At 70.2% G+C, this 115,343-nt stretch carries 81 protein-coding genes and 3 pseudogenes; 24 read left to right on the top strand and 60 right to left on the bottom strand.

Going from position 1 to position 115,343, the window contains the following annotated elements:
* Positions 1–324: 324 nt before the first annotated feature.
* Together ACYVO6_RS13840 and ACYVO6_RS13835 are read right to left on the bottom strand one after the other, a co-directional pair.
* Positions 325–840, bottom strand: coding sequence for an immunity 21 family protein (locus ACYVO6_RS13840; RefSeq protein WP_461060862.1), 516 nt, complete (start codon positions 838–840; stop codon positions 325–327).
* 74 nt (positions 841–914) lie between these two features.
* A complete protein-coding gene (locus tag ACYVO6_RS13835) occupies positions 915–1,337 on the bottom strand; it encodes a rhodanese-like domain-containing protein (RefSeq protein ID WP_461061385.1) in 423 nt (140 codons plus the stop codon).
* A 198-nt stretch (positions 1,338–1,535) separates the two neighbouring features.
* On the opposite strand from ACYVO6_RS13835, the gene ACYVO6_RS13830 reads away from it, so the two are divergent.
* On the top strand, positions 1,536–1,982 hold the full coding sequence (locus ACYVO6_RS13830) for an Lrp/AsnC family transcriptional regulator (RefSeq protein ID WP_461060860.1): 447 nt from the start codon (positions 1,536–1,538) through the stop codon (positions 1,980–1,982).
* Positions 1,983–2,018: 36 nt separating this feature from the next.
* On the opposite strand, the gene ACYVO6_RS13825 is transcribed toward ACYVO6_RS13830, so the two are convergent.
* The 3 genes from ACYVO6_RS13825 to ACYVO6_RS13815 form a co-directional block, all read right to left on the bottom strand.
* The gene (locus tag ACYVO6_RS13825) at positions 2,019–5,015 is read right to left on the bottom strand and encodes an AAA family ATPase (RefSeq protein ID WP_461060858.1); all 2,997 of its coding nucleotides are present in this window, start codon (positions 5,013–5,015) and stop codon (positions 2,019–2,021) included.
* Positions 5,012–6,175: an exonuclease SbcCD subunit D gene (locus ACYVO6_RS13820; RefSeq protein WP_461060856.1), complete on the bottom strand. Its 1,164-nt coding sequence runs from the start codon at positions 6,173–6,175 to the stop codon at positions 5,012–5,014. Before ACYVO6_RS13820 ends, ACYVO6_RS13825 begins: the two co-directional genes overlap by 4 nt.
* A 1,139-nt stretch (positions 6,176–7,314) precedes the next feature.
* Entirely contained in the window at positions 7,315–7,593 is a 279-nt protein-coding gene (locus ACYVO6_RS13815) for a DUF5372 family protein (protein ID WP_461060854.1), read from the bottom strand.
* 47 nt (positions 7,594–7,640) lie between these two features.
* Here ACYVO6_RS13815 and ACYVO6_RS13810 point away from each other — a divergent pair.
* A pseudogene (locus tag ACYVO6_RS13810) lies at positions 7,641–7,862 on the top strand (integrase core domain-containing protein); the annotation flags it as partial.
* Between the two features lie 85 nt (positions 7,863–7,947).
* Here ACYVO6_RS13810 and ACYVO6_RS13805 read toward each other — a convergent pair.
* From ACYVO6_RS13805 to ACYVO6_RS13770, 8 genes and pseudogenes are all read right to left on the bottom strand, one after another.
* Entirely contained in the window at positions 7,948–8,976 is a 1,029-nt protein-coding gene (locus ACYVO6_RS13805) for an aldo/keto reductase (RefSeq protein WP_461060852.1), read from the bottom strand.
* A 79-nt stretch (positions 8,977–9,055) separates the two neighbouring features.
* Positions 9,056–10,399 (bottom strand): Gfo/Idh/MocA family oxidoreductase, encoded by a 1,344-nt coding sequence (locus ACYVO6_RS13800; RefSeq protein WP_461060850.1) that lies wholly within the window; start codon positions 10,397–10,399, stop codon positions 9,056–9,058.
* A 2-nt stretch (positions 10,400–10,401) separates the two neighbouring features.
* Entirely contained in the window at positions 10,402–11,403 is a 1,002-nt protein-coding gene (locus ACYVO6_RS13795; protein ID WP_461060848.1) for a LacI family DNA-binding transcriptional regulator, read from the bottom strand.
* A gap of 364 nt (positions 11,404–11,767) precedes the next feature.
* Entirely contained in the window at positions 11,768–12,136 is a 369-nt protein-coding gene (locus ACYVO6_RS13790) for an alpha-L-rhamnosidase C-terminal domain-containing protein (protein ID WP_461061383.1), read from the bottom strand.
* Positions 12,137–12,163: 27 nt separating this feature from the next.
* Positions 12,164–14,173, bottom strand: a pseudogene (locus tag ACYVO6_RS13785) (family 78 glycoside hydrolase catalytic domain); the annotation flags it as partial.
* On the bottom strand, positions 14,170–15,042 hold the full coding sequence (locus ACYVO6_RS13780; protein WP_461060846.1) for a glycoside hydrolase family 78 protein: 873 nt from the start codon (positions 15,040–15,042) through the stop codon (positions 14,170–14,172). The gene ACYVO6_RS13780 and the pseudogene ACYVO6_RS13785, both read right to left, overlap by 4 nt.
* A 17-nt stretch (positions 15,043–15,059) precedes the next feature.
* Positions 15,060–18,410 carry a glycosylhydrolase-like jelly roll fold domain-containing protein gene (locus tag ACYVO6_RS13775; protein ID WP_461060844.1) on the bottom strand — a complete coding sequence of 1,117 codons (3,351 nt, stop codon included), beginning with the start codon at positions 18,408–18,410 and terminating at the stop codon, positions 15,060–15,062.
* A 91-nt stretch (positions 18,411–18,501) separates the two neighbouring features.
* Positions 18,502–19,983: pseudogene (locus tag ACYVO6_RS13770) on the bottom strand (LamG domain-containing protein); the annotation flags it as partial.
* Positions 19,984–20,256: 273 nt separating this feature from the next.
* Between ACYVO6_RS13770 and ACYVO6_RS13765 the strand changes: the two are divergent.
* A complete protein-coding gene (locus ACYVO6_RS13765; RefSeq protein ID WP_461060842.1) occupies positions 20,257–23,241 on the top strand; it encodes a glycosyl hydrolase in 2,985 nt (994 codons plus the stop codon).
* A 56-nt stretch (positions 23,242–23,297) separates the two neighbouring features.
* On the opposite strand, the gene ACYVO6_RS13760 is transcribed toward ACYVO6_RS13765, so the two are convergent.
* Positions 23,298–24,785 carry an alpha-L-fucosidase gene (locus ACYVO6_RS13760; protein ID WP_461060840.1) on the bottom strand — a complete coding sequence of 496 codons (1,488 nt, stop codon included), beginning with the start codon at positions 24,783–24,785 and terminating at the stop codon, positions 23,298–23,300.
* A gap of 82 nt (positions 24,786–24,867) precedes the next feature.
* Between ACYVO6_RS13760 and ACYVO6_RS13755 the strand changes: the two genes are divergently transcribed.
* Positions 24,868–26,973, top strand: coding sequence for a beta-galactosidase (locus ACYVO6_RS13755; RefSeq protein ID WP_461060838.1), 2,106 nt, complete (start codon positions 24,868–24,870; stop codon positions 26,971–26,973).
* A gap of 57 nt (positions 26,974–27,030) precedes the next feature.
* Here ACYVO6_RS13755 and ACYVO6_RS13750 read toward each other — a convergent pair whose 3' ends face one another.
* The 4 genes from ACYVO6_RS13750 to ACYVO6_RS13735 all read right to left on the bottom strand — a co-directional run bounded on the left by ACYVO6_RS13750 (position 27,031) and on the right by ACYVO6_RS13735 (position 31,493).
* Positions 27,031–27,999: a sugar phosphate isomerase/epimerase family protein gene (locus ACYVO6_RS13750; protein WP_461060836.1), complete on the bottom strand. Its 969-nt coding sequence runs from the start codon at positions 27,997–27,999 to the stop codon at positions 27,031–27,033.
* Positions 28,000–28,105: 106 nt separating this feature from the next.
* The gene (locus tag ACYVO6_RS13745; protein WP_461060834.1) at positions 28,106–29,644 is read right to left on the bottom strand and encodes an FGGY family carbohydrate kinase; all 1,539 of its coding nucleotides are present in this window, start codon (positions 29,642–29,644) and stop codon (positions 28,106–28,108) included.
* Entirely contained in the window at positions 29,641–30,606 is a 966-nt protein-coding gene (locus ACYVO6_RS13740) for a transketolase family protein (protein ID WP_461060832.1), read from the bottom strand. The genes ACYVO6_RS13745 and ACYVO6_RS13740 overlap by 4 nt, the downstream gene beginning before the upstream one ends.
* Positions 30,603–31,493, bottom strand: coding sequence for a transketolase (locus ACYVO6_RS13735; RefSeq protein WP_461060830.1), 891 nt, complete (start codon positions 31,491–31,493; stop codon positions 30,603–30,605). Before ACYVO6_RS13735 ends, ACYVO6_RS13740 begins: the two co-directional genes overlap by 4 nt.
* A 140-nt stretch (positions 31,494–31,633) precedes the next feature.
* On the opposite strand from ACYVO6_RS13735, the gene ACYVO6_RS13730 reads away from it, so the two are divergent.
* A complete protein-coding gene (locus ACYVO6_RS13730; protein WP_461060828.1) occupies positions 31,634–32,587 on the top strand; it encodes a sugar-binding transcriptional regulator in 954 nt (317 codons plus the stop codon).
* A 12-nt stretch (positions 32,588–32,599) separates the two neighbouring features.
* Complete coding sequence (locus ACYVO6_RS13725) at positions 32,600–35,215, top strand: glycoside hydrolase family 78 protein (protein WP_461060826.1); 2,616 nt, start codon at positions 32,600–32,602, stop codon at positions 35,213–35,215.
* A gap of 8 nt (positions 35,216–35,223) precedes the next feature.
* Here the strand turns inward: ACYVO6_RS13725 and ACYVO6_RS13720 are convergent, their stop codons facing one another.
* Both ACYVO6_RS13720 and ACYVO6_RS13715 read right to left on the bottom strand, forming a co-directional pair.
* Positions 35,224–36,402: a fumarylacetoacetate hydrolase family protein gene (locus tag ACYVO6_RS13720; protein WP_461060824.1), complete on the bottom strand. Its 1,179-nt coding sequence runs from the start codon at positions 36,400–36,402 to the stop codon at positions 35,224–35,226.
* Entirely contained in the window at positions 36,399–39,284 is a 2,886-nt protein-coding gene (locus ACYVO6_RS13715; protein ID WP_461060822.1) for a glycoside hydrolase family 2 TIM barrel-domain containing protein, read from the bottom strand. Before ACYVO6_RS13715 ends, ACYVO6_RS13720 begins: the two co-directional genes overlap by 4 nt.
* Before the next feature lie 71 nt (positions 39,285–39,355).
* Here ACYVO6_RS13715 and ACYVO6_RS13710 point away from each other — a divergent pair, with 71 nt between their 5' ends.
* Entirely contained in the window at positions 39,356–41,197 is a 1,842-nt protein-coding gene (locus tag ACYVO6_RS13710; protein WP_461060820.1) for a beta-L-arabinofuranosidase domain-containing protein, read from the top strand.
* Positions 41,198–41,264: 67 nt separating this feature from the next.
* Here the strand turns inward: ACYVO6_RS13710 and ACYVO6_RS13705 are convergent, their stop codons facing one another.
* On the bottom strand, positions 41,265–43,940 hold the full coding sequence (locus tag ACYVO6_RS13705; RefSeq protein ID WP_461060818.1) for an alpha-L-rhamnosidase: 2,676 nt from the start codon (positions 43,938–43,940) through the stop codon (positions 41,265–41,267).
* Positions 43,941–44,201: 261 nt separating this feature from the next.
* Between ACYVO6_RS13705 and ACYVO6_RS13700 the strand changes: the two genes are divergently transcribed.
* Genes ACYVO6_RS13700 through ACYVO6_RS13685 form a run of 4 tightly spaced genes read left to right on the top strand, consistent with a single transcriptional unit; the run spans position 44,202 to position 50,324 of the window.
* A complete protein-coding gene (locus ACYVO6_RS13700) occupies positions 44,202–45,923 on the top strand; it encodes a glycoside hydrolase family protein (protein ID WP_461060816.1) in 1,722 nt (573 codons plus the stop codon).
* Positions 45,920–47,326, top strand: coding sequence for a glycoside hydrolase family 28 protein (locus tag ACYVO6_RS13695; protein WP_461060814.1), 1,407 nt, complete (start codon positions 45,920–45,922; stop codon positions 47,324–47,326). Before ACYVO6_RS13700 ends, ACYVO6_RS13695 begins: the two co-directional genes overlap by 4 nt.
* Positions 47,323–48,672 (top strand): glycoside hydrolase family 28 protein, encoded by a 1,350-nt coding sequence (locus ACYVO6_RS13690; protein ID WP_461060812.1) that lies wholly within the window; start codon positions 47,323–47,325, stop codon positions 48,670–48,672. Before ACYVO6_RS13695 ends, ACYVO6_RS13690 begins: the two co-directional genes overlap by 4 nt.
* Positions 48,669–50,324 (top strand): acyltransferase, encoded by a 1,656-nt coding sequence (locus tag ACYVO6_RS13685; protein ID WP_461060810.1) that lies wholly within the window; start codon positions 48,669–48,671, stop codon positions 50,322–50,324. The genes ACYVO6_RS13690 and ACYVO6_RS13685 overlap by 4 nt, the downstream gene beginning before the upstream one ends.
* On the opposite strand, the gene ACYVO6_RS13680 is transcribed toward ACYVO6_RS13685, so the two are convergent.
* Positions 50,236–52,377 carry a hypothetical protein gene (locus tag ACYVO6_RS13680; protein ID WP_461060808.1) on the bottom strand — a complete coding sequence of 714 codons (2,142 nt, stop codon included), beginning with the start codon at positions 52,375–52,377 and terminating at the stop codon, positions 50,236–50,238. The two genes, ACYVO6_RS13685 and ACYVO6_RS13680, sit on opposite strands and share 89 nt — an antisense overlap.
* Before the next feature lie 124 nt (positions 52,378–52,501).
* Here ACYVO6_RS13680 and ACYVO6_RS13675 point away from each other — a divergent pair, with 124 nt between their 5' ends.
* Positions 52,502–53,986, top strand: a complete 1,485-nt coding sequence (locus ACYVO6_RS13675; protein WP_461060806.1) for an ABC transporter substrate-binding protein — start codon at positions 52,502–52,504, stop codon at positions 53,984–53,986.
* 92 nt (positions 53,987–54,078) lie between these two features.
* On the opposite strand, the gene ACYVO6_RS13670 is transcribed toward ACYVO6_RS13675, so the two are convergent.
* The 11 genes from ACYVO6_RS13670 to ACYVO6_RS13620 form a co-directional block, all read right to left on the bottom strand.
* Positions 54,079–54,912, bottom strand: coding sequence for a four-carbon acid sugar kinase family protein (locus tag ACYVO6_RS13670; RefSeq protein WP_461060804.1), 834 nt, complete (start codon positions 54,910–54,912; stop codon positions 54,079–54,081).
* 33 nt (positions 54,913–54,945) lie between these two features.
* The gene (locus ACYVO6_RS13665) at positions 54,946–55,899 is read right to left on the bottom strand and encodes a zinc-dependent alcohol dehydrogenase (RefSeq protein ID WP_461060802.1); all 954 of its coding nucleotides are present in this window, start codon (positions 55,897–55,899) and stop codon (positions 54,946–54,948) included.
* 73 nt (positions 55,900–55,972) lie between these two features.
* Positions 55,973–57,154, bottom strand: a complete 1,182-nt coding sequence (locus tag ACYVO6_RS13660; RefSeq protein ID WP_461060801.1) for a DUF5605 domain-containing protein — start codon at positions 57,152–57,154, stop codon at positions 55,973–55,975.
* The gene (locus ACYVO6_RS13655) at positions 57,151–58,638 is read right to left on the bottom strand and encodes a DUF5060 domain-containing protein (protein ID WP_461060799.1); all 1,488 of its coding nucleotides are present in this window, start codon (positions 58,636–58,638) and stop codon (positions 57,151–57,153) included. Before ACYVO6_RS13655 ends, ACYVO6_RS13660 begins: the two co-directional genes overlap by 4 nt.
* Positions 58,635–59,732, bottom strand: coding sequence for a sialidase family protein (locus ACYVO6_RS13650; RefSeq protein WP_461060797.1), 1,098 nt, complete (start codon positions 59,730–59,732; stop codon positions 58,635–58,637). Before ACYVO6_RS13650 ends, ACYVO6_RS13655 begins: the two co-directional genes overlap by 4 nt.
* Entirely contained in the window at positions 59,729–60,796 is a 1,068-nt protein-coding gene (locus tag ACYVO6_RS13645; protein ID WP_461060795.1) for an ABC transporter ATP-binding protein, read from the bottom strand. The genes ACYVO6_RS13650 and ACYVO6_RS13645 overlap by 4 nt, the downstream gene beginning before the upstream one ends.
* Entirely contained in the window at positions 60,793–61,959 is a 1,167-nt protein-coding gene (locus tag ACYVO6_RS13640) for an ABC transporter ATP-binding protein (RefSeq protein ID WP_461060793.1), read from the bottom strand. The genes ACYVO6_RS13645 and ACYVO6_RS13640 overlap by 4 nt, the downstream gene beginning before the upstream one ends.
* Before the next feature lie 9 nt (positions 61,960–61,968).
* Positions 61,969–63,108 carry an ABC transporter permease gene (locus ACYVO6_RS13635; protein WP_461060791.1) on the bottom strand — a complete coding sequence of 380 codons (1,140 nt, stop codon included), beginning with the start codon at positions 63,106–63,108 and terminating at the stop codon, positions 61,969–61,971.
* Positions 63,109–63,115: 7 nt separating this feature from the next.
* A complete protein-coding gene (locus tag ACYVO6_RS13630; RefSeq protein ID WP_461060789.1) occupies positions 63,116–64,117 on the bottom strand; it encodes an ABC transporter permease in 1,002 nt (333 codons plus the stop codon).
* A gap of 21 nt (positions 64,118–64,138) precedes the next feature.
* Entirely contained in the window at positions 64,139–66,136 is a 1,998-nt protein-coding gene (locus ACYVO6_RS13625; RefSeq protein ID WP_461060787.1) for an ABC transporter substrate-binding protein, read from the bottom strand.
* Complete coding sequence (locus tag ACYVO6_RS13620) at positions 66,126–67,088, bottom strand: dihydrodipicolinate synthase family protein (protein ID WP_461060785.1); 963 nt, start codon at positions 67,086–67,088, stop codon at positions 66,126–66,128. Before ACYVO6_RS13620 ends, ACYVO6_RS13625 begins: the two co-directional genes overlap by 11 nt.
* A gap of 196 nt (positions 67,089–67,284) precedes the next feature.
* Here ACYVO6_RS13620 and ACYVO6_RS13615 point away from each other — a divergent pair, with 196 nt between their 5' ends.
* Both ACYVO6_RS13615 and ACYVO6_RS13610 read left to right on the top strand, forming a co-directional pair.
* Complete coding sequence (locus tag ACYVO6_RS13615; RefSeq protein ID WP_461060783.1) at positions 67,285–68,037, top strand: GntR family transcriptional regulator; 753 nt, start codon at positions 67,285–67,287, stop codon at positions 68,035–68,037.
* Between the two features lie 78 nt (positions 68,038–68,115).
* Positions 68,116–70,044 (top strand): glycoside hydrolase family 127 protein, encoded by a 1,929-nt coding sequence (locus tag ACYVO6_RS13610; protein ID WP_461060781.1) that lies wholly within the window; start codon positions 68,116–68,118, stop codon positions 70,042–70,044.
* A 56-nt stretch (positions 70,045–70,100) separates the two neighbouring features.
* Here ACYVO6_RS13610 and ACYVO6_RS13605 read toward each other — a convergent pair whose 3' ends face one another.
* The 13 genes from ACYVO6_RS13605 to ACYVO6_RS13545 all read right to left on the bottom strand — a co-directional run bounded on the left by ACYVO6_RS13605 (position 70,101) and on the right by ACYVO6_RS13545 (position 87,891).
* A complete protein-coding gene (locus tag ACYVO6_RS13605) occupies positions 70,101–72,338 on the bottom strand; it encodes an Ig-like domain-containing protein (RefSeq protein WP_461060779.1) in 2,238 nt (745 codons plus the stop codon).
* Positions 72,335–74,779, bottom strand: coding sequence for a glycoside hydrolase family 95 protein (locus tag ACYVO6_RS13600; protein WP_461060777.1), 2,445 nt, complete (start codon positions 74,777–74,779; stop codon positions 72,335–72,337). Before ACYVO6_RS13600 ends, ACYVO6_RS13605 begins: the two co-directional genes overlap by 4 nt.
* Positions 74,772–75,881 (bottom strand): aldose 1-epimerase family protein, encoded by a 1,110-nt coding sequence (locus ACYVO6_RS13595; RefSeq protein WP_461060775.1) that lies wholly within the window; start codon positions 75,879–75,881, stop codon positions 74,772–74,774. Before ACYVO6_RS13595 ends, ACYVO6_RS13600 begins: the two co-directional genes overlap by 8 nt.
* On the bottom strand, positions 75,878–76,609 hold the full coding sequence (locus tag ACYVO6_RS13590) for an SDR family NAD(P)-dependent oxidoreductase (protein WP_461060773.1): 732 nt from the start codon (positions 76,607–76,609) through the stop codon (positions 75,878–75,880). Before ACYVO6_RS13590 ends, ACYVO6_RS13595 begins: the two co-directional genes overlap by 4 nt.
* Positions 76,606–77,802 (bottom strand): carbohydrate ABC transporter substrate-binding protein, encoded by a 1,197-nt coding sequence (locus ACYVO6_RS13585; RefSeq protein ID WP_461060771.1) that lies wholly within the window; start codon positions 77,800–77,802, stop codon positions 76,606–76,608. The genes ACYVO6_RS13590 and ACYVO6_RS13585 overlap by 4 nt, the downstream gene beginning before the upstream one ends.
* The gene (locus ACYVO6_RS13580; protein WP_461060769.1) at positions 77,799–79,046 is read right to left on the bottom strand and encodes a CaiB/BaiF CoA transferase family protein; all 1,248 of its coding nucleotides are present in this window, start codon (positions 79,044–79,046) and stop codon (positions 77,799–77,801) included. Before ACYVO6_RS13580 ends, ACYVO6_RS13585 begins: the two co-directional genes overlap by 4 nt.
* A 113-nt stretch (positions 79,047–79,159) precedes the next feature.
* The gene (locus ACYVO6_RS13575) at positions 79,160–79,933 is read right to left on the bottom strand and encodes an enoyl-CoA hydratase/isomerase family protein (RefSeq protein ID WP_461060767.1); all 774 of its coding nucleotides are present in this window, start codon (positions 79,931–79,933) and stop codon (positions 79,160–79,162) included.
* Positions 79,930–81,801, bottom strand: a complete 1,872-nt coding sequence (locus ACYVO6_RS13570) for a right-handed parallel beta-helix repeat-containing protein (RefSeq protein ID WP_461060765.1) — start codon at positions 81,799–81,801, stop codon at positions 79,930–79,932. Before ACYVO6_RS13570 ends, ACYVO6_RS13575 begins: the two co-directional genes overlap by 4 nt.
* A 112-nt stretch (positions 81,802–81,913) precedes the next feature.
* Positions 81,914–82,678, bottom strand: coding sequence for an RraA family protein (locus ACYVO6_RS13565; RefSeq protein WP_461060763.1), 765 nt, complete (start codon positions 82,676–82,678; stop codon positions 81,914–81,916).
* An 86-nt stretch (positions 82,679–82,764) separates the two neighbouring features.
* Positions 82,765–84,708 carry a hypothetical protein gene (locus ACYVO6_RS13560; protein WP_461060761.1) on the bottom strand — a complete coding sequence of 648 codons (1,944 nt, stop codon included), beginning with the start codon at positions 84,706–84,708 and terminating at the stop codon, positions 82,765–82,767.
* 3 nt (positions 84,709–84,711) lie between these two features.
* Complete coding sequence (locus ACYVO6_RS13555; RefSeq protein ID WP_461060759.1) at positions 84,712–85,635, bottom strand: carbohydrate ABC transporter permease; 924 nt, start codon at positions 85,633–85,635, stop codon at positions 84,712–84,714.
* The gene (locus tag ACYVO6_RS13550) at positions 85,632–86,531 is read right to left on the bottom strand and encodes a carbohydrate ABC transporter permease (RefSeq protein WP_461060757.1); all 900 of its coding nucleotides are present in this window, start codon (positions 86,529–86,531) and stop codon (positions 85,632–85,634) included. Before ACYVO6_RS13550 ends, ACYVO6_RS13555 begins: the two co-directional genes overlap by 4 nt.
* 85 nt (positions 86,532–86,616) lie before the next feature.
* Positions 86,617–87,891 (bottom strand): ABC transporter substrate-binding protein, encoded by a 1,275-nt coding sequence (locus tag ACYVO6_RS13545; protein ID WP_461060755.1) that lies wholly within the window; start codon positions 87,889–87,891, stop codon positions 86,617–86,619.
* Between the two features lie 187 nt (positions 87,892–88,078).
* Between ACYVO6_RS13545 and ACYVO6_RS13540 the strand changes: the two genes are divergently transcribed.
* Positions 88,079–89,230 (top strand): GntR family transcriptional regulator, encoded by a 1,152-nt coding sequence (locus tag ACYVO6_RS13540; protein ID WP_461060753.1) that lies wholly within the window; start codon positions 88,079–88,081, stop codon positions 89,228–89,230.
* 68 nt (positions 89,231–89,298) lie between these two features.
* Positions 89,299–90,687 carry a glycoside hydrolase family 28 protein gene (locus ACYVO6_RS13535; protein ID WP_461060751.1) on the top strand — a complete coding sequence of 463 codons (1,389 nt, stop codon included), beginning with the start codon at positions 89,299–89,301 and terminating at the stop codon, positions 90,685–90,687.
* A gap of 170 nt (positions 90,688–90,857) precedes the next feature.
* Here the strand turns inward: ACYVO6_RS13535 and ACYVO6_RS13530 are convergent, their stop codons facing one another.
* Positions 90,858–92,057 carry a hypothetical protein gene (locus tag ACYVO6_RS13530; RefSeq protein ID WP_461060750.1) on the bottom strand — a complete coding sequence of 400 codons (1,200 nt, stop codon included), beginning with the start codon at positions 92,055–92,057 and terminating at the stop codon, positions 90,858–90,860.
* Between the two features lie 6 nt (positions 92,058–92,063).
* A complete protein-coding gene (locus ACYVO6_RS13525) occupies positions 92,064–93,560 on the bottom strand; it encodes a pectinesterase family protein (RefSeq protein ID WP_461060748.1) in 1,497 nt (498 codons plus the stop codon).
* Positions 93,561–93,676: 116 nt separating this feature from the next.
* Between ACYVO6_RS13525 and ACYVO6_RS13520 the strand changes: the two genes are divergently transcribed.
* The 7 genes from ACYVO6_RS13520 (at position 93,677) to ACYVO6_RS13490 (ending at position 99,910) form a co-directional block, all read left to right on the top strand.
* Complete coding sequence (locus ACYVO6_RS13520; protein ID WP_461060746.1) at positions 93,677–94,597, top strand: dihydrodipicolinate synthase family protein; 921 nt, start codon at positions 93,677–93,679, stop codon at positions 94,595–94,597.
* Positions 94,594–96,513: a Gfo/Idh/MocA family oxidoreductase gene (locus ACYVO6_RS13515; protein WP_461060744.1), complete on the top strand. Its 1,920-nt coding sequence runs from the start codon at positions 94,594–94,596 to the stop codon at positions 96,511–96,513. Before ACYVO6_RS13520 ends, ACYVO6_RS13515 begins: the two co-directional genes overlap by 4 nt.
* Complete coding sequence (locus ACYVO6_RS13510; protein WP_461060742.1) at positions 96,510–97,415, top strand: amidohydrolase family protein; 906 nt, start codon at positions 96,510–96,512, stop codon at positions 97,413–97,415. Before ACYVO6_RS13515 ends, ACYVO6_RS13510 begins: the two co-directional genes overlap by 4 nt.
* The gene (gene dgoD, locus ACYVO6_RS13505; RefSeq protein ID WP_461060740.1) at positions 97,402–98,565 is read left to right on the top strand and encodes a galactonate dehydratase; all 1,164 of its coding nucleotides are present in this window, start codon (positions 97,402–97,404) and stop codon (positions 98,563–98,565) included. Before ACYVO6_RS13510 ends, dgoD begins: the two co-directional genes overlap by 14 nt.
* Positions 98,566–98,837: 272 nt before the next feature.
* A complete protein-coding gene (locus ACYVO6_RS13500) occupies positions 98,838–99,074 on the top strand; it encodes a TerD family protein (RefSeq protein WP_461060738.1) in 237 nt (78 codons plus the stop codon).
* Between the two features lie 80 nt (positions 99,075–99,154).
* On the top strand, positions 99,155–99,493 hold the full coding sequence (locus tag ACYVO6_RS13495) for a hypothetical protein (RefSeq protein WP_461060736.1): 339 nt from the start codon (positions 99,155–99,157) through the stop codon (positions 99,491–99,493).
* A gap of 93 nt (positions 99,494–99,586) precedes the next feature.
* The gene (locus ACYVO6_RS13490) at positions 99,587–99,910 is read left to right on the top strand and encodes a DJ-1/PfpI family protein (RefSeq protein ID WP_461061381.1); all 324 of its coding nucleotides are present in this window, start codon (positions 99,587–99,589) and stop codon (positions 99,908–99,910) included.
* Positions 99,911–99,939: 29 nt separating this feature from the next.
* Here the strand turns inward: ACYVO6_RS13490 and ACYVO6_RS13485 are convergent, their stop codons facing one another.
* The 12 genes from ACYVO6_RS13485 to ACYVO6_RS13430 all read right to left on the bottom strand — a co-directional run bounded on the left by ACYVO6_RS13485 (position 99,940) and on the right by ACYVO6_RS13430 (position 114,377).
* Positions 99,940–100,740, bottom strand: coding sequence for an ABC transporter ATP-binding protein (locus tag ACYVO6_RS13485; RefSeq protein ID WP_461060734.1), 801 nt, complete (start codon positions 100,738–100,740; stop codon positions 99,940–99,942).
* Complete coding sequence (locus ACYVO6_RS13480; protein WP_461061379.1) at positions 100,737–101,711, bottom strand: FecCD family ABC transporter permease; 975 nt, start codon at positions 101,709–101,711, stop codon at positions 100,737–100,739. The genes ACYVO6_RS13485 and ACYVO6_RS13480 overlap by 4 nt, the downstream gene beginning before the upstream one ends.
* Before the next feature lie 68 nt (positions 101,712–101,779).
* Positions 101,780–102,823 carry an ABC transporter substrate-binding protein gene (locus ACYVO6_RS13475; RefSeq protein WP_461060732.1) on the bottom strand — a complete coding sequence of 348 codons (1,044 nt, stop codon included), beginning with the start codon at positions 102,821–102,823 and terminating at the stop codon, positions 101,780–101,782.
* Positions 102,824–102,912: 89 nt separating this feature from the next.
* Complete coding sequence (locus ACYVO6_RS13470) at positions 102,913–107,301, bottom strand: amino acid adenylation domain-containing protein (RefSeq protein ID WP_461060730.1); 4,389 nt, start codon at positions 107,299–107,301, stop codon at positions 102,913–102,915.
* Positions 107,288–107,545 carry a phosphopantetheine-binding protein gene (locus ACYVO6_RS13465; protein ID WP_461060728.1) on the bottom strand — a complete coding sequence of 86 codons (258 nt, stop codon included), beginning with the start codon at positions 107,543–107,545 and terminating at the stop codon, positions 107,288–107,290. The genes ACYVO6_RS13470 and ACYVO6_RS13465 overlap by 14 nt, the downstream gene beginning before the upstream one ends.
* A 51-nt stretch (positions 107,546–107,596) precedes the next feature.
* Entirely contained in the window at positions 107,597–109,156 is a 1,560-nt protein-coding gene (locus tag ACYVO6_RS13460) for a fatty acid--CoA ligase (protein WP_461060726.1), read from the bottom strand.
* A 23-nt stretch (positions 109,157–109,179) separates the two neighbouring features.
* Complete coding sequence (gene scoD / locus ACYVO6_RS13455; RefSeq protein ID WP_461060724.1) at positions 109,180–109,677, bottom strand: (2E)-enoyl-ACP glycyltransferase; 498 nt, start codon at positions 109,675–109,677, stop codon at positions 109,180–109,182.
* Positions 109,674–110,564: a (3R)-3-[(carboxymethyl)amino]fatty acid oxygenase/decarboxylase gene (gene scoE / locus ACYVO6_RS13450; protein ID WP_461060722.1), complete on the bottom strand. Its 891-nt coding sequence runs from the start codon at positions 110,562–110,564 to the stop codon at positions 109,674–109,676. Before scoE ends, scoD begins: the two co-directional genes overlap by 4 nt.
* A gap of 26 nt (positions 110,565–110,590) precedes the next feature.
* On the bottom strand, positions 110,591–110,830 hold the full coding sequence (locus tag ACYVO6_RS13445) for an acyl carrier protein (protein ID WP_461060720.1): 240 nt from the start codon (positions 110,828–110,830) through the stop codon (positions 110,591–110,593).
* The gene (locus tag ACYVO6_RS13440; protein WP_461060718.1) at positions 110,827–111,900 is read right to left on the bottom strand and encodes a beta-ketoacyl-ACP synthase III; all 1,074 of its coding nucleotides are present in this window, start codon (positions 111,898–111,900) and stop codon (positions 110,827–110,829) included. Before ACYVO6_RS13440 ends, ACYVO6_RS13445 begins: the two co-directional genes overlap by 4 nt.
* 87 nt (positions 111,901–111,987) lie before the next feature.
* The gene (locus tag ACYVO6_RS13435) at positions 111,988–113,400 is read right to left on the bottom strand and encodes an MFS transporter (protein ID WP_461061377.1); all 1,413 of its coding nucleotides are present in this window, start codon (positions 113,398–113,400) and stop codon (positions 111,988–111,990) included.
* 224 nt (positions 113,401–113,624) lie between these two features.
* Complete coding sequence (locus ACYVO6_RS13430) at positions 113,625–114,377, bottom strand: aspartyl/asparaginyl beta-hydroxylase domain-containing protein (RefSeq protein WP_461060716.1); 753 nt, start codon at positions 114,375–114,377, stop codon at positions 113,625–113,627.
* Between the two features lie 466 nt (positions 114,378–114,843).
* On the opposite strand from ACYVO6_RS13430, the gene ACYVO6_RS13425 reads away from it, so the two are divergent.
* Positions 114,844–115,314: a copper chaperone PCu(A)C gene (locus ACYVO6_RS13425; protein WP_461060714.1), complete on the top strand. Its 471-nt coding sequence runs from the start codon at positions 114,844–114,846 to the stop codon at positions 115,312–115,314.
* Positions 115,315–115,343 lie beyond the last annotated feature (29 nt).

Below are 115,343 nucleotides of genomic sequence, written 5' to 3'. Positions count from 1 at the left end.
CACAGCCAGGCCGCAGCTACCCCGCACCCTCCCACCGGCGGGAGGGGCCGTGGGCCGGTGCGTCGTATGCCCGTCGCTTAGGTTCTGTCTCAGGCCACCCGCACCGTGTACCAACACCGGGCCGTACGCCCCGCCTGCGACGGGCTGACGCACCGGCCCACGGCCCCGACCCACCGACCACCCAAGGGGCGCGGGGAACGGCGCGACCAGCCACAACGCACCCGCACCCAACCCACCGCCGGAGGCACCCCGCGGGGAACGGCGCGACCAGCCACGACGGACCCGCGGCTTCGAAGCGGCCTCACCCAGCGGAGCGCCTAGCGCCTAGCCCGCGATCCGCCGCAGTTGGACCAGCCCCAGCCACGTCTCGGGCCCGGGCTCCGCATAAGCCGCCCGGACCGCGTACCGCCCCGCTTCCAGCGCGATCCGCAGATGCCCCGCCTTCTCGGCGTTGTTGCCGGGCCATGCCGCGTCGAACAGGACCACTGCTCCGGGAATGTCCCAGTGCACCTCCCGCTCCCACGCCGCCGCGTCCAGGGCCGCCGGTACACCGGCCAGCAACTGTCCCTCCGACTCCGCGGCGCACCACCGTACGAAGGTGCCGTGCTCGGGCAGATAGGCGGTGGCGGCGGGGTCGTCGCCAAGGACGAGGGCCGTGGTGTTGCCGACCGGAAGCAGACCGATGAAGCCTTCCACGTCACAGGCCCGGTCGTAGTCGGACGCCAACTCGACGCCGTCCGCCCCCGTCCAGAACGGCAACACCACCTCCGGGATCGCTATGAGGGGCCCACCGCCGGACTCCACCCACTGGACCGCACCCTGATCCGCGTGACTCACCATGCGGGAGAAGCTACACGCACCGGGTGACACGGAAATGGCTGTGTCACCCATGAGTCCCATACGCCGCAGAGCGCTCAGCAGCCACAGTCCGCCGCGTCTGCCGGCGCCGTCAACTGGTCGGGCGTACGCCGCTCGCGCCCCTCCCAGGTCTCGAACTCGAAGCCCTCGCGCACCCAGTACTCGAAGCCACCGAGCATCTCCTTGACCTGGAAGCCGAGTTGGGCGAGAGCAAGGGCGGCGCGGGTCGCGCCGTTGCAGCCTGGGCCCCAGCAGTAGGTGACGACCGGCACGGACTTGTCGAGGAGTTGCTCGGCCTGCTCGGGGATGAGGGCGGTGGGCAGATGGATCGCGCCGGGCACATGGCCCTGGTCCCAGGACTCCGTCGAGCGCGAGTCGAGGACGACGAAGCCGGGGTCGCCGTCGGCCGCCAGTGCGGCGGCGACATCCGACACGTCCGCGTGGAAGGCGAGGCTCGCGCCGAAGTGGGCGGCGGCCATGGCGGGGGACGCCGGGGGCACGCGCAGTACGGGGTTCGCGGCGAGGGTTGTGGTGGTCGCAGTCGCGGTGTTGGTCACGGTGTGGCCTTCCGTCGAGTTCCGTGCTCAAGAATCTACGGCCGGTAATCCGCCCTTCTGAAGAGGCAATCCATGGTCTCTCCCATGGCCAGCCGGGGATTCCTCTGCTATTCCTCGACCATGACCGCGTATTCCCCGGACGCCACCGACTGGCGCATCCTCGAGGTCCTCCAGCGCGAGGGCCGCGCGAGCTTCGCCGAGCTGGCCCGCGCCGTCTCCATGTCCGCGAGCGCGGTCACCGAACGGGTGCGCCGACTGGAGGAGGCAGGCGTCATCCAGGGGTACGCAGCGGTCGTCGACCCGGAGAGTCTGGGGCTGCCGATCCTCGCGTTCGTGCGGCTGCGTTATCCGACCGGGAACTACAAGCCGTTCCACGATCTCGTCGCCGTGACGCCCGAGATCCTGGAGGCACACCACGTCACGGGCGACGACTGCTTCGTCATCAAGGTCGCGGCACGCTCGATGGGTCATCTGGAGGAGGTGTCGGGCAAGATCGCCACGCTCGGCTCGGTGACCACGAACGTCGTGTACTCGTCACCGCTGCCCCGGCGTCCCATCGGTCACTGATCCCGACACCGAGCCGCCCGAAGGGGTCACCGCACGTCACCGCCCCCGCTGCCGTACGACCGAACCCGATCGCCCCTTCACGACCTCCAGTTGGGCGTGGATGCGGCGCCGCAGATCCGGAACATGGCTGACGATGCCGACGCTGCGGTCCCGCTCCCGCAGCGAGTCGAGGACGTCGAGCACCTCGTCGAGGGTCTGTTCGTCGAGGCTGCCGAAGCCCTCGTCGATGAAGAGGGTGTCGAGGCGAACACCGCCCGCCTCGTCGGTGACGACGTCCGCGAGGCCGAGGGCGAGGGCGAGGGAGGCGAAGAACGTCTCGCCGCCGGAGAGTGTCGCCGTGTCGCGTTCGCGGCCGGTCCAGGCGTCGACGACGTGCAGTCCGAGGCCGCTGCGGCCACGCCCGGCGCGATCGTCGGAGTGGACGAGGGTGTAGCGACCGGAGGACATGCGTTGCAGACGTGCGGTCGCAGCGGCAGCGACCTGCTCCAGGCGGGCGGCGAGGACGTAGGACTCCAGGCGCATCTTGCGTTCGTTGTCCGCGGAGGTGCCCGCGGCGAGGGTGGCGAGGCGGGCCACGCGGTCGTACTCCTCACGCAGTGGGCCGAGTCGGCGCACGGCCGCGGTCGCCTGGTGGGTCAGCCGGTCGAGTTCCGTGCAGCGCCGGGCGGCGGCGTCGCGCGCGGAAGCGGACTCGCGAACCCGGCGGGCAGCGGCGTCGGCGGCTTGTTCCGCCGCGGCCAGGCCGGCGGGCGGCTGCTGGGCGGCCTGAGCCGTGTCGGCCTCGGCGAGTACGGCCCGTACGGCTGCCTCCTCCTGTTGCCAGGTGTCGAGTCGCTGTTGGAGGTCACGGTGGGCCGTGTCGTCGAGGAGCGCGGCTGCCGCGGCCTGCGGCGTGTCGAACCCGGTGCGGAAAGCCGCGTCGGCGAGTCGCGCGTCGGCGTCCTTGAGCCGCTGCGCGGTGTCCGCCGCGATGCGCGCGGCGTCCGCGGCCTCGGTGAGCTGCGCCGTCTGCCGCTCCAGTTGCGCGGCCCGCGCGGAGACGCTGCCCGCGGCGCCCCGGGCCTGCGTCAACTCCTCTTCCAGGGCCGCCCCTTCGCGGTCGAGGGTCTCCCTGCGCGCGGCGCGTGAGGCGGCGCGCAGGGCGGCTTCCTGGTGGGCGGCGAGCCGTCGTTCGTGCTCGTGCTCGGCCTGTCTCAGGGCCTCGCTCGCCGGGTGCAGCCCGGAGGCGGCTTCGCGCGCTTCGGCGTGTTGCCGCGCCAACTCCCCGGCCTGCTCGGCGAGTTGCGCGGTGGGAGCGTCGCCCGCCTCGGCGGTCGCGGCGGCCAGCGCCTCGCGTACGACGCCGAGCCGCCGCTCGGCCTCGGCGCGCTGTTCGTCGGCCTCCTGATGGGCGACGAGCGCCGCCTCCTCGGCTTGTTGATCGATGTGTCCGGCGATCTTCCGGGTGGGCGCCGGGTGTTCGGTGCTGCCGCAGACGGCGCAGGGTTCGCCGTCCACGAGGCCGGCGGCGAGTTCCGCGGCGATGCCGTTCAGGCGCTGTTCCTTGAGGTCGAGCCAGTGGGCGCGCGCGTCCGCGGCGTGCTCGCGCGCGGCGAGCACGCGCGTGTGGGCGTCCTCGGTGTCGCGGGCGAGCTGGTCGCGCAGCCGTGCCGCCGCGAGCCGTGCCTGGGCGGGCTCGCGCTGGACGGCGAACTGTTCGGCGCGGGTGGCGGCCTCCTGCGCGGAATCGATACGGGCCTGGAGCCCGGCGCGGGTGGTCTCCCAGGAGGCGAGCCAGCTTTCCGCGTCCTGGAGCACGTCCTCGTCGGCGCGCTCCTGGCGGTCCAATGCGTCGCGCTCGGTGGCGAGTTCGGCCAGCCGGTGCTCGGCCCGGCGGGCCGACTCCAGGCCGCCCAGCTCCTCGGCGGCCTTGCGCGCGGCAGCCGCGAGGCCGCTCGCTCCGGCGTCGGCGAACGTCACCGGGAGCAGCGCACGCGCGCGTGCCTCGTCGGCAGCCGCCCGCCGGTGCTCGGCCTCCGCGGCGTCGCGCAGGGACAGCGCGGGCGCCACGGCCTCGGCCTTGCGGGCCCGCTCCATCCGCTCCCGGGCCTCCCGGTGCGCTCCGGAACGCTCCTCCAGACGCGCGGCCCGCTCCCGCGCCTCGGCGAACCGCCGCTGCAACCGCGCCACTTCGCGTACGTCGTCGAGTACGCGATCCGCCGCTGCCTGCGCCGACTCGGCGGCTTTCTGGGCGCAGTGCGCCACGGTGAACCGTTCGCGTGCCGTGCTGCGGGCGATCGCCGCCCAGGACAGTACGGACTCGGCCAGCCCCGGGTCTCCGGGGGCCACATCGGGCAGCGGCAGCTCCACGATGTCACCGGCGGCCTGCTGCATGCGGTGCGCGTCAGCGAGTAACGTCGCGTCCCCTTCGCGTACTTGGGCCTCCGCGGCGCGCCGCAACTCGGCCAGGCGTTGCTCGACGGCCGCGAAACGGCGGGTGTCGAAGAGGCGGCCGAGGAGCCTGCCGCGGGCCTCGGCGTCAGCCCGCAGGAAACGCGCGAAGTCGCCCTGGGGCAACAGCACGACCTGGCAGAACTGCTCGCGGCTCATGCCGAGCAGCTGCGTGATCTCCTCGCCGATCTCCTGGTGAGAGCGGCTGAGGTCTTTCCAGGAGCCCGCCGACGCGTCGTACTCGCGCAGCCAACTCTGGGCCTTGTCGGTGGTGGTGCCCGAGCCGCGCTTCTTGGCGCGCTCCCAGGGCGGCTGCCGGGTGAGCTCCAACCGGCGTCCGGCGACGGTGAGTTCGAGACGGACTTCGGTACGGGTACCGGGCGCGGCGTGATCGCTGCGCAGGGTCAGCCCCTGGCCGCTCTGCCGGGCGCCCGGCACCGACCCGTACAGGGCGTAGCAGACCGCGTCCAGAACCGAGGTCTTGCCCGCGCCGGTCGGCCCGTGCAGCAGGAAGAGCCCGGCGGCCGACAGCTCGTCGAAGTCGACCGCCTGGGCCCCGCCGAAGGGCCCGAACGCGGTGATGTGCATCCGGTGCAGCCTCATCGGGCCACCTCCCGCACTGCCTCGTCGGCGCGCACCGCGTCGAACGCCTCCTGGAGTACGACCTGTTCGCGTGCGTCGGGGCCCGCGCCGCGTACATGGGCCACGAAGTCCTCCGCGATCTCCTGGTCGCTGCGTCCCACCAGGCGGCGGGCGTACGAGACGTCCGGGTCGTCGGGGGCCCGCTCGGGATCGAAGACGAGGCTGAGTGTGTGCGGGAAGCGCTCGCTGAGCCGTGCCATGGGGTCGGCGGGACGCACCGGGTCGGTGAGGGTCGCCTCGACCCACGCCTCCTCGTGGCGCGCCAGCTCCGGGTCGGCCAGCAGGTCTTCCAACTGCCCCCGGATACGGGCGAGTGCGCGCGGTACGGGACAGTCGATCCGCTCGGCGGCGAGCGCACCGTCCGCCGCCAGGTCGACCAGCCACATGCTCTTGCGGTGCTCGGCCTCCGAGAAGGAGTACGGCAACGGGGAGCCTGAGTAGCGCACGCGCTCGGTGATGGTCTGGCTGCCGTGCAGATGACCGAGCGCGGCGTAGTCGACCCCGTCGAAGACCCCGGCCGGTACGGCGGCGACCCCGCCCACCGTAATGTCCCGCTCGCTGTCGCTGGCCTCGCCGCCGGTGACGAAGGCATGCGCGAGGACGACGGAACGGGTGCCCCGCGCGCGTGTGGCGAGGTCGGCGCGGACTCGCTCCATCGCGGCCGCGAGCACCGCCTCATGGCCGGGCTTCTCCACCCCGAACTCGTCCTTCACCAGGGCGGGTTCGAGATACGGCAGCCCGTAGAAGGCCACATCGCCGTGGGCGTCGGCCAGCACCACGGGCGTACCGCACGCCGAAGGGTCGGTCCGCAGATGGATGCCAGCGCGGTCGATGAGCCCGGCCCCCACGCCCAGCCTGCGCGCCGAGTCATGGTTCCCGGAGATCATCACCGTCGGCACACCGAGGTCGGCCAGCCGGTGCAGGGCGTCGTCGAAGAGCTCGACCGCCGCCAGCGGAGGCACCGCCCGGTCGTACACGTCCCCCGAGACGACCACCGCGTCCACCCTGCGCTCGCGCACGGTCGCGACGAGGTGGCCGATGAACTCGGCCTGGGCACCGAGCATGCTCACCCGGTGGAACGCCCGGCCGAGATGCCAGTCGGAAGTGTGCAGCAATCTCACAAAATCGCTCCGACCTGCACGTTTCCCCCTCCTGCACCTCAAAAACCAGCACGAACCAGCACGGGCTGGCGGTCAACGCTCACCACGCTAACCCCTATGGGGCCCCGATCCACCACGGGACTCAGCCCATCGCCCGCTTGCGGCACCGAATTGCCAGAAATGTCCGCGGCGATCTGGTTGACGGTACGGCCGAGCCTTCGAGGCACGTCGAGGAGGGGGCGCCTGCATCCCGGATGCGTCCCCCAGAGTCTCTCGTGCGAGGCCAGGCGAACAAGAAGATACAGGTCAGGCCCCAGGGAGGTGCCATCAGGCCAGGCGTCTTCTAAGCACTCCGCCCAAGTTGCTCCCGTGAAGGGTCCGCCTCGCACCGTTCCGATCACCGAGCAAGTCGCATGCTTGCTCGGAGAGGCTACCCACGACGGCAAGAAGGCCCGCTGCTCACCCTCCCCCACGGGCTGACGTTCGGGCGTGAGACCGCCGCAGCCCATCTAATGAGGTGCGCCCAATACGACCCACACGCGATCCGCCTCCGAGTTGTCCGCGACTGGCAGTCATACGGCAGGACCGGCCACGGATAAGGGCGTCACGGAGATCGCCCAGCCGATCCTCCACGACGTGTTATTCGGGTTCATGCGCCGATCCACCTCTCCGCTGCGTGCGCGGTCTCCGCGGCGGCGGCCTCGATCAGAGCGAAGTGGTCGGCGGCGACCTCCACCTGATCACCGACTGCCCAGGCGGGCCAGTGCTGACCGCCGTGATCTCAAGTTAATCCGTGCTATGCCATCGGTACGAGCCCGTCAGGGAACAGATGTCGGGAAACGATCAATCTGCGATCGGGAAATGATCTCTGACGCCCTTGTAGAGGAGCTGGTCGGACCCACTCGTGAACACCCGACCGCCTCGGGCCGCGGGTTGAGCGCCCGGAACTCCTCCAGCGCCGCCTTCTTGCCCGTCTGCCGGCTCATCGCGCCTCCCCGTCGATCCTGATGTCACCAGGATCAGACCGCCCACCGCACAGGCCAAGAGCGCAAAGACCGAGCAGAGGAGCAGAAGGCGCAGGTCACAGAGACTCCCGAGCCCTCGCACGCCCTCAGCAGCACCCGCGAGCGCCCCCGGCAGCGGCCTCAATCCCACGACGATCACGGCGCCATCCCCCCGACACCGCCCCGGCCACCGGACACCAGGGCGGCCACCAGATCCGCCAACTCGGCCAGATCCCCGGTCCGATACGGACAGCCCCCGCCGGCCGCCGCGACGAACACATCCACCGGCGCCATGTCGGTCCACTCCAGCGGAAACGAACACCTGCGGCCCTGCCCGTCGAGGACCAGCACCACATCCCCGCGCCACGAGTTGAGCCGCTCGATGAACTCGAAAGCCTCACCGCACCGGGGATGAAACGGATGGATCAGCCGCACACATCCATCGTCATCGCGGGGAACGGGCGCATTCGACGGTGATTGCCAACGCCCTGATGGAATCCACGATCGGCCTCTACAAGACCGAGCTGATCAAGCCGCAGCGGCCCTGGAAGACCCTGGCCGAGGTCGAGTTGGCCACCGCCGAATGGGTCGACTGGTACAACCACCGGCGGCTGCACGGTGAAATAGGCCACGTCCCGCCTGCAGAATACGAAGCGGCCTACTACCTGACAGCCAAGAAACCCCAGGTCACAACCAAGATCTAGAGTCTCCGACCTACCCGGGGCGGTTCAGTCTTGATCTTGGGGGATCTTGGGTCTGACACTCCCGGCCGGACACGGTCTGGCGCGGTCACTGTGCAGCTTCGTCGTGGGCGGCCGGCCAACTTCCCGACGGCCCGTCGCCTGGCACCGGCACCGACTCCGGCAGGAGGCCCTCGCTGCGCAAGTCGGTCCACATGGCCGCCGGAATGGGGTGGGCGAGCAAGGTGTGGGCGTCCTTGACCTCGTAAGAGGAGCGGGCGCCGAGGAGAACCGTTGTGACGGCTGGGTGGGTGAGGGCGAAGCGGAGGGCGGCTGCTCGCAGGGGGACGTTGTGGCGTCGGGTGATCTTCTGCAGGTGCAGGGCGCGGGTCAGGATCGCCTCGGGTGCGGGGGCGTAGTCGTAGGCGGCGCCCGGTTTCGGGTCGGCGAGGAGGCCGGAGTTGAAGACGCCCCCGATGACGACTCCCTTGCCCCTGGCCGCGGCTTCGGGCAGTACCTCGTGCAGTCCGTCCTGGTCGAGGAGGGTGTAGCGGCCGGCCAGGAGTACCGCGTCGATGTCGGTGTCGCGCAGGAAGCGGGCCGGCATCGCCGATTGGTTCATGCCTACGCCGATCGCGCCGACCATGCCCTCGGCGCGCAGCCGCTCGAGGGCGGGGTAGGCCTCGGTGAACGCCACCTCGGCGTGGTCGTCCGGGTCGTGAAGGTAGACCATGTCGACTCGGTCGAGGCCGAGGCGGTCGAGGCTTTCGTCGAGGCTGCGGCGTACGCCATCGGCGGTGAAGTCCCACACGCGGCGCAGAGCGGCCGACGCGTCAAAACCGGCGGATGCGATGGGGCTCCCAGTACCGTCCGGGCGTAGCAGGCGGCCGACTTTGGTCGAGATCGTGAACTCGTGGCGGGGGCGGGTGCGCAGCGCGGCGCCGAGGCGGCGTTCGGACAGGCCGAGGCCGTAGTGGGGTGCGGTGTCGAAGTAGCGGATGCCGACGTCCCAGGCGCTGTCGACGGCCGCGAGAGCCTCGTCCTCGTCGACGGGGGTGTAGAGGTTTCCGAGCGCTGCCGCGCCGAAGGACAGTTCGGTGACGGCAACGGAGCTTCTGCCCAGGGTGGCGCGGCGCATGACGCGGGGTCACTTTCCTTCCGAGCATGAGGGTCAGGGGCAGGGACGTAGTCGGTTGGGTGAGTGCCTGCGCACGGGGTCAGACCGGGGTGTCGAACAGGCCAGTCGTTGACACCGGAAGGCCGGTTCGCAGGGACTCGTTGCCGGCGATGCCGACCGCGAGCGCGAGCGCGCCGTCGCGGGCGGTGGCGCCCTTACCCGCGGCGGGCGTCGCGCCGTCGTCCGAGCCATCGCCCAGGGGGCCGAAGAGTTGCTTGAGCATGCGCAGGTCGCCGCCCCCGTGCGAGCCGGCCGCGATCTGGAAGGTCACCTCGCGCGGTTCCTCCCACAGCGGGCGCAGCAGGATGCGGGTGCGTCCCGGGTTGGCCATCACGACTCCGCCGTGCGCGGAGCCGCCGCGAGCGGTCGCGGTGCGCGGGGGCTGCCAGGTGTTCTCCTCGACCTCCAGTTCCAGGCGGCCCTTGGTGCCGTTGAACATGACCCGGTAGCCCTCCCACGGGGAGTACGCGGTCAGGTGGTACGTCATGGTGGCGCCGCTGTCGTAGCGGACCACCAGCGCGAGGTCGTCCTCGATGTCGATGTCGTCGCCGAACACGTTGCGGTCGCGGCGGTAGGTGTCGCCGGTGGCGTTCGCGTCCAGGTACAGGGAGGTGAGCGCGGGATCGTCGGCGAGGTGGATGGCGAAGGGGTCGTCGGCGGCCGCGGGCTGGACGTGGGCGTGCTCGTAGTCGCGGCGGACGCCCATCGCCTCGCCATTGGCGCGGCCATAGAACACCAGGCCGCCTTCGGCGTGGACGCGTGCAGGGGACGCGTTCAGCCACCAGTTGACCAGGTCGAAGTGGTGGCCCGACTTGTGCACGAGCAGACCGCCGCTGTGCCGCTTCTCGCGGTGCCAGCGGCGGAAGTAGTCGGCGCCGTGGCGTACGTCGAGGAGCCATTCGAAGTGGACGGAGCGCACCTCGCCGATCGCGCCGTCGGCGAGCAGCTGCCAGACCTTCTCGTGGGCGGGGTTGTAGCGGTAGTTGAAGGCGACGGAGAGGTCGCCGCCGGTGCGTTCGAGAGCGTCGAGGATCGACTTGCCCTTGGCGGCGTCCGTGGTGAGGGGCTTTTCCGTGACGACGCGGCAGCCTGCTTCGAGGGCGGTGGTGATGTAGTGGTGGTGGGTGGCGTCGATGGTGGTGACGATGACCTCGTCGATACGGTGCCGGCGCAGCAGGTCTTCGAAGTCGTGGGGGTCGGCGGCCGCTGCCTCGGGGCGGGCCAGGCCGGTGAGGATCTTGTTGTGGTGGGCGATGCGGGCGGGGCTGGGGTCGGCGAGTACCGCGACCTCGTAGTGGGGGCGGGCGCCGAGGGCCTTGGTGTACATCTGGGCGCGGTGGCCGGTGCCGACGATCGCGGCGCGCCGGGTGGTGGCAGCGGGCATGCTCAGGGTTCCTTCCATGGGGCGGGGCCGGTGGAACGGCGGACGATCAACTCGCTGTCGAGGGCGATCTCTTCGGGCTCGGCGGGCCTGGGTGTGTCGTGGCCGATGCGGCGCAGCAGGAGGTTCACGGCCCGCTCCCCCAGTACGTCGAGCGGCAGCCGGACCGAGGTGAGGGCCGGGGTGGACGTGGCGGCGAGGAGGATGTCGTCGACGCCGACGAGGCTGACGTCGTCGGGCACGCGCACACCGCGCTCGCTGAGGCGCGCCAGAACGCCCAGCGCGAGCAGGTCGTTGTGCGCAACGACGGCGGTGGCACCGGAGGCGAGCGCCAGGTCGGCGATCTGTGCTCCGGTGTGGAACTTCGGCTCGTGCGGTCCGAACTCGGTCAATTTCAGGCCGTGTTCCTCGCAGGCTGTGCGCACGGCGTGTGCGCGCTGTTCGGTGGACCAGGAGTCGCGGGCGCCGAGCACCAGGGCCAGGTGGCGGTGTCCGAGGGCGTGCAGATGGGCCACGGCCTGACGCAGTCCGTCGTCGGTGGGCACGAGGACCGACTGCACGCCCGGCACAGGCCGGTTCACGATGACGCTGGGTGCTCGCGCGACGATCTCGCCGATGCGTTCGGTGTCCATGCGGGGTGCTACCAGCAGGAGCCCGTCCACCTGCCGGGCGAGGGTGAGCGCCAACTCGTACTCGTCGTCGGGGTGTTCATCGGTGTCGGCCAGGAACACCGCGTAGTCCTTGTGACGGGCGCGGGCCTGTACGGCCTTGACGATCACCGCGAAGCCGGGGTTGGCGATGTCGGGCACGATCAGGCCGAGCGTGCGAGTGCGGCCCAGAGCGAGAGAGCGGGCGACGCGGCTCGGGGTGTAGCCGAGCCGGCCGGCCACGGCCAGAACCCGCTCGCGCGTCTTTGCCCTCACCTGCTCGGGCGAGGTGAAACAGCGGGCGACAGTAGACGGGGAGACCCCGGCCTCGGCCGCCACGTCCTCGGCGGTTGTGGTCATGCGCCCCCGTTCAGCACGGATCGACGGATCAGGTCGTACGCACGGTTTCGGCGGCGGCACACGGCGGTGATCGGCGGCCGGGCTCTGATCATCGGGAGGGGCGACTGCGCCCGCTCGGCTTCAGGACTGACGCGGTCGGCTGTACGGACCAGGCGTCGGGTCAACTGCCTTTCAGATGAGGACTCTTGCAGTCGTTCGCAGAGCGCGTCAATGCCCGGGGAAAGCGCTTGCCACAAGCAAGCCGCCCCCTCAGGCGGTCAGCGCAGGTCATGAGCTGGGCGCTCAGGCAGCCGAGCCGCTGCGAATTTCTGCGAGCGCCCGCAGAGCGGGGTGGCCCGGCACCGACGGGCCACCCCGCTCTCGCTCACCTTCCGTCAGCCGCCACCGTCGAGTTGAACGTCCACTCCCCCGAGCCCACCTCGTACACCGCAGCACCGTCCTGCATGCGGACGAACTCGGCGTCCCCGTTCACCTCGACGGCAGACGAGGCCGAGGGGACGTGGACCTCCGCCGTGGCGCCGGCCGGGACCGTCACTGCGAGGCGATAGCACGTGCCATCCAGGTGCCAGTCGGTGCGGACCTCGCCGTACGGGGTGGTGAACGAGCCCTTCGCCGAGGTCATCTCGCCCAGAAGCGCCGGTGCGATGCGCAGGTCGCGGTAGGCGATGCTGTCGGGCTGCTGCTGGATACCGGCGAGGCGGCTGGTGAACCAGCCGTCCAGTGCACCGAGCATGAAGTGGTTCTGCGACTGGCCGGGGCCGCCGTCCCAGGTCTCGCCGAGTGTGGTGTTGCCCGCCTTGACCTGGTAGCCGTAGCTCGGGCTTGTCGTCTGCGTGGCGATCTCGTAGACGATGTCGTCCCGGCCCGCCTCGGACAGCACCCGCAGGGCCGCGGGCAGGGAGATCTCCCCGAGGACGAGGTGGTGGCCGGCCGCCTTGATGCTGTCGGTGAAGTGGGCGAGGACGCGGTCGCGTTCGGAGTCGGGGATCGCACCCATGTCCAGGGCGAGGGCCTGCGCGCCCTGGCCTCCGCCGCCGAAGGTGCCGGTGGCCGGGTCGTAGAACTTCTCCGCGAGGGCCTTGGCCGACGCGTCCGCCTTGTCGCGGTAGAGAGCGGCGGCCTACTTGTCGCCGAGGACTTCGGCCGTGCGGCTCATCGCGTCGACCACGCGCCAGTAGCCGTAGGTGCCGGCGACCGCGCGCGGGAACGTGCGGTCCGGGGTGATCCAGTCGCCGAGGCCGTAGTCGAGGATGCCGCCGACGACCTTCTGCTCCAGGAAGGTCACGTACTGCTTCATCTGCGGGAAGTACGTGCGCAGCGTCTCCTCGTCGCCGTACGTGGTGTAGAGCTGCCACGGGACTAGGACGAAGGCACCGCCCCAGTTGGGGTCGTTGCGGTAGGCGCCGGAGAGTTCGACGTAATCGGGGACCGTGCTGGGGATGAGACCTTCCGGGGTCTGTGCGTCGGCCATGTCGCGCACGATCTTGCGCAGATAGGAGCGCATGTCGTAGTTGGCCGCGAGGGACGGGAAGACGAGCTGGTTCTGTTCGAGCCAGCCGAGCTTCTCCCGGCTCGGGCAGTCCGTGAGGATGCTCATCATGTTGCCCTCGATCGCGCGGCGGATCAGGCCGTGGACGTCGTCGAGCAGCGGTTCGGAGCTGCTGAAGCTGCCCGCGGAGGCGTTGTCCGTGCGCAGGACCTTGCCGCGTACCGACACCTCGGCGCCTTCGGGAAGACCCTTCAGTTCCAGGTAACGGAAGCCGTGGTAGCTGAACTTGGGGTGCCAGGTCTCGGCGCGGCCGCCGCCCTTGGTGGTGTAGCTGTCCCACAGGGGTGCGCCGACATTGCTGACGGACTGGAAGGCGTGGCCGTCCTTGAGGCTCTCGGCGGGGTGGATGCGGACGGTGGTGCCCTCGGGTGCGGTGACGGTGACCTCGGGCCAGCCGGCGATGTTGCGGCCCAGGTCGAAGACGCGGCTGCCTTCGGCGCCGTCGATCTCCTTGCCCTGCAACGTCTCGATGACTCGCACCGGTTCGGTCTCGCGGGCGCTCAGTTCGGCCGGTTCCTGGGTGCTGCCCGCGCGGCCCACCTCGGTGGCGCCGGTCCATCCGGTGCGGTCGGCGCCGGGTGCGTCCCAGCCGGTCTGGGCGCGGCGTGCGTCGTAGTCCTCGCCTCCCTACCAGTTGGACGAGGTGGTCGCGCCTAGTGTCGTACGCCAGTCGCCGTCGGTGGCGACGCGTCGTACGCTGCCGTCGGCCAGGGTGACCTCCAGCTGGGCGATCAGCTTGGGGTCGCTGAAGTTGCCGTACCACTTGCGGTAGCGGTCCGCGGTGCTGACGACGTTGGATGCGCCGTTGCCGAGCTCGACGGCGAGGGTGTTGGCGCCGCGCTTGAGCTGCTTGGTGACGTCGTACGTGGCGTACTGGACGCGGTCGGCGAAGTCGGTGTTGGCGGGCTCGAGGACGGCGTCGCCGACCGGCCTGCCGTTGAGGCGGGTGTCGTGGATGCCCAGGCCCGCGACGTACAGGCGGGTGCTGCGCACGCCCTTCGGCAGGGTGAAGTCCTTGGCGAACAGCGGCAGTCCGGACGGCAGATAGGGCTTCGGCGGCTTCTGGCCGGTGACCTCGGCCGCCTTCGTCCACGGTCCGTCCGCCGTCTCAGCGGTGGAAATGCTGTAGTCGACGGGGAAGTTGGGCACTTCGCCGGATGCGGTCAGAACGTCGGCACGCAGGTAGAGCACGACCTGGTCGAAGGACTTGGTCTCCTTCATGTCCAGGGTGAGCGTGATCGGCGTCCCGGACACGTCGGCGCTGTCGTGGGGTGCGCTCGCGTAGCCGGCTTCGCGGATGAGCGCGCTGTTCGTCTCGCCGTCGACGGCGAGTTTCGGCTCCCACACCTTGCGTACCTCGCCGCTCTCGGAGCGGTGACGGTGGCGCCGCGGGCGTGGTTGGTCTCGGGTGCGGTGGAGTCGCGGACCTCGATCTCGCCCAGCTGAAGGCGCCGTACGAGGGTCTCGGGGTCGGTCTCGGCGAGCGGCAGGCCCAACTCCGTGACGTTCAGGCGGACATGGCGGGCGCTGGTCCGTGGCAGATCGACGACCACGGGTTCGATCCGCCGCTTGCTCAGCCGCCAGTCGTCGTGGGTGATCCACTGTCCGGACCAGTCCTCGTCCCGAGTGAGGCCCGTCTCGAAGGCGGCGATGTCGCTCCATTCGGAGGCGGTACTCGCCGACCAGAGCTGGACCCGCCAGTACACCCGGTCACGGGAGCCGAGCGGCTTGCCTGCGTACACCGAGCGCGGCGCGGAGGAAGCCACCTGACCCGAGTCCCACAGGTCGGGCCTGTTCTGCCTGAGCCGCTCCGGGGAGGAGGCGGCCTGGATGCGGTAGGCGCTCTGCATGACGTCGCGGCCGTGCCCGGTGAGCTGCCAGGTCAGGTCGGGGGTGGTGTCGTCGATGCCGAGTGCGCTGCGCAGGTGCTGGGTCTGCAGGCCGGTGGCTTCGAGGCGTGCGGGCGCGGGTGCGGCGCCGGCGGGCAGCGCGGAGGGCACGACGGACATGAGGGCGGTCAGCGCGGTGGCGAGGACGAGGCCGTGCCGGGTGCGGGCGCGTCTCGGCGAAGCCGCGGTGTTGGCGGGCATGGGGATCTCCACAGGATTCAGGCGCGGGTCAGGTCGACGGTCAGGGGCCGGCGCGGCCTCAGGAACACCGGCCCGAGCAGCCCGGAGGGCAGGGGCTTCCTGCGTTCGTTGGCAAGGGTGTTGGAGACGCGTACGGCCACGTGATTGCTGCCTGCGCGCAGGGCGTCGGTCACATCGACGAGGTACGGGGTCCACAGCAACGGCGGGAGCACGGTGCCGTTGACCGTGACCTCGGCGACCTCACGAACTGTCCCGAGATCGAGGTACAGGCGGCGGTCGGCAAGGTCCGCGCGGTCGAGGTCGAAGTCCTTGCTGTAGGTCGCGCTGCCGGAGAACAGCGGGGCGATGTCGCTCCAGCTGGCGAGCGGCCGCACGACGGGTTCGGCGCCCGCCTGGCCGAGCGTCAGGGTCCAGTCGCCGTCGAGGGCGAGGGGCCGCAGCGTGTCGGTGACTTGGGCGGTGCCGCGGTAACGGCGGTGGGCGTGGCTGCCGGTCAGGGGCCAGGTGCCGGGGGCGTCGGCGAGGGCGCGTACGCGCAGGCGGCCGTCGTGGGCGGTCACCGAAGTGACGGGGAGGGTACCGGCGTCGGTGATGTGTGCGGGTTCGGCGTCTGCGGCGCGCAGGACCACGGCGCTTGTCTGGTACGGGCCGAGGCGCAGTGGCACCCGCACTCCGTCGCCGGGGCGTTCGGGGGTGCGGAAGACGGGTGCGGTGCCGGTCTCGCCCGTCTCCGGGTCCCACCACTGCGGCGTGCCGCGGGCCGGCAGCTCGGCCCAGGTGTCGACGGGTGTGGCGCTCTCGTTGTTGAAGAGGAAGGCGATGTCGTCGCCGCGTGTGGTGCGCAGGACACGGACGGCGGGTGCGGCGGGTTCGAGGACTGCGGCTCGTACGCCTTCCTTCAGGGTGACGGCGTCCAGGCCGTCCAGGTCGTCGACCCGGGTGACCCCTCGCTGGTCGAAGAGCTCCTTCAGGGCGCTGTCGAGCGCTGCGTCACGTCCGTCCGCTTCCCTGGCGGGCGGCGCTGCGACGGTCACGACGGTGCCACCCTCGCGTACGAAACGGGTCAGCGCGCGCACCGCGTCCACGTCGAGGACCGGGGTCTGCGGAACCACGACGAGGTCGTAGCGGGCCTTGCCGACCGCGAGCCGGCCGCCGCGGACGACCGCGGGGCACAGCAGGTCCGGGTCGCCGCTGAGCGCGCCTTCGTGGAGCAGGTCGAAGTCGACCTGGCCGCGCTCCAGGGCGAACGCGGTCTGGCCGAACGCCTCGTCCACGAGGCCCTGTTCCTCGGTGCCGGCGAGCTGTTCGGCGGCGCGCTGCGGCTGCAGCAGGGCGGTGCGGGCGGCAGAGGTGCCGCGGGCCAGTTCCATCACGCGGCCGATCCAGTCGGCGACCGGGCGCATCGCCCACCACCAAGGGGCGCGCGGTCCGAACGGCGGCGGAAAGTACACATGGGTCTCGTCGGTCCACAGCGCGTGCAGCACCGTGAGGTTGATGCCGCGCGTGGCGAAGGCGCCGAGCAGGGCGTGCACGAACTCGGGCGCCACCTGCCAGCCCATGTTGCCGAACGCCTCCATCAACGCCCGCTCGCGGCCCGTCTGGTGAGCCACCGACGCGGGGTTGCGCGGGTCCATGGAGGGTTCACCGGCCACGTATTCGGCCGTGATGCAGTCGCCGCCGGGCACCTGCGCCCACTGGTTGACCTTGTGCAGGTCGCCGGTGGAGGCGATGCGCTTGGACGGTGCGACCTCGTCGTACAGCGGATTGGTGATCAGGCGGACGCCGCGGTCGGCGTACCAGTGGGCCTGCTTCTCGAAGTACTTGGCGAACCGGTTGGAGACGGCCCGCCAGTAGCGTCCGCGCAGGATGCGGCCGCCGTCGCCGAGGTCGTCGTGAACGCACACATAGGCCTTGCCGGGTTCGGCGTCGACCTCGTCCAGTGCGGTGGCGAGCGTCGGCGACCAGGGCAGACGCTTGAAGGGGTGCGGCCCGGCGGAGGCGATGAACGGCTCGTCGTCCCAGAAGCCGGGGATGACCTTGCCGAAGTAGCGGCGGAAGCGGCGGTGGTACTCGCCGGGGACGGCGTCGAGGAACAGCTCGACCGGCTCGTCGTCCAGGAGGTCCAGATAGGCGCGGGTGTAGCCGGAGGAGTCGTCGGACAGGACGGCGCCGCCGAACAGGTCGATCTGCCAGCGCCCGGCGGGCACCTGCCAGGTTCCGTCCGCCAACTGGCCGGTGAGTTCGACGAGTTCGGACGCGTCCTTGCTGCCTGCCGGGCGGGCGACGGCGGCGGCTGTACGGGGTGCGCCTTCGGGTACGGGGCGGGTGTGGAAGTGGCCTGGGGCCGCCGGGTCGCTGTAGGCGGAGGTGTACAGGGCGGTGCCGTCGGCCGCGTTGACGGTGAGGTTGTCCCACAGGCCGCGCTGCCCGTCGACGGCGCGCACGCCCACGCCGCCGCGTGCGTGTGCGGCGTCGGTGACGGTGCCCTTGTCCTTGCCGTCGAGGGTGACGGACACGGTGGTGCCGCGTACGGAGACGGCCAGGGTGTGGGGCTTGGTGCGGTTGAAGCCGTCGGTGCGGGTGCTCTTGGCGAGCTGCTCGGAACTGCCGTCGGTGATACGGGAGATGGTGACCACACCGGTCTGGTCGAACGAAACGGCGTAACCGTCAGGGCCGGTGGTGGATGCGCGGACGACGAGGCCCGCCGCGACGAGTTCGGCCTTGACGTTCGCGGTGACGTCGTAGTCGGTCCAGTCCTCGCCGCCGCGCAGCACGGCGGTTCCGGCGAGTACGGCGGCGTCGGCGACAAGCTTCGCGGAGGTGATGGCGAGCCCGGTGGTCTCGGACAGATCGGCGCGTACGGGTCCTTCGACGATCGCGGTGGAGCGCCACAGGCCCTTGAGCCGCAGCTCGGGCCGGGGCTCGTAGGTGCGTGAGCCGACCTTGCCACCTTGGGCGACCAGATAGCCGGCGCGCCCGCTGGGGAAGTGGTTGTCGTTGAACAGCCACACCCGCATGCCGGTCCGCTCGGCTTCCTCCAGGACGTGGCCGACGACGTCGAACCACTCCTCGGTGAAGAAGGCGGGCTGCATCTCCTCGTTGTCGTACGGGAAGACGATGACCTCGTACATGCCCTTGTCGCGCAGCTCGGCGAGCTGGGTGTCGATGAGCTGGTGGGTGACGGGGCCGTTCCAGTACCAGTAGACGGCGGGGCGGCTGTCGCGGCGGGGGTCGGCGAAGACGGCGGGGCTGAAGCCGCGCGGCGCGGCGGCCAGGGCGGTGCCGCTGAGGGCTCCGCTGCTCAGCGCGGCGGCCGTCATCGCGGCGCCGGCGACGAACTGGCGGCGGGACAGGGGGAATCGAGGCATGCGGATGCTCACTTCGAATTGGTCGAGGGATGGGTGCGGGTTGCGGTGTGGGGTGGGGGTCTCGGGTGCGGGCGAGCGTGGCGATGTCCGCGGCCGGCAGGGCCCGGTTGTGCACGCGGAAGTCGGCGACGGCACCGTGCAGATACGGGTGCGTGGAGTTCTGTGAGCGGCCCAGGAAACTGCGGGTGGTGGTGCCGAGGAGCAGCGGGCTCATGACCAGGGCGTCGTTGCGGCCGGCCTCGGCGCCGTCGACGTAGACGTACAGGACACCCGTGCCACCGCCGGTGTGTCCGGCCGCACCACCGCGCAGGGTGACCGCGACATGGGTCCAGCGCCCTTCGGGCAGCGCGAAGGGGGCGTCGATGATGTCCTCGCCCTCCATGCCGGCGATCTTCAGGGCGGCGCGTGCGCGGCCGGAGCCGGTGCGCGGGGTCAGATACAAGTACGTGCTCTTGTGGAAGCCGAGGTCGAAGATCCGGGCGGAGTTCGCGAGGGAGTCCAGGCGGACCCAGGCGCTGAGCGTGAGTTCGGTGAGGCCGGTGATGAGACCGGCCGGGAGTGCGACATGTCCGTCCACGCCGTCGAGCTGGACGTCCGGGCGGCCCTCGCGCCCCCACTGCGCCCCGCCCGTCAGGGTGGCCGGGCCGAAGGTTGCGGTGCTGTCGGCCGTCGTGGTGCCGTGGCCTTCGGCCAGGCGGTAGCGGGCGATCTCACGGGCCGGTCGGGGGGGCGGCGGCACGGCGAAGTACACGTTGCAGTGCTGGTGGTGCACCTGGTGGAAGGGCAGCAGGGACACCTTCATCCCTTCGGCCACGCCCCGGAACTCGGTCCCGTCGCCGGTCACTTGACGGACGGAGTCCGGGTCGAGGGCGGGGATCGTCGGCGACTCGGTGGTGCCGAACGCTCCGGCCAGCACGACGGGCCCGTACGACAGCGCCTTGACGTGGGGATTGTCGGGGGCCGGGCGCCAGGTCAGGTTCATGGGGAAGGTGAGCTCGACGCTGTCTCCGGTGCGCCAGGTCCGGTCCAGGGTCAGATAGCTGCCCGGCGAGGCGTCCGTGTCGAGGCGGCGGCCGTTGATCCGGACGTCGGCTCGTCGGGGCCGGTCGCCCTCGCCGAGCCAGCCGGGTATGCGGATCTTCAGCGAGAAGCGGCCGCCGCCGGCGGTGACGGTGAGCCGGGTGCGTTCGGAGTCCGGCTGGTCGGAGTCCTGACGCAGGGTCACTCCACGCTGATCCCAGGTGACTTGGGACGGAATGTAGAGGTTGACGTACAGCGCGTCGCGGGTGTGCGCGTAGATGGTGTCGGCGAACTTCGTCTGGGTCTCCAGGGCCGTGCCGTGGTCGCAGGAGAAGTTGTCGTAGTCGCCGGAGTAGCTGCCGGGCGCCGAGCCGAGCCCGGACTTGGGCTGGCGCTGCGAACCCGCCCACAGCCCGGTGTAGTACGTGACGTAGCCGTGCGCCGAGTCGGGGTCCTGTTCCCGCTCGGGGCGGCCTCGGCGTCTGAGGGCACCGTGCGCGGCGCCTGAAGGGATGAGGCTCGCGGCGGCGGTGGCCACCCCTGTGGCCAGCATGAAATGACGCCGCGACAGCGGGGTTCCGGGCATCGGTCAACGGCTCCTTGTGAGCTTGAGGGCTCGGGGTTGCGTAGACAAATGAAACGAGAATTGAAACGTTTCGAGCTCCGTCGGCATCCTGATAGGCGACGCTCCGGCACGTCAAGAGGCGTGTACCTAGGGGACTTTGACGGCACCTCTTGCCTGCAGCGATGCAGGGATCTATGTTTCCGCCTACATCACTGAATCGTTCAAACAGTCAAGTGCACCATGCACTGCGAGGGGATGGTCATGAGCCTGCGGCGAAGAGCGCTGCTGAAGATGGGAGCCGCGGCCGGTGCTGTGGCGGCCCTGCCGATCGGTGCTTCCCTGGCGGCCGCCGCCCCGGCGGCAGCGTCCGCCACGGGTTCCGTGCCGCGGGCGTTCGCCTCGCCCGCCCCCGCGGTACGCCCCCGGTTCCGCTGGTGGTGGCCGGACGCGCTGGTCGATGTCGACGAGATACGGCGCGAGGTGGACCAGATCGCCGACGCGGGCTTCGGCGGTGTGGAGATCGCGGCGGTCACGCACAGCATGACCGCGCCGATCGACCCGGCGAAGTACGGCTGGGGCACCCGCGCCTGGACCACCGCCGTCGAGGCCGCCCTGCGCCGGGCCGCCGAGCGCGAGGTCACCGTCGATCTGACGCTGGGCCCCGCCTGGCCCGCCTCGGTGCCGTCCATCACGCCCGATCACCGGGCCGCCACCAAGGAACTGGCGCACGGCTCGGCGGCCGTGGCACCCGGTGAGACCTTCTCAGGTCCCGTGCCCGCCCCCGGGACGCCGCCCGAGGACGCCGGTGTCAAGCGTGAGGAGCTGATGCTCGTGCAGGCCGTACGGGTGGCCGCCGGCTCCTCCCCCGATGCCGAGGTCCCCGAGCTGGACCAGTCGACCGTCCGGGACATCACCGCTGCGGTGCAGGACGGCCGGCTGGAGTGGACGGCGCCCGGCGACGGGACGTGGCTGGTCATCGCGTACTGGGAACGCGGCTCAGGTCAGCGCCCCGAGGGCCCCGCCCACACGAGTCCGCTCGCCTACGTCGTGGACCACTTCAGCGCGGCCGGCACCCAGGCGGTGATCGCCTACTGGGAGCGGCACATCCTCACGCCGCGGATGCGCGCCCTGCTACGGGAAACCGGCGGTGCGCTGTTCGAGGACTCCATCGAGCTGGAGACCGAGGAGACGGTGTGGACGCCGACCTTCGCGGCCGAGTTCGAAAAGCGCCGTGGCTACTCCGTGCTTCCGTATCTGCCGACCGTCGTCGAGCGCCACGAGGACCCGGTCTTCAGCTTCGGCAGCGCCATCGACAAGCCGGTGCGCCGTGATGTCATCGAGGTCCTCACCGAGCTGTACGTCGACAACCACCTCGCGCCGCTGCAGAAGTGGGCGCACGAGCTCGGCCTCGAGCTGCGGGTGCAGCCGTACGGCCCGGGTGTCGACTCGATCTACGCGGCGGCGGTGCTCGACGTCTCCGAGGGCGAGTCGCTCGGGTTCAAGAACCCCGACGACTTCCGCTGTCTGGCGGGCGGACGCGACATGGGCGGCAAGCTGATCCTGTCCAACGAGGCGGCCGCCACCGCGGGCGGCGCGTACTCCACCACGTGGGACGCGACGCTGAAGAAGCTCGTCACCCAGTACGCGGCCGGGGTCAACCAGGCCGTCTTCCACGGCTTCGCCTACGCCGAGGCGCCGGGCGCCGCCTGGCCCGGATTCGCCGCGTTCTCGCCGTACCACGGCGCTGCGGGCTACGGGGAGGCGTGGGGTCCGCGGCAGCCCACCTGGGACCATGTGCCGCGGATCGCCGCCTACTTGAGCCGCTGCCAGCAGATCCTGCAGACGGGCGTGAACCGGGCGGACATCGGCATCCTGCGCCAGCAGGGCCCGGCGGGCACCGGGCTCGGGGCGCCGTGGTTCACGGCGGAGGGTGTGCCGCTCGGCTGGAGCCATCTCTTCCTGTCGCCGCGCGTTCTCGATCTGCCGTCCGCGCGGGTGCGCGACGGGCGTTTCGCGCCGGACGGGCCCGCGTTCAAGGCGCTGGTCGTGGAGGGCGATGTGCTCTCCGGCAAGGAGCGGACCCTTCAGCTGGATGTCGCCGAGAAGCTCATCGCGTACACGAAGGCGGGCCTTCCGGTGATCTTCATCGGTGACTGGTCCGACGGCCATGTGCCGACCTTGCCGGGGCCCGGCGACGACGCCCGGCTGCGCGTCCTGCTCGCCGAGCTGTTCGCGCAGCCGAAGGTGCGGGTCGTACCGGACCGTCCCGATGTGCCGCGTGCCATCGCCGATTTGGGGCTGACGCGCGACGTGGAGCACGCGCAGTCCTCGATGCTGGTGCATGCGCACCGGGCCGACCGCGACGCGGACTACTACTTCTTCGCGAATGACGCGGTCACCAAGAAGGGCTCGACCGGGACACCGATCAGCCATGACGTCACCTTGCACGCCCCGCACCCGGACGCGGTGCCGTACGTCATGGACGCCTGGACCGGGTCGGTCGAGCAGCTGCCGCTGTACACCCGCACGGACGACGGCCGGATCCGGCTGCGGATCTCGCTCGAACCCGGCGCGACCACCGTCGTCGCGCTGGTCCGTCCGGGCCGCTGGGACCAGCGACCTCAGGCGTACGCGACGCACACGGACGCGGCGGAGCTGCGCCGCGGCAAGGGCGGCCGGCTCGAGATCCGTGCCGCGCAGCCGGGTACGTACCGCACAACGCTCGACGACGGGCGGACGGTCACCACGGAGCTGGCCGCGGTGCCCGCGCCGACGGCTCTGACCCGCTGGGATCTGTCCGTGGAGGACTGGCAGCCGGGCGCGAGCCCTTCGCAGACGCTCAAGACACGTCTTGACCTGAAGCTCGACGGCCTGAAGCCGTGGAACCAGATCCCGGAGCTCCTGGATGTGTCGGGCGTGGGCCGCTACCGCACGACGGTCGGCCTCGACAGCTCCTGGAGCGGTGGGCACGGCGCGTATCTCGAACTGGGCGAGGTCTTCGACACGTTCGAGGTGACGGTGAACGGTCACCGGCTGCCGCCGCTGGACCAGTTGACGCCGAGGGTGGATGTGGGTGCGTATCTGCGGCGCGGCTCGAACACCATCGAGGTGGAGGTCGCGACCACGCTCCAGAACCGGCTCCGGGTGTCCAACGCCCCCGTGTTCGGCGCGAACAAGCAGCAGGCGTATGGGCTGATCGGGCCGGTGCGGCTGGTGCCCTATGGGCGGGCTGCTCTGGGGTCGTGAGGTGAGCTGCTGTGGGGGGCCCGCTGCTGTGCGGGCCCCCCACAGCGCGTCCTGGCTCAGTCGATCCGCAGCACCTGCACGTACTCAGTGGGAGGTGTTGCCGGCAGCCGGACGCTGAGGGCGTCCTCGTGTTGCTCGAAGGGCAATGAGCCCTGACCGCCGAGGAGTTGGACGGCGGAGGGGTGGCGCGGGAGTCGGCCGGCGGCTGTGCCCAGGGCCGTCAAGGTTGCCGTGCCGTTCGGGGGCCAGGACATGAGGTGAGCGTAGAGCGTGCCGTCGCGTTGGGTGTAGCGGATGTCCTGAGGGGTGTAGGTGAGGGTCTTCTCGCGGGACTTGGTGCCCTCCACGCGGGTGGGGCCTTCGCCGTACATGTGCCAGGGGCGGGTGTCGAAGATGGCTTCGCCGCATGTCGATGTCCAGGCGGCGAGGGCGTCGAGTACCTCGGAGGTCTCGTCGTCGATGGTGCCGTCGGGCAGTTGGGGGACGTTGAGGAGCAGGCAGCCGTTCTTGCTGACCGTGTCGACGAACAGATGGATGATGTCGTCGGCCGACTTGTAGCGTTCGCCGCTGCTGTAGAACCAGTCGCCGATGCTTGTGTCGTACTGCCACGGGTGCGGGTCGCACTCCCCCAGTTGCTGGCGTTCGACGTCGAGGAGGATCGCCTGGCGGTCCTCGTCCGGGATGGTCTTGATGCTGACGACACCCTCGGGGCGGGACGCGTAATAGTCCGCGAGGAACTCCAGACCGCGCCGGCTCGGCGGGACCGCCGGGCAGACACTGCCTTCGTCGAAGGGCAGCCGGGCGTCGTCGAGATAGACCAGGTCGGGGGCGTAGCGCTCGGTGACGTCGCGCAGGCGGGCGTAGAAGTCGTCGATGAAGGCGGCCGCCGGCGGGTCGCCGGGGCGGCGCGGCGGGCCGTACAAGGCGCGCGGGTCGAGCCCCTCCCACCAGGTGCCCCGTCCCTCCGAGGCGGTCAGATGGCCGTCATAGGGCACGCCCGCCAGCGGTCCTTCGGTGTCGGCGGCGAACGCGGCGTCCAGCCAGCGCCACGTCCAGGAACCTGCGTGCATGCTCACGCCGAAGCGAAGTCCGGCCGCCTCGGCCGCGTGCGCCCAGCGCTCGACGATGTCGCTGCGGGGGCCGACGTTCACCGCGTTCCACAGCTGGCGGGGCGAGTCCCACAGATCGAAGTTGTCGCAGTGGGTGGCCATGGAGACGAAATAGCGGGCGCCGGTGCGCGCGAAGCGCTCCATCAGTGCGTCGGGGTCGAACTTCTCCGCCCGCCACAGGCGGCACAGGTCCTTGTGGCCGAAGCGTGAGGGATGACCGTAGCGCTCGCGGTGCAGCGCGGTCTGCCGGCGTGAGCGTTTGGTCTCGAAGCCCTCGGTGCCGTCGAAGGGGCCGTACAGGTGGCGTGCGTACCAGTCTCCGGCCATCGCCACCGACTGCGGCCCCCAGTGGGCCCAGATGCCGAGTTTCGCGTCCCGGAACCAGTCGGGGATGCGGCGGGTGCGGCGCAGGGCGGACCAGGTGGGCTCGGTCATGCGACTTCCCTTCGATTTTGATAAGTACGTGGGGATTTACTGGGATATTGACCATGTGGAGTGCGGCTGTCAGCGTCGAGCGATGCCGACCTCACCTCTTGTCCGTCTCGGTGCCGCCTACTACCGCGAGTACCAGCCCCACGACCGGCTCGACGCAGATCTGGATCTCATGGCCGAGACCGGACTGACGCTGATACGGGTGGGCGAGTCCGTCTGGTCGACCTGGGAGCCGCAGGACGGTGTCTTCGATCTGGACTGGCTCGAGCCGGTGCTCGACGGCGCGCACGAGCGCAACATCGCCGTGCTTCTGGGCACGCCGACGTACGCGGTGCCACCGTGGCTGCAGCGCAAACACCCGCAGATCGCCGCACAGTTGAAGAGCGGCTGGCGGGTGCCGTGGGGCAGTCGGCAGGAGGCGGACTTCACCAGTGCGGTGTTCCGGCGGTACGCGGAGCGCGTGGTGCGGCGGATCGTGGGGCGCTATGCCCAGCACCCGGCGGTGGCCGGATACCAGGTCGACAACGAGCCCGGGCTTCATCTGCTGTACAACCGAGAGGTGTTCGAGGGCTTCGTCGCGTATCTGAAGAAGCGATACGGCAGTGTCGAGGTGCTCAACGAGCGCTGGGGGCTGACCTATTGGTCCCATCGCATCGGCGCCTGGGACGAGCTGTGGTCGCCGGAGGGCAACACCACTCCGTCGTACGACCTGGCATGGCGCCGCTATCAGGCGGATCTGACCACAGAGTTCATCGCCTGGCAGGCGGACCTGGTGCGCGAGCTCGCCCGCCCGGACCAGTACGTGACGACCTGTGTGGCCAGCACCCGGCCCGCCGTGGACGATGTGGACGTCAACCGCGCCCTCGATGTCGCCTCGGCCAACGTGTACTACTCCACGCAGGACGAGCTCGCCCTGCCGGACGACGGGCGGCGGCACGACGGCGGGTGGTTCGGACAGGGTGTGTGGCAGCTCTATCAGGCGGCGGACCGGGCCCGCGGCGCCCGGCAGGCCTCGTTCCATGTGACGGAGACCAACGCCACGACGATCGGCGGCCCGCACACCAACCATCCGCCGTACGCCGGTCAACTGCGTCAGGCCGCTTGGGCGTTGGTCTCGCGTGGCGCCACGCAGGTCGCGTACTGGCACTGGCACACGCTGCACTTCGGGCACGAGACGTACTGGGGCGGGCTGCTCGGACACGCGCTGCAGCCCGGACGGATCGTGGACGAGGCGCGGCGGATCACCACCGAGTTCGACAGGGCCGGAGCGGCGCTCGGCGGTCTGCGCCCGGACGCGGACGTCACCTTCGTACGCTCCCCGGAGAGCGACTGGGCCTTCCAGCATCAGCCGCCGCTGGCCGTCCCCGGATCGGGGAGCGGTGATCCGCGCTCGTACCCGCGGATCTTCGGCGCCTTCTACAAAGGGTTCTTCGACGCCGGCCTGCAGGTGCGGATCGCGGGTGCGGTCCAACTGTCGTGGGACGTGGACCAGTTGGTGTCCGGCCATCCCGTGCTGGTCGCGCCCGCGCTGTACGCCGTGGACGACGCGACGCTCGATCTGCTCGACGGGTATGCCCGTGCAGGCGGGCATCTCGTGCTCACGTTCCGCACCGGGTACGCGGACGAGGAGGCGCGGGCACGCGCCACGGTGGCGCCGGGGCGGCTGCGGGCCGCCGCCGGTGTGCACTACCTCGAGTACTCCAACCTCACCGGTCCGCTCCCGGTACGAGCGGCGGGCGGGCTGCGGCTGCCGGCCGGTGCGCAGGCCACCGCCTGGGCGGACGGGCTGATCGTCGACGACGCCCAGCCCCTCGCGTATTACGAGCACCCGCACTTCGGGCAGTGGCCGGCGGCCACGACGCGGCGGCACGGTGCAGGCCGCGTGACGTACGTCGGCACGCTCCCGGACTCGGCGTTCGCACGGGCGCTCGCCGAGTTCACCGGGGCCGGCGTCCGGCGGCAGTGGCCCGAGCTGCCGGACTCGGTGACCGTGACGTCGGCACGCAACGGCGCCGGTGAACGGCTGTGGTTCGTGCACAACTGGAGCTGGACCCCGGTCACCGTGCCCCTGCCCGAAGCCATGGACGACCTGCTGTCCGGTGAGCGGCTCGGGGCCGGGATCGGTCTGCGGCTCGACGCATGGGATGTACGGGTCCTTTGTGTCCGGGAGGACGGCTCCCAGGGCTCCTAGGGCTCCTAGGGCTGGTACTGCTCGTACGGCTCCTAGGTCCACGTATTCCCGCACGACTCAGATCGCCGCCCACAGGATCTGCTGGGCGGCGATCGCGTCCTGCCGCTCCTGTGCGTCCTGCAGCGCCTCCAGATCGATGCGCTCGCAGGCGGAGTCAAGGCGGCGGATGGTGCGGATGCTGTGCGCGAGGGCCTCGACGGGGTCCTCGCGGAACGGGAACTGGTCGAGGAGCACGGGCTTCTCCCAGCCGATGCGGCGCAGCGCGAGCAGGAACTCCACCGTCTCGAAGAGGTGCACGGACGCCACCGGCAGGTCGTCGTCCCAGCCGCGCCAGTTGTCGTTGAGCTCGGCCGACTCCAGGCGGCCGTGGCGGTGGACGAGTTGCAGTGCCTCGGCCGGTGCCTCGCCCGCCATGAGCGAGTGGCCGAAGTCGAGGACGATGCCGACGTTGTCCACGCCGGTCTCCTGGATGGCGAGCAGGGTCTTGGCGGCGTTGCCGAGGGTGATCTGCACCCTCGGCTCCTTCGGCTTGTACTCGATGGCGAACCGGGTCTCGGGATGCGCGGTCGCCAGGTCACGGATCCCGTCGACAGTCAGCTCCCACAGGCGCGGGTAGTGGGCCTGGCCCGGCATGTCGAAGCCGTCCTGTCCGGGCCAGAACTTCACGTATCCAGCGCCCAGTTCGGCGGCCGCCTCGACGGCTTCGTGGACGCGGTCGCGTGCGGCCCGGCGTATCGCTGGGTCGGGGTTGGTGAAGGCGCCACGGACGAACTCGCGGGTGTAGAGGTGCGGGGTGACGGCACGGGCGTGCAGGCCGAGCCCGTCGAGCATGGACGCGAGCTGCTTGGGTGCCAGGTCGGGTTCGGTGAAGGGGTAGTTGATGTCGAGGTGGTCGAGGCCGTCGACCTCGGCGGCCAGTTCGAGCATCGCGGCGGTGGAGCGTTCGGGGCCGTAGCCGTCGGTGGCGTAGCGGTCGACGATGCGGCCGAGGGCCCAGATGCCCGTGCCGAAGACGAGGCGTGACATGGCTGACTCCTTGTCCGTGCGTGTCGTGAGTGTCCGTACGTGTCGTAAGTGGTCGGGTGCCCGTGCGTGCCCGGGCGCCTGTACATGGCGTCAGGTTGGGGCGGGTTCAGCGGGGCAGCCGGGAGCGGCGTACCGCCGAGCGCCAGCGGTTCAGGCGGGCCGCACGCCAGGCGGAGTCGCGTGCCGGCCGCAGGGTGGCGGCGATGTCGCGCTCGGCGTGGCGGCGCAGGTCCTCGTGGCTCCACAGCCCCAGGGCGTGTCCGGCCAGGCGGGCCGCGCCGAGCGCGGAGCTCTCCGGTGTCGCGCCGATCTGTACGGGCAGTCCGCACAGGTCGGCCTGGAGCTGCATCAGGGCGGTGTTGGCGCTCGCGCCACCGTCGGCGTGCAGGGTCCGGACGGGTCCGAGCGCAGGCCCGAACAGGCTGAGTGTCTCGGCTACTTGGAGCGCCACCGAGTCCAGGGCGGCGCGTGCGAGGTCGGCGCGCGTGGTGGCCTGGGTGAAGCCGGTGAGGACGGCCTGGGCCGTGCGGTCCCAGTACGGTGCGCCGAGTCCTTCGAAGGCGGGCACGAGCGTCGCGCCGGTCTCGCCCGCCTCTTCGGCCAGGGCGGCAATGCCTCGTTCGTCGGTGCCGAGCAGGTCGGCCGCCCAGCGCACGGCGGTGCCGGTGGCGGCGATATTGGCCTCCAGCGCCAACGCGGGCTGGGAGCACGGCAGTTGCCAGGCGATCGTACGGGCCAGGCCTTCGGGAGGCGGGGCGTCCAGGGAGGTGTCCGGTGCCAGGGCCATCAGGGACGAGCCGCTTCCGTACGTCGCCTTCACCACGCCGGGCAGGCCCGCGCCGTGCGCGAACAGCGCGGCGTGCGAGTCGGCGATCACCGCGGCGAGCGGTACGCCCCGTCGTATCCCCGGCAGTCCCCCGGCCTCCCCGAACAGCCCGTCGTCACCGTGCGGACCGCTGGAGCCCACGGGTTCGGCGAGGGCGGCCCGCGGGACGCCGAACAGGTCGAGCAGGAAAGGGCTGTAGCAGCCGGTGGACACATCGAGGAGTTGCGTACGGGAGGCGTTGCCGATCTCCGTCAGGTGGCGCCCGGTGATGCGCTGCACCAGCCAGGCGTCGACCGTGCCGACGCGCAGGCGTCCCGCCCTGCTGTCGACCCGGCGCGGGTCGATCTCGTCGAGCAGCGCGGCGGCCTTCGTGGCGGAGAACATCGGGTCGACGGGCAGTCCGGTGCGGGCAGTGATCTCCTTGTCCGCGCCGTCGGCGGCGAGTTGGGCACAGAGCGCCGCGCCTCGGCGGTCCTGCCAGCTCACAAGGGGGGTGAGTGGTTTGCCGCTGTGGGCGTTCCAGGCGAGGACGGACTCGCGCTGGGTGCTCAGGGCCACGGCCGCCACCTCGCCGCCGCCCCGGTCGGCGAGCAGCGCGAGGGCCTCGTCCGCCGCGCCCACCACACTCCCCCAGATCTCCTCGGGGTCCTGCTCGACCCGGCCCGGGCCGGGATAGAGGGTCGCCACCGGGCGTGCCGCGCCGCCGAGGACGGTGCCTTCGGCGTCCACGAGCAGTGCCTTGGTGCTGGATGTGCCTTGGTCGAGGGCGAGGATGACGGGGGTTTTCGTCGCGAGCCCTTTGCTGTCGAGTGGCTTCACCTCGTACGCCCCAAGATCTCCAGTGCGGCACGCTCCACCGCATCAGCGGTCAGCCCGAAGTGCTCGAAGAGGAACTGCGTACTGCCGGTGGGCGCGAACACTCCCGGCACACCCAACAGCCGCATGGGAACGGGGGTGTTCGTGACCACGGCCTCCGCGACCGCACCGCCGAGCCCTCCGCGTACGGTGTGCTCCTCGACGGTGACGATGCCGTGCGTCTGCGCGGCGGCGTCGCGTACGGCCTGTTCGTCGAGCGGGCTGATGGTGGACATGTTCAGCACGCGTGCCCGGATGCCGCGTGCCGCTAGAGCGTCGGCGGCTTGCAGGGTGAGGGCGACGGTGGTGCCGGTGCCGATCAGCGTGATGTCCTCGCCGGTACGGAGCGTGGCCGCGCGGCCGGGGTTGAAGGGCACCTGCGGGTCCAGTACGGGTACGGGGGTGCGGCCGATGCGCAGGAACACCGGCCCTTGGTGCGCGTGGGCCCAGCGCACGGCTTCGGCGGTCTCGGCGGGGTCGGCCGGCACCACGACGGTCACCTCGGCCAGGGCGCGCAGCCAGGCCAGGTCCTCGATGCTGTGGTGAGTGGGTCCGAGCGGGCCGTACGCGAGACCCGGACTCATGCCGCAGAGCTTGACGTTGGCGCGTGAGTAGGCGACGTCCGCCTTGATCTGCTCCAGGGCGCGGCCGGTGAGGAAGGGGGCGGCGGCGCACACGAACGGGATCCGGCCGCCGCCGGCCAGACCGGCGCCGACACCGACCATGGCCTGCTCGGCGATGCCGACGTTGACGAGCCGGTCGGGGTGGCGGACCGCGAACTCGCCGAGGTTGCTGGAGCCCACGGAGTCGTTGCAGACGGCCACGACACGGTCGTCCTGCTCGGCGAGTTCGAGGAGCGTGGCCGCGAACGCCTTGCGGCAGTCGTGCAGTTCGCGGGTGGTCGGCACGGCGGGGGCGGCGGTCACGGCATCAGCTCCTTGGCGGCGCGCGCGGCTTCGTCAGGGGTGGGCACCTTGTGGTGCCACTCGACCCGGTCGGCCATGAAGGACACCCCGTGCCCCTTCTGTGTGCGGGCAATCAGGCAGCGGGGTCGGCCGGATGGCGCCGGTGCGCTCAGGGATTGGTACAGCGCTTCGTGGTCGTGGCCGTCGACGGTCGAGGTGGCGAAGCCGAACGCCTCCCACTTGGCGGTCAGCGGTTCGAGCGCGGAGGTGTCCTCTGTACGGGCGCCCTGCTGCAGACCGTTGCGGTCGACGATCACCGTGAGATTGTCAAGGCCGTGCTGGGCGGCGGCGAGGGCCGCCTCCCAGTTGCTGCCCTCCTGCAGTTCACCGTCGCCGGTGAGGACGAAGACCCGGCGGGGAGATCCGTCCAGTCGGGCGGCGAGCGCGGCGCCGACGCCGAGCGCCAGGCCGTGTCCGAGTGCTCCGGTGCTGGCCTCCACCCCGGGAACCTTGCGACTGTCGGGGTGACCGCCGAGCGGTGAGAGCGGATCCATGTAGGTGTCGAGTGCGGCGTCGTCGAAGAACCCGGCGTACGACAGCGTGGCGTAGAGCGCTCCGGAGCTGTGGCCCTTGCTCTGGATGAAGCGGTCGCGTTCGGGGGCGCCCGGCCGCTCGGGGTCGCAGTCGAGTACGAGCAGGTGGAGGACGGTGAGGATGTCGGCGGCCGAGAAGTCGCCGCCCACGTGTCCCATGCCGGCGTGCCGGATCATGTCCAAGTTGCGGCGGCGGATCGCGGCGGCCGCGGTGGCCAGACGCGCGGCTCGCTCCGCCGCAGGGGCCTCGGTCAACGAGCGACGCAGAGTGCGCAGCCTCAGGGTGCTGTGCGGCACCGGCTTCAACATTGCCATCTGAATATCCATTCAGTAGTGAATGTTGATTCGCCATAAGCTAGCCTTCGCTCAGAATCACCGTCAAGAAGCTCAACTCCCTTGCCTGACAAGGGATTTCTGCATCGCGAGCAGCACGGATTTCCGCATCGGAGGCAGGGATGGCAGCCGGCGAAGAGATACGTCTGATGACGCGTGTGGCGCGGATGTATCACACCGAAGGTGTGCGCCAGCCGCAGATCGCACAGCGTCTCGGACTGTCCCAGGCCCGGGTGTCCCGGTTGCTGCGCAAGGCGGAGCAGCAGGGCATCGTCCGGATCACGGTGTCCGCCCCGGCCGGTACCCACCCTGAGCTCGAGGGCGCGCTGCAGGAGCGTTACGGCCTGCGGCTGGCGCTGGTCGCGGATGTCGCCGAGGACGCGGAGCACCTGATCCTGCCGGAGCTCGGCGCGGCCGCCGCGTACTACCTGGAGGCGACGCTCCGTACCGGCGATGTCATCGGTATCTCGTCGTGGAGCGCTTCGCTGCTCGCGGTCGTGGATCATCTGCAGCCCGTGCCGGGTCTGAGTGATGTGCGCGTGCTCCAAGTCCTCGGCGGGGTGGGCGATCCGGCCGCCGCCGAGCACGCCACCCGCCTCACCGACCGTATGGCGAGGGTGCTGCACGGCAAGCCGGTGCATCTGCCGTCGCCGGGTGTGGCCGGGTCGGCGGCCAGTGCGAAGGTGCTGCGCGAGGACCCGTTCGTCGCCGCCGGGATCGCCCTGTTCCCGGACATCACGGTCGCGCTTGTCGGCGTCGGCTCGCTCGAACCGTCGCGGACGCTCGCCCGCAGCGGCAATGTCTTCTCGCCCGCTGAGCTCGACCGGCTGCGGGCCGCCGGTGCGGTCGGCGACGTGTGTCTCAACTTCTACGACGCCGACGGTGCGCCCGTCGATGTCGGCACCGCCGAGCGGGTCATCGGCATCGGCCGTGATCTGCTGCCCGCGATCCCCCGCTGTGTGGCCGTCGCCGGCGGGCGGCGCAAGACCGAGGCCGTGCGCGGTGCGCTGCGCGGCGGTCTCGCCAATGTCCTGATCACCGACCGGTTCACCGCGGAGCGTCTGGTGAACGAGTGAGGAGTGGTCCCCGTGTCTGTCGGACTCCCCCGTGTCATGACCGTCACCGCCGAGCACCACCGCGAGCCCCTGGGCATCGGCGAGCCCCGCCCCCGGCTGTCCTGGACGGTCGAGACCGACCGGCCCGAGTGGCGTCAGGCCGCATACGAGATGGAACTGCGGGATGCGGAAGGGAGGTTGACGGGCACCGGCCGCGTCGAGAGCGGTGAGAGTGTGCTCGTGCCGTGGCCCGAGCGGGCCGCTCCGCTCGTCTCGCGGGAGCGCCGCGGGATACGGGTGCGGGTGTGGGGTGAGGACGGGTCCGTGTCCGAGTGGAGCTCCTCGCTCACCGTCGAGGCGGGTTTGCTGCGGCCCGCCGAGGACGTCACGGCCGCGATGATCGCGCCGGACATCCCGGACGCGACCCCCGCGAGCGAGCGGCCGGTGCTGCTGCGCGGCGAGTTCGAGCTCCCCTCCGCCCCCGTCTCGGCTCGTCTGTACGCCACCGCGCACGGCCTGTACACGCTGGAGCTCAACGGTGCTCAGGTCGGCGACCAGGTGCTCGCCCCGGGATGGACGAGCTACCACCACCGGCTGCGCTACGCGACGTACGACGTGACCGAACTGCTGCACAGCGGGCCCAACGCGGTCGGCGCGTGGCTCTCGGACGGCTGGTTCCGGGGCCGTATCGGATTCCAGGGCGGGGTGCGCGCGTACTACGGAGCCGAACTCGCCCTGCTTGCCCAGCTCGAAGTGCGGTGCGCGGACGGCAGCCTGATGGTCTTCGGCACCGGGCCCGACTGGCAAGCGGCACATGGCCCGTTGCTCGCTGCGGGCATCTACGACGGCGAGGAGTACGACGCACGGCTGGCTCGACCCGGCTTCTCCCGGGCCGGGTTCGACGCCTCGGACTGGCATCCCGTGCGGGCCGTCGCCCGTGACCGTGGCACGCTCGTCGCGCCTACCGGCCCGCCGATGCGCCGCACAGAGGAAATCGCACCCGTACGGGTCCTCACCTCGCCGAGCGGTCGGACGATCCTCGACTTCGGCCAGAACCTCGTCGGCCGCCTGCGTATCCGGCCGCCCCGTGGACCGGCCGACACCACGATCACGCTGCGCCACGCGGAGGTGCTCCAGGACGGCGAGTTGTGCACGCGCCCGCTGCGCGACGCCGCGGCCACCGACCGCTGCACCCTCGATGGCACCGGCGGGTCGTGGGAGCCGCGGTTCACCTTCCACGGTTTCCGGTACGCCGAGGTCACCGGCTGGCCCGGCACGCTCGCGCCCGGAGACGTCACTGCTCAGGTGCTGCACACGGACATGCGGCGCACCGGCTGGTTCGAGTGCTCCGATCCGCTCCTGAACCGGCTGCACGAGAACGTGGTGTGGTCGATGCGCGGCAACTTCCTCGACGTACCCACGGACTGCCCGCAGCGCGACGAACGCCTGGGCTGGACCGGCGACCTTCAGGTCTTCGCGCCCACCGCGTCCTTCCTCTACGACTGCTCCGGCATGCTCACCTCCTGGCTGGCTGATCTGTCGGCGGAGCAGTACGCGGACGGCACCGTGCCGTTCTTCGTGCCGACCCTGGAGGCGGAGGCGTGGAAGCCGGACTGGGCGCCGTCGTGGCCCGCGGCGGTGTGGGGGGATGTGGCGGTGCTCGCGCCGTGGACGTTGTACGAGCGGTTCGGTGACGCCGGTGTGCTGCGGGCCCAGTACCCGAGTGCCCGGGCCTGGGTGGAGCTCGTCGCCTCGCGCCTGGACGCCAAGGGGCTGTGGAGCGAGGGCCGGCAGCTCGGCGACTGGCTCGACCCGGCCGCGCCGCCCGAGGACCCCGGGCGTGCGCTGACCGATCCGCATCTTGTCGCCTCGGCGTATTTCGCCCAGTCCGCAAGGCGGATGGCGGATACGGCGCGGGTGATCGGCGAGGCCGCCGACGCACGCCGGTACGCGGACCTCGCGGCCGCCACCCGTACGGCCTTCACCGAGCGTTATCTGGCCTCCGGCGGGAGGCTGACCTGCGACACCCAGACCGCGTATGCGCTCGCGCTCACCTTCGGCCTGCTGCCGAGGGCCCGGGTCCGTGGCGCCGCAGCCCGTCTCGCGCATCTGGTGCGGAAGGCCGGGCACCGGATCGCCACCGGGTTCGCGGGCACGCCCGCGGTGTGCGACGCCCTGGCGGACGGCGGTGAGCTGGACACGGCGTACCGGCTGCTGATGCAGCGCGAGTGTCCCTCGTGGCTGTATCCGGTCACGCAGGGCGCGACCACGGTGTGGGAGCGCTGGGACAGTCTGCTGCCCGACGGTTCGGTCAATCCGGGCGAGATGACCTCGTTCAACCACTACGCCCTGGGCGCCGTCGCGGACTGGCTGCACCGCACGGTGGGCGGGCTCTCCCCTGCGGCGCCGGGCTACCGCCGGATCCGGATCGCACCCCGCCCGGGCGGCGGTCTCACGCAGGCCCGGGCCCGGCATCTGACGCCGTACGGTCTGGCGGAGAGCTCCTGGGAGATCGAGCGGGGCCGGCTGACCGTGACGGCGGTGGTGCCGCCGGGCACCACCGCGCTGATCGATCTGCCGGGCGGTGGCAGCCCGGCCCAAGTGGGCAGCGGTACGCATCGGTTCACGACGGACGCACCGGTCGGCTGAGACCGGTCTCAGAGCAGCCCCCTCGACGCGAGGTTGCGCATCAGGGCGCCGATGCCCGTCTGCCACGGCGGGGCGTCCTGGCTCGTGGTCACCTGGTTGACGAGTGCGCCAAGGCGCGGGCTGCTGATGGTCACGAGGTCCCCCCGGTGGTGGGTGAAGCCCACGCCGGGGGCGTCGCGGTCCTCGGTCGGTGCGAACAGCGTCCCGGTGAACAGCACGAAGCCGTCCGGGTGTTGGTGGTGCGGTCCGTGGGCCGCGGCCACCAGGTCGAGCACATCACGGCTGATCTCGCGCATCGAGCTGCTGCCGCGCAGCACGAAGCCGTCGGCGCCCTCCACGCGTAGGGCGATCTCCAGCTGCCGTACGTCGTCGAGGGTGAAGCCGTCGTCGAGGAGCCGGATGAACGGTCCGACCGCGCAGGAGGCGTTGTTGTCCTTCGCGCGCGGCAGCAGCAGTGCGCTGCGGCCTTCCACGTCGCGGAGGTTGACGTCGTTGCCGAGCGTCGCGCCGCGTACCGTGCCGCGGCTGTCGACGACGAGTACGGCCTCCGGCTCGGGGTTGTTCCACTGTGATTCGGCGAGCACGCCGATCGCGTCGCCGGTGCCGACGGCGGAGAGCACGGGCGCCTTGGTGAAGATCTCCGGATCGGGCCCGATGCCGACTTCCAGGTACTGCGACCACAGACCCTCGGCGACCAGGACCTCCTTGGCTTTAGCGGCCTGCGCCGAGCCGGGCACGATCCGGTCGATGGCGGCGCCGACCGTCTGCCGTATGTGTTCGCGTACGCGTCCGGCGCGGGCCGCGTCGCCCTCGGAGCGCTCTTCGATGACCCGCTCGAGAAGGCTGCGGGCGAACGTGACGCCCGCCGCCTTGATGACCTGGAGGTCGAGCGGTGCGAGCAGTCGGGGCGCGTCCGGGTCCCGGTGCGTCGTACCGTGCAGCAGTACGTCGAGGGGCCATGCGCGTCCGCCCGGCGCCGAGCGCACCACGGCGGCCGCGTCCTCGCGTTCGAGGAGGCACGAGACGGTGGGCGCGTGCTCGCTGAGGTCGACGAGGACGTCGCCGCGCACGGCGGCCACGCAGGGTCCGTTCCACTCGGGGTCGTACACCCGGGCGACGAGTGCGGCGGCCGGTGCGTCGGTGGGCAGTACCGAAGCGGGCGACAGGGCCGGGGCGGGTGCGGTCATGAGGATTCTCCTTGCGGCAGCGCGCGGAAGGTGAGCGCGAAGTCGGTCTCGGTGATGGCGAGTTGGTGCTCGGGCAGAGGACCCGGTCCGCAGGACGCACTGCCGAGGCCGTGCTGGGCGAGATCCAGGTGGACGTACAGGCGGTCGCGTTCCACCAGGTCGACGGTGTGCCGGGCGGCGTCCAGGTCCTCGCTGGTCCAGCGGCGGACGGTGAGACCGAAGTGAGGTGCGCCCGTCACGTGCAGCCCTTCGCCGGTGTGCGGGTCGGTGAGCTCGGCCCAGCGAACCTGGGCGCGGTGGCCGTTCTCCTGGGGATGGACGTACGGGGTCTGCAGCTCGGCCACGCGGGCGGTGAACAGACCTACGCGCGCGGCCTGTTCACTGTCGGGGTAGGCCTCGCCCGGGCCTTTCCCGAACCAGCGGACCTGGTCGTACGCAGGGGGAAGCTCCAGCCGGATGCCGAGCCGTGGCAGCCACAGTCCGTCCCACGGGCCTTCGGGGGTGACGTGCAGGGCGAGCCGCAGCTCATTCCCCGTGTCGGTCCAGGTCCACCGGGCGCGCAGGGCACGGGCCGTGCCGTCCGCGGCTGTCCTGGTCTCGATGACGGTGCGACCCTCGGCGTGCTGAACGGAGACCGTGCGGGTCCGCATGCGGTCGAGACCGGCCCGACGCCAGTCCTTGGCCACCGAGTTGGGTCCCATGCCGCGGTCGTTGTCGGTGGGTGCGCGCCAGAGGTCCAGGCGGATGCCGTCGAGCAGGAGTGGGCCGAGGGCGGTAGGCATGCCGGTGCGGGGGTGGAAGATCGTCCGGGCACTCAACGCCCTTACGGATTCGGGGGGTTGAGGAGCCCGGCCGACCGGGAACTGTGCCCAGGCCACCTCATGCCCCGAGTCCGCCCATGCCCGGTCCTCGGCGAGCCTCGCCCGAACGGTCAGCCACAGCTCACCCACCGGGTCGGCCGGCACGGGAAGCGCGCCGAGAGTGGCATCGGCTGACGTCCTGGCCGGGACGTGCGGCACCTTCAGTTCGCCGTCCGCGACCGGCACTCCCTCGTCCTCCAGGGTCCAGGTGAACCGCAGATGTGACAGGTCGGCGAAGGCCTGCCGGTTGGTGATGCGCAGCCGGCCCTCGCCAGGATCGCCGTCGATCGCCACGGTCGCGTACACCTGCTTGAGTTCGGTGAGTCCCGGCGACGGCGTGCGGTCAGGGAACACCAGGCCGTCCACGCAGAAGGTCCCGCCATTGGGGCTGTCGCCGAAGTCGCCTCCGTACGCGAAGTACTCGCGGCCGTCCTCGGTGCGGCGGCGCAGACCGTGATCGATCCACTCCCAGACGAAGCCGCCCTGGCAGCGCGGGTGGCGCTCGAAGACCTCCTGGTACGCGGCGAGCGAGCCGGGGCCGTTGCCCATGGCGTGGGCGTACTCGCAGAGCAGGAAGGGCAGGGCGCGCCGCCGCTCCTCCAGGGCGGGGTCGTCGGCGGTCTCGGGCGGGGTGTCCTCGATGCGTTGCCCGATGCGGTCGACCTCGGGGACGGGGGCGTACATCAGGCTGTAGAAGTCGGAGTGCCGGTAGGTGCGGTCGCGTTCGTAGTGCACAGGGCGGGCGGGGTCACGGGTGCGGACGTAGTCGGCGAGGGCGGTGAGGCCGCGGCCGTGGTCGCTCTCGTTGCCGAGAGACCAGATGATCACGCTCGGGTGGTTCTTGTCCCGCTCGACCATGCGGCGCATACGGTCGAGCAGCATCGGCTGCCAGTCCGGGTCGTCGAGAGGGTTGCCGCGCCAGTCGGCGTGGATGAAGCCATGGGTCTCGATGTCGCACTCGTCCATCACCCACAGGCCGAGTTCGTCGCACAGGTCGAGGAAGGCCGGGTGGGGCGGGTAGTGGGCGGTGCGTACGGCGTTGATGTTGTGCTGCTTCATCAGGAGCAGGTCCGCGCGCATGGTTGCGAGGTCGAGGGCGCGTCCGTGGTCGGGGTGGTGCTCGTGGCGGTTCACCCCGCGCAGGAGCAGGGGTACGCCGTTGACGGTGAGCAGTCCGTCGACCAGGGCGACGGTACGGAAGCCGATGCGCAGGTCGATGCGTTCGCCGGCGGTGGTCAGCTGGGCGTCGTAGAGACGTGGTGTCTCGGCCGTCCACGGGTCGACCGGTCCGACGGCGAGGTCCTGGCCGGTGGGCGCGTCCACGCCCAGTTCGGGAACCGTGAGGTGGGCGGGGGCGTCGGTGTCGACGCGCAGGGTGCCGTGGCCGGTGGTGTGGTCGTAGGACGCGTGCACGAACAGGTCGTCGACGGCTTGTGCGGGGCGTTCGACGAGGGTCACTTCGCGGAAGATGCCGGGCAGCCACCACATGTCCTGGTCCTCCAGATAGCTGCCGGATGACCAGCGGTGCACGCGTACGGCAAGGACGTTGGTGCCCTCGCGCAGGGCGTGATCCACGTCGAACTCGGTGGGCAGGCGACTGCCCTTGGAGGTGCCGAGCTCCTGTCCGTTGAGCCAGACGCGGAAGCAGGAGTCGACGCCCTCGAAGCGAAGGACGGTGCCAGGGCGGTGCCAGCCGACGGGCAGGTCGAAGTCGAGGCGGTGGTCGCCGGTGGGGTTCTCGGCCGGGACATGCGGAGGGTCGATCGGGAAGGGGTACGCGGTGTTGGTGTAGCGCGGTATGCCATGGCCTTGCAGAACCCAGTGCGAAGGCACCGGCAGCGTTGTGAAGTCGGCGCCTGGCGGCTCGGCGCCGAGGAAATCCAGGGGCGCGCTGTCGGGTCCCGGTGAGAGCCGGAAACGCCAAGTGCCGCTGAGGTCCAGTCGGTTGACGTCCGAGGTGAAGGCCGCTCTGGGTGCACGGCGGCCTGTGCCGGGGGCGAGGTCTTCGTAGTACGGCAGCATCAGCCGGTCTCCCTCGGGTGGTGGTGGAGGCGGGGTTGACGAGCGGTGGCACGGGCGGGCTCTCTGGTGGCATGCCACCTTTGAGGGAGTTCCCCGCCGATCGTGTCCGTCTGCTGTCCGGTCTCGGCCGGATCGACTACACCGAGCTGCCCAACCCCTTCCAGCGCCGGCTCGGCCTGGTGCGCGGCTATCTGATGAGCCTCGACTCCGGGCAGCTGCTGAGGAGTTACGTGTACGAGGCGGGTGTCTTCGCGCCTGGTGCGCCGCCCGACTCCGGGGCCCGGCACGGCGGTTGGGAGGCGCTCGACTCGCAGCTTCGCGGTCATTTCCTGGGCCACTGGCTGTCCGCCGCGGCCCGGCTCGTTGCCCAGACCGGGGATGCGGAGCTGCGGGCGAAGGCCGAGGGGATCGTGGAGCGGCTGGCCGGTCTGCAGCGCGAGAACGGCGGCGAGTGGGTGTTCTCGATCCCGGAGAAGTATCTGCACCGCATCGCCGCCGGGAAGCCGGTGTGGGCTCCGCACTACACCGTGCACAAGACGCTGATGGGGTTGCTCGACGCGTATCGCCATCTCGGCAGCGCGACGGCCCTGGAGACCGTGGCGAACGCGGCGCACTGGTTCCACCGCTGGACGGGACGCTTCACGCGCACCGAATTCGACGACATCCTCGACCACGAGACGGGCGGCATGCTCGAGGTGTGGGCCGACCTGTACGGCATCACGGGCGAGGCGGCCCACCTGGAGCTGCTGCACCGCTACGACCGGCCGCGTCTCTTCGACGCGCTGCTCGCCGGGGACGATCCGCTCACCAACCGGCACGCCAACACCACGGTGCCCGAGGCGCTCGGCGCGGCCCGGGCTTATGAGGTGACCGGGGAGAAGCGGTGGCGCGAAGTGGCCGCGGCGTACTGGCGGTGCGCGGTGACCGACCGCGGGCAATTCGCCACGGGCGGGCAGACAAGCAACGAGGTGTGGACTCCACCGCATGCGTTCGCGGCAAGGCTCGGCCTCCACACGCAGGAGCACTGCGTCGTGCACAACATGATGCGCCTGGCCCATGTACTGCTGCGCTGGACCGGCGAGGCGCAGTACGCCGACTACATGGAACTCAACCTGTACAACGGCCTGTTGGCGCAGCAACACCCGCGCACCGGGATGCCCGCCTACTATCTGCCACTGCGGCCCGGCGCGCACAAGAAGTGGGGCACACCCACGAAGAGCTTCTGGTGCTGCCACGGCACGATGGTCCAGGCGCACACCCTGCACAACGCCCACGTCTACTACGCGGCTGACGACGGGGTGGCGGTGTGCCAGTACATTCCGTCGACGCTGCGGTGGGACGTCAGCGACATGGATGACCTGGAGCTCACGCAGCGGCCCGACCCGGAGGTGGGCACGCATATCGCCGCGCACGGGGAGCGGGGTGCGGTCGAGCGGCCGGGGCGCTCGGTCGTCGAGCTGACGGTGCGGGCGCGGCGTCCGGTCCGGTTCACGCTTGGTCTGCGCATACCGGAGTGGGTCGCGGGCCCGGTGAGTCTGACGGTCAACGGGCAGGCGCAGTCCGCCACTTCGGCCGACGGGTTCGTGCGCCTGGACCGGGAGTGGCACGAGGATCGCGTACGCCTCGAACTGCCTCGGGGCCTGCGCGCCGTACCGCTGCCGGACCGCCCGGAGGCCGTGGCGTTCCGCGACGGCCCGGTGGTGCTCGCCGGACTGTGCGACGAGGAGCGGCAGTTGACCGGGGACGTCGAGCGGCCCGAGACGCTCCTTTACGCGGACGAGGAGCGCGATCCGTTCGCCTGGCGCGGATCGTGGCGGGCGCGCGGTCAAGGCAGCGGGCTGCGTTTTGTGCCGTTGCACGAGGTGGAGGACGAGGCGTACGCCGTGTACTTCCCGGTCACGCCTCACCCGTGAGCGGTCACAGCCGGGCCGTGAGCCCTTCCTCCCCGGACGTGAGCTGTTACGCCTCGGCCTTGAGCTGTTACGCCCCGGCCGTGAACCTCCAGGTGCCGGGCCCGGCTTCGTACCGGGCCCGGTCCCCTGCGACACCGAGCGCACGGGCGCCCTCCGGTGCGGGCCCGGGCTTCCAGCCCTCCTCCAGCGGCAGCTCGACAAGGGCCGGCGCGCCGGGCGGCACGGTGACGTCGAGGACGAAGCCGCCGTCCGTTCGCCGCCAGGTGCTGCGGACCCGGCCGCGCGGGGTGTCGTACCAGGCGTCGGCATGGGTGAGGTCTCCTACTGGGACGGGACGTACGACGATGCGCGCGAAGGCGACCGAGTCATCGGCCTGGCCGATGCCGGCGAGGCGGGCGTAGAACCACTCCTCGACGGCGCCGAGCATGAAGTGGTTCTGGGACGAGCCGCGCGTCGGCCCGTCCCAGCGCTCGGTGAGCGCGGTCGCGCCATGGGCGATCTGATAGCCGTAACTCGGGCTGTCGGTGCGGCTCACGAGGTCGTGGACCACGTCGTCACGGCCGTACGCGGACAGCGCACGCAGCAGGGACGGCAGCGCGATCTCGCCGACGGTCACGTGGTTCCCCGCGTCGCGTACGCCTGAAATGAGCTGTTCGAGGACGGCGGCGCACTCTTCGGGCGGCACCAAGCCGGCCTCCAGGGCCAGGGCGTTGGCGGCCTGGCTGCCCGTCGCGTAGGTGTGCCGGTCCCGGTCGAGGAAGGCGTCGTTGAACGCGTGCTTGATGCGCTCGGCAAGCCGCGCATGGCGCTCGGCGTCCGCGTCCTCGCCGAGCAGCGCGGCGATCCGCGCCAGGGTGGCGGCGAGGCGGTGATAGGCGACGGTGGCGGTGACGGCCTTGGGCGTGGAGTCGTCGAAGGCCATCCAGTCGCCCAGACCGTGAGAAAGCAGATCGCCGTCGGCGCGCGTGGCCAGGTGGTCCAGGTAGCGGCACATGTGCGGGTAGTACGTGCTGAGCGTGGTGGTGTCGCCGTACGTGCGGTACAGCCACCACGGGACGAGGACGATCGCGCCGCCCCAGTTGGGGTCGTCGCGGAACTTGTCCTCGAAGACCTTGTACTCGGGCGCGATGTCCGGCACCAAGCCCGTTTCCGTCTGTGCGTCGGCCATGTCGCGTACGAGCTTGCGGGCGTACGCGGCGACGTCGTAGTTGTTCGCGACTGCCGGGAAGACCAAGTGGGCCTGTTCGAGCCAGCCGAGCTTCTCGCGGTGCGGGCAGTCGGTGAGCAGCGAGTACATGTTGGACTGCACGGCGCGGTCGGTGATGCGGTGGATCGCGTTGAAAAGCTCGTCGGAGCAACGGAAGCCGCCCGCAGGCGCGTTGGCCGTGCGCAGTACCTGGGCGCGCACCGTGTCCGCTGTCGGCGGGTGGGGCAGGCCTTCCACCTGTACGTAGCGGAATCCGTGGTAGACGGTCTGCGGATGCCACACCTGCGGGCCGTCGCCGCCCAGGGTGTAGGCGTCGTAGCAGGGGCGGCCGGTGAAGCGCTGGTTGACGGTGCCGTCCTCGTGCAGGAGCTCGGCGGGGCGCAGCACGACGGTGGTACCGGGGTCGCCGGTGACACGCAGTTCGGGGCGGCCGGCGATGTTGACACCGAAGTCGACGACGTGGACGCCGGGTTGGGGCTCCGTGACGGACACGGCCGTGAGTTCCTCGACGACCTCGACCGGCGGATGCGTACGGGCGCTGAGGGTGGCGGCGGGAGCGGGAGCGAGGACGGCCGGGCGCCAGACATCGCTTCGTGCGCCGGAGTGGTCGCGCCCGGCGTCCGGGGTGTCCCAGCCGGGCAGGGCGGCGCGTGCGTCGTGGTCCTCGCCGCCGAACCAGTCGGAGAGCGTGATCGGCCCTGGCGCGGTACGCCAGGAGGCGTCGCTGGTGATGTGGCGTACGGTGCCGTCGCTGTGTTCGATCCGCAGCAGCGCGAGCAGTTTCGGCAGTCCGTAGCTGACGCGCAGCTTCTGGTAGCGGCCCTGGACGCGGGGTATGTGGGCCATGCCGCCGGCCAGGACGAAACCTGCCGTGTTGGCGCCGGGCCGCAGCAGGCCGGTGATGTCGTACGTGGCGTACAGAAGCCGTTCGTCGAAAGCGGTGCATCCGGGTTCGAGCTCGGCCCGGCTGGTCGGGACACCGTTGACGCCGGCGACATACAGGCCCAGGGCGCAGGCGTGGAGCCGGGCGCTGCGCACCGGCCCGTCGAGGCTGAAGTCGACGGCGAGGAGCGGGAGTCGACGCTCGGGGTCGTGCTCCTCGGTGGCGGGCGGAGCCCAGTCGGGGGCGGTGATCCACTGTGCGCCCGCCCAGTCTGCGCGGCCGAGCAGGCCCGTCTCCCAGATCGCCGTCTCACTCCACGCGGAGGGCTCGCTGCCGCCCTCCTCCCAGGTGCGCACCCGCCAGTGGGCGCGCTGTGACGGTCCGAGCGCCTTGCCCGCGTAGGTCACACAGGTGTGGCGCGCACCCGGGGTGCGGCCGCTGTCCCACAGGTCGGGGGCGTCGGCGGCGAGGGCATCGGGCGTGGAGGCGACCTGGATCTGGTAGTCGCTCTGGGGTCTGGAGGCAGGCCGCCAGGACAGGCCCGGGCGTTCGGTGTCGATGCCGAGCGGGTCGTGCAGGTATCCGGTGCGCAGGGCCGTGGGCGCGGGTGCACCTCCCGAGGGGGCGGCGGCGCCGGTCTCGCGGACTGTCATCTCGCGTCTCCTGTCTGCCCGTTGCCGAATCGGACGCTGCCTGCTTCCTGCCCGCTCGCATGGGGTGGCATACCACCTGACCGGCCACGGAGCAGCGATCAAGCAGAAGCTACGACCCGCACCTCGCACCGTCAACACCAGCGCCTGAACAGGGAGTTGATGGCCGCCCACCCGCGCACGTCCCCTTGACCACGGCCTTGAGCCCTCATACCGTCGACGGAAATCTTCTTCGTCCGGACCTCAGAGACGGTGTGACGGACCATGAGTGGCATACCGGCAACACTCCTCCTGGAGGAACGCGCCGAGCGGGCGATGAACGCGGTCGTCGGCCTCGCGGACCCCGACCTCGGCCACATCCCCTTCTTCAGCGCCGACCTGCTCTCCGAGCCCGCGACGCTCAGCCATGGCGACTACGACTACGGCTCGAGCCACGGCCGGCTCACCGACGCCTGTGTCCTGGCCCGGCAGATGACCGGTGGGTCGTGGTGGCGTCAGACCGAGGACCGCTACAAGGCGACCCTGCTCGATCTGCTCGGCGAGGACGGGCTGACGTACCGCCGCGCCCATCCGCGCGGCCACTGGCTTCCGCACGCGAACCTCATCGATCAGCGCGCGACGCTGCTCGCGCTCACGACCTGGTATCTCGACGACGGCGACGAGCGGCCGCGGCAGGCCGCCGACCGGCTGGTCGCCGCGCTGAAGCGGATCGCCGTCAAGGAACGCGACTCCTGGTACTTCCCCGCGTCCGAGTACACGCCGGACGGCTGGCCGTCGGCCAACGCGGTGCATCTGCGTCTGGCGCCCGACCCGGCCACGTTCTGCGGGCGACTGATCATGCCGTTGCTCCGGCACCACCAGGCCACCGGCAACGAGGTCGCGCTCGAACTGTGCGGCTGGTTCGCCCGGTTGATCACGGCGAAGAGCGGGGTGTTCCGCCCCGACGGCTCCTTCAACGACGCCCTGGCCTACCGCAGCGGTCACTTCCACACCCGTCTCGGCACCCTCGATGGCCTCGCCCGCTATGCGGCCTTCACCGGGGACCACGCCCTGACCCAGTTCGTCCGGGCCCCCTTCGAGTGGGCCCTCGGCCAGGCCACCGCGTTCGGCTGGACGCCCGGCGACCTGGCGGGCCAGCGCTTCGAGCACGAGACCTGCTCGCTCGTCGACCTGATCGGTGTCGGCACGGCGCTCGCCCAGTCCGGACACACGGCCTACTGGGGCGTCGTCGAACGCTTCCTGCGCAATCACCTCACCGCCTCCCAGCTGGACGACACCGACTGGGTGCGCTCGGCGCCCGACCGCTCCCTCGACATCCCCGGCTGGCAGACGCACCACCGGGTCGGTGAACGCGTCAAGGGAGCGTTCGCCGGCTACGGGGCGCCCAACGACTACGTCTGCGACGCGGTGCTCGGCCGCGGCCACACCAGCGATGTGCAGGCCTGCTGTGTCGGCTCGGGGGTGCGGGGCCTGTACACCGGCTGGAACGCGACCGTCACCGGCGACGAACAGCTCGTCCGCGTCAATCTGCTCCTGAGCAGGGGCCATCGCCTCGTCGATGTGCTCAGCCATCTCCCGTACGAGGGGCGCGTCGACCTCGATGTCCATCGCGACTGCCGTGAACTGCGTGTGCGTGTGCCCGAGTGGGCGGGTTACGCCCATGTCCGCCTGACCCGGCACCCGGTGTCCGGCCCGGCGACGACGGCCGCGGGCCATGAGCCCGGTGCGTGGGCGCCGGACGGCTGTCTGCGGGTGGAGCGCCCACGGGCCGGTGAGCGGATCACTGTCACGTTCCCCACGGTCGAATCAACGACGACCGAGACGGCGGCGGGTCAGGAGTACCGCACGAGGTGGCGCGGCGACGACGTCGTCGGCATCGAACCGCAGGGCCGCTCCCGGCCCCTCTACAGTCCGCGCACCCTGGAGCCCAAGGCACCGGAGCGCACCTACACCCTTCACGTACCGGAAAGGGAGTGGTCCTGGTGAACCGTGCGGGAAGACCGCCCGGCAGAAGGACGTTCGTGCTCGGCTCGGCCGCGCTCCTGACGGCCGTCGCGACCGGCACCGCCGCGGCGCGGCAGCACACCGTCGACGCTCGGGCGGCGGAGATCCTCGCGCGGGTGCGGCCGCCGCGCTTCCCGCGCCGCACCGTCCGTATCACCGACTTCGGCGCCGTCGGCGACGGCACGACCGACTGCACCGACGCCATCCGGGACGCGATCGCTGCCTGTCATACGGCGGGCGGTGGCCGGGTCGTGGTGCCCGCCGGCACGTACCTCACCGGGGCGGTGCATCTGAAGGACCGCATCGACCTGCATCTGCAGGAGGGCGCCACGTTGCGGTTCAGCCGGGATCCGGCCGCGTATCTCCCGGCGGTGTACACCCGCTACGAGGGCATCGAGTGCTACAACTACTCGCCGTTCGTGTACGCCCGCGGCTGCCGCTCCATCGCGCTCACGGGCAGCGGCACGATCGACGGTCAGGCGGACGCCACCCACTGGTGGGACTGGACCAAGGGCGTCGACGGCGGCACGTCCCCGGAGCGCGTCGAGAAGGACGCGCTGCGTGCCTGGGCCGAGCAGGGTGTGCCGGTGGAGCAGCGGATGTTCGGCGAGGGCCACCATCTGCGCCCGAATCTCATCCAGTTCTACGCATGCAGTGATGTGCTCATCGAGGGGATCACCGTCAAGGACTCCCCCATGTGGAACATCCACCCGGTGCTCTGCCGCAACGTCACCGTGCGCGGTGTCACCGTGGACAGCCCGCATGGCCCCAACAACGACGGCTGCAATCCGGAGTCCTGTGCGTATGTGCACATCAAGGACTGCTCGTTCGACACCGGCGACGACTGCATCGCCTTCAAGGCCGGACGGGACGCGGACGGCCGGCGGGTGAACGCCCCCTGCCATCACGCCCTGATCGAGGACTGCCGGATGCGCGACGGGCACGGCGGCATCACCATCGGCAGCGAGATGACGGGCGGGGTGAGCGACATCGTCGCCCGCGACTGCCACATGGACAGCCCGCAGCTGGACCGTGCGCTGCGCATCAAGTCCAATCCGATGCGCGGCGGTTACATCAGGGATGTCTTCTTCGAGGGCATCACGGTCGGTGCCGTCGGGGACGCCGTGATCGAAATGGCGCTCAACTACGAGAACATCGACACCGGCCCCTACTACCCGGACGTGCGCGACATCTCCGTAAACGGCCTGACCGCCGCTTCGGGGCCGCTCGCCTGGAATCTGCTCGGCAACCCGGCCAACCCGATCCGCGCCGTCACCTTCCGCAACTGCGCCTTCGACGGCATCACGGACGGCTACACGTCCACCCATGTGGAAGGCCTGATGCTGCGCGGGGTCACGGTCAACGGCCAGGAGGTGCGGGCGTGAGCACCACCTACGGTGTGCCGGACGCACGGGCCCGGGCGCGCGCACAGGCCGACGCCATCGCCGCGCGCGTGATGCCGCCGCGTTTCCCCGCCCGGGACTTCCCCGTCACGCGCTACGGCGCGGTCGGCGACGGTGCCACGGACTGCACGGCCGCGTTCCGCGACGCCGTCGACGCCTGCCACAAGGCGGGCGGCGGACGGGTCTCGGTGCCCGCGGGCACCTACGCCACCGGACCGATCCGGCTGCGCAGCAACGTGGAACTGCATGTGGCGGCCGGTGCCAGGCTCGCGTTCAGCCGTGACCCTTCCGCATATCTGCCGCCGGTCCTCACCCGCTTCCAGGGCGTCGAGTGCTACGGCTACTCCCCGCTCGTCTATGCCTGCGACGAGGAGAACATCGCCGTCACGGGCGCGGGCGTGCTCGACGGACAGGCCGACGACGAGCACTGGTGGACCTGGTCGGGCCAGCGCGAGTTCGGCTGGCGGCCCGGTATGCCGCAGCAGGAGGACGACTGGCCGCGGCTGTGGGAGCAGGCGGAGCGGGGCGAGGCGGTGGAGCGGCGGGTGTACGCCGAGGGCGCGCACTTCCGGCCCAACTTCCTTGAGACGTACCGCTGTCGCAATGTGCTGATCGAAGGCGTGACGTTCGTACGCTCCCCGATGTGGGTGATGCACCCGGTGCTCAGCACCAACGTCACCGTGCAGAACGTCACCGTCGACTCCATCGGCCCGAACAACGACGGCTGCGATCCGGAGTCCTGCCGGGACGTGGTCATCCGCGGCTGCACCTTCACCGCGGGCGACGACTGCATCGCCATCAAGTCCGGCCGCGAGGCCGACGGGCGCCGGGTGAACGTGCCGAGCGAGAACATTCTCATCGAGGACTGCGAGATGCGGCACCGCTACGGTGCGATCACCTTGGGCAGCGACATGACGGGCGGCATCCGCAATGTGTTCGCGCGCCGCTGCCGTATCGGCGGTCCCGGCCTGTACTTCGGCCTGTACATCAAGACCAATTCGGTACGCGGCGGCTACGCGCAGAACATCCAGCTGGACGACATCACGGTCACGCATCTCACCAAGGAGTTCCTCACCTGCGACTTCGACCGGGGTGAGGGCGACACCGGGCGGTATCCGCCGCGTGTGGCGGACATCGGCGTACGGAACGTCACGGTCGATGTGGCCCGCCGGGCGGTGCTCGCCCGGGGTTACGCACATGCCCCGATCCGTGAACTGCGCCTGGTCGACTGCACGTTCGGTGACATGGCGGACGCCGACATCGTGCGCCACGTCGAGGGCCTGGCCGAGGACGGGGTCACCTACCGGAACGGACGGCGGCCCCGATGACCACCGAGCCTGATCCGATGCCGGGCCGGCCCGGACGCCACGACTACTGCCCCTGGGAATACTTCGGTTCCGCCACCGCCGAGGAGCGCGCGACACAGAGCGCATGGCAGAAGCAACTGTCGCTGCTGTGCGGCGAGTTGGACCTGCAGGGTGACGTGTACGTCTCCCCTTCAGCGGGCGTCCACGCCGATCGTCTCCACCTCGGCAACCGCTCGTACATCGCCGCGCACGCCTACGTCACGGACGAGCTGACCGCGGGCCGCGACTGCACCGTCAACCCGTACGCCGTCGTCCGCGGCCGGGTCCGCATGGGGAACGCCGTCCGCTTGGGTGCGCACAGCTCGCTGCTGGGCTTCAATCACTCGATGGCGCCCGACCTGCCCGTGCACAAACAGCCGTTGACGAGTGCCGGGATCGAGATCGGCGACGATGTGTGGATCGGTTCGCATGTCGTCGTCTGCGACGGCGTCACCATCGGGGACCACTGCGTGATCGGCGCCGGCGCCGTGGTGACGAAGGATCTGCCGCCCTGGTCGGTCGCGGCGGGCAATCCGGCCCGGCGGCTGCGCGACCGGCGTGACACTCCGACGGCGTCGGCGCCCGCGCGCGGCGGCACGACGCTCGAGGCCCGTCTGGAACGGTTCGGGGAGCGGGCCCGCGAGCAGGCGGCGGATGTCCTCGACCGCTGTCTGACCCAGGACGCCGACGGAGTGCCGCGGTACACGGACCGGCCGGGCAAGCCCATCACCGTACGAGCGCAATGCGACGCGGCCGAGATCGCGGCGCTGCTCCTGGACGCACCTCCGCCCGGTGTCGGCGAACCGGCGGCCGCACTGCGCGAGTTGCAGGATCCGCGGACAGGTCTTGTCCCCGAATTCGGGGCCGCACCCGCATCCCTGGACGACGATGCGGCGCTCTATCACATCCTGTGCGTCGGCTACGCTCTCCAGCTGCTCGGCACGGGCTTCGCGCACCCCGTCCACGCCGTCCACGAGCTCGGACCCGAGCAGCTCACGGCGCGCCTCGACGCGCTGCCGTGGCCGGAACAGGCCTGGCGCTGCGGGCACTGGGTGGACGGCGTGAGCACGGCGATGTGGATCAACAGTCAGCATTTCGGCCTGAGTTCGCCGACGGTCGACACGCTCTTCGGGTGGATGCTCACCCACGCGGACCCCGTGCACGGACTGTGGGGCGCCCCGCGAGCGAAGGACCGCTGGCTGCAGCCCGTCAACGGCTTCTACCGGCTGACCCGGGGCACGTTCGCCCAGTACGGTCTGCCGCTCCCCTACCCGGAGCGAACGGTCGACACCGTCCTCACCCACAGCACCGACCCGGCCTTCTTCGGCACGGACCGCGGCAACGCCTGCAACGTCCTCGACGTCATCCACCCCTTGTCGCTGTGCGCCCGCCAGACCACGCACCGCATCGAAGCGGGCCGCGACTGGGCGCGCCGACAGCTTGAGCGGGTGCTCGGCGTCGGCTGGCAGGACGGGGCGGGCTGCAGCTTCGCACTCACCCCGGGCACCGAACCGGGCCTGCAGGGAACGGAGATGTGGCTCGCGATCACCTGGCTGCTCGCCGAGCATCTGGGGCTGTCCGGGGCTCTCGACTACCGCCCCAAGGGCGTGCATTGTCCGGAGCCCGCAGCCTGAGCGCGGCGGACAACGGCTGCGCCGTGACCCAGGACGGGTTCCACGTGTTGCTCGCGCCGCGCTGCTGCCAGTGCGTGGGGAAGAAGCCCTCGGCCTGCTCGCCAGGAAGGTCGAAGCCCCAGTCGCCGGGCCGGGTGCAGATGCCCTGGCCCATGGCGTGCACGATCAGGTCGGCCAGCCGCACGTAGTCCTCGCGGCCGGTGTCCTGGCCGAAGCGGGAGAGTTCGTACGCGGGGAAGAAGACGTCGACGTGGTGGTTCTGGACGCTGACGCCGGGCCAGCCGACGGCCGAGAAGCCTCGCTCGGCGAAGGACGAGCCTTGCGGGTAGGGCGGGTTCCACTGGTAGACCCAGGTCAGCAGCCAGTCGGCGGCCGGTACCGCCCATTGCTCGTGCTCCGGCGCGCGGGTCTGGCGCCACAGCTCGTACGCGCACTGGAAGAAGGCCATCCCGCTCTCCTTGTCCTCGCAGTGCGCGTCGAGGGTTGCGAAGGCGAACGGGGTCGCGTAGTCGTCGGCGAACGCGGCCTGACTGCGCTCCAGGAGGCGTACGGCCTTCTCGCGCCGGCGGTCGGAGCCCGTGACCCGCTCGGCCTTCAACAGGGCCAGTACGCACGGGAGTCCGGCGGCCCCGGGGGCATCCGGCAGCGGTCGTCCGTCGTCGGTGGACCAGCCGAGCGGCACCAGCGTGTCCGTCTCGCTCACGGCGTCGAGGCCCTCCTCGAGGGCGCGCCGCCAGTGCTGGGGCACGTCAAGGCCGTGGTCGCGGCGCAGCACGATCAGGTCGGCGAGGTCGCCGAGGGCCTCGCCGTAGGCGCGCGAGGACACGAAGGGCCGGCCGTCGCGTTCGAACGAGGTCCAGCGGCCGTCGGTGAGGAGATAGGTGCTCGCCCGCAGACCGGGCGCGAGGCCGTCGGCTGAGCCTGCGGAGAGGTAGAAGTCGGCGGCGCGACGGCCGCGTTCGACGCGCCAGGGTTCGTCCCGGTCCAGGCCGAGGCGGGTGTCGCACCACGCCAGCTTGAGGCACTGGCCGGTCCAGCCGTAGAGGAACGCGGGCTCGTGTCCCGGACCCGGGCGGCCGGGATCCGGTGCGGTGAACTTCAGGTATCCGGCCACGCCGTCGTCCGTCTCGTACCAACGCCGGTCCAGCGCCTGCGTCTTGAGCTCGATGATCCGGTCAAGGGAGTGCGGGCGGGCGCCTCGGGGCTCGTACAGGCGCAAGCCTTCGTGCACCAGGTTCCGGAAGCCGTGGCCGGGGCTGGACGGGTGTCCCCAGTGCAGGGCGTGCCGCGTCGTGAGGGCGGCGCCCGGGGTGAGTTCGCGGTAGCCGTGCGGGTGGGGCGAGGTGGTCGTCTTGTGGGTGTACGCGACATCCGGCTCGCCGTTGAACATGACGGGGCCGCTGAGCGCGAGGAGCGAGGTCCGGTCGCCGCTGACGGCGCCGAGTGAACCGGCGCCCGGGGCAAGGGAGTAGAGGGTCACGAAGCGCGCCTGCGATCCCGCGCGCCATTCCGCGTGCGCGGCGGGGACGGGCAGGCGGTGGTCCTCCACGACAAGGCCCCTGTGCGGGCCGACTCCGAGGCGGGGGACGGTGCGGTCGGGGTCGGCGGACGGGTTGCCCCGGTAGAGGACCTGCGGCAGCGTCACGGACGTGGCGTCGGCGCCCGGGGTGGGCAGCGGGAGCGCGAGGCCCACGGTGAGGTCTGTCAGGAGGTGCTCGGAGAGGTTGCGCCAGGTGACCTCGACGACGAGCACGGATTGCGCGAAGGCGAGCTCCGCGCGCACTTCGAGCGGGCCGACCGTGCAGTGGACGGTGATCCGGCGCTCGGTCGACTCGACGGCGATATGGCGCGCACCGGGCGCGGCAAGGCTCCACGGCCTCGCCGTGCAGACGACGAACAGATCGTCCAAGTCGATCTCCGTGTACGGCCCGGACTCGCCCGCCGCAAACGCCTTCTCCCCCAGCCGCAGGCGCAGGCCGGAGTCGGTTTCGAGCACGTCGAGCACGAGGACGCCTTGCACCAGCCTGTGTGTGCGCACGGCGAGTTCACCCATCGAAGCCCTCCCGGAGTTCTCAACCACCCATCCGTGCACAGGTGTTGACGCCCGTGCCGTCGAGTTGAAGGATAGTGGCATACAGCTGGTATGCCACCTCTTCCATCGAAGGAGCCGTATCACGATGAGCGAGGATCCGACGCCCGACCGCACCAGCTCCCGTCTGAGCCGCAGACGTTTCATGGCCGCCGGTGCCGTGGCGGGGACGGTGGCCGCCACCGGCCTTCCATTCACGACCGGTGCGGCCTCCGCAACACCGGCCGCGAGCGCCCGGCATGCCAGTGGCACGCGAGGCGCCGCCTGCACTCAGGTCCCCAACCGCTACGACGAGCCGTTCGAAGTCTGTGACGACGAGCTGTTCGTCTTCCTCGTCAACTACAAGCCCTTCGAGGTCGCGGACTTCTTCGAGACCGTGATCGGCAGCCGTCTGCGGGCCGCGTTCCCCGACGTGAAGTTCAAGGTCGCCACCTGGGACCAGCCGGTGCGCTACGAGGACCTGGAGGCGGCCGGAGTCGTCCCGGACATCATCATCGACGATCCGCGGCGCCGTATCGACCGCGACCTGGAGCCGCGCGGCTGGCTCAGGGACCTCTCCGACGAGCTCCCCGCGAGCGGCATCGATCTGTCGGCCCTCGATCCGGCGTCGGTGGAGCTGATCAAGTCCCGTTCGGACGGCGGGATCTACGGAGTGCCGCTGTTCGTGGACGACTTCGTGCTGCTCTACAACAAGAAGGTGTTCGACCGCTTCCGGGTCGGCCACCCCACCAACGGCATGACGTACGACCGCGCGTACCAGCTCGCGAAGAAGCTCACGCGGGAGCAGGACCTGGTCGCGTACAAGGGCTATCTCCAGCACCCGGACAACTACCTGGACTTCAACCAGCTGGGCCTGTACCCGTTCCTGCCCACCGGCAGCGAAAGTCCGGCGCCAGGGGACGTGAAGGTGAACATCACCTCGGCTGGCTGGCAGCAGCTCGGTGCGAACATGGAGCGCTTCCTGCTCATCCCGCGCAACGTGTTCACCTCGGTCGACGACTTCTTCGGCACCGGGCATGTGGCGATGGCCGTGGACACGCTCTGGAAGTTCAACTCCTACGCCCTCAACGAGATCTACATCCACGACGAGGACTTCCCCGAGTACGAGGCGAAGGCGAAGAACGTCGACCTCGGTCTCGTGTCGGTGCCCGTCCTCGGCGGGGGCGACGACTCCACGTACCAGCCCAACACGGTGGCCGCCTTCCTCCCGCCGCAGTCGCAGAAGAAGGAGCAGGCGCTCGCGGTGGTCAAGTGGCTGGTCTCCGAGGAGGCGCAGACCGCGCTCTCCTCGTACGGCATCAAGCCCGCCCGGCAGTCGCAGGCCGTCGTGGACGCGTTCGGCTCCGCGTCGCCCGCGCTCGCCGGCATCGACACGTCCGGGGTGTTCTGGGGCTCGAACGCCGTGGTGAAGGGCTATGAGCAGACCGAGTACTGGGACATCCCGCTGTACATGGTCTTCCGTCAGCATGTGCTGCGTGACGGGCTCTCGGTGAAGTCCGCGCTCACGGTGACCGAACGGGACGACATCCCGAACTACATCAAGAACCAGGTTGCGGCCGGTTTCGACTGGTGAACTCCAGCCACCCGGGGCGGGTTTCGCGGCTCTCACGCCCCAGGGCCCGGCGGATCCGTAGGGCGAAGTACGGATCCGCCGGGCACTCCCCGTCATGTACGGGGAGTGGTGAAGAGCTCCACTTCGACGTCACGTACAGGGAGTGGTGAGCTCCACGTCGACACCACGGGCGCGCAGGGCGCTGACGTACGTTCGGTCCGCTGCCTCGTCCGTGAGCACCGTCCAGCCCGGCGACAGCGGCGTCCAGGCGTGGAAGGGGGCCGCCCCCAGCCGACGGGGTGGAGCCGGGTGACGCGCAGTGCGTCCAGGACACGTCGGGCCGTGTCTCCACCGGTCAGGACGAGGTGTGCGTCCGGGGGCAGTGCGCCAGACGACGGCCTCGGCGAGGGCGCGTACCAGGGACCGGGTGCCCTCGTACGCGCCCGGTCGGCGCCGCTTCCCGCGACTCTGTCGCCGAGAGCTCCACTCTCCGGCGGCGCCCGGGACGGAAGCCGGGGCTCTTGTCGCCATGCAGCCGTGTGATGCAGGGGAACGCCGTGCAGTCGTACGACTCCCCCGCTCACGGTCCGGCCTGCGACGGGCAGCGCGGGGGCGACGACGAGGCCGGCCGATCTGCGTATGAACTCAACGGTTTCTGCCGCAAGTTGACCTCGGAGCAAGGAGTCCGCCTTCTTGAACAAGCGCGCCTCCTCGGGGACGCTCCGCACAGCATCCGCCGTGACGCGCGCCGCTTCGGCGGCCGACCGCCACCGAGTGTCGAGGTCGACCACGAGAGTGTCGCCCGCGTCAGCGCTCAGCGGACCGGGGCCCAGCACGATGTTGTGGCATTCGGGCAGGGTTCCGGCGCACTCCGCGGCGCCGGACAGATCGTCGGCCAGCACGACCAGCGGGTGGCTTGCCCGTTCCACCGGTGAGTCGAGCGACATCAGAACGGCCTCCCCGTTGTCATGGCCCCCCCCTCACGCAGCGGCCGGGCGGGGCTCGCCGTCGAGGAGGGAACGGACGTCCAGGGTGCGGCTGTTGACGGCTGCCGCGGCCGCACGGAAGTCGTCGGGGGTGTAGACGGTGGCGCCGCGGACTGTGAGTTCACCGAGGACGACAGGGTTGAGTTCCGCGGTCACCGGCCCGGCGAACATCGGCAGCAGCACCACGGTGCCGCGCGGGCCGCACAGGGCCAACGCCTCGTCCAGGCAACCCGGGTGACCGGAGGCGACGACGACCGCGTCGAATCCCTCGGGGCCGGCCAGTGCCCGGCCCACGGCGACCACGTCCTCGCGTGCGGCGTCGACCGTGTGACAGCCCGTCAGCCGCCGAGCCACCTCAAGGCTCCCCGGTCTTACGTCACTTGTGAGGAGCAGTGACACATGGTGCAGTCGGCAGACGGCCGCGACCAGCGCTCCGATCGTTCCGCAGCCGAGCACCGCGACCCTCCGCCCGGGGCCCGCGTTCGCGGCGCGTGCGGTGTGCCAGGCCACGGCGGCCGGTTCGATCAGGGCGCCCTCGGCGTACGAAACTGCGTCGGCCAGCGGGAACAACGCCCGCTCGGGTGCGGTGACTTGCTGCCCGAGGAACCCCTCCCAGCCATGGCCCGGCACCCGCCGGTGTGCGCAGAGGTGCGCGAGACCGGCTTCGCAGCGCGGGCATGCCCAGCAGGACTGCAGCGGCATGATCGCCACCCGGTCGCCCACCCGCACCCGTCCACCGGCCGGAGCGTGCCGCACCCGGCCCGCCCCTTCGTGGCCGAGCACGACGGGTGGACTGCGAAAGGGGTGCCCGCCGCGGAAGGCGGCCAGGTCGGAGCCGCACAGGCCGACGGTCCGCATCTCGACCACCGTCTCGTCCGGTGCGGGCTTCGGCGGTTCGACCTCTTCCACGGCGATACGTCCCACCGCGCGCAGCACTGCAGCCTTCATCGTCCTCCGTCCCGTGCATCGGTCAAGCTCCCGGATCCGGAGCGAATGCCCCGGCGGATCGGCAACCTCGCCCTCACGCCGAGGACGCCCTGCGGATCCGTATGGCGATATAGGGCTCTGCCGGGAGCGACACCTCCACGCGGCCGCCGCTCACGCCATAGGGCGCTGCCCTCTTCATGTTCCAGGCGTCGATCACCTCGACGCTCCAGGCTCCCTCCGCCAGATCGAAGCGCCGGCTCGGATAGCGGTGCGGGCCGAGATACTGCAGCAGGAACTCGCCTGGCACCTCGACCGTCGAGGCGTCGTAGTACGCGGGGTTGTGCACCAGCGGGAACGGGGCGTCGGCGAGGAGAGCCCGCAGGAAGTCCAGGCGCGAGGCGGCCTCGCCGCGCAGGGCTCCTCCCCCTGAGCTCCAGGTCCGCGTGCCGTACTCCTCGGCATGAGTGACGTAACCGCCCAGGCACAGGCCCTCCCAGATCCGGGCCACCATTTCCTCGGCCGACAGGCTCGCCGGCTCCTGTGGCGCGTCGCCTTCGGCGCCGCAGTCGTCGACCACCACCGGCTTGTCCAGCTCGGCGACCAGCGAGGCGACGTCCCGCACTTGGTCGAGCCTTACGCTCGCGTGCGTGATCCAGGGAGCGCCGAACGATGTCGTACGCGCGTCGCCGTGCACGGTCAGGAGGTGGTGGCCGTAGTCGTGCTCGAGGACGGTGGCGTGCAGGTCCGGGTCGTCCGGTACGCACCACCACACGTTGTGATGCGCGGCCAGGCACGAGACGGTGGCGGGGATGTCACGGCCGTGCAGGGGCACCTCGGCCTGGATGCCCAACTTCCCGAGCGCGAGCACCTGTTGATCGAGTACGGGGAGCGGGAGGTCGGCCGGAGCACGTAGGCGTACGCGATTGAAGGGCGCCGTCGCCAGCGTCCGCAGGGTGTGCTCCTCGACTCCGGTCAAGGTGGTGCCGAAGGGATGGAACGGCTCGCCGTCCGCGTACAGGAAGCCACGTCCTTGCGCACGGACCGGACCGTGATGGCCGCCGGCCGCGGGACCGCAGCCGAAGGTGGCCGGTCCGTTCACGGTCGTGTACTGCCACTCGCCTTCCGCGTCGGGCAGGAAACGCACCCGGTAGCGGCCGCTCTCGTCGGCGTACGGGGCGGCGGTGAAGTGCCGGCCGTCGTGCGTGAACACCACGTCCTCGCCCGGCCCCGGAAGTTCGGCCTCGAAGATCCCCCAGCGCGGCACTTCGCGCTTCATGAAGCCCTCCGGATCCTGAGCGCCATGTCGGGACGCCCGTCCAGCCGCACCCGCGTACGGCCCCGGTGCGGGCCCGGCAGTTCGGTGGCGGTCATGTTCCATGTGTCGATCAGCTCGATCCGGTACGGGGCGCCCGGAGGCAGGTCGACGTCGCGCCAGGCGTGCTGACGGTCGCCGAAGAACTCGAGCCAGTACTCCCCCGCGCCCCGTGCCGCGACGACGTCGGCGGGGCCTTCTTCAAGGAGCCGCCGCAGGAAGGCGATGCGCGGGACGCTGTCGCCGCGCAGCCGGCCTCCGCGGGAGATCCAGGTGGTGCCGTCGCCTCCCGCGTACGGATAGGCCTCGCCGTGTCCGACGAACCCGCCCTCCACCGCCCCGTGCCAGAACTGCCGCAGCAGCGCCCGGCCGGTCAGATTGCCCCAGCGGCGGGTCGCCGTCCCCTCGTAACCGATCTCGTCGATGACCACGGGCTTGGCGCACGCCTTTCGCCAGGCAGCGGTGAGGCGCGCGTCCCAGTGCTGGATGCTCTGATGCGTGATCCACGCCTTGGTGCCGTCGTAGATCCGCTCGTAGCTGTACATGCGGGTGCCGTTGTGGATCGAGCGCAAGCGCTGGTACGGGTCGTGGCGCTGCACGAAGCGGCCGATACGGTCCCAGTCGTCGACGGTCTTGATCCGGTTGAAGTCGTACTCGTTCGCCACCGACCACCACACGTTACGGAACGCGGAGAGCCGCGCCAGCGTGTAGCGCAGATAGCGGAAGTCCTCCTCGCGGGACATGCGGTCCAGGCCCCAGCGCCCTTCGTCGTACGGGTGGAAGAGGATGAGGTCTGCCTCGATGCCCAGGGCGAGCAAGTCCCGCAGCCTGCGCTCGACATGGGCGTAGAACCGCGGGTTGAAGCGGGTCTTGTCGAGCGTGTCCGGGCTGTCTCCGGAGAATGCCAGCAGGGGCGGCGACATGGTGTCGGTGGGCAGCAGACACATGCGCATCTTGGTGAACGGGGCGGCGGTCAGCTCCCGCAGTGTCTGCTCCTCGCGTGCGGTGTCCAGCTGGTGGGTCCAGTGGTAGCAGGTGGTGCCGAGAGGCACGTGGCGGGTGCCGTCGGCGTGGACGAAGCCGTGGGGGCCTGCGACCCGCACCGGGCCGTGGTTGCCCGGGCCCGCGGGGGTGCACTCGAAGGTGCCGGTGCGGCCGTCGAGCCGGGGGTCCGTCGAGTCTGTGGTGTAGCGCCAGGTGCCGGTGCGGTCCGGCATGAAGCGGAGCTTGTAGCGTCCGGCGCCGTCGTATGAGGCGTCATTTGAGGCTTCGCATGAGCCGTCATCTGCGCCGTCGTACGGGCCGTCATAGAACCCGTCGACCCGCACGATCCGGTTGCGCTGCTGGAAGGACGCGCTCAACTCGACGTCGGCGTAAGGGTTTCCGTCGGCGGGACCGTCGAGGGTGACCTCGAAGAGACCCCACCGTTCCACGGCCTGCCGGCTCACGCTTCACCAGCCCTCGGCCCACCCTCACGGATCCAGTCCGCGCTGTCGATCCGTACATGCTTGATGGTCTTGCGCAGGAAGGAGTAGGCGACATGCAGCCGCCCGTCACGGGTCTGCAGCACGCTGGGGTACGAGTAGCCGAGCTCGTTTTCCTGGTACTCCGCATCGGCCTGCTGCACATCGCGGTGGTACGGCCAGGTGCGGCCCCCGTCCTCGGAGAGCGCCAGCGTCAGCGGCGTACGCAGCGCCTTCTTGCGCCGTCCCGCGCCCTCGCCGACCCAGCGGTACTGGTCTCGCTCCAGGGACGCGTCGTTGTAGACGAGGACGAGCGTGCCGTCGGCGAGGCGGGTGAGTTGAACGGCCGAGTTGTTGTTGGGGAGTTCGGTCCTGGCCAGAGGTGTCCAGGTGCGGCCGAGGTCGTACGACTCACTGGCGTGGATACGGTCGGCGGCGCGGCTGCGGAACAGGGCGAACAGGCTGCCGTCGGTGCGCTGCACCGCGGTCATCTGGACCAGGTGGTCGCTGTCGGGCAGATCGCGCTCCTGCCATGACTCACCGCCGTCCTCGCTGATCAGGACGATGCTGTGCTCGCCCTGCGCGCGGCACCAGTAGGCGGGGAGCAGCCAGCAGCCGTCGTCGAGCAGGAGCGGCGGATTGCGCACGAACAGACCGGGCCCCTCGATCAGGGTGCGCGGTACGTCCCAGGTGCGGCCGCGGTCGGCCGACGTGCGGACGACGAGGCGGGCCGTCTTCTGGTTGTGCGGAGTGTTGGACGGGTGGAAGAGCCACACCTTGCCCTTGCCGTCCTGGGCGAGCACGGGATTCTGTTCGGCCCGGTCGGGGTCCTGTGCCAGGAGTTCGGGTGCCGACCACCGCTCCGCGCCCGAACTCAGCCTGGAGAAGACGACGTTGGTCTCCCGGTCCCCCTCGTCGGGTCCGTTGAACCAGGTGCACAGCAGATCGCCGTCGTCGAGTTCGAGGAGGTTCGCGGCGTGGCTGTCCCCCGGATGCAGTGTGGGCAGCAGCGCCTCGTGCCGGGCCGGATCGTGCGGGCCGGCCGGCCGGATCACTCCGTCGAATCGCGGGTCGCTCATGCCGCGTGCACTCCCTTCAGGTCGAGTTCCTCGGCGAAGTGACAGGCCACGGTCCGGCCGGGTGCGAGGGTGCGCAGGGCCGGCACGTCGGTGGCGCAGCGGTCGCGTGCGTACGGGCAGCGCGGATGGAAGCTGCAGCCGGACGGCACCTTCGAGGGGTCGGCGACCTCCCCGCGCAGCACGATCCGCTCGCGGGCGCGCGCGCTCGGATCCGGGTCGGGCACGGCGGAAAGCAGCGCCTCGGTGTACGGGTGCAGCGGGGCGGCGTACAGCTCGTCCGTCGCGCCCGTCTCCACGACCTTGCCGACGTACATGACGACCACTTCGTCGGACATGTACTCGACGACGCCCAGGTCGTGGGAGATGAACAGGTAGGTCAACTCCTGTTCGTCCTGCAGGTCCTTGAGCAGATTGAGGATCTGCGCGCGCACCGACACATCGAGTGCGCTGACCGCCTCATCGGCCACCACCAGGCGCGGATCGAGCGCAAGGGCGCGCGCGATGCCGACGCGCTGGCGCTGGCCGCCGCTGAACGCGTTGGGGTAACGGCGCATGTACTCGGGGCTCAGACCCACACGGCGCAGCAGCTCGGCCACGCGCTCCTCGGTGTCGGCGGCGTTCAGGCCGAGGTTGGCACGCAGCGGATCACCGACGATCTGCAGCAGCGTCATCCGCGGGTTCAGGGAGGCGAACGGGTCCTGGAAGACCAGGCGTATCTCTCTGCGGTACGGCTTGAGCTGCTTCTCGTCGAGCGCCGCGAGGTCGACCGCGGTGCTGTCGGCCCGGTGGTATGTGATCTCGCCCGAGGTCGGCTCGTACACCCGCAGCAGACAGCGGCCCAGGGTGCTCTTTCCGCAGCCGGACTCGCCGACCAGGCCGACGGTCCGTCCGGCCGGCACGCTCAGGTCGACCCCGTCGACGGCGCGCACACTGCCCACGGTGCGACCCAACAGACCGCGCCGGATGGGGAAGTGCTTGGTGAGGCCCCGGGTCTCGAGCAGGACCTGGCCCCTGCTCACGGGCGGCTCGGTCGCGGTGGCCGGTGCCGCGGAAGGCGTGGTCATGCGTCGGGACCTTTCTGCAGCGGGATGTCGGCGCGCGGGCCGTCGGTGTCCGGGCCGTCCGTATCCGGGCCATCGGTATCCGGGCCCGCTTCGACGGAGCTAGGACCTCCGTCCTCGTACAACAGGCAGCTGACCGTCCCGTCCGTCCCGCTCGACTCCCCCTCGACGGGTCCGAGCACGGGCGCGGGGACCGGCGTCGGCACCGTCGCGTCGCAACGGCCCTCCATGAAGGCGTCACAGCGCGGATGGAAGGTGCATCCGGGCGGTCTCCGATAGGGGCTCGGCACCATGCCCCGCACGGGCTGCAGCCGCTCCCGTGACGCGGAGCCGAGCTTGGGCACCGACCTCAACAGGGCCTTGGTGTACGGATGCCGGGGGCGGCGAAGCACGGTGTCCGTCGTCCCTGTCTCCACGACGGCGCCCAGGTACATGACCGCGATCCGGTCGGCCATCTGGGCGGCGACCCCGAGATCGTGGGTGATCAGCATGACGGCCATGCCCAGGTCCCGCTGCAGCTCCCGAAGGAGCTCCAGGATCTGTGCCTGGGTGGTGACGTCGAGGGCCGTGGTGGGCTCGTCGGCGATCAGCAGATCGGGGCCGCAGGACAGCGCCATCGCGATCATCGCGCGCTGCAGCATGCCGCCGCTCATCTGGAACGGATACTCGTCCACCCGGCGTTCGGGCGCCGAGATCCCGACGCGGCGCAGCAGCTCGATCGCGCGCTTGCGGGCCTCGGTCTTGTCGACGCGTTCGTGCAGCCGCACGGCCTCGCCGATCTGGTTGCCGAGGGTGAGCATGGGGCTCATCGACGCCATGGGTTCCTGGAACACCATGGCCACTTTCCGGCCGCGTACGGACCGGACGGCGGGCCCGTCGGCATGCGCCATGTCGACGATCCCGTCGCCGGTGTCGACGCGGATGTGCCCGCCGGTGATGCCGCCCGGTTTGTCGACCAGACGCAGGATCGAGCGGGCCATGACGCTCTTGCCGCAGCCCGACTCCCCCACCACGGCGAGGACTTCACCACGCCGCACGGACAGGGTGACGCCGTCCACGGCGCGTACGAGTCCGTCGTCGAGCCGGAACTGGGTGTGCAGATCCGTCACTTCGAGCAGCGGTGCGTCCGCGGGGGCCGCTGATTCCACGAGTGCCGCTGAGTCCATGGGAAGCCCCTACTTGTACGGGTCGGCGGCATCGCGCAGCCCGTCGCCGACGAAGTTCATGGCCAGGACGGTGACGAACACCGCGATGCCGGGGATCAGAAGCCAGGGCGCGGTCTCGACCGTGCGGATGTTCTGCGCCTCCTGCAGCAGCACGCCCCAGCTGACGGCCGGCGACTGCAGTCCGAGGCCGAGGAAGCTCATCGCGGTCTCGCCGAGGATCATCCCGGGGATGGCCATCGTCAGGGAGGCGATCACATGGCTGGACATCGACGGCACCATGTGCCGGAAGATGATCCGGTTCCGGTTGCAGCCGTCGAGCCGCGCGGCGGTGACGAAGTCCTCCTGTCTCAGGGAGAGGAAGCGGCCGCGCACCACGCGCGCCAGGCCCGTCCAGCCGATCACCGAGAGGATGGTGGTGATGGCGAAGTACCGGGCGAGCGGCCCCCATTCGTCGGGTACTGCGGCGGAGAGCGAGAGCCACAGTGGCAGCGTCGGGATCGACATCAGGAATTCGATGACGCGTTGGATGGCGAGGTCGGGCATGCCGCCGAAGTAGCCGGAGATCCCGCCGAAGAACAGCCCGAGCAGAAAGCTCACCGCGACGCCGACAAGGCCGATGGACAGCGAGACCCGTGCCCCGTGGATGATCCGCGACAGCATGTCCCGCCCCGAACGGTCCGTGCCGAGGAAGTACACGCGCTGGTCGGGGTCGGCGGAGCCGAACAGATGCCGGTCCCACGGGATGAGACCCCACATCTCGTACGAGTCGCCCTTGGCCAGGAACTTCAAGGGGATCCGCTTGTCGGGATCGACGGTGTGGATCTGTTCGAAGGTCTCCGGGTCGCGTTTGGTGGTGTAGCCGTTGGTGTAGAACTGCAGGCCGTCGTCCCAGCTGAGGTCGACCTTCACCATCTGCGGCGGTGCGTAGGTGTGTTTCTCGTCCGAGTTGCTCGGCGATCCCGGCGCCAGGATCTCGGCGAAGACGACCACCAGGTACGCGAACAGCACCACGACGGAGCCGATGAGCGCGAGGCGGTGCTTGCGGAACCGGCGCCACACAAGACGCCACGGCGAGGCCTGCCCGCCGGTGACCGGGGTGTCGTCGACCGCGGTCCGTGCTGCGTCGGACTGCGGTGCCTTGGTCAGCATGATCCGCTCACCCTCCCTCGTAGCTGTGCCGGATCCTGGGGTCCCACCACGCCAGGGCCAGATCGCTGACCAGGGTCCCGACGACGGTCAGCGCGGAGAGGATCAGAATGAAACTGCCGACCAGGTACATGTCCTGGTTCATGACGCCGCTCAGCATCAGCGGACCCGTCGTCGGCAGGTTCATCACGATCGAGATGATCGTCTCGCCGCTGATCAGACTGGGAAGCAGCCAGCCGACGGTGGAGAAGAACGGGCTCATCGACGTGCGCACCGGGTACTTCAGGAGCAGCTTCCACTCCGGCAGGCCCTTGGCGCGGGCCGCGACCACATACGGCTTGTACAACTCGTCCAGCAGATTGGCGCGGATGAGCCGGATGCCGCCCGCCGTGCCGGATACGGCGATGATCAGGATCGGCAGCCACAGATGGCCGGCCGCGTCGAGGAGTTTGCCGAGGTTCCAGGCCGCGTCCTGGTACTCCGGTGAGAACAGGCCGCCGGGACTCTGGTGGAAGTAGCGCATGCCGACCCACATCAGGACCAGGGCGAGCATGAACTCCGGTACCGCCATGCCGATGAAGCCGAAGAACGTGGCGATGTAGTCGCCGGTCGAGTACTGGCGTACGGCCGAGTAGATGCCGATCGGCCAGGAGATCGCCCAGATGATCAGCAGGGTGGCGACGGACAGGAAGAAGGACAGGGCGATGCGGTCCCAGATCAGGTCGCTGACCGGCTGCAGGTTCCAGGCGAAGGCCTGGCCGAAGTCGCCGTGCAGCACGATGTTGCTGATCCACTTCCAGTACTGGGCGAAGAACGACTGGTCGAGGCCGTAACGGTCGCGCAGGGCGTTCACCTCCGCGGGACCCATGACCTCGCCGCGCTCCTCCGCGTTCGCCTGGAGCGTGGAGACGTAGTCGCCCGGTGGGAGGCTGATGATGAAGAACGTCGCCAGCGAGACCGCCCAGAGCGTGACGACCATCCAGCCGAGCCGGCGGATGAGAAACGAGAGCATGTCCTCCCTCCTGTCCGGCCGTCAGGCCTTGCCCTTGAAGAAGTACGTGCTGGGGTTGGAGGGTCCCGGCGCCTGGTGGAAGCCGGAGGCGTGGAACGACTTGGGCACGTTGATCAGGTTCGTCTTCGCGATGCCGTAGTCCTGCGGCGGTGTCGAGATGCCGATGTAGTAGAACTGCTCCTTCGTGATCTCCAGGACCTGCTTGGCGTACCGCAGTGCCTCGTCCGTGTCGAAGGTCGCGCGCATCTTGTCGAAGAGCTCCAGCTGCTCCTTGATCCGGGCCGGGGGCTCTTCGCCGTCGCCCTTCTCACGGATGTACCACTTGGCCCATTCGCCGCCGAAGCGGGAGGAGCCGCGCGGGTTGTTGGGCAGGTAGTAGTGGTTGCCGCCGGTGCCGGTGCGCAGGTCGAAGTTGTTGCAGTCCCAGGTGGACGCCTCCGCCTTGCCGTCCTCGACCCGCTCCCAGTACAGGGTCTCGGCAATCCGCGAGACGGTGGCCTGCACGCCGACCTTGCGCCAGTCCTCGCGGATCATGTCCATCGCGTCGACCTGGTCGGCCATCTCGGAGACGACGAGAACGGTGAACGCGACGGGATCGCCGTCCCGGGTCAGGCGGATGCCGTCGCCGTTGCGCTTGGTGAAACCCGCCTTGTCGAGGTACTCGTCGGCCTTGTCGACGTCGTACTCGATGTACTGGGTGCCCAGTTCCTCGTTGTACAGCTCGTGGCCGTGGTTCGGGCCGGCCTGCCACGGCTCGCCCTGTCCCGCGAAGACGGTCTCGATGATCTTCTGTCGGTTGATCGCGTGCGAGAGCCCGATGCGGAAGTCCTTGTTGGCGTAGAGCGCGCGCTTCTTCTTGTCCGGGTGGGTCTGGTTGAAGCCGATGATCATCGTGTTGGCCGCGTCGGGCTCGACATCGATGACGCGGTAGCCGCCCTTGGTGCGATTGCGGACGATCACCGGCTTGTTGCGTACGGTGCCGAACTGGTAGAGCTGCATGTCCAGATCACCGTTGGAAATCTTGAGGACCTCGACCTCCACCTCCTGCAGGATGTCGACCACGACCTTGTCGATGTACGGCAGTTGGCTGCCGTCCGGGTCGACCTTCCAGTAGTAGGGGTTGCGCTCGCAGACGACCTGGCTGCCCTTGGTGACCGCGTTCTTCGGAAGCCAGGCGTTGAGGGTGGGCAGCCCCGGATTGCGCCAGGGATCGGCGGCGGTCTCCGCGAAGAAGGTGATCCAGTCCGAGCTGCCGGCCTTCTTGACGGCGGCTTCCGCATCCTTGTTGTACTTGACGTGGAACTGCTTCAGGAAATGTTTCGGCAGCACCATGTGGACGCCCGAGGTGCCCGCCACCTCTTCCAGGAATCCCGGCTTGGGCTCCTCGTAGACGTACTTGACCGTGAGGTCGTCGACGATCTCGAAGCGGGCGGGCTTGCCGGACTTGGAGAGCCACAGCTCGTACGTGCCGTACGCGTGCAGTTTCTTGTCCACGTTGAAGTCGTTGAAGGTGAACTCGAAGTCCTCGACCGTGACCGGCTCGCCGTCGGACCACTTCAGTCCCTTGCGCAGATGGAAGACGAACTCCCGGCCGCCGTCCACGACTTCGTACTTCTCGCAGATGTTCGGCAGCATCTTCGTCTTCGACACTCCCTGCCACACGGGCGCCCACGCGAGCAAGCGTTCGTAGCCCAGGCTCATGTCCAGCCAGTCCGCGTTCTCCTGCGTGATCATCGCGGAGTGCCAAGTGCCGCCGTAGACGCCTGTCTCCTCCAGCGGCTTGAGCACCAGGGGCTTGTCGGGGAGGCGCTCGGCCACCTTCGGCAGCTTCCCAGCGTCGGCCTGCTTCTTCAGGTCCGGCGCCTCCTCCCCCTTGGCGCCGCCGGAATTGTCGCCGCTGTCCGGGTCCGTATCGAAGAACCCGCAGCCCGAGGCGGCCACCGCCACCGCCAGGCCCGCGCCGGCCTGCAGAATGTGCCGTCTGTGCAAGGGACGGCCGTTGCTCCGGTCAGTTGTCATCTCCGCGCTCCTTCGCATGGGCCGCCGACTCGAGTTCACGGATCATCGGAACCACCGTCGAGGCGAGCTGTCGCTTCTCGTCCTCGTGCAGCCGGGCCAGCGGCTCTGCGGCGTGCCCGGCCTCGATCCGGCCGAGGGCGGCGAGAACGAACTTGTACGTGCTGACGACCGCGGAGAGTGTGGGGGCGCGACGCGCGGCGCGCATCGCCTCTGCGAGGTCCTCCAGTTGGTCCTGCATACGGCGCACCTGCTCCCAGCGGCCCGCTCTCGCCGCGTCGTACAGCGCGACGAGGTGGCGTGGTGTCAGGTTGGCCAGGGATGAGGTGGCGCCGGCGGCGCCCGCGAGCAGCGAGACATCGCTGATGCTGCTGCCGCCCGTGAAGCAGGCGAGCCGCAGCTCCCGCGCCGCCGCCTCGCGCACAAGACGGCGGAACCATGCGAGGTCGCCGTCGCTGTCCTTGATGCCGGCGAGCACACCTTCCGAGGCGAGCTGCAGGACGCACTCGGCGGTCAGGCCGGACTTGGTGAGCTGGGGCATGTGGTACGCGTACAGGGGGCGGCCGACCGCCTCGCTGATCGAGCGGTAGTGGTCGCGCAGTTCCTCACGGGTGAACTCCGCGAAGTACGGCGCGATGACGGCCAGTTCGTCGGCTCCCGCGGCAAGGGCGGCGCGTGCGTTGCGCACCGCGAGCCTGGTCGCGGCGTCGCCGACATGGGCGACCACGGGGATCCGGCCTTCTGCCGCCTTCGCGGCCACCCGTACGACGGCCGCGCGCTCGTCGGTGTCGAGGGCGTGGAACTCCCCGGTCGTGCCGTTGATCCAGAGTCCGTGTACACCCGCGTCGCACAGATGACGAAGGTGGCATTCCAGTGATGACTCGTCCATCGCTCTGTCCGCCCGAAGAGGCAGCACGGTGGGGGCGATGATGCCGTGCAATTGGTGCGACTGCATGGGCACCCCATAGGCATGTCGGTGGTATGCCACGAGTGTGTGCGGCACGTGAACTCAGCGTCAATCCCTGTGCGTTGAGAATCTACGGCCACTGCACGAACCGCAGACAAGCGGTCTACCAGCGGCATACCATGCAGCGAAGCCCTTGCCCGCAGCCGGCCGGGGCGGTACGCGCACAGCCCCAGGGGAGGACGGCATGACACCGCGAGCGACGGCTTCGGCCCGCAAGGAGCAGAGCCAGAAGGACCAGGCCGCGTCGGCGCCCGTCGCCGCGGCCGGCTCGGACGAGAGTCTTGAGTCGCAGGCCCGGCAGGCTCTCGTGGAGTGGCTGACCAAGGAGCACCCTTCCCCTGGACAGCCCGTGCCGGTAAGGGAGTTCGCCCGCAAGCTCGGCATGAGCCGCACGCCGGTGCGCAGCGCCGTCGGTCGACTCTATGAGCGCGGCCTGCTCGCGTACGACTCCACGGCGGGCTTCACGGTCGCCATCCCCTCGCTGTCCAGCCTGTACGAGTTGTTCGAGCTGCGGCTGATGCTGGAGTCGCACAGCCTGCGGCTGTTCGCCGAGCACACGGACCGTGAGCCGCCCGCGCGGCTGCGGGAGCTAGTGGAGGAGGCGGAGGAGCTGGCCCGTGTATCCCTGGAGGACCGTGAGCGCTATATCGAGTTCCGGGAGAACGACAGCCGCTTCCACCGCGCCCTGGTGGAGCTCGGCGGTCTGCCGCGCCTTCTGGAGCTGCACGACGATCTGCACTTGAGCATCCATGTGACGCGCACCGGTATGGAGGCCCCGATCACGGCTCCCCGGCTGAACGCTGCGGTCGCCGAACACCGGGGCATCGTCGACGCGTTGGAGCGCGGGGACCGGCTGGTCGCCCGTGATCTGCTCGAGGCGCACATTCTTCGCGTACGCGACCAGACGATCGCTTTCCTTGTGAGGCCGCGGATGTAGCCCCCTGCCCTTCCGCCGTCGCCCACTCCTGCTCGGCCCGCACGTAGTCGCCTCCCCTGCCCTCGGACGAAGGTGCCCATGAACGGACCAGCCCTGCCCTCCCCCGACGCCCGAACCGCCCACCGTCCGCCCACCCCGTACCGCGCAGCCCTGACCGGCGGCCCCCTCCACCGCTGGCAGCAGGTCAATCGCTCCGTCAGCCTGCCTCTCGCCCTCAAGTGGCTCGAGCGGGCCGGCAATCTGAGCAATCTGCGGATCGCCGCGGGTGAGGCGGAGGGCGAGTTCCGTGGCCCGCCCTATATGGACTCCGATGTGTACAAGGTCCTGGAGTCCGCCGCCTGGGACCTCGCCCACGGGCACGACTCCACCCTGACCGAGTTCACCGACAGCACGGCCCGCCTGCTGGCGCGGGCCCAGGACGACGACGGCTATCTGGACTCGTATCACCAAGTGGCCGACCCGGAAGGCCGCTACACCAGGCTGGTCGACAGCCATGAGCACTACTCCGCGGGACATCTGCTGCAGGCCGCCGTCGCCGCTCACCGCACGCTCGGTGACACCCAACTCCTGGCCGTGGCACGGCGCTTGGCCGACCACCTGTGTGCTGTCTTCCTCGACGACCCAGGGCCGGGGCTGGACGGCCACCCCGAGGTCGAGACCGCGCTGGTGGAGCTGTACCGGGTCACCGGCGCGGACCGCTACCTGCGCCTGGCCTCCGCCTTCGTCGAGCGGCGCGGACGCGGACTCGTCGGGCCCCACAAGCACGGCGTACGCCACCGTCAGGACCATCTGCCGGTGCGCGAGGCGCCCACCGTCACCGGACATGCCGTACGCGGCCTGTATCTGGAGGCCGGGATCGTCGACGTCGCCGTCGAGACCCGCGACGACACACTCCTCGACGCCTCGGCCGCCCGCTGGCAGGACATGGTCGCGACCCGGACGGCACTGACCGGCGGCCTGGGTTCGCGGCAGGTCGGCGAGGTGTTCGGCGAGCGGTACGAGCTGCCGCCCGACCTCGCGTACAACGAGACCTGCGCCTCGGCGGCGAGCATCCAGTGGAGCTGGCGGCTGCTGCTCGCCACCGGCCACGGGCGCTATGGCAACCTCATCGAGCGCACGCTGTACAACGCGTTCGGCGCGGCCCGCTCGGCCGACGGCCGGACGTACTACAAGGGCAATCCGCTGCAGCGGCGACCCGACCACGCGGACGCGGTGGGCGATCCTCGCTGTCGCGACGAGTGGTTCTACTCCGCCTGCTGTCCGCCCGCGGTGACCCGTCTGGTGGCGTCCCTCGAGCACTATGCCGTGACGACCGGCCGTGACGAGCGGGGCGAGGTGCTGTATCTGCAGCAGTACGCGCCGATGGACCTGTCGCTGCCGTTCGCCGACGGGACGCTCGGCCTGCGGGTCGAGACCGCGTACCCGTGGCAGGGGGCTATCACGCTCACCGTCGACGAGGCCCCGCCCGGGCCGTGGTCCCTCGCCCTGCGGATCCCGCCCTGGTCCACGCGGACCGAGCTCGAGATCGACGGTGAACGCCGGCCGGTCTCGGCGGACGGGCAGGGGTACGCCCTCATACGCCGGACCTGGCGAGCGGGCGAGACGCTCACGCTCCACCTGGACATGACGCCACGGCTCACCGTGCCCCACCCCAGGATCGACGCCGTGCGCGGCTGCGCAGCCCTGGAGCGCGGCCCGCTGGTGTACTGCTTCGAGCAGACCGACCAGGAACAGGACGTCGCCGTCGACGAGTTGGCGCTCCTGGACACGAGCCGCATCGAAGTGGAGCACACCACCCTCGACGGCATCGGCCCCACCGTCACCCTGCGCACCGAAGCGGTGGCCGTCTCGGGCGACCACGAGGGCGGCCTCCCGTACCGCAGGCTCGGCGGCCCCCACGCCACCGACACCCGTCGCCCCACGACCGCCACCGCGGTGCCCTACTTCCAGTGGGACAACCGCGGTGACGGAGCGATGCGGGTGTGGATGCCGCTGACGTCCGGCTGACGCGAACGGGCCCGCCCCCGGCAGCCGGGGCGGGCCCGTTCACCCGGAACGTACGGTCACTTGTTGATCTGCAGCCGGCTGAACGTCGCCGTGCAGTAGTTGGCGATGGCGTTCGCCTCCTTGTTCGCGTCCACGACGAGCCCCATGTGGACGCGCTCGGCCATGGGGATCCGCTCGTAGACGACGTGGCTGCCCCAGTTGAGCCCGTCCGAGGAGATATGCCCCTGCAGCTCGTCGCCGCGCTTGGTGATGCGCAGGTAGTACGGCAGGTCGTTCAGGTGCTCGTCCTCGTCCCACGGGAAGTCGCTGATCGACATCTGTGTGCCGTAGCGGCCGATGCGCATGCCGCGCGCCTTGAGCCCGCCGTCGACGTACATGACGCCGAGCGCCAGGAACGCCGAGTCCTGCGTCAGGTTCTCGCGGACCATGAGGCCGGCGAACACCCCCTCGTACACGGCGTCGAGCGAGTCGATCCGGGCCACGATCTCGGTGACCTCGTCGTCGGGAACGGTGAGCGGCTGGTGCAGGAAGGTGAACGCGTCCTTGCGGCCCTTGATCTTGCCGGAGCCCTTGAGCGTGACCTTTCCGCCCTCGATGGCGGCGGCGCCGGGGATGGGCACCTTGCCGATGTTCTTCACGCGCCACGGCGTAGTGGCCGTCGTGTGGTTGACGTGCACAGGGGTGCCCGTGGACGTGGTGGCCGTGCCGGTCGAGTCGGTGGCGCGGGCCGTGAGGTAGTGGGTGCCGTCCGGGGCTCCCTTCCAGGTGAAGGTATGCGGAGCCTGGGTGGTCTCGCCCAGCTTCTTCTCCGCCGCGTAGTACTCGACCGTGGCGATCGTCGCGTCGCCGGCGGCCTTGGCATCGACCTCCATGGTGATGTCGGCGGTGGTGCCCGTACCGGCGTAGACCTGGTTCTGCGCCGGGGAGGTGATGGTGACCTCGGGGTTGTCGCCGCCGGTGCGCCCGATCGAGTTGAGGTAGGTCTCCAGGCGCGTGTAACCGCCCTCGGCCTCGCCCTTCCAGTCGTCAGGGATGCCGTCGTGGTCGGAGTCCACCGGCGGCTTGGTGGAGACCAGCGGCACCCAGCCGCCCACCTCCCACTGGGAGTTGATCATTCGTCCGGTGCCGTTGCGGACGTCGGCGACGATCCGTGCGTCGATCGCGTCACGCCGCGGCAGTATCGCCCCGGCCCCGTTCAGAACGGCTTCAAATGCGTCCTGCGCACTCTGTTCCGGCAGCGGGTAGGGCAGCGCGACGGGCTGGTCGAGCAGGGTGATCCCGCCGACGTTCAGCTCGACACCCTTGCGGTTGTCCTCGGTCACCTCGTCGTGGCCCTCGATGGCATTGCCCTGCACGTACCAGGCGCCGAAGCGGTCGGGGCGCACGACGACCGGCGCCACTTCGGCGAGCGTGTTCGGGCCCGGCTTGTAGTAGTTGCCGACGATGTTGATGCCCTCGGCCCACTCGCCGCCGTAGCAGGAGGTGTAGCCGTAGTTGTAGATCACGTTGTTGCGGTGGTCCACCTGCTGAAGCAGGCCCTCCTCGAAGCCGAAGCGCGGATTGCGGCCACCGTTGTGGACCAGCAGGTTGTGGTGGTACGCGACGTTGTCGCCGCCCCAGATGCCACCGAAGCCGTGCCGTCCCTTCTCGTGGCGCGACATGGTCAGCGGCTCGGAGATGATGCACCACTGGACGGTGACGTTCTTGTTCTTGTACGGCGAGCAGTTCTCGTCCACGGCCCAGCTGAACGAGCAGTGGTCGATGATGACGTTCTCGCATTGCTCCATGCCGAAGCAGTCGATCCCGGTGCCGAGCAGGTCGCCGGCGCGGAAGCGCAGATAGCGCAGGATGATGTTGCTGCCCTTGATCTCGGTCTCGTTGCCGGCCACGCAGATCCCGCCGCCGGGTGCGGTCTGACCGGCGATCGTGAGATTGGAGCCGGTGATGTCGAGGCCGCCCTCGAGCTGGATGGTGCCCGAGACCCGGAAGACGACGGTGCGGTTGTCGGCCGAGACCGCGTCGCGCAGCGAACCCGGCCCGGCATCATCGAGGTTGGTGACCTCGTACACCTCGCCGTCCCGGCCGCCCGTGGCGTACATGCCGCCGCCCAGGGCGCCCGGGAACGCGGGCAGTCTGTCGGCGGACGGCTCGGGGAACGGGGCCGCGTAGGCCGGGGTCGTGCCCACCGGCCAGCCGGCCAGCGCGGCCGCGCCCAGAGCCGTGCCGGTGCCGATCACGAAGGACCGGCGGCCGAGCGGGGTACGTGGCGCGGGGTTTCCGTTGACGTCTGTCACGTTCGTTGCTCCTTGTCGACTCGGTGACCCTGCTGCACGGCTCTCAGGTGGTACTCGGCGCCGGGGCGGGTGGCGAAGGACACCACCAGCGGTTCGGGACGCTCGGCGAAGGCTCCCTCGACGTCGACGGGGTGGGGGGTGCGGACCCGGAGCGGCTGACCGGACAGGGAACGGATGACGGCCGACTGCAGGGCGCCGTCCTGCCACTCCAGGTCGATCTCGAAGCCGCCTCGTGCCCGCAGTCCGCGGAAGGATCCGCTCGGCCAGGCCGAGGGCAGCGCGGGCAGCAGCGCCACCTCGTCGGAGTGGCTCTGCAGCAGCATCTCCGTGATGCCCGAGATACCGCCGAAGTTGCCGTCGATCTGGAACGGCGGATGCAAATCGAACAGGTTGGGCGCGGTGCGCGCGGGGGTCAGGAGTTCGCTGAGCCGCTTGTAGGCGAGGTCCGGGTCGAGCAGCCGGGCATAGAAGTTGATCTTCCAGGCGAGGGACCAGCCGGTGCCCGAAGTACCGCGCAGCTCCAGGGTCTTGCGGGCGGCCGCGGCCAGCTCGGGTGTCCTGCGCGGGGTGATCTGCTCACTGGGGAACAGTCCGTACAGCTGGGAGACATGACGGTGGCGGACCAGCGCCGCCTCCTCCCAGTCCTCGAGCCACTCCTGGATCTGCCCGAGGTAGCCGATCTTGTTGGGGGCGAGGCGGCCCTGTACCTCTGCGACCCGATCGGCCATCGCGGGGTCCTTGCCGAGCAGCCGCGCGGCCTTGCGGAAGATGTCGAAGAGGTCCCGAAGGAGCTGCATGTCCATGGTGGGCCCGGCGCAGATGCTGACGCTCTCGCCCTCGTCCTCGTGGTGGGAGACCTCTGGCGAGTGCGAGGGGTTGGTGACCAGGTAGCCGGTCTTCGCGTCCTCCGTGAGGGTGTCGAGGAAGAACTCGACGGCTCCCTTGATGACCCGGTAGTTGTCGCGCAGCGCGTCGAGGTCTCCGGTGTACGTGTAGTGGTCCCACAGCATCACGCACAGCCATGCGCCGCCGGTCGGCCATATCCCGTACTGGGCGTAGTCGACCGGTGCGGTGCCGCGCCAGCCGTCGGTGTTGTGGTGCAGCACCCAACCGGGCGCGTCGTAAAGGGCCTTGGCCGTACGTGCGCCGGACTCGGCGATCTCGTGGATCATCCGGACGGCGGGGTCCCAGCACTCGGCGAGGTTGGCGGGGCCCGCCGGCCAGTAGTTCATCTCGAAGTTGATGTTGACGGTGTACTTGGACTCCCAGTTGGGCGTCATCGACTCGTTCCACAGGCCCTGCAGATTGGCGGGCTGGCCGGGCGAGCGGGAACAGGAGGCGAGCAGGTAGCGGCCGTACTGGAAGTAGAGCGCGGCCAGCTGGGGGTCGCGGCCGTCGGTGAAGAGCGGGATGCGTTCGTCGGTGGGCAGGGCGGTGCGCTCCGAGGTGCCCAGGTCGATGCCGACGCGGGTGAACAGGCGCCGGTAGTCGGCGACATGGCGGGCGCGCAGCTCCTTGTAGGAGCGCCCGGTCGCGGGGTCAAGGTGGCGGCGGGCGCGTTCGGCGGGGTCGGCGCCGACGTCGAGGTAGTTGCGGTAGCTGGTGGCCAGGGAGATCAGCAAGGTGACCGAGTCGGCGTCCGTGACGGTCAGTGTGCCGTCCGCGGACGTGCTCACCTCACCACCGTCCGCCATGGCCCTGACAACCCCACGGAAGCGTACGGACCCTTTGAGCCCGTACCAGTCACCGCTCACGCCGTCGAGTGCCACGGTCCGCTCGTCCACCGCCGAGGACTCGGCGTTCTGCGGTGTGTTGAAGCGGGCCGTGAAGCCGATGGAGGCCGGGGTGTCCGCGGTCAGGCGGACGGCGATCACCTGGTCGGGTCCGCTGGCGAACACCTCGCGGGTGTGGCGCACTCCGCCGCGTACGTACGACACCTTGGTGACGGCGGTCTCGAGGTCCAGCTCGCGCTCGTACTCGGTCACTTCACCTGTGGCGGCGAGGGCGAGCTCGAGGTTGCCGAGCACCTGGTAGGCGCACTGTTCGGAAGGGGTGCCGAGGAAGTGGGCGTCGGCGAGCTGCTGTGCCTGGTTCCACTTCTCGGCGATGACCAGACGACGGATCTCGTCGATGTACTCGACGCCGTCGGGGCGCGCGTAGTCGTGCGGGCCGCCCGCCCACAGGCTGTCCTCGTTGAGCTGGAGCCGTTCGGTGTCGGTGCCGCCGAACACCATTGCTCCGATCCGGCCGTTGCCGACGGGCAGCGCCTGGAGCCACTCGGTCGCGGGGCCGCGGTACCACAGGCGCATCGGGTTGCCGGGGTCGGGCGCTGCGTCCGCGGCGGTATGGGGCTGTGCCGAGGCGGGGAAGACGGGCAGGGCGGTGGCGGCCGCGCCGGCTCCGGCGGCGGCGAGGACATGACGTCTGGAGAGTTCAGGCATCGTCGGTCTCCAAGTGTTCGGCCAGGGCCGCGAGTTCGGCCTCGCCGCGATGGACACGGAAGCGGGTGCTGTACGTGCGGGACTCGCCGGGGCCGAGCCAGATCATCGAGCCGTCGGCACGGGCCGCGGCGTCACCGGCGACGTGATGCGTGGAGGGCTCGAGGCCGACCGCGTAGTCACCGGCGCGCAGATTGAGCCACTGGAAGAAGCACGGGAACGCGGCACGTTCCCACTCGACGCTCACGGCGAGGGCGAGCCGGTCGTTGACCAGCGCGGCTCCGGTCCAGCCGGCGCCGAGGTCGGCCAGCTCGTGCTCGTAGACCTGCTCGACGAACCCCGGCAGCGGGGCGGGCAGCGTCCGGTGGTCGACGCCCTGTTCGGTGACGCTGTCGGCCTGCCAGACCGTCTTGGCCACCGGGGCGAGGAACCGGCTGCCTTCGTCGAGCAGCGGCCAGCCGAGGTTGATGTGGTAGAGGAACATGTGCGGCATCGGGTCGAAGCCGGGGTTGGTGACCGTGTCGGTGAGCCGGATCTCGTCGCCGCCGAGGTCGGTTTCGATACGTCGGGTCAGGTTGAGGTTCTCGCCGAAGACGGCGGCCTGCCGTATCTCGCCCTCGGCCCACAGGACGCACCGCTCGCCTTCCCAGCGTTCGCCGTAACCGGTGAGCCGGGCGGGCAGGTTGGCGACGCGGCCGTGCAGTCCATGGCGTACGGACTCGCGCGGCGGGTAGCGGTAGCCGCTCGCCTCGACCTCGCCGCCGAAGAGGGTGTGGTCGAGGCCGCCGGTCACGGTGAGGCCGGAGAAGGAGCGCAGCCACGACAGGCCGTCCTCGTCGCCGTGCTCGTGCAGTGCGGGATGACGGAAGCCGGTGCGCGAGCGCCAGCCGAAGGAGTGTCCGCAGTGTTCGGCCGCGCCGATGTCCATGCAGCGGTCGACGAGCACATCGAAGGCGAGTCCGGTGCCGGTACGGAACTCCAGGGCGCGGATGCCGCGTTCGGCGCCGTCGGCGAGCGTCACCTGCCGTACTCCCCCGGCGGCCGTCAACTCTCCGGCACGCGCGGCCAGTTCGCGGGCGCCGAGCTGCTGTCCGTGGAGCTTCACGCCATCACCCACCCTCCGTTGACCTCGATGGTCTGTCCGGTCACGAACGAGGATTCCGGTCCCGCCAGGAACGCCACCACCGCTGCCAGTTCCTCGGGTCGGCCGCGGCGCTTGAGCGCCTGGTGGTCGAGGACGAAGGCCTGGTATGCCTCGGGGTCCTCGTGGATCTTCTCGGCGGCCGTGGGGAATGCCCCGGGCGAGACGCAGTTGACGCGGATCTCGTGCGGGCCGAGTTCACGGGCCAGCGCGCGGGTGAGGGCGACGGCGGCGCCCTTCGTGGCGACGTACGCGGCGAGGTTGGGCAAGACGCCGTGCCAGGTGAGGGAGGCGACATTGACGATCGAGCCACCTCCTGTCATGGCCCGGGCCGCGCGCTGTGCGCACAGCCAGTACGCGCGCTGGTTCACGGCATGCACGTCGTCGTACTCGGCGATCGGCACCTCGAGGAACGGGCGGGACGGGTAGATCGCCGCGTTGTTCACCAGCAGACCGACCGGGCCGAGCGAGTCCTCCGCGGCCGTGAACGCGCCCTCGATGGCGTCGGCGTCCCGCAGATCGACAATGAGGGCGAGCGTGTCGGCGCCGGTCTCCTTGACCGCCTGCGTGGTCGTATCGAGCGAGGCGGCGTCGGTGTCGAGGAGCAGGACGTCGTATCCGTCGCGGGCCAGGCGCAGGGAGATCGCCCTGCCGAGCGCGCCGCCGGCACCGGTGACTACGGCCGTGGTCATCGGGTCACCGCCTTCCGGTGTTCGTCGTGGCAGTGGTCGAGCTGGTCGAGGAGCTTTTCGTGCGGGGTTCCATGGGTCAGAGCTTCACGCAGCAGCCGGGACGCCTCTTCCTGAAACGCCGGGTAGCCGGTGTGACGCGGACGCACCCAGGCGCTCTCGACGGTGGTGAGAGTGGATTCGTAGAAGCCGCCCCAGCGGTCATTCGTCCATGGGTCCGTCCAGGCGGCGCGGGCGGCGGGCTGGCCGCCCATCACCGGGAACAGTTCGCGCTGTACGGGGTCGGCGAGCAGCCGGCGCAGATGGTCGCGGACCGCGTCGAGCGCGGCCGGGTCGCCGCTGTTGCGGTCCGAGACGGCGAGTCCGGCGCCGCCGAGCACGCTGCCGGGACGGCCGCCCGGGTGCCATGCGGGAGCGTCGGCGAAGGCGAGGGTGTGCGGCCCGGCGCGGGTGTAGGTGACGTATCCGTAGACCAGCGGGCAGTACGCGGGTCCATCGCCCGCGGACATCGCGCGCAGCAAAGCGATGGGGTTGGCGGTGCGCAGGTGAGGTGCGGTGCGGGCGGTCAGCTCGGCCATCACGTCGAGTACCAGGAGGCCCGCTCGGCGCGACACCACTCCCGGCCCCTGGAAAGGCTCCTCCCCCAGGGCGACGCTGATCGCGCAGAAGGTGAGGAAGGCGTGCGGGCCGCCCAGACAGAGCGCGAGCGGCACGCCGGACGGCAGTGCACTTACCTCGTACCAGGTCCGAGGCAGATCACCGGCGCCCAGAACATCCGGGCGATGGGCGCTCACCTGGGCCGCCGCATCGAGCGGCAGGGCCCAGGTACGGCCGTCCAGGACGTAGCTGTCGTAGCTGGCGCCGACGGCGCTCGCGCGCCAGCGGTCGAGTTCGGCCCGGCCGAAGAGGTCCTCCATCGCGAGCAGACAGCCGGATTCGACCGCCGCGCCCAGGCCCGGGTGGTCGATGACCAGGAGGTCGTACGTGGGGGCCAGGGTGGCCAGCGGTGTCGACTCGAAGCCGGACAGCGGCTGGCGGTCCCAGCTGAGCGGCCGGCCCACGGTCTCGCAGCCGGGCGGCAGGGAGGCGTCGAGCCGGGTGAGCTCGTCGAGCGGGCCGTAGCCGCGCGGGTGATCCCAGGTCAGGCCGCGCAGGGTGGCGGTGTGCGGGGGTGCGGGGGTCGCCGGAGCGGTCATCGGGCCTCCTCGGAGGCGGGTGCCTGTGGGGGTGTCTCGCGGGGGTGTACGGGCTCCGTGGAGCGCACGCTGCCCTCGGCGTGCAGGGTGTCCGACTGCCGCTCGGAGTAGCCGAGTTCGCAGAGGATCTCCCGGGTGTGCTCACCGGTCAGCGGGGCGCCGCGGTGGATCGCGGGCGGTGTGGAGCTGAAGCGGTACGGGAAGCCGGGCGTGGTGACCTCGCCCTCCACGGGGTGCTGGTAGGTGACGAAGGAGCGGTTGTGCCGCACCTGCGGATCGGCGAGGACCTCGGGGTACGCGTGGACCGGACCGGCCCAGATGCCGCGCTCGTCGAAGATCTGCAGCCACTCCTCGGTGGTGCGGTGCGGCAGCTGTCGGCGGACCAGGGCCGTGATCTCGTCGCGGCTGTCGTGACCGGCCACATCGGTGTCGAGGCCGCGCAGTTCGGGCACGTCAAGGGCGTCGGCGAGGGCGTCGAGAGGCGGCATGGCGAGGGCCACATAGCCGTCCTTGGTCGCGAACACCCCGTACGGAGCGCGGATATAGGTGTGGCCGTGGGGTTCGCTGCCGCGGGTCTGCGGGACGCCGCCGACGGTGTACACCGACAGCTCCTGCATCTGGGCGGCGATCGCCGCGTCCAGCATGTTGACGGTGACCAGCTGGCCTTCTCCGGTGCGTTCGCGGTGCAGCAGCGCGGCGAGCGCGCCCTCGAACGCCGAGTACGCGGTCAGTGCGTCGATCGCGTACGTGCCGGACGGCGCGGGCGGGTCGTCGGCGCGGCCGACGCTGTACATGGCGCCGGTTATGGCCTGCAGGAGGAGGTCCTGGCCCGGCCTTGTGGCATACGGTCCGGTGTCCCCGTATCCGGAGATGGAGACGTAGACGATCTCCGGGTTGACGGCGCGGATCGAGGCGTAGTCCATGCCGAGCCGTTCGGCGACTCCCGGCCGGTAGTTCTGCAGGAAGACATCCGCCTCACGGGCCAGGTCGAGGACCACGTCGCGGCCCGCCTCGGACTTGAGGTCGACGGCGAGGCTGCGCTTGTTGCGGTTGAGGGCGAGGAAGGAGGCGTTGAGCTGTGCGCCCTTCGCGCCGCCGGCGGGAGTGTGCCGCTGCCATTCGCCGCCGGGCGGTTCGACCTTGACCACATCGGCGCCCAGGTCGCCCAGGCGCATCGCCGCGAGCGGCCCCGCCATGGCGATGGACAGGTCCACCACCCGGTAGCCGTGCAGGATTCCCGTCATCCGTGTCTCCGTCGTCACGTTGCTGGTGCGGTTGCTTGTCCTGGGTCCGCCGGCGGCCGGGGAGAGCCGCCGGCGGACGGGCACCCCGATGGGGGTGGTCGGTCACGGTCCGGTCAGCGACCGGTGAACCGCGGTGTGCGCCGCTCGGCGAAGGCCGCCCGGCCCTCGGCGGCGTCCTCGGTGGCGAAGCACACCGTCTGCAGATCGCGCTCGTACTGGACGGCCTGCGCGAGCGGCATGCTGTGCGCGGCGTGCAGATTGGCCTTGGCCGTCTGGGCGGCGATGGGCGCCCGCGCGGCGATCCGTTCGGCCAACTCGACGGCGGCGTCAAGGAGTTCACCGTCCGGCACGACCCGGCTGACCAGACCCCAGGCCAGCGCCTGTGCGGCGTCGACGGGGTCGCCGGTCAGGAGCATCAGCGCCGAGTTGGACATACCGATGCTGTGCGCGAGCAGGGCGCTCTGTCCGCTGCCGCCGATCCAGCCGAGCTTGATCTCGGGGGTGGCGAACGTGGCGCTCGCACCGGCCAGCCTGATGTCGCAGGCCAGGGCGAGTTCGAGACCGCCGCCAAAGGCATAGCCACCGACCGCCGCGATCACGGGGGTGCGCAGGGCACGCACCGCGTCCCCGTAGTCCCCGCGGTTGCGGAACACCCACGGTGTCTCGTAGCCGTCGAGCTCGCGGATGTCGCTCCCGACGCTGAACGCCCGCTCCCCCGCGCCGGTCAGGACGACGCAGCGCACGTCGCCGTCCGCGTCCACCTCCCCCAGGACCCGGGCGAGTTCGGCGGACATGTGCGGGGTGACCGCGTTGAGCTTGGCCGGACGGTCCAGCGTCACCACGGCGACGCCGGACTTGCGCTCGCAGGTGATCCGGCCCTCGGTCACGGCAGGTCCACCTCGGCCGCGTACGGGAAGTCGTCCGTGACGCCGATCTTGTCGTACTCCATCTTGGAGGGGTCCCAGTCGTCCTCCCAGTTGGCGTTGCCGACGGTGCTGCACGGCGGCTTGTAGCCCTGGTACTTGTCGTCGAGGACCTCGCCGACCTCGATGTTGTCGAGGTGGAAGCTGCAGCCGCCGTTGTCCAGGTGGACTCCGCGGGTCGAGTTCCTGTTGGGCACGGACGGGTCGTTGATCACGTCGCCGATGACGACCTGGTCCACCAGGTTGTCGTGCTGGTACGGCTCGAAGTTGAGGGTGCCGTAGGCGTAGAAGGCGCTGGTCTCGCTGCTGTCCAGGCCCATCTCGTCCATGCGCAGGTACTTGAAGGTGTTGTCGCGGCTGTAGTTGTCCTCGTTGGTGGTCTCGGGCCGCCCTTCGAGGCTGACGCCGTGCCGGCCGCTGTGCTTGAAGTTGCTGAAACTCACCTCGTTGCGGCTGGTGTTCATCAGCTCCACGCCTGCCGCATCGCCCGGCAGCAGCTCGCCGTAGTGGTTGAAGTAGTTGTTGGTGATCAGGTGGCCGTGCGAGATGTCGCCCTCGCCGGGGTAGCCGCCCTCGACCTTGACGCCGTCGCCGCCGAGGTTCGTCAGAAGGCTGTCGCGTACGGTGAGCCCTTCGTTGGCGAAGAGCGCGTAGACGGCGTGGTAGCCGGTGTCGGAGATGTGCATCCCCTTGAGAGTGATGTCACGGCTGTTCGTGATCGTGACGGCGCCGAACCGGTTGCGGGGCATCTCGATCTGCCGGTCGTAGTGCGGGTACTTGTGCACATAGCCGGAGTCGCCCTCCTCGACCCAGCCGAAGCGGTACCACTCCATGAAGTCGCTGTACTGCAGGGCGAGTCCGTCGAAGGTGAGGTTCTCGACGCGCCGGTCCTCGTCCGCGCCCGCCACGTTCAGCAGCGTCGTCACGGTCGGCGCCATGATCTTCGCGTCGTCGATGTCACCGCGCGGCTTGTAGTAGACCGTGGACTCCTCGTCGTCCAGGTACCACTCACCGGGCTGGTCGAGGAAGTCGAGCGAGTTCTGCAGGAAGTAGCGCGAGCCGCTGTCGCTGTTCATGCCGGCGTAGCGCATCTGGTACTGGAGGGAGATCTGGCCCTTCTCCACGTTGACGTCCCTGATCGGGATGACGTCGTTGAACCAGGTCCAGCTGCCGCCGGACCAGATGTTGACCGATGCGTCGCTCAGGTCCCACTCCGGCTTCATGACACCGGGCTCGGTCCAGATCCAGCGGCGTACGGCCTCCTTCTCCGGCTCGGGGATGGTGGTGATCAGATACGGCGCCCACTCGGTCTCCGTCTTCCGGTTGGGGTAGCGGGCGACGGTGGCGCGCTGTCCGTCCTCGAAGAGCGTGTAGACGTTGTTGTCGACCTTGGCCTTGTAGATGCCGTCGCCGTGCTCCTTCCAGCCGGTGACGGGCTTGGCGCCCTGCAGGCGTGCCTTGCCGGGGCCGTCGTAGCTCCGGTAGACCACCTGGTGGTCTCCGGTGCCCGAGTCGCGGTCGTCGAAGTCGATCGTCTTGGCCACCGGGTAGTCGCCGGCGCGCAGGTTGACCACGATGTCGCAGTTCATCGACTTGGTCAGGCCCTTGGCGCGCAGCTGGTCGCGGGCGTGCTCGACGGTCTTCCAGGGTTCGTCCTTGGTGCCGTCCGCGCGGTCGCTGCCGCCGGGTGCGACGAAGAACTCCTTGGGTGTGCAGGGGCCCGCGGCCGTGGCGACGTCGCCGGACGGGAGGGTCACGGCGCCGGTGAGCAGCAGGAGGCCCGCCGCTGCGGCCACGGTGGCCGGCCTTGTTCTCTGGATGGTGCGCAACACAACGTCTCCTTGGGGTCGGGCGTGCGGTGCCGTTCGGTTCGGGAGGTACGTGCTTGCGGGAGGAATACGGGGCGCTGGTCAGCGGCCGACGCCGCGCCGACGGGGGCGCTGGTCAGGCGCCGTCGCCGCGCCAGCGCTCGTATTCGGCGCGGGTCTCGGTGGTGAGCGGGTAGTAGTCGGTGAGGGCGCCGCCCTCGTCGATGCGGGCGCGGCTGAAGCGCTCCCACTGCTCGTGTTCGCGGGCCGCGGTGATGACGTCATCGGCGCGCTGCCGGGGCACGATCACCGGGCCGTCGTCGTCGGCGACCACCAGATCGCCGGGCAGGACGAGCACACCGCCGCAGGCCACCGGCACGTCGTACGCCCAGGGGAAGAGCTCGGCCTGGGAGGCGTAGTGCGGGGTGGCGCCGGTGGACCAGATGGGCAGCCCGGTCTCCTTGACCCGGGGCGTGTCCCGGATACGGCCGTCGACGACGATCCCGGCGCCGCCCTTGCGCTGGAAGTAGCGCACCAGCATGTCGCCGAAGCAGCCGGTGTGGGTGCTGCCGTAGGCCTGGACGACGAGCACGTCCCCGGGTTCGACCGCTTCGAGCACGGCCCACAGAGCGGTGTGCCGCTCCACGTACTCCTGCCCGAGGCCGGAGGCGATGTCCTCGCGCTGGGGCATGAACTGCAGCGTGCGGGCGCGGCCGACGACCTTCTGGCCCGGGTTGAGCGGCCGTGGCCCGGAGACGAACGTGTGGCGGATCCCCTGGGCGTGCAGCTTGGCGCAGGCGGTGGCCGACGAGACCGCGGACAGCTCCCGCACCTGCTCGGGGTCGGCGCTGCCGGGCGGCTTGCCGCGGACCGGCAGTTCCCACACGTGTTGCTCTTCCACTGCTGTTCTCCTCACGTCGGACGGTGCTCGGGCGGGGTGGTGTCCCTGCCCGGGGAGTACGGCGGATCGGTTCGCGTCCTCGCGGCTCAGTTGTCGCTCGTACGAGGGCGTCGGTGGCCGGCGCGATAGGCGCGCGGGGTCAGCCGCAGGTCGAGCCGGATGCAGCGGCCGGGCGGCAGCTCGACCTCCAGCTCCGGGCCGTCGACGGCCATTTCGCGCTCGCCCAGGTCGGGGCGGGGTGCGCTGTACTCACGCGGGTCGCCAGGGTGGGCTGGCCCGGCCGTGTCCACTCGTACGCGGTCGATCCGGTGCTCACCGAGGGATCCGGCCCGCACCACGACTCGGCGTGTGCCCCGCAGTCCGGTGTGCACCAGCCGCAGCCGCGCGTGCTCCGGCCCGCTCTCCTCGACGAGCGCGGCTACATCGCGCGGCAGTCCGGGACGGTCGGCCACCGCGTCGTGATAGGCGAGCCGCAGCGGCAACAGGCCGCCGTTGTACAGGACTTGCGGGGTGCCGGTGGTCAGCTGGAGCAGCGCCTCGGTGACGACGGGGTTGAGCCGCTGCCAGTGGTGGATGTTCAGTTCGGCCGGGTCTGTGGTGTCGGCGTCGATCATTGCCATGCGCCGCTCGACCTGGGCCAGGGCGCAGCGCAGCATCTCCTCGGGGTAGCCGGGGTTGGTGCCGCGCAGATACTCCAGCCAGGGCGCCTCGTGTCCGGCCTCCTCCTTGTTGCGGAAGGGCCGTACGGTGCGCCAGTCGTAGCCGCTCGCCTTGCGCAGCCGGTCGATGCGGTCGGCGTCCTGCTGCTCGCCGCCGGCCTGCACCAGCCAGGCGGGCAGGCCGAGTTGGGGCGGCTGGTAGTCGAACCAGCCCTCGTCGGCGTACCGGTTGGGCACGAGCACGGTGGGCCGGTCCGCGTCCTCGCCGAGCTCTGCCAGCCAGCGGTCGCTGATGCTCATCGGGGTGGCGGTGACGGGCGCGGTGATGCCGTGCCGGGCGACGGTGTCCAGGGGTCCGCGGCCGATGTCCAGGCCGTCCGTGGCGCCGGTGAGCAGCACGGTGTTGAGAGCGGCCACGACGGCGGAGTTGCCCACGCTGTACAGGCCGTGCGGCCAGGACCAGCCGTAGTTGCCGCCGTACCAGCGGCCCTCGTGCAGCTCCCCCACGCGACCCGATGGGCCCACGTTGTCGGGCAGGATGCCGTCGCACTCGGCGGCCCTGCGCCGCCAGGCGTCGATGTAGCCGAGCGCCCAGTCGCGGTAGCGGTCGTCGTGGTCGTACAGCCAGGCGTTGGTGGCGAGGCTGGTGGCGGCGAGGTTGACGGCGGTGTCGCCGCGGCCGAGGCGCTGCTGCATCGCCGCGCCCATGCGCAGGGCGTTGCCCGGGTCCTCGAGATCCTGCCAGGAGGTGATCCCGGGCAGGTCCCGCAGCGGCAGTCCGTACGGGCGCATCGACGCCAGGTGGGCGCCGTAGGTCTGCCATTCGTCGTTGAGGCCGAAGCGCGGTCCGACGGCTCCGTTGTGCGGGGCGCGGATCGTGTCGGTGGCCGGGTCGTAGTTCCCGGTGGGCGATGTGGGCAGATACAGGTCGGCGAAGCGGCGGGCGCGTGCGGCGAACTCCTCGTCGCCGGGGTCGGCGGCGCAGATGCCGTAGAAGAGCAGCAGCGACTCGCCCATGTGGAACCAGTCGTAGCCGCGCTCGAACTCGTCCACGACCTGCCCGAGCTCCGTCAGCTGCGCGGTGACGCCGCGCCAGTGGTGCTTGGCGGCGCCCAACAGGTCGTCGACGCCGCCGAGTTGGTAGAGCACGGGCCAGTTGAAGAAGGCCTCGTAGAAGTCGTCGGCGCCGTCACGGCTGGCCACGGGACCGTCGTAGCGCAGGCTGCCGTCGGGTGCGCAGTACCGTTCGGCGAAGGCGCGCCAGGCCTCGTCCAGTACGTCGAAGAGCCGGCGCTCGAGCACCGCCCACACCGGTGGTGCGCCGACGGGCACGGTCGCGGTGACGCGTGGCAGGGGTGTGTGCTGGTTCATGTGTCAGCCCCTCGTCGCCCCGGCCGTGAGGCCGCTGATGATGTAGCGCTGCATGAAGACGAAGAAGACGAGCAGCGGCGCGACGGCCAGGAGCAGCGTCGGGAAGACCACGGTGTAGTCGGTCTGGTACTGGCTGACCGCCGCGTACACCCCGGTGGTGACGGTGTACAGACCGCTGCCGGGCCCGAGGATGATCTGCGGGTTCACGAAGTCGTTCCACACCGAGAAGGTGTTGAGGATGACCATGGTGGCCACCACCGGCCGCATCAGCGGGAACACGATCTGCCAGAAGGTGCGGATCCGTCCGGCGCCGTCCACGGCCGCGGCCTGGTCGAGTTCGCGCGGGATGGTCGCGATGTACCCGGCGTACAGGAAGATCGAGAACGGCAACGTGAGGACGGTCTCGAAGAGGACGAACCCGCGTACCGTGCCCATCAGTCCGAGCGTCTTCAGCACGTATACGACCGGGATCACGAGGACCTGGCTGGGGATGAAAGTGCCAGCCAGGAAGAACAGCATCAGCGCGCGGTGGCGGCGCCTGCTGCTGCGGGCGATGACATACGCGGCCGGTCCGGCGAGCGCCACGGAGAGCACGTTCACGCAGACGACGAAGAGCAGCGTGACCGCGTATCCCTGGACGATGTCGAACTGCTCGTTCTGGAAGACCTTTTCGAGATACGTGAGCGAAGGGCCGCCCGAGGGAAGGCCGAACGGGTCGGTGACGATGTCCTGTTGGGACTTAAAGGCGTTGACGACCAGGACGTAGAGCGGCACGAGCATGACGAGCGCAGCGACGGACAGGAAGAGCAGCCGCACTCGTCCGCGGCGCTTCGGCCGCTTGTGTACGACGGGTGTCTTCGGGGCCACGGCGGCCGGGACGACCGCGGGCTTGGGGCGTACCTCGGGGGTGCGGGTGTCGGGGATCATGAGTACACCGCCGCCTCTCCGTTGCGGCGCAGCCGGGCGACGGCGAACGCGAGCAGCGCGGTGACGACCATCAGGAGCACCGACTGGGCGGAGCCGAGGCCGAGCCGGCCGTCGTGGAAGGAGTTCCACAGGATGAGATAGGCGACCGTCTGCGTCTCACCGGCCGGTCCTCCGGCGGTCAGCGAGACGACCAGGTCGTACGTCTTGAGCAGGGTCACCAGCGAAAGGACCAGGTTGATGGTGACCGACGGGCCGAGCGCGGGCAGGGTGACGTGCCGGAAGATCTGCCACCGCGTGGCACCGTCGATCCGTGCGGCCTCGATCAGCGAACGCGGCACCGCCTGCAGGCCTGCCAGGTAGAGCACGACGTTGACGCCGAAGGCCGACCAGACCACGACGGCGATCAGGGTGGCCAGCGCCCAGTCCGGGTCGGAGAGGAAGGGCAGGACCTCTCCGCCGCGCCGGGTGATCCAGGTGTTGACGGCTCCGGTGGTGCCGAGGATGGCGCTCCACAGGAAGCCGACGACCAGGGCGCTCAGGACGTGCGGATAGAAGAGGACCATGCGGAAGAAGGAGTTCGCCCGCGAGGTGCCGTTGAGCAGCAGGGCGCAGCCGAGGCCGAGGACGTTCAGGCCGATAGTGCCCAACGCGGCGAGAAGCAGCGTGACCGTGACAGCGCGGCGCAGCGCTGGATCGCTCACGAGGTCGGCGTAGTTGGCGCCGCCGACGAGGTTCGGGCTCGCGCTGTAGCCGTCCCAGTCGGTGAGGCTGAGGTAGGCGGCGAGGCCCACCGGGACGGCCAGCATCACCGTGTAGAGGACCGTGGCCGGGGCGACCATGACGAAGGAGGCGAGTCCCTCCCCCCGGCCGGGGCCTCGGCTGCGTCTGCTGAGCATGGGCGGTGCCTTCCTGGTCCGTAGAGCGTGCGGGGTCCTGCGGGTGGGTGCGGGCGAACAGCTCACAACCTGCGGTCGGGTGAGGTCAGAAGTGCGCCTTCACCCAGCGGTCCACGGCATCGGCCACCTGCTTCGGCGAGCGGCCCGTGTACAGGCCCTGCACCTCGGTGTTCCAGGCCGCGTTGAAGCCGCGCGGCAGGGTGCTGTCGCCATAGCCCTCGCCCTGCGGGACACCTGCGAGTGCGTTCTGCAGGATCTGCTGCACCTGCTCCTCGAGCGGGGTGAACTTCCGCTCCACGTCCCGCCGGAAGTTGCCGTCCTGCTGCAGCTGGCGGGCGATCGCGTCCTTGTCGGTGACCAGCCACTCGACGAGTTCGAGGGCGAGATCGCGCTGCTTGCCGTCCTTGAGGACCATGTACGGAGCCGCCATGGTGGCGCCCTGCGGGCCGGGGCTGTCCTGGCCCTCCTCGACGGGGGCCGGGAAGACGCCCACCTCGAAGCCGGGGTCGGCGGCCGCCGCGGATGCGGTGAACCAGCTGCCCATCACGTACATCGCGGACTTGCCGGTGAGGAAGGAGGTCTCGCCGTCGGCGTTCTTCAGACCGAGCGCGTTCTTGTCGAGATAGCCGCGCTCGAGCCAGCTGTCGTAGAGCTCCAGATACGGCAGCATCGCCTCACCGGCCGTGCGCTTGCCGGCCTTGACGTCTGCGTGCCAGTCCGGGTGGCGCTGGTTGAGCGAGGGCACGGAGAGCTGGAGCAGCTGCAGGCCGGTGACGAACTCACCGGAGGTCTGCAGCGGCAGATATCCCGCCTTCTTCAGCTTCCCCATCGCCTCGGTCAACTCGTCGAGGGTCTTGGGCAGTTCGTCGATGCCGGCCTTCGAGAAGGCTTCCTTGTTGTAGAACACGAGCGACTGGGCCTGCTCTCCGACACCGACGGTGTAGATCTTTCCGTCGAGTGCGGCCTCCTCGACCAGGGGCGTGTTCTTGACCCAGGGCTGGTCGGTGAGTTCGAGCATCTTCGGCGCGAGCGCGGTGTCGACCATGAGCGTCTCGACGACGTCCGGTGCGTCACCCGCGGCGAGCTGCTGCTGCAGGGTATCCGCCACGCCCTTGCCCGACGGTGCCTCGATCTTGACGTCCACGCCCTTGTGGGCCTTCTCGAAGGGCTCGACCAGGTCGTTCCAGAACTCCTGGGTCAAGTTCGGGGTGATGTTCACGAGCATGCGCACCGTGCCGCCGTCGCCGTCCTCGCCCGCCGCTCCGTCGGAGAATCCGCCGGATCCGCAGGCCGTCGTCAAGCCGAGCGCGAGCACCGCGGCGATACTCGCCCATGCCTTGCCGGTCCGCCGTTGACGCATCGGTTCCTCCTCGGGGAGCAGAGTCGACCATGCTTAAGTGGGTCAATAATCGAGCAACGATAAGTTAGTATGTTCGTGACAGATCTGGCGTCAACAGCTGCGGCAGCACTAAAAGTTGATGACTGCCGGAGCGTCGCCCCGGCACAGTGAGTCAGAAGTCCATGGGTTCACGGAGAGGGCCGCACCTATGACCGTTCCTGATCTGCCGAGCTTTCCGAAGCTCAGCGCGGAGGACCGCGCGGCGCTGGGCGAGTGGGCCCGCGAGCAGCCCGAGTCGATGCGGCTGCGCAGCAAGATCGTGCTGGCCAGCGCGGAAGGGCTCGGCACCACCGAGATCGCCCGCCGGCTTCGGGTCAGTCCGGCGACGGTGGGCAAGTGGCGTGAGCGGTATCTGAGTCGGGGCGTGGCGGGACTCGACGACGCTCCTCGCCCGGGCCGCCCGCGCAGCGCCAACCGGCAGGAGGCCGAGGAGCGCATCGCGGCCGCGATCCGTGCGGCCAGGGACGGTGGCATGGCCCCCTCAACCCGGTCCCTTTCGCGTGAGCTCGGACTGTCCCAGTCCACCGTCGCGCGTATCTGGCAGGAACAGGAGGCTCAGCTCCCCGTCCTGCCGGGGCAGCGCACGACGGAAGCGGCCGCGCCCGTGGACGGCGCCATGCCCGTGGCCCCACCACCGCCCCGGCAGCTCCTGTCGGATCACGTCTATACGCTGCTTCGGGACTGGATCGTCGGCGGTGAACTCCCGCCCGGGCAAAGGCTCGTGGAGTCCGAGATCGCCCGTCGCGTGGGCACGAGCCAGGCCCCCGCCCGTGAGGCGATCAAGCGTCTCGCCCATGAAGGGCTGCTGGTCACCCAGCCGCACCGCGGCACCTATGTCGCCCAGGTCTCCGAGCGGCAGGCTCAGGAAGTACGGGACATCCGCGTCCTGTTCGAGGAGTACGCCGCCCGCAGGGCGGCCGGCCGTCTCGACGCCGAGCAGGTGCGGCTGCTCACCGAAGACGTCGACAGGATGCGCGGCTGCGCCCGGCAGAACGACATAGGCGCCTTCCGTGACGCCGACATGTCCTTCCACCGTCATGTCTGCGAGGCCGCGGGCAATGCGGCGATGATCCGCCTGTGGCGCATGATCGAGTCCAGCATGTGGGGTCTGCATGTGCTCGGCAATCCGCGCTACGGCGGCGACTGGGGCGCGATGGCCGAGTACCACGCGGAGCTGCTCGACGTCCTGCGCTCCGGCGACCCGGATGTGGCCGGGCCCATGTTCGCGGCCCATGCGGCGGGCGAGGCCTCGCGCTATCACCGGGACCACCCCGGGACAGCGGCTTCGACTCCCGTTTGAACACTGCCAGTTGATCCACTTGAAACCTGCCCGTTGATCCACTCCATCGAGGCACCACCGAGAGGCGCATGATGAGTGATCCGATCCGCAGACAGATACTGAAGCTCGGTGCCCTCACGGCCGCCGCCACCGTGCTGGCTCCCCTCCCCACCGCGGCCGCCGCCGACCTGCCCCGCTTCCCCGACGCCTGGTTCCCCATCACCGATTACGGAGCCGTCGGCGACGGCACCACCGACTGCACCGACGCGATACGAAGCGCCGTGCGCGCCTGCCACGCGGCGGGCGGCGGGCATGTCCTCGTCCCCGCGGGCCGCTGGTCCACCGGGGCGATCCATCTGCTCAGCAATGTGGACCTCCACGTCGCCGAGGGCGCCACCGTGCTGTTCAGCACGGACCCGGCGGCGTATCTCCCGGTGGTCCGTACCCGTTGGCAGGGCATCGAGGTCTACAACTACTCCCCCTTGATCTACGCGTACGGGCAGCACGACATCGCGGTCACCGGCCGAGGGGTCCTCGACGCGCAGGGGGACAACGCGCACTGGTGGCCCTGGAAGGGCTCGGGCCAGTTCGGCTGGCAGCCCGGCATGCCCCACGAGCGAGACGACTGGGCGCAGTTGGAGCGCTGGGGCGCCGAGGGCACGCCCGTCGCCGAGCGCGTGCTCGGCGCGGGCCACTACCTGCGGCCGAGCTTTCTTCAGCCGTACGCCTGCGAGAACGTGCTCATCGAGGGCGTGACCCTGCGCAACTCTCCGTTCTGGAACATTCACCCGGTCCTCAGCCGGGGCATCACGGTCCAGGACGTCCACGTCATCGGACACGGCCCGAACAGCGACGGCTGCAACCCCGACTCCTGCCAGGACGTCGTCATCCGCCGCGTCACCTTCGCCACGGACGACGACTGCATCGCCATCAAGTCCGGGCGGGACCAGGACGGTTGGCGGGTGGGTGTGCCGTCGCGGGACATCCTGATCGAGGACTGCACATATCTCTCCGGCGGTGCGGCGGTCGCCATCGGCAGCGAGATGAGCGGTGGCGTGTCCGACGTCGTCGCCCGCCGCCTGCATCTGCCCCTGGACCCCGGTCTCGACGAGCCCTCCGTCGCCTGGATCCTGATCGTCAAGTCCACGCCCACACGCGGCGGTTACGTCCGCGATGTGCACGTCAGCGATGTCGACGCCCCGGCCTGGACGTATGTGCCGTTCGATGTGACCTTCCAGTATGCGGGCGGTACCGGCGGCGAGCGCGTTCCGGAGGTGTCCCGTCTGACGGCCGAGCGCTGGTCGGTGGGTGGGCCTTGCGAGTATCCGATACGGGTACGGGGGCGGGCCGAGGCACCGGTGCGCGACATCCGCCTCGACGGCCTCGTCTTCCAGGAAGCCGCGCAGGTGCCGCTGCTGCAGAACGTCACGGACGTGACCATGCGCGACGTGGTGGTGCGTCCGGCGCCGGGTGCCTGATCTCAGGAGGCTGTTGGAGCCGCGGCAACGAGCGCGTCCCCAGCGGCCCGGAGTACGGCTTCACCTGGAACGGCAACGTGGACCTGAACGGTGTCCCCCGCGAGGACTGGCCCGCAGGCGCCAAGCAGGTGATGGCGCAGGCGGGCGCACGCCGCTGACAGACCAACACGCTAGGGCTCGTCGCCGCACGCCACGTCGAGATCCCACAGGATCACCGACAGGGCGAACGGGCTGATGGTGTGGTCGCCGTGGGTGGCGTCCTCCAGGAGTTCCCAGTGGCCGTTGCCGATGACCTGCACCCGGTGGCGTACCGCTGGCTCGTAGGAGCGATGGCCGACCGCGTTGAAGCAGCAGTCGTCGAAGCGGTTGAGGATCTGCATCTGGCGGCGGTGGTCCCCCACCGCCGCCAGGGCGTACAGGTTCAAGTAGTCGCTGATGCCGTAGAAGACCGGGTGGCGGTCCTTGCGCTGTTCCCAGTCGCCCGTGGTGGGGCTTGGCTTGGGCGGTGCGGAGCGCAGGAAGAACGGCAGGGACCCGGCCACCGGGTAGCTGCGCGTGACGCGTGGGTCGAGCGCCGGGTAGACAGTCGTGGTCCAGCCGCCGCCCGACAGACCCACCATCTGCACGGACGGCGGCCGGTAGGTGCGCTGCACGTAGTTCATCGCGACCGCGGGCGGTTCCAGGAAGAAGCGCAGCGTGGAGAAGGTGTCCGTCTCCCAGGGGCCGAGGTCGTTGTGCGAGGTCACGGTGAGTGTGTGGGAGGGGTCGGCCGGGTCCTGGAGCTCCTTGGGATTCCAGTGGTAGAGCGGCATGGCGAACAGCAGGACCCCGTAGCCGGCGTCGAGCAGTGCCTGTGCGGTGCGTTGCATCGTGCTGGGCTCTTCGCCGTGGCCGTTGTGGTAGAAGGCGAAGCGACCGTGAGGGCTGTCCTCGGGCAGCAGTACGTAGACGAGTGAGCACAGTCCGTACGGCAGCCGGACGGTGAGCCGGTCGATACGGCGCACTCCCGTGAAGGCGGGCAACTCCGGTGCGTCGACGGCGCGTTCGACCTCGGGCAAGGTGTCGGGCAGCTTGCCGCCGGCGGACTTCCACACCTCGGCCACGAGCGCGGCCCGCAGCGCGTCCAGCTCGCCGGTGCTGTGCACTGTCATCAGCTCTTCGACGTCGACGCCGACGACTTCCTGCGGCAGTGCCTTGTACGTGATCGGGTGGGCGTCGGCCACCTCCTTGTTGACCGGGGCGACCGGCCGCGGCCGCTTGCGCGGCGCCGGCACCGGTGCTTCGGCGGCGTGCGCGCCGGCGGGCAGCGCGGAGACCGCCGCACCTGCGCCGAGGGCGCCGAGAAGTGTTCTGCGGGCGAGGAAGGACATGGACGGTCACCTGCCGTTGCGGTCGTGGGGAGCGGAGAAGGGGAGGTCGGTGCGCGGTTCCCAGCCGTCGAGGAGCACGGCCGGATCGCGCCACTTCGCGGCCTGCTCGGCGTCGAGCTGACGGGAGCAGGCCAGGCGCCCGGAGGTGTCGGCCGGTGTGCCGTCGCGTGCGGTGCTGCCGTACTCCCAGAACCGCAGCGCGGCGGCCTGCGTGCAGTCGAAGCCGGTGAGTCCCCAGCCCACGGGAGCGATATGCGCGTCCATGACCGAGTCGAGGAACACGACCTGGCTGCCGGGGAAGCGGCTGTCGATCCGGCCGAGCAGCACGCTGCCGTCGGGTACCGAACCGGCTCTGGTCAGGCGGGTGTTGACGAAGACATTGCCGGGGCCGTCCGCTGCGTTGCGGATCTGCGTGAGGTATCCGGTGTCGAGGGACTTGAGTTCGGAGTTCTGCATGTAGACCCCGCCGGTCCCCCACACGAAGTCCACGTCGCCCTCGACATAGCTGTCGGTCACGAAGGCGCGGCCCTGCAGACGCAGGCTGTCCTGGTAGCTGAGGATCCGCGTCCGCTCGAGGACGATACGGTCGCCGTTGCCACGGAACGCCTCGGCCTGGGAGCCGCCGTCCGGTGTCATGTTGTGCACGGTGGCGTCGGTCAGCCGGAAGTCGTCGGCGTCCACACCGAAGGCCGCGCGCCAGCAGTTGAAACGGTCCGGCTGCGGCAGCACGCGGCGCGGACAGTAGCTCTGCCGGGCCGGCACGTCGGACATGGCCGCATCGCCGTTCAGGACGCTGTTGTTGGGATAGCCGATCACGGTCCGCCCGGGCCCACTGCCGCGAACGGTCAGATGCGGCTTGTTCTGCGGCACGTAGACGATCTCCCGGTACGTGCCGGGGGCGACGTCGATGCGTACGGGCCGGGTGTTGTCGGCCGGTACGAAGTCGACGGCGCCCTGCACGGTGCAGAAGTCTCCGTTTCCGGCCTGGTCGACGGTGAGTTCGCCGCTGTCGGGCGCCGGGTTCGACCGGGTGCGGAAGCGCCAGGTCTCGCGGTCCTCGATGCCGGGCCGGCCTCGGAAGAAGCCGTCGTCCACGGTCACGTAGTACTCGCGGCCCGCGTCGAGGACGTAGTGCAGATGCACCGACACCGAGGCGCCGTCGATGACCACGGGCTCGTAGAACCAGCGGTGCACCTCGCCGTAGTCGGTGAGCGCGCCACCGATGCTGCGCTGGTACGTGCCGGGGTCGGCGAGGTCGACGACGTCGACAAGAGTCCCGTCGTCGGCCTGGTGCACCTGCAACTGGCCGCTGTCGCCGAGGCGTACGGGCTGGTCGAAGGTCAGACGCAGCGCCGTGTCCGGGCACACGGCCTGCTCGACGCCGAGGGGCGCAAGGGCCGGTGGCGGCGGTCCGGCGCCGTACGCGACGCCAGGCGAACCGGCCGGCGAGAGCACGCCGGCGAGTGCCGCGGTCAGGGCCATCAAAGCGGTGAACAGGCGCATGAGAAGGGCTCCTTGAGTCGGCGCGCACTGTTAGCATGCACACGGCATTCCTATGGCATGCCACATATGCAAGCACAGACGGCCCAGGCTGACCATCCCTCCCGGAGGGAGCAATCATGCACACCGCTTACTTGGCTCAACTCAACGCTCTGAAAGGCGTATTGGCCGTTCCGGTGACTCCGTTCACCGCCGAAGGTGAAGTGGACGAGATGGCATACCGTGTGCTGCTGCGTCGCCTGCTCGATGGCGGTGTGCGCACCGTGACTGCGTGCGGCAACACCGGCGAGTTCCACAGCCTCGCTCCGGCCGAGCGCCGTCGCCTCGTGGAGGTGACCGTCGAGGAGTGCGCCGCTTTTGACGGGCCGGCCCAGGTGATTGCCGGAATCGGCCTCGATCTCACGACCGCCGTGGACGCGGCTCGCCACGCGGCCGGGGCCGGCGCTCATTTCGTCATGGTCCACCAGCCGGTGCACCTGTTCTCCTCGCCGGAAGGCTGGCTCGAGTACCACCGGACCATCGCCGATGCCATGCCCAGTCTGGGTGTCGTGCCCTATGTGCGCGATCCGCTGCTCGACGGGCAACTGATCGGCCGGCTCGGCGAGTTGTGCCCGAACGTCTGCGGGGTGAAGTACGCGGTGCCCGACGCGGCGCGGTTCGCCGCGGTGGCGCGCGACGCCGGCCTCGAACGTTTCGTCTGGGTCGCGGGCCTGGCCGAGCTGTATGCACCGGCGTACTGGGCGATGGGCGCGACCGGTTTCACCTCCGGTCTGGTCACCGTCGCACCGCGGCTGTCCCTGGAGATGCTGGGGGCGCTGCGTGCGGGCGATGCCCCTGCGGCCATGAAGGTCTGGGAGCGGATACGCGGCTTCGAGGCACTGCGGGCCGCAAACGGGTCGGCATACAACGTCAGCGTAGTGAAGGAGGCCTTGGCCCTGCTCGGCCTGTGCCGCCGGGACGTACGCCCGCCGGCCACTCCTCTTGACGAGGCCCGACGCGAGCGGGTGCGGGATGCTCTCGTACAGTGGGGGCTCCTGTGACAGCGGCTTCACCCGTTCCCGTCGTCCTGGTCGGCGCGCACGGCTACGGCCGCCATCACCGTGCCAACCTGATGCGCCTGAGTCAGGCCGGCCGGGTACGTGTGGTGGGAGTGTGTGATCCGCGGCCGCTGGACGACGCGGATCTCGGCGCACTCGGCGGTCCCGAGCAGTCGTCCGCGCTCGGCCCGCTCCTGGAACGCACGAGCCCCGTCGTCACGCTCGTCGCGACTCCCCCGCACACCCACACGTCCCTCGCCTTGGCCGCCGTGCGCGCAGGATCCCACGTCTACCTGGAGAAGCCGCCGACACCGTCGCTCGCAGAGTTCCACGAGCTGGCCGACGCCTTGGCGGAGTCGGGTCGGGTGTGCCAGGTCGGCTTCCAGCCCTTCGGTTCCCAAGCCGTCGATGCCGTACGGGAGTTGGTGGCGGACGGGGCGATCGGGGAACTCATGGGCATCGGCTGCGCGGGGGCGTGGGTGCGGGACGCGCGGTACTACGCCCGCGCACCGTGGGCGGGCCGCCGTCGACTCGGTTCGGGTCCCGAGGCCCAGGACGTGGTCGACGGGGTGCTCACCAATCCGCTCGCGCACGCCTTGGCCACCGCGCTGCGGATCGACGGAAGCGACCGCGTGGGCGCTGTGGATGCCGTCGGCCTGGAGCTCTTCCACGCCAACGCGATCGAGGCCGACGACACTTCCTGCCTGCGCCTGCACACGACCCGCGGTACCACGGTCACGCACGCCGCCACCCTGTGCGCGGAGCGGAACTCCGAGCCGTACATCCTGGTGCACGGTGAGCAGGGCCGCATCACGCTGCACTATCTGACGGACCGGCTTGTCCTCGAACGCGACGGCCACTCGCCGCAGGAGCACACATACGCGCGCACCGACCTGCTGGAGAATCTGCTCGCGCATCTGCACGACGGCACGGAACTGCTCAGCCCTTTGGCGCGCAGTGGCGGCTTCACCCAGGTCGTCGAGGCGATCCGCACGGCGCCCGAACCCGCGCATCTCCCGTCGTCCGCATGGCACACGGACCATGACGGCACCGCAGCGCGCCGTGTGATCCCGGGGGTCACCGCGCTGGTGGACCGGAGCGCCGCGACCTTGTCGCTCTTCTCGGAGCTCGGCGCACCGTGGGCCACCCGAAAGTCGGCGGGTGGGCACCGTATCCGCACCGTGCACATCGCGGGTGATTCGACCGCCGCGGCCAAGCCCGTCTCGGTGGCGCCCATGACGGGCTGGGGCGTGGCTCTGCCGTTCTTCCTCGGGCCGGGGGTGCAGGTCGCCAACCATGCGCGGGACGGCCGCAGTTCGCTCAGCTTCCTGGCCGAGGGCAGGCTCCGGGAGCTGGCCGCCGAGCTGCGCCCGGGCGACCTGCTCCTGATCCAGTTCGGGCACAACGACCAGAAGACCGAGGACCCGTCGCGCTTCACCGACCCGGCCACCAGCTATCCCCGGCAACTGCTGCGCTATGTGCGCGCGGCTCGCGCGAGGGGCGCTCGCCCGGTGCTGCTCACGTCGGTCGAGCGGCGCAGCTTCGACACCGAGGGGCGTGCCCGGCCCACGCATGGCGCGTATGCCGAGGCGGTACGTGCGCTGGCCGCGTCCGAGCATGTGCCGCTGCTCGACCTGCAGAACGAGACCCTCGCCCTGTGGCAGCGTCTTGGCCCCGAGGGCACCAAAGAGGCCTTCATGCGGCTCGCCCCCGGCGAGCATCCCCATCACCCCCAAGGCGCCCAGGACGACGTCCACTTGAGGCCGCGCGGAGCCATCGAGGTGGCCCGCCTCGTGGCCCGCGGACTCGGCGCGGTCCAGGCGCTGGCACCCGATGAGCTGTGCCGATTGGAGGAGGACGTGCCCGAGGACTGGATCACCTGGCCCGCCGCCCGCGAGAAGGACGGGGTGTCGCGGTGAGTGCGGTGGGGCGCGTCGACGCCCACCACCACTTGTGGGACCTGTCGGCCCATGACCACAGCTGGCTGGAGGCGCCCGCCCTCGGTGCGATCCGGCGCGACTTCGGGCCGCAGGATCTGGCACCGCTCACCCGGGCTTCCGGGATCGACGGGACCGTGCTCGTCCAGGCACTGCCCTCGACGGACGAGACATCTGAGCTGCTCGCCGTCGCGGCGCGGACTTCCTGGGTCGCGGGCGTCGTCGGCTGGTGCGATCTCACCGCCGCGGACCTGGTCGATCACCTCACAGCACTGCGCCGCCTCCCGGGCGGCGAACGTCTCGTGGGCATAAGGCACCCGGTGCAGGCCGAGCCGAACACCGACTGGCTCGCCCGGCCGACGGTACAAGCTGGCCTACGGGCCTTGGGCGAAACGGGTCTGGCGTACGACCTCCTGGTGCGGCCATGGCAGCTGCCCTCCGCGGCGCAGGCCGTCCGCACCTGCCCGGACACCACCTTCGTACTCGACCATCTGGGTCAACCACCGCTCGCACGCGGCGAGTTCGCGTCCTGGGCACGGTCCATGCGGGAGCTGGCGGCCGAGCCGCGCGTGTTCTGCAAGCTGTCGGGGCTGCTCACCCTGGCCGGGTGTCCGGACGACGGGGAAGCAGTGCTTCGGGCGCTGCGGCCGTACGTCGAGTTCGTCTGGGAGACCTTCGGCCCCGCGCGGGTGATGTTCGGCTCCGACTGGCCCGTCTGCCTGCTGTCCGCTTCGTACGACCAAGTCACAGACTTCGCCGAGCAGTTGTGCGCGGGGCTCTGCGCCGCTGAACGCGCCGACGTCTTCGGCGGCACCGCTGTCCGCGCCTATGCCCTCACCGCGTTGTCCCCCACCGAAGGGAGCACTGCCCGTGCGCATTGCTGAGATCACCGCGTACAGCGTGCCGCCCCGCTGGATCCTCGTGCGGGTCGCCACCGACACCGGCATCGTCGGCTGGGGCGAGGCCCTCGTCTCCAAGCGGCGCCGGGCCGTCCTGGGCGCGGTCGCCGACCTCGCCGAGAACCTCACGGGGTCGCCCGCCAAACGCATCGAGGAGCTGTGGCACCGGATGCGGCGCGGCGCGTTCTTCCGCGGCGGGCCGGTACTGGCCACCGCCGCGGCGGCGATCGACCAGGCACTGTGGGACATCAAGGGCCGCGCCCTGGGCGTACCGGTGCACGAGCTCCTCGGCGGTCCGGTGCGCGACCACACCCGTGTGTACGCGTGGATCGGCGGTGACCGCCCGCACAATGTGGTGGCCGATGCCCGCGCGCGGATCGCCCAGGGGTTCACCGCGGTCAAGATGAACGCGACGGCCGAACTCGACCACATCGCGGGGGCGAGTGAAGTCGACGCGGTGGTGGCCCAGGTCGCGCAGCTGCGCCAGGAGTTCGGGACCGGCCTGGACATCGCCCTCGACTTCCACGGCCGTGTACACCGCTCGATGGTGCGTCCGCTCCTTCGTGAACTGGAGCAGTTCCGCCTCATGTGGGTGGAGGAACCGCTCGCACCCGGCCACGAGGACCTGCTCCCGGAGGTGGCGCGTGCGGCCGGCGCCACGCGTATCGCTACCGGTGAACGGCTTTTCTCCCGCTGGGAATTCCGCACGCTGCTGCAGCGGGGCGGCGTCGACATCATCCAGCCGGACGTCTCCATGACGGGCCTGGGCGAGCTGGCGAAGATCTGCCATCTCGCCGAGTCGTTCGACGTCGCGGTCGTCCCGCACAGCCCCAACGGGCCGGTCTCGCTTGCCGCGTCGCTGCAGGTGGCCGCCTCGAGCCTCAACGTGCCTCTGCATGAACAGAGCCTCGGCCTCCATTACAACTCCGGCTATGCGGGACTCCCTCAGGGCGAGATGGCCGACTACCTGCACGACCCGACCGCGCTCACCCCTGTCGGCGGAGGGCTGCGGCTGCCGACGGAGCCGGGGCTCGGCATCACCGTCGCCGAACAGGCCGTGCGCGCCAAGGACGTTGCGTGGCGCCATCCGGACGCCGACTGGAGGCATGCGGACGGGCGGATCGCGGAGTGGTGAGCTCACCCGAGGTCCCTGTCGGGCAGGGCCTCCGCAACCATGTCCGTCCCGGCGGCAACCATTCCCGTCCCGGCGGCGACCGAACAGGGGCAAGCTCTCCCCTCTCGGGAGTCCCACCCACCGCATGGACTCGTCAGTGGCACCTCGTTCGTATCGCAACTCGTCGCGCAGACGGCGCGCACCGCGCAGGAGACATACGGCCCACATAGGTCGGCCGGCCCTCGTCGCCGTGGCCGTGGGGGCCGTGGTCGCGGCGCTCGTCGTGGCCTTCGGTGCTTCGTGGGGCGGCGAGTCCGGACAGACGGCGGGCACGTCACCGGCGGGTGCGACCACCGCCCCTTCCGCGCGGCCAAAGCGCAACGGTCAGCGTCGCCGGGGCCGGCATCGACATTTCTGCGCTGCTCCTCGGCGCCGACGGCAAGGTCCGCAGTGATGACGACCTGGTGTTCTACAACCACCCCCATCACGACGGCGTGAGCGCGAACGGGGCAACTGATGGCGCTCTTTGAACTTGGCTCTGTCCGGAGTTTCGTTAATCCCCAGGTCAGAGGGTGCATGCGGGAACGTTCCTGCCGGGGATTTCTCGATCATGGGGGTTGGATCGCTCGAAGATGTTCTGCTTCCCGAGATCGATGTCCGGTTGGAGGGCGTGAGCATCACCCGCAAGACCCTCCTCACTCTCCCGCTGCCCTCACCCGCCACCGGGCCGGACCGCCCCGACATCCCGGACCACCCCGCCTACCGGCAGATCCTCACCGTCCTGGCCGACGCGGGCCGGCCGATGCGCGCCCGCGACCTCTGCCAGGTTCTCGACCTGCCGATCCTCCCGAAGAACACCGAAGGCATCCGCTCCAAACTGAAACGCCTGGTCAGCCGGGGCATCCTCATCGAACCCGAACCCGGCTTGTTCGCCGGCCCCGACGCCTGAGGACCCCCCCCACCCGCGACCAGCAGTCCTTCCCCAACCTCAACCACGAAACGGACAAGAGCTCACGTTCCGTACTCTAAGGACGAATCGCACCTGTCCCGGCTGCGGGAACTGCACCGGCAGGGAACCGTCCTGGCGAGCGTGTGCACAGGATCGCTGGTCCTCGCGGCCGCCGGACTGCTCGCCGGCCGAGCGGCCACCACCCACCGGGACTACCTCGACAAGCTCGCGAAGATCGACGGCTCGGTCGACGTACGCGCCGGGGAGCGGTACGTCGACGACGGTGACATCGTCACCTCCGCCGGTGTGTCGGCCGGGATCGACATGGCGCTGCATCTGGTCGGCCGACTCGACGGGGTCGAGGCGAGCGAGCAGACCCGGCACGGAATCCAGTACGAGACGCCCGGAACCCACTGAGCCCGGGCAGCACGGCTGGTGATGGTGTGTCACCAGTCGACGGGCTCGGCCTCCCGGTCGAGGGCGAGTGGCTGGGCCGCGTACGTGATCCGGACGACGCCGTCGGCGTATCGCTCCGTGGCGCCCTGTACACCGAAGACGTCGCGGAGGAGGTCCGGTGTCAGAACCTCCAGTACGGGTCCTGCCGCCACCACCGCGCCCTCGTGGAGCACGACGAGGTGGTCGCAGAGCCGGGCGGCGAGGTCGAGGTCGTGCAGGACCGCCAGGGTGGTGATCCCGGTGCTGCGGATCAGGTCCAGGAGCTCGAACCGGGCGCGGATGTCGAGGTGGTTGGTGACTTCGTCCAGGACCAGGAGCTGCGGCCGCTGGGCGAGAGCGCGGGCCAGCAGGACACGTTGGCGTTCGCCGCCGGACAGGGTGGCGTAGTCCCGGTCCGTGAAGGGTGCGACGCCGCAGCGGTCGATTGCCTCCGTCACGGCCCGGTGGTCCTCGGCACCGTCCCGGCCCATCAGGCCGTGGTGGGGCGTGCGTCCCAGGGCGACGATCTCGGTCACGGTCAGGCCGGTGGTGGTGCCGGCGTCCTGGAGGACAGCCGCCGTGCGGCGGGCGGCGGAGCGCGGAGACAGCTCCCATACGTCGTCGTCGCCCACCCGGACTACACCGTCGGCCGGCCGTAGCGAGCGGTAGACCGTACGGAGGAGGGTGGACTTGCCGCTGCCGTTGGGGCCCACGAGTCCGACGATGTCGCCCTTGGCTGCCTCCAGGTTCACATCGCGGAGGATCGGCCTGCGATCCAGGGTGACGTGGAGCTGGTCAACGATCAGTTTCATACGGTGTCCAGGCCCTTGTTGCGGCGCAGCAGCCACAGGAAGAAGGGGGCGCCGAGCAGGGCGGTGAGGATGCCCAGCGGCAGTTCGTTGGGGCGGTTGACGGTTCGGGAGAGCAGGTCGACGAGGACGAGGTAGATGGCACCCAGGAGCGCGGTCAGGGGCAGCAGTCTGCGGTGGTCGGCGCCGGTGGTGAGGCGGACCAGGTGGGGGATCATCAGGCCGACGAAGCCGACGCCGCCGGCGGCGGCGATGACGGTGCCGGTGAGCAGCGCGCTGATGACCAGTAGGACGGCGCGCAGTCGGTTGACGTCCACACCGAGCGCGGTGGCGGACTCGTCGCCGGCCAGCAGGGCGTTGAGTCGCCGTCCGAACAGGGTCAGCACGACGGTGCTCGCCAGGACCACCACGGTGACGGTGGGCAGTTGGTCCCACTGGGCACCGGCGACGCTGCCGAGCATCCAGAACATGACGGTCCGCAGTTCGGTGGGCGTTGCCAGCAGCTGAACGAAGCTGGTCATCGACAGCAGGACATAGCCGACCGCAACTCCGGCCAGCACCAGCCGGGTCGGGGCCAGCCGGCCCCGTCGCTGGCCCAGCGCGAAGACCAGGGCCCCGGCCGCCAGGGCACCGACGAACGCCGCGCCGGACACACCGAGACCTGCCAGGCCGCCGAGCGCGGCGCCGCCGAGTGTGATGACGAGCACGGCGCCCAGCGAGGCGCCGTAGGAGAAGCCGAGGACGATCGGGTCGGCGAGCGGGTTGGAGACCAGGGTCTGGAGTACCGCGCCGGCAACGGCCAGTCCCGCGCCGACCAGTGCGGCCAGGGCGACGCGGGGCGCCCGGAAGGTCCACACGATCTGGTCGAGCGCCGGGTCTTCGGTTGCTCCCCGGCCGGTGATGTGGTGCAGGAGGATTCCCCATACGTCGGCCACCGGGATGTTGACCGAGCCGATGCTCACCGCCACCACCATGACGGCACCGAGGACGACCAGCAGCCCGACGACCGCGAGCGGCAACCGCAGGCGGCTGGGGATCTGGTTCAGAACTTGTCGGGGTGCAGCATCTTGGCGATCTTCTCGACGGCCAGGTCGTTGCTCGGGCCGAGGTACATCGAGTCCGACACGGTCACGTACTTGTTGTTCTTCGCGGCCGGCCACTGGGGGAACTCCTTCAGCAGTTTCTTGGCGTAGGCCGCCGGGTCGGGGTCGTTGTAGCCGATGACGACGAGCGCGTCGACGTCGGTGGCGGCCACCTTCTCCTTGCTCAGGTCGGCAAAGGAGGTCTTGGAGGCCGATTCGAAGGCGTTGCGGCCGCCGGCCTTGGCGAGGATGTCGTTGTAGATGCCCTTGGCGACGACCGAGCTGAAGTCGTTGCCGCCCATCGCCATGTTGGAGAACAGGACCATGACCTTCGGCTGCTTCTCACCCTTCACCTTGGCGGAGACATTGGCGATGTTCTTCTCCGACGCGGCGATCAGCTTCTCGGCGTGGCCACTCAAGTTGAAGATCTTGCCCATGTCGCGCAGCAGCGTGTAGCTGTCGGCGATGGTCATCTTGGAGGTGTCCTGGTCGCAGCCCTGCGGGGATACGTAGGTGCCCGCGCCCACTTCCTTGAGCTGCTGGCGGGTGGCGAAGCCGTTCTTCTCGTCGAAGCCGTAGGAGGTCGTGGACAGCACCAGGTCGGGGCGCAGCCCGATCATCGCCTCGCGGGGGATGTCGAAGGCGTCGTTGAGCTTGACGTCGCCGGTGGGCAGGGCCTTGATGGCTTTGGCGCGGCCCGCCACCTCGGACATCCCGTAGCTCTGCTGGTTGGCGACGATGCGGTCGCCGAGGCCGAGGGCGAGCAGCGTGGAGACCTCGGCGACCGAGGCGCCGTTCATGGTGACCACGCGGCTGGGCGCCTTGGTGAATTTCTCCGGCACTCCGCAGTTGTCGAGGGTCACCGGGTAGCCGGACTTCGCGGCGGCCGCGGACGCGTTGTCGCCGGTGTCGTCGGCCTTGTCGGTCGAGGAGTCGGCGCATGCCGCAGTGACCAGACAGAGGGCGCCGGCCAGGGCTATGGCGAGCGGCCGTTTCTTCGACATGCTGACTCCTTGCTGCGGGGTGCTCATGAGGCGACGGGTTCTGATGCAGTAGTCGGGGGGTGAAGCCCGGAAGTTCCTCAGAGATCCAACTACTGTGCGGGCGCTGCGAGATGGCCCTGTTTCCCGGCCGGGGCGGGCAGCGTTCCAGTGGCGACGCAGTGGTCGAGGTAGCGGAAGACGAGGTCTCGGTCGACGGACGGGCAGGTGATGCCGCTGCCGTGCAGTCCGGTCACGACGTTGTCGGTGCGGACGCGTCCCAGGCGTAGCTCGAGCCCGGTCGCGTCGTCGGTGCCCGCGTCCCAGGAGTCGAAGAAGGCGAGCGTGGTCGCCGCCGCGCCGGAGGCCCCGGATGAGCGCTGCAGCTCCGCGCGCCACTGGGCCAGCGGCATGCGGCGCAGCGGATAGCCGTACTCCTCCAGCCAGTTATAGACGTCGCTCAGCCGCATCAAGGTGGTGGCGTGGTTGAAGACCGTGGCGGTAGGCGGGCGCTGTTCGAGGCAGAGGTGGACGAGGGCCTGGGCGACGTGGTCGACCGGTGTCCAGGTCTCCTCCTCGAACAGGTCGGGCACGATGCCCGCGGGCACCCCCGCGCGCAGCACGCTCCAGAGGAAGTCCCGCTCGTTCACGTAGCCGGTGGCGTGCGGGCCGACGATTCGTCCGAGGCGGTGCACGGTGACCGGCAGGCCCCGCTCGGCGGCCTGTTCCAGCAGGCGTTCGGCGGCCCACTTCGACTGCTGGTAGCCGTATCGCAGTCCGGGGTGGGGCGGGAGGAACGCCTCCGGCACCTCTGAAGCAAGGCCGCTCGGTGGGGCAACGGAGAGGGTCGAGACGAAGTGCAGGGGGGTGGAGCGGGCGGCCGCCATGCGCAAAAGGTCCCTGGTGGACTCGGTGTTGGCGGCGCGGAGGGTGGAGTACTCGCGCATGATGCTGACGGTCGCGCCGTTGTGGACGATCGCGCCGCAGGTGCGCGCGAGTTCGGCGAAGAGCGCCTCATCCAGGCCGAGGCGGGGGCGGGCGAGGTCCGCAGGCACCGCCGTGATGCGCTTTCGCGCTACGTCCGCAAGGGGGATCTGGTGGATTTCCAGGGCCTGCTGGATGCGGGCGGCAGCCTCTGCGGGGCTCGGGGCCCTGACGGTGCAGACGACCTCCGCGTCGGTGCTCGTGAGGAGTTCGGCCAGCAGGTGCACGCCCACGAAGCCGGTGGCGCCGGTGAGCAGGACCCGGTCCGGTGTGCCGACCGCCCGGGGAGGATCGCCGCCTGGGTGGATGTCGGGATCGAGGATGGCGTCGGCGAGCAGGGTCGCCGGAAAGCCGGAACCGGCCGGCCGCGGTTGGACTTGGGCCTGCCCCTGCTGCTCCAAGAACCTCGCCAACTCGGCAGGCGTCGGGTGCTGGAAGAGCCAGGCGACCTTCACGTCGCGGCGCAGTTCGACGCCGAGGCGGTTGGCCACCTGGATGACCTGGAGCGACTGGGCCCCCAGGTCGAACACGTCGTCCCGCGCGGAGACGGCCGGCACAGCGAGCACCTGTTGCCAGACGGCGGCGATGGTGTGTTCCAGCGTGGTGTCGTACGCCGCTGTCGCGGCACCGTGGTCCGGCACCTGTGCGTCGAGGGCCGGCCCGTGTGCGTCGGGGGTCATCGTGGCGAGCGCGTTCCTGTCGATCTTTCCGGCGCTCGTTCGGGGCAGGCGGTCCAGGAACTCGACGGCCGACGGGATCATCGCCGCGGGCAGGGCCGCCCGGAGGTGGTCCCTGACCAGAGCCACGGCCGGGGCGGGCCCGTCCGGGACGACGTGTGCGACCAGGCGCCGTGTCCCGTCCGTCAGCACCTGTCCCACGACGGCGGCGTCGCGGACCCCCGGGTGGGCCAGGAGTGTGCTCTCGACCTCGGCGGGGTGCACGCGATGTCCGCTGATCTTGAACTCGGTGTCCGACCGGCCCAGGTAGCGCAGCTGCCCGTCGTCGCCGATCCGTACGAGGTCGCCGGTGCGGTAGGCGCGGGGCGCACCGGGCAGCACGTCGAGAGGGGCGAAGCGGGCGGCGTCCGGTGGGCGGTCTCCCCGGTAGCCGAGGGCCAGGTTGTCGCCGAGTAGGTGGAGTTCACCGTCGACGACCGCGGCGCGGGTGCCGGGGAGCGGCAGTCCGATGGGTACGTCTCCCGGGGCGGGGGAAGGGTCGTGGAGGTCAGCGACGGTGGCGACGACGGTGGCCTCGGTCGGGCCGTAGGTGTTCAGCAGCCGGACGGACGTGCCGACGGCCTTGCGCCAGCGGTCGACCCGCTCGGGGAGGGCCGCCTCGCCGCCGATGACGACGGTGCGCACCTCGGCGGGGAGGGCGGCGGTGCCGGTCGAGATCGCGTAGGCCAGTTCGTGCCAGTAGGCCGTGGGCAGGTCGAGGAAGCTGATCCGCAGCCGTGCGCAGGCGTCCAGGAACCCGGGGATCGAGTCGGTCATGTCGTCGGTACGGACGACGAGCGTGGCGCCCACGCACAGAGTGAGGAAAACCTCCTCGACGCTGGTGTCGAAGTGCAGGGCGGCGAACTGCAGGACACGGTCCCCATGGTGGAGGCCGTAGCGGTGTGTGGCCCCGGTGACGAAGTGCGCGAGGGCGTGGTGGCCGATCTCGACGCCCTTGGGGCGCCCGGTGGAGCCCGAGGTGTGGATGAGGTAGGCGAGGTCCTCCGGTGTCGGTGCCGTCGACCGGGGTGCTTCTTCGGACTCGGGTTCCGGCCGGTCGAGTTGCAGAACAGGCCGGGCCGCGTAGTGGTCGGCGTGGGCGCTGGTCGTCAGGACGAGTGCGGGCCGGGCATCATCCAGCAGCTCCGTTCTGCGCGTCCGGGGCGCGGTCGGGTCGAGCGGACAGTAGGCGGCGCCGGAGAGCAGGACGCCCAGGATGGCGGTGATGGCGTCGATGCCGCGGGGCAGGGCGACGGCCACCAGGTCGCCGCGGCCTACCTGACGGGCCGCCAGTCGGCGGGCGAGGTCACGTGCCGAGCCGAAGAGCTGGGCGTACGTGATGCTGCGCCCGTCGTCCTCGACAGCGATGGATCCGCCGCGCCGGGCGGCATGGTCGGCGATCAGGTCGAGGACCGGTCGCACGGGGCCGGGCAGCGGCCCTCCGTCCAGGATGGGAACGGCCTGGCGCGTACTCAGCTCACCGAGCGCCCGGTCGGGGGCGGCGACGGCCTCCCCGAGGAGGGAGAACAGTCCCTCCTGGAGCGCGGCGACGGCCGCCTCGTCGTAGAGGTCGGGGTTGGCGTCCACGGCGACGCGCAGGCCCGCGCCCTCGGAGCGGTCGTAGACGTTGACGGACAGGTCGTCGACGGGGCCCGCGGAGACGTTGTGGACCGTGCTGCGGTGTCCGGCGAACCGCAGGTCGTACTCGAAAGGCATGATGTTGACGCCCGGTCCGGACAGCCGGCGCTGGCCTCCGACGAGTCTGAGGTCGCGCCGCAGTTGTTCGTAGCGGTAGCGCTGGTGTGGCAGCCCGGCGCGCAACTCGCGGGAGATCCTGGCCGCGAGGTCGCGCAGACTGTCCGACGCGGTGACCGTCACGCGCAGGGGCAGGATGTTGCGGACCATGCAGGGAACACGGAGCGAGACCGAGCCGAGGCGCCCCATCACCGGCAGGCTGAGGACGATCTCCGGGGCTCCGGTCACGTGGTGCAGCTGGGCCGCGGTCAGCGCCAGCAGGACCTCTGACCAGGTGACCTTGAGGTCGCGGGCGACGGCACGGAGGGTCTCCGTCCGGTCCGCCCCGAGGTCCACCACCCGTCGGTGGAAGGTGCGCGCGGGCAGGGCCGTACGGCCGGCGGGTGTCGCCACGGGCGGCCGGTCCGCGAACCGGTCCGCCCAGTAGTCGCGGTCCTTGGCGAACCGGGCCGACTCCCGGTAGGCGCGTTCCTCGTCCCGCACCGCGGCCAGGGTGCCGAAGCCGCTGTCCGCCACCGGCTCGCCCACCGTCAGGGCCGTGTAGACCTCGGCGGCCCGGCGGGCGACCAGCGACAGACCGAAGCCGTCGAGGGCGATGTGGTGCACCCGGTGGTACCAGAGGTACTGCTCCGGTGCGATCCGCAGCAGGGCGTGGCCGAAGACGGGTCCGCGGGCAAGGTCGACAGGGCGGGCCATGTCCCGGTCCATCCAGGCCAGGGCCGCCGCGTGCGGGTCGGGCTCGGCGGTGAGATCTGCTGTGTGCAGGCGCCAGTGCCCGGCTGGGGCATCCGTCTGCCAGGGCCTCCCCTGCTCGTCGACGACGAAGGCGACGTTGAGGGCCTCCGTTTCCGCGACGACATGGTGCAGTGCCGTGCCGAAGACGGCCGAGTCCACCGGCCCGTCGATGTGCACGTACTCGGCCGTGTTGTACGCGGGGCTGTCCGGGTCGAGCTGCTGGCCGGTCCAGATGCCTTCCTGGGCGGCCAGCAACGGATGCCGGTCGGCCGTGTCTCCTGTGCCGTTCATGGCGTCGTCACGCGGTGGCATGGTCCGTTCCCCCCTGACGTGCGGAGAGCAGCTGCCACCACTGGTCGAACGAGGTGCACTCGGCGAGTTCGATGAAAGACACATCCAGGCCGGTTTCCCGCCACCGTTCGATGAGGGTGACGATGTGCAGGGAGTCCAGCCCGGCGTAGACGGGGTGCTCTTCGAGGTCGACTTCATCGGGCTGCTGGAAGAGGAACTCCGCCAGGTCCGCGCGGAAGCCCTCCAGCGTGAGGGGAGCAGGCATGTCGTTCTCTCTCGGTAGCTCGTTGGCTCTCGGTGGCGCGTCGGCGGCCGGTCAGTTGACCTTGCGTGCGGAGTCGTCCCAGAAGCGGTCGCGTAGTTCGCGGCGCAGAATCTTGCCGCTGGGGTTGCGCGGGACGCTGTCGATGAACTCGTAGCGGGCGGGCAGCTTGAAGCTCGCGAGTTGCGGGACGAGGAAGGTGTGCAGGTCCCGGGGGCTGGGCCGCTGCTCGGGTGCGGGGACGACGAAGGCGTGCACGTACTCGCCCCAGCGCTCGTCGGGGGCGCCGACGACAACGGCCTCGGCGACTCCGGGGTGGCCCTCCAGGACGTTCTCGATCTCGGCCGGGTAGACGTTCTCGCCTGCGACGAGGATCGCGTCCTTGATGCGGTCGCGGATGAAGATGTAGCCGTCCTCGTCGACGTAGCCGGCGTCTCCGGTGTGGATCCAGCCGTCGACGAGGGTCTCGGCGGTCTTGTCGGGCAGTCCCCAGTACTCGACCATGCGGGCGGGTGTGGCCAGGCAGACCTCCCCGAGCGCGCCCGGCGGCAGTTCGCGCCCCTCACCGTCGATCACCTTGCTGCGTACGCCCGGATACGGCCGGCCGGCGGCCTGCATGAGCGTGCCGCCGGGAACGTGGGCGGCCGGTGGCAGGCACACGGCCGTGTTGCCGGTCTCGGTGAGGCCGTAGATCTGGGCGAACTCGCACTCCAGGACGGCGAGGCTCTCCTCCAGCAGTGCCTCGGAGATCGGGGAGCCGCCGTAGACCGTCTTGCGCAGAGTGGTGAAGTCCTTTGCGCTGACGCCGGGTTCGGTCAGCATCATGCGGAGCATGGCGGGCACGACGCAGGCCGTGGTGATACCGAGGTCGCGGATCAGGTCGACGGCCTGGCGGGCGGCGAAGGCGCGCATCGCGACGACGGTGGTTCCGGCGTTGAAGTTCTGCGTGGCCCACCACAGGCCACCGATGTGGAACCCGGGGATGCCGATCAGTGCGATGTCCCCGACGCACCAGTCGATCCAGTCCAGCCCCTCGCTCGCCAGGGCGTCGCGGATCGCGAAGAAGCTGCGGTGGGCGAGCACGACGCCCTTGGGCAGTCCGGTGGTGCCGCTGGTGTAGAGCTGGGCGACCGGGGTGTCAGGGGTAGCGTCGTACGGCTTCGGGTCGGTGTCGGAGTGAGACGCCTTCCATGCGGCGAAGGATTCTCCGAGTGTGACGACCGTTTCGGGGGGCGCGGTCGGCATCTTCTCGACGATCGGTCCGAACTCGTCCTCCAGGAAGAGCAGTCGGGTGCCGGAGTCCTGCAGGATGTGGCTGACCTCGGGCGCGGTGAGTCGCCAGTTGACGGGCACCAGGACGGTGCCGCTCTTGGCGCAGCCGAAGAGGATCTCGTAGTAGTGCTCGGACTCCTTGCCGAGATACGCGACCCGGTCGCCCGGCGTGAGTCCGGCGGCCTGCAGGGCGTTGGCGATGCGGTTGCTCTCGCGGTGCAGTTGCTCGTAGGTCAGTGTGCGGCCCTCGCAGAGGACCGCGGGGGTGGTGGGCTGGTGCTGTGCGTGGAAGCTCGTGGTCTGGACGAGTGTCTGGAGCTGCGGATGGTGGAGCCGGTCCATGGTCGTGGGTCTCCAGTCTCGTGTCAGGGGACGTTGACGAACGCCAGGGTCGCCTCGCCGTCGCAGCGGCCCGCGTCGGCGTCCCAGTAACGGAAGGCCGTATCGGCGTGCAGGAACGGGCTCGCGCCGACCGGGGCACGCCGGGTCACGGACCGGAACTCCATCTCCCCGGAGAACACACGGGGATTGACCGGGCGCCGGAAATTCGATGAGAAGCGGGCGATGAGAATGTCCGGGAGCTGGCGCTTCCAGAAGTCGTCCAGCGTCCAGGATTCGAATCCCGTCCCCAGTCCTTCCTTCACGGACTTGGCGACGAGGTAATACATCATCTGGTTGTAGCAGATGTTCACCTCGACGGAATTCAGATGTCCGGTGTCGTCGATGTAGCACGACTCGGGGATCTCGAACTCGCAGCGGGCAAAAGCGCGTCCGTCGGTTTCCGTCACGACGGCCGAACTCAGGTACTTGCAGTGGTCCTTGTACGGCGTCAGCACTTGCGCCAGCAGGGCTTCGTCCGTCATGCCGCCGTGATCCCGTCGTGGAGCCTGCGTTCGTCGTGCACGGTGAGGCGGTAGGAGACGGTCGGCTCCGGCGTGGTCGTGTGCCGGGCGCGGTGGATGAGGCTGCGGTTGTCCCAGACCAGCAGGTCGCCCTGCTCGAAGCTCTGCAGGTGGATGTTGTCGTGCTCGAAGGACTCGTCGAGCTGGCCGGTGGCGTCGAACAGCCGCTTGAGGAGCTCGTCGTCGAGCGGCTTGCCGTTCTGGTCCTCGATGCCGACGGTGAAGCCCTCACTGATGTAGAGGACCGTCTCGCCGGTCATGGGGTGGGTGAACGTGGTCGGCTGGACGACAGCCGGTGTCTTCCGCTCGACCTCGTCGATGATCTCGGAGATGGGGCGGTAGACATCGTGGGGCCGGATCTTGAAGTACTTGCGGACGGAGTGCCGGCAGTACGTCTCGCCGATTTCCTTCTTGAGATCGTCGGGCAGCCTGTTGTACGCCCGGCCCATGTCGATGAAGTACGTGCCGCGGTTCTTCTCCGGAATGACCTGGGGGTAGATCAAGGTGATGCCGAACGGGTCCGGCATGAACTGGTAGTCGGCGTGCCAGAATTTACCGGTCTTCGGGACGCCTATCTGCTTTCCGTTCTCCGGCACGTTGGAGGAGACGAATATCTCGGTGACCTCCGGATGCTGGTACATCGGTTCGTAGTAGGTCTCCGGCCGGCCCAGCCGCGTGCCAAGTGCGAGGAACTCCTGGGGCGAGAGGTCCTGGCCCTTCAGAACGGCGATCTTCTTCGTGTAGACGGTGCTCTTGACGACGTCGATGTCGGCGTCCGAGGCGGTGGCGTGGTCGAATCCCTCGACCGTCGCGCCGATCGCGCTGCCGGGCTGTTCTTTGATCTGCATGTGCTGCCTTTCGAGGAGAGGAGGAGTCAAAGGGCCGTTTGTCGGGCGTCGACGAGCCCGGCGATGCCGCCGAGCGTGAGGTCGGGCTGGAGTTCGTCGTCGCCGACCTTCACGCCGAGGTCACGCTCGATGCGGATGCTGATCTCGACGGTCGTCAGCGAGTCGACGTCCAGTTCGCCGAGGGTTGCCTCGGGGCGGATCCGGTCCGCCGGTGCGTCGTGCAGCCTTGCGAGGATGCCGACCAACTGCTCGTAGGTGGTGCTCATGACGTCGTCCGTTCTCCTTGGTCATAGAGGTCGTGCGGATGGCCCGGCGCGGGCAGCGCGGGCCAGGTCAGCAGGCAGGATCCCCAGGTGAGGCCACCTCCGAAGGCGGTGAGCAGAAGCCGGTCGCCGGGGCGGATCACTTGACCGGCGGCCGCGTCGGCGAGGGCGAGCGGGATGGACGCGGCGCCGGTGTTGCCGACGGCCTCGACATGGGTCACACAGCGCTCCCGTGGGAGACCGAGGTCGTCGGCCACCGAGTGCAGGATCCGCAGGTTGGCCTGGTGGGGTATGAAGTGGTCGATGTCGTCGATCTTCCAGCCGGCCCGGGACAGCGTGGCGCGCGCGGACTCGGCCATGCGCGTCACCGCGTGGCGGTAGACCTCTTTGCCCCGCATGGCGAAGTGCCGGTCCTGGCGGCTGAGTTCGCCCGGTCGGGAGCGCTGACGGGAGCCGCCGGCCGCGACCATGATCAGGTCCTCGTGGGCGCCGTCGCTGCCGAGGTCGAAGTGGCCGACCGCGCCCGGCTCATCGGGTTGCCCGGCGCGCAGGACGACGGCTCCGGCCCCGTCGCCGAAGATGATCGCGTTGGCCCGGTCCAGCGGATCCACGATCGTGGAGTAGGTGTCCGCCCCGATGAGCAGCACCCGTTCGGCCACGCCGGCCGCGATGAGACCGGCGGCCGAGGCGAGCCCGTAGACGAACCCGGTACACACGGCGCCGACGTCGAAGGCGGCCGCCCCCGCCAGACCGAGTCGCGACGCGACCGCCGGCGCGGTGGCCGGACAGGTGTGGTCGGGGGTCGTCGTGGCGACGACGACGGCGTCGACCCGGTCCGTCGCGGCGGAGGCGAGAGCCCGGCGGCCGGCTTCGACGGCCAGGTCGGACGTCGCCTGTCCGGGCTCGACGACGTGCCGCCGGCGAATCCCGGTCCGGGTGCGAATCCACGCGTCGTCGGTGTCGAGCCGTCGCGCGAGGTGCTCGTTGGTCACCACACGGGACGGCACCCATCCGGCCAGCCCGCACAGGACGGCGGCCGGAGCGGTGGAAGGGCCGGCGGCGATAGGGGACATGAGGTTCTCCTGGCATGACGGAGGACGGCCGGGCAGCCCGGACACGGGAAGGGAAAGTGAAAAGGGAAGCCGCGAGGAGGGGAGGGCCTAGGGACCGCTGGTCCCGGTCGCCCTGCGCAGGACAAGCAGTGCGAGCGCACCACATCCGATGCCGCCCGCGATCACGAAGACGGCGGTACGGATGCCGTCGAGGAGCCCGGGACCCGAGGCACTCTGCCCGACGCCGCCGGCGAGCGCGACGAGCACGGCGAGGCCCACCGAGCCGCCGGTCTGCAGGGTGGTCGATGCCAGTCCCGAGGCGATGCCCTGGTCTCCGGGGGCTACTCCGGCGGAGGCGGCGATCCACATGCCCGTCCACGCGGCCCCCTGGCCGAGGCCCATCAGCACGATCCCGGGCAGTAGCGTGGAATACGACCCGTTCGAGGTGAGTGCCAGACCGAGGGCCGCGGCTCCGGCGGCGCCCAGCGCCATGCCGCCCACCAGCATGCGGTGCACGCCGAAGGCGGACACGGCCCCTTCGCCGGCCTGGGTACCGATGGCCACCACCACGGCGGGTACAAGGAACGCGAGCCCGGTCGCGACCGCGCTGTAGCCGTGGACGGTCTGGAAGTAGAGGGTCAGGAAGTACGGCACCGAGCTGAACGTGGCACTGAACAGGGCGGTCACCCCCATGGCCGCGAGCAGGCCGCGGTGGGCGAACAGCCGTGCCGGTACGAGCGGATCACGGGATCGCCTCTCCACGACGGCGAAGAGCGTCAGCAGCCCGACGGACACGACCGCGCTCCCCAGGGCCACGGGCGTGCCCCAGCCCTCCGCGGGGGCCTGCACCAGCAGGAACACCAGGAGCGTGATCCCGCCCGTCGCGGTCAGCGCGCCCGCCACGTCGAAGTGCCGCGAGCGGTCCCACGGCCCGTCCTCAGGAAAGAGCGACCACCCGGCCACCGCGAGAGCCCCCGCCACGGGCACATTGACGAAGAACACCGACGGCCAGCCGAACGCCTCCACCAGGACCCCGCCGAGCAGGGAACCGAAGCAGAGCCCGCCGGCTCCCGCGGCACCCCACACCGCCAACGCGCGGTTCCGGTCGGGTCCTTCGTCGTACAGGGTGTTGATCAAGGACAGCGTCGCCGGGAACAGCAGGGAACCGCCGACGCCCTGGACCGCCCGGACGGCCACCAGGATGCCCGGCGAATCCGACAGGCCGCCCACGAGGGACGAGCCCGCGTACAGCAGCGCCGCGACGACGAACATCCGTCGCCTGCCCAGTAGATCCGCGGCCCGGCCGCCCAGCAGCAGGAAGCCTCCCGTGGCCACGACGTAGGCGCTCACCACCCACTGCAGATCGTGGTCGGAGAATCCCAGCCCGGCGCCGATGTCCGGCAGCGCGACGTACACGATGTTGTAGTCGAGCGAGATGACGAGTTGGCCCAACGCCAGCACAAACAGAGGAAGTCCAAGTGGCTTTCGCAGCGGAGTCGTTACCGGCTCTGTCGCGGACATCATCGATAACCCCCTTTGGTATCGCAATACACAGAATTCTCGCGAAGAGAATTCCAGCAGGCTGATCATTTTCAGTCACGGTAGCAGCCCGGATCCGGCTTGTGAATGGCTAACTTCCCGAACAGCAAGGCGTGTTCACGGAATATCAGGGCAGCCCTTTCACCCGGCAGTCGAAAACTGCCGGTAGAGGAAATCAAGGGGTCGAAGAAATTACTTTCCCCGTGTCACCTCTCCCCCATGAGCCGCCGAATCTCAGCCATCAGGGCGACGAGCGCCCGGCGTTCCGGAACAGTGGTCTCCGGATGCCAGAGGTCGATGAGCAGGCAGGTTCGCGGCCTGGTCCCGGAGTTGCGTGCCTCATGTTCGAAGGAGTAGTCGAAGAGCAGGCACTTTCCCTCTTCCCAGGAGCGCGTCTCTCCGGCGACCGTGATGCTGCACCCGTCGGGGATGTCCACCGCGAGATGCAGGTTGATGCTGAAGTTCCACAGGTCGCAGTGGGGTTCGATGACGGCGCCCGGCAACAGGGTGGAGAAATGGCATTCCAGGAGAGGACATATCTTCTCCGTGTCGACGGCCACGTCTTTCAGCACCTGATAGGCAGTGGGAGTCATGGCGGCGGACTCCTCGACGAGACCTCCTTCACGGAAGAGGTAGAGGGCCTGCCAGTTCTCCTGGCGGGTCAGGTAGTGCTCGTATTTCGAGAACGCCTCCCGGCGCGCCGCCCATGCGGCATTCAGCTCTTTCTTGATCACCTGATGACTGGCTTCCAGTTCATGGACGACGGGGGCCAGTTCGGCGTAGGAGTACGGGCTGTGCCAGGGAGTGGGAGAGAGCCCCGGCATGATCCACTTGGCTCCCTTCTGCAGTGGATGCCGTTCGCTACCGCCCGGCTCCAGCATCCGCTCGACCCGCGTGATCGATTCCGCACCGAACCCGGCTCTGATCGCGGCGAAGGCGTTGTCCATCTCTGGTGTCATACGGTTCTCCGGAGGTCAGCGGACGAGGGCAGGGAATGCAGCCGTTGCGTGACACGGTCGGCAACGCGGACACACTCCGAGGGTGTCCACTCTCCGGTCGGCCCCACGAACAAGTTGTCGCGCCGAAGGACCGCAGAGTTCCCCCCTGTTCGCCCAGCGTTTTGTTCAGCCGCGCCTACTGAAGTGCGAGCGAGCCTCCACGGCGGTGCAGCCGGTCGCCGACCCGAGGCCGCCGACTCCACCAGAAGAAGGAGCAGCCCGCCCAGCACCAGTCCCGCGACGCAGCCCAGCAGGGCTCCGGGAAGGTCGCCCACCGAGGAACTTCGGAGGGGTCCTTCCCCGCCGCCACCAGCCGGAACCGGTCGGCTCGGCAAGAGCCGGGAACCAGCCGGGACCGCGCCACGACCACTGACGCATGGAGCCGAGAAGTCTGATGCGTGTGATGCGCCGGAAGCGGAACACGCCCTTGGGAAACGTCTTACGGGCCGTCGCGGCACCATTGGGTGCCTCCTGTGGTGCGCTGGCCCTGCTGGTGGCCTACACCGCGACCGGCGCGGCAGGCGAAGCGCCGCCCAGGATCACCGTCGTCGACGCGCGCATCATCGCGGCACCCGCGGGCTCCGGCTCCACCACCGCCTACTTCGAGGTCCGCAACGCCGGCCCGTCGAAGGACACCCTGCTGTACGCGGACTCGACGGAACTGGGCGTCAGCATCCTCCGCCGTACGGTGCGCCGGGCCGGGACAGGGCGTACGGATCCTGTATGGGCCGTCGATGTCCCGGCAGGCGGCACGGTACGCATGGCGCCGGGCGGCCTCGGAGTTGTGATCCTGGATCCGCCCGAGCTGAAGGCCGGGCAGACGCTGCCGTACAGCCTGTGGTTCCGTCAGAGCGGGAGGGTCGCCGTCCGGGCGACCGTGACCGAGAGTGTGCGGTGAGCCCCGGGAGCCAGGGTCGGCCGGAGAGA

It is taken from the genome of Streptomyces pseudoechinosporeus, assembly GCF_054783935.1.
This window is presented reverse-complemented; position numbering and strand designations above follow the sequence as displayed.

Coding starts and splice junctions, on each gene's coding strand:
- ACYVO6_RS13440 (WP_461060718.1), bottom strand. CDS start 111,900: ATGTCCCCTATCGCCGCCGGCCCTTCCACCGCTCCGGCCGCCGTCCTG.
- ACYVO6_RS13775 (WP_461060844.1), bottom strand. CDS start 18,410: ATGCCTCGATTCCCCCTGTCCCGCCGCCAGTTCGTCGCCGGCGCCGCG.
- ACYVO6_RS13470 (WP_461060730.1), bottom strand. CDS start 107,301: ATGCCACCGCGTGACGACGCCATGAACGGCACAGGAGACACGGCCGAC.
- ACYVO6_RS13730 (WP_461060828.1), top strand. CDS start 31,634: ATGGCAGCCGGCGAAGAGATACGTCTGATGACGCGTGTGGCGCGGATG.
- ACYVO6_RS13660 (WP_461060801.1), bottom strand. CDS start 57,154: ATGAAGCGCGAAGTGCCGCGCTGGGGGATCTTCGAGGCCGAACTTCCG.
- ACYVO6_RS13635 (WP_461060791.1), bottom strand. CDS start 63,108: ATGCTGACCAAGGCACCGCAGTCCGACGCAGCACGGACCGCGGTCGAC.
- ACYVO6_RS13435 (WP_461061377.1), bottom strand. CDS start 113,400: ATGTCCGCGACAGAGCCGGTAACGACTCCGCTGCGAAAGCCACTTGGA.
- ACYVO6_RS13460 (WP_461060726.1), bottom strand. CDS start 109,156: ATGGACCGGCTCCACCATCCGCAGCTCCAGACACTCGTCCAGACCACG.
- ACYVO6_RS13675 (WP_461060806.1), top strand. CDS start 52,502: ATGAGCGAGGATCCGACGCCCGACCGCACCAGCTCCCGTCTGAGCCGC.
- ACYVO6_RS13755 (WP_461060838.1), top strand. CDS start 24,868: ATGCCGACCTCACCTCTTGTCCGTCTCGGTGCCGCCTACTACCGCGAG.
- ACYVO6_RS13680 (WP_461060808.1), bottom strand. CDS start 52,377: ATGGGTGAACTCGCCGTGCGCACACACAGGCTGGTGCAAGGCGTCCTC.
- ACYVO6_RS13480 (WP_461061379.1), bottom strand. CDS start 101,711: ATGGTGGTGGCGGTGAGCATCGGCTCGGTCAACATCCCGGTGGCCGAC.
- ACYVO6_RS13825 (WP_461060858.1), bottom strand. CDS start 5,015: ATGAGGCTGCACCGGATGCACATCACCGCGTTCGGGCCCTTCGGCGGG.
- ACYVO6_RS13520 (WP_461060746.1), top strand. CDS start 93,677: ATGCACACCGCTTACTTGGCTCAACTCAACGCTCTGAAAGGCGTATTG.
- ACYVO6_RS13790 (WP_461061383.1), bottom strand. CDS start 12,136: ATGCTCGGTGCACTGGACGGCTGGTTCACCAGCCGCCTCGCCGGTATC.
- ACYVO6_RS13765 (WP_461060842.1), top strand. CDS start 20,257: ATGAGCCTGCGGCGAAGAGCGCTGCTGAAGATGGGAGCCGCGGCCGGT.
- ACYVO6_RS13715 (WP_461060822.1), bottom strand. CDS start 39,284: ATGCTGCCGTACTACGAAGACCTCGCCCCCGGCACAGGCCGCCGTGCA.
- ACYVO6_RS13640 (WP_461060793.1), bottom strand. CDS start 61,959: ATGGACTCAGCGGCACTCGTGGAATCAGCGGCCCCCGCGGACGCACCG.
- ACYVO6_RS13540 (WP_461060753.1), top strand. CDS start 88,079: ATGACCGTTCCTGATCTGCCGAGCTTTCCGAAGCTCAGCGCGGAGGAC.
- ACYVO6_RS13760 (WP_461060840.1), bottom strand. CDS start 24,785: ATGACCGAGCCCACCTGGTCCGCCCTGCGCCGCACCCGCCGCATCCCC.
- ACYVO6_RS13705 (WP_461060818.1), bottom strand. CDS start 43,940: ATGACAGTCCGCGAGACCGGCGCCGCCGCCCCCTCGGGAGGTGCACCC.
- ACYVO6_RS13620 (WP_461060785.1), bottom strand. CDS start 67,088: ATGCAGTCGCACCAATTGCACGGCATCATCGCCCCCACCGTGCTGCCT.
- ACYVO6_RS13555 (WP_461060759.1), bottom strand. CDS start 85,635: ATGATCCCCGACACCCGCACCCCCGAGGTACGCCCCAAGCCCGCGGTC.
- ACYVO6_RS13780 (WP_461060846.1), bottom strand. CDS start 15,042: ATGCCCGCCAACACCGCGGCTTCGCCGAGACGCGCCCGCACCCGGCAC.
- ACYVO6_RS13580 (WP_461060769.1), bottom strand. CDS start 79,046: ATGACGGGAATCCTGCACGGCTACCGGGTGGTGGACCTGTCCATCGCC.
- ACYVO6_RS13645 (WP_461060795.1), bottom strand. CDS start 60,796: ATGACCACGCCTTCCGCGGCACCGGCCACCGCGACCGAGCCGCCCGTG.
- ACYVO6_RS13630 (WP_461060789.1), bottom strand. CDS start 64,117: ATGCTCTCGTTTCTCATCCGCCGGCTCGGCTGGATGGTCGTCACGCTC.
- ACYVO6_RS13610 (WP_461060781.1), top strand. CDS start 68,116: ATGAACGGACCAGCCCTGCCCTCCCCCGACGCCCGAACCGCCCACCGT.
- ACYVO6_RS13650 (WP_461060797.1), bottom strand. CDS start 59,732: ATGAGCGACCCGCGATTCGACGGAGTGATCCGGCCGGCCGGCCCGCAC.
- ACYVO6_RS13720 (WP_461060824.1), bottom strand. CDS start 36,402: ATGACCGCACCCGCCCCGGCCCTGTCGCCCGCTTCGGTACTGCCCACC.
- ACYVO6_RS13665 (WP_461060802.1), bottom strand. CDS start 55,899: ATGAAGGCTGCAGTGCTGCGCGCGGTGGGACGTATCGCCGTGGAAGAG.
- ACYVO6_RS13615 (WP_461060783.1), top strand. CDS start 67,285: ATGACACCGCGAGCGACGGCTTCGGCCCGCAAGGAGCAGAGCCAGAAG.
- ACYVO6_RS13835 (WP_461061385.1), bottom strand. CDS start 1,337: ATGGCCGCCGCCCACTTCGGCGCGAGCCTCGCCTTCCACGCGGACGTG.
- ACYVO6_RS13530 (WP_461060750.1), bottom strand. CDS start 92,057: ATGTCCTTCCTCGCCCGCAGAACACTTCTCGGCGCCCTCGGCGCAGGT.
- ACYVO6_RS13525 (WP_461060748.1), bottom strand. CDS start 93,560: ATGCGCCTGTTCACCGCTTTGATGGCCCTGACCGCGGCACTCGCCGGC.
- ACYVO6_RS13670 (WP_461060804.1), bottom strand. CDS start 54,912: ATGTCGCTCGACTCACCGGTGGAACGGGCAAGCCACCCGCTGGTCGTG.
- ACYVO6_RS13600 (WP_461060777.1), bottom strand. CDS start 74,779: ATGCCTGAACTCTCCAGACGTCATGTCCTCGCCGCCGCCGGAGCCGGC.
- ACYVO6_RS13485 (WP_461060734.1), bottom strand. CDS start 100,740: ATGAAACTGATCGTTGACCAGCTCCACGTCACCCTGGATCGCAGGCCG.
- ACYVO6_RS13700 (WP_461060816.1), top strand. CDS start 44,202: ATGAGTGGCATACCGGCAACACTCCTCCTGGAGGAACGCGCCGAGCGG.
- ACYVO6_RS13625 (WP_461060787.1), bottom strand. CDS start 66,136: ATGACAACTGACCGGAGCAACGGCCGTCCCTTGCACAGACGGCACATT.
- ACYVO6_RS13840 (WP_461060862.1), bottom strand. CDS start 840: ATGGTGAGTCACGCGGATCAGGGTGCGGTCCAGTGGGTGGAGTCCGGC.
- ACYVO6_RS13685 (WP_461060810.1), top strand. CDS start 48,669: ATGACCACCGAGCCTGATCCGATGCCGGGCCGGCCCGGACGCCACGAC.
- ACYVO6_RS13750 (WP_461060836.1), bottom strand. CDS start 27,999: ATGTCACGCCTCGTCTTCGGCACGGGCATCTGGGCCCTCGGCCGCATC.
- ACYVO6_RS13475 (WP_461060732.1), bottom strand. CDS start 102,823: ATGTCGAAGAAACGGCCGCTCGCCATAGCCCTGGCCGGCGCCCTCTGT.
- ACYVO6_RS13465 (WP_461060728.1), bottom strand. CDS start 107,545: ATGCCTGCTCCCCTCACGCTGGAGGGCTTCCGCGCGGACCTGGCGGAG.
- ACYVO6_RS13590 (WP_461060773.1), bottom strand. CDS start 76,609: ATGACCACGGCCGTAGTCACCGGTGCCGGCGGCGCGCTCGGCAGGGCG.
- ACYVO6_RS13795 (WP_461060848.1), bottom strand. CDS start 11,403: ATGACCACAACCGCCGAGGACGTGGCGGCCGAGGCCGGGGTCTCCCCG.
- ACYVO6_RS13830 (WP_461060860.1), top strand. CDS start 1,536: ATGACCGCGTATTCCCCGGACGCCACCGACTGGCGCATCCTCGAGGTC.
- scoE (WP_461060722.1), bottom strand. CDS start 110,564: ATGCAGATCAAAGAACAGCCCGGCAGCGCGATCGGCGCGACGGTCGAG.
- ACYVO6_RS13545 (WP_461060755.1), bottom strand. CDS start 87,891: ATGCGTCAACGGCGGACCGGCAAGGCATGGGCGAGTATCGCCGCGGTG.
- ACYVO6_RS13735 (WP_461060830.1), bottom strand. CDS start 31,493: ATGGCAATGTTGAAGCCGGTGCCGCACAGCACCCTGAGGCTGCGCACT.
- ACYVO6_RS13560 (WP_461060761.1), bottom strand. CDS start 84,708: ATGAACCAGCACACACCCCTGCCACGCGTCACCGCGACCGTGCCCGTC.
- ACYVO6_RS13535 (WP_461060751.1), top strand. CDS start 89,299: ATGATGAGTGATCCGATCCGCAGACAGATACTGAAGCTCGGTGCCCTC.
- ACYVO6_RS13495 (WP_461060736.1), top strand. CDS start 99,155: ATGGGGGTTGGATCGCTCGAAGATGTTCTGCTTCCCGAGATCGATGTC.
- ACYVO6_RS13710 (WP_461060820.1), top strand. CDS start 39,356: ATGCCACCTTTGAGGGAGTTCCCCGCCGATCGTGTCCGTCTGCTGTCC.
- scoD (WP_461060724.1), bottom strand. CDS start 109,677: ATGACGGACGAAGCCCTGCTGGCGCAAGTGCTGACGCCGTACAAGGAC.
- ACYVO6_RS13430 (WP_461060716.1), bottom strand. CDS start 114,377: ATGACACCAGAGATGGACAACGCCTTCGCCGCGATCAGAGCCGGGTTC.
- ACYVO6_RS13805 (WP_461060852.1), bottom strand. CDS start 8,976: ATGCGCCGCGCCACCCTGGGCAGAAGCTCCGTTGCCGTCACCGAACTG.
- ACYVO6_RS13445 (WP_461060720.1), bottom strand. CDS start 110,830: ATGAGCACCACCTACGAGCAGTTGGTCGGCATCCTCGCAAGGCTGCAC.
- ACYVO6_RS13585 (WP_461060771.1), bottom strand. CDS start 77,802: ATGACCGCTCCGGCGACCCCCGCACCCCCGCACACCGCCACCCTGCGC.
- ACYVO6_RS13550 (WP_461060757.1), bottom strand. CDS start 86,531: ATGCTCAGCAGACGCAGCCGAGGCCCCGGCCGGGGGGAGGGACTCGCC.
- ACYVO6_RS13800 (WP_461060850.1), bottom strand. CDS start 10,399: ATGCCCGCTGCCACCACCCGGCGCGCCGCGATCGTCGGCACCGGCCAC.